The following is a 115,343-nucleotide window of genomic DNA, read 5'->3' on the forward strand; positions in this document are numbered from 1 at the left end:
TTCAAAATTTTACTCACAGTTTTGCCTGATTCATCTTTGAATCGAAACACAACTTGGGCGTTTGAATGGACGTTTCGAAAAAGTTCCCATTTTTGTCTAATTTTTTGCATCAACTTAAAAAAATTCGGAAAACGTTTAGAAAACAGGCAAGTATCAGGACAAAATGAAGCTAACAGGAAAATTTTGGGGAACTTTATCTCTCAGATGGGATAACTCAATCCAACTAACATATATCCCATAACGGATAGTTTACATTATCCTAATATGGGATATGAATATGCAAATTTCATAAAATATTGACTTCTTTTGTTAAGGTTTTCTTTGAAGAAGAGTTCTAACTTTAAAAAATGCGACCAAAATGCTGGTCGCTCAACTTATTAAGCTACTTTCGTCCAGATTGTGAAATATCCTTCGATCAAAGGAGCGATGAAGAAGTTATTCAATCCGTATTAGTAATTGTTTCGTCCGTGCTTAAAATTCCTAATTTCCAAAACTGATTATCATAAATCGGATAAGTAGATAAGCTGTTGGAGCGTTAATTTTGATTCACAGGCCCATATATGAAATTTAGAATCAGGTAATTGCTGAGATGGTATAGTTTATCCTATCTTAATGTGATTCAGTTAGATTAAATTTCACATAACGTCGATGGCTCTATGATATTCGGCTATCATGAGTTTTTCGAGTATTGATTAACTGAAATTTTATTATAAGGGTATATCAAAATTAAGATAGTCCGCAGATTCGATTTTTGTTGCAGTTTTGAAGTGCTTGGGTGTGGCTCGACATAAATTCAAAAATAAAAATGCCCCCGGTCCTTTTTAGGAAAAGGGGCGCTGTATATAGGTTTTAAGCTTTGAGAACCGAATTACAGTTTATAAGTAGCCTGGAAAGCGTAGCTTACCCCAGTTCTATAAGAAAGGAATAGATCCTTCTCTCCGGTTAGTTCGTTTTTCTGATAGACTCGATATCTTGTATCGAAAATATTCTGAGCAGACACCTTGAACTCAAGATGGTCTCCTCTTTTGGCTGTGTAAACAACATCTGTCAAACCAACCGCTCTTTCATAAGCGTCCGGCAAATAGTTCGCACCCACGGCATAGAGCCTGTCTGCAAAGTAGTTATAATATACACCAATTGCCTGAGTCTTTTTCTCGTTTAAGAAAAAGTCAAATTTCAGGTTGAATACAAATGGAGACTGGCCCTGTAGAGGTCTTGAGAGATTCGTAGGGTTGTACGAAGCAACTCTGGAGAAGGTGTCGACTAAGCCAGATTGGACAGCGATATATTGTTCCCAAGAAAGAACGTCAACTCTGGATTTAATGAAGAACATGTTCGTTTCGAAACGAAGCCAGCTCGTTAATTCTTTTCTAAAATCGAATTCCACTCCTCGGATCGTAGCCTGTTGTGCATTCGCAAAAGTAAACTTCTGGCTAATTCCACCTGCAACCGGCTGACCGATCATTTCTATCGGATCGGAAATTTGTTTAAAGAATGCGCCCACACCTACGTAGTCTGTCGGATTTAGATAATACTCGTAACGTAGATCGTAGTTGTGGATATAAGATCTCTGTAATGCAGAGTTACCAAACACGGTGTTTGCTCCATAATAGGGCGTGAATCCGAAAGGAGATAATTCTCTTAAGTCAGGTCTTGTCAGTGTCTGTGTAACTGCTGCTCTAATGATCTGGTCTTTTGCAACTTCCCAGTTCAAATTAAAGGAAGGAAGACGGTCCTTAGTTCTAAGTTCTCCCACTCCATTATTGAACTGATCACAAATATTGTTCCTGATTAATGCAACTCGAACGTTGTCATCGCTTACACCGCATCCATAATCTAAATTTAGGGAGCTCGCCGAGTTTCCAGTATAGTAAGTTTTTACTTTTTGGTAGCTATCCTCGTAACGCATACCGAATAAAACTTTCAATTTCGGTAGGATTGGTAAATCTACTTGGCTATAATATGCCTGTAGTTTTTGAGAAGCGGCATATGCGTTAGACTGACCCGGTAACTGTTGTGAAAACTGGTTCGTATTGTCTAAGAATGTTATAGGATTTGAATATACTTCCCCAGGAAGAGGATAACGTTCTAAACCTGTGGCAGTATTGGGCTTTTGACCATACCAGAAAAACGTAAAGTCTTTCTCTCTTGCCATTGAATAAGTTCCTAATTTGAGTAAAGCTTTTAATCCTGACCACTGATCAAAAGGAATCTCATAATTTAGCTTTAAGGTCCTAGAGATATCTCGAGTGTTTGAGAAGAATCTGGACCCGTCGTTAGAGTCACCCAATCTGGTTAGATCATAAGGGTTCGGGTTCCCTATCCCTTGTCTCCAAACCTGTTGTTGTAAATCAGGCTGGTCTCTATCTGCTTGAGCGTAATTCGCTCTCCAGTCGAACTTATGAGCACGGTCACCGAACCAATTTAAAGCATGATCTCCCCCTAAGGTATGGTGTTGGATCAAACTGCTCGTATATTGGGTTGTTAGAGCCTTGAAGTGAGCCAAGTTAATATAGTCATTACCTTGAGAATCACGAACCACTCCTTCACCTTGTTGGGTATAAAGAGATTTTATAAAGACCTGTTGCCCTTTAGTGATCTCATACGCGAGGTTCATGTTATTTCCCCAGTTTCTTTCCTCAGTATAGAGGTCGGCTTTTTGGTCTTGGAGTTTATTTAGAGTAGAACCTGCAGTTGTATTAGGGAATGCGGCTACTCCTAAATAACGATTTGATTCTTCTTGTCTGAATCTGTAGTTACGGTTATAAGTTGAGCCTACTAAAATACCGATTCGAGAAGTGGCTCCTATCTTAAACGTATCTCCATAATTGATGGAAAAGTTTCTATCGAAGGGAGCCGGCCCCTTATCCGGAGTCCATTTTTGATTGAATTCCGCAGTACTTGCTTGGACTACAGCCGGATCATATCCACCAAAAATAGATCCTGGGACTACAGGAGTCACATTTGGAACATTTGCAAGAGGGTTCTTTTGGTTATCATTTACCCCGCCTAACATATTTCCTTGGTTCATGTTTAGGAATTTATGACCGGTAGTGTTATAGTTTCCGCCAGCGCCAACTGAAACACTGAATAATTTCTCTTCTGGATATTCCTGAGTCTCGATCTTTACAAGACCTCCGGAGAATTCTGCTGGTAGTTCCGGGATGAATGTTTTAATGATCCGAACGTTCTTTAAAACTCCGGAAGGAAAAATATCTAACGCAACGACCCGTTTGTCTGGTTCTGTAGATGGAACTAAGGTGTCATTTAATTCGGTGTTTGAATAACGTTCTCCCAAACCGCGAACGAATACGAATTTACCGCCAACGAGTGTGATACCCGTAACTCTTCGGACCACTTCCCCTGCAGAGGAGTCTGGGCTTTTCTTGATCGCTTCCTTAGAAATACCGTCGGAAACGGAAGAAGATTTCTTTTGTAATGCGAGAAGTGCAGCTTCCGCATCATTCAAGGCTCTACCTTTAACATCTACGGTTTCCAAAGTTTGGAGACCGAAGGTGATATTGACTACTTGTGGTTTTCCTGGAGTGACCGTAACCGTTCTCTTTTGAGCAGAGAATCCGATCATCTGGAACTCTATTTCATGAGTTCCAAGCGGAAGTTCCAGATCATACGCGCCGTCAAAATCGGTTTTAGCGAATTTTTTGACAGCTCGAACTACAATGGTAGCACCGAAAACCGGCTCTCCATTGTCTCCATCTACGATTTTTCCCCTGACTTTTCCTGCCGCCTGTGCGAAAGCATTCTCCGAAAAAGTGAAGACCAGTAAAGCGATTGCAAAAAGTTTTATTTTCATTGTTGTATTCGTTTTTATTATTTTTAAGAATTAAGTTCCAATAACGCAGACTTTAAATTTTCCTCGGTGTTCCACGACTAAGCGCACTTCTTCCAGTGTCGCTTTTTCATTTCCGAAGCTAATGGTTAAATTGCCGACCCTATGTCCTTTTAAAGCTTTAAGCTGACGGACATCTTCTCTCCAAGTTAAGGTCTCTATTTTGAATTTTTGATTTTTATGTTTTTTGAATAAGTTCTGAAGACTTTCCAAGGCTATATATCTGCGCATGTCTGTGAACTTCCATGCTTGTTCTAACGGCATGGTATTGGATAAAGTGTTTTCATCCAGTGTGTTAGGAAGAAAGATATTGATATATTCTTCCTTGGTAAAGATATAACGATCTGTTTGTCCATTCTGGACTGCTTCTAAAAATCTATAGATCGCTTCTTCTTTTGTATTACTAAGGTCGGAGATTTCGTATTGGTCTTTTATGCGGGCTTTTAGATAAGCCTGAGACTCTTCGATCTTCTTAAAATACTCTGGATCGTCACCTTTATATTCTTTTTTGCAATCTGTGACGAAGTTTATAGTTAATATTGCAAAGATGATTTGCGTTATTGCAATCAATCTGGCATTCATGTTTGGTTCCCGGAACTTTATATTTTTATGTAATTATAAAAAAGCCTCCTCGGTAAAGAGGAGGCTTTCTGTAGTTTTTAAATTCGATTAACGAGCTCTCCAAACGGCCCAGCCGGAATACCAGCTGTTTCCACCAGTAGGTGTTACTACTGTAGTTCCGTCGAAGTCGTATAGAGTGGTTCCAGTGTCCGGAGCTCCACCCCAAGTAGTTTTACCCGATACGTTCGTTTTCAAGTCCGGCTTGAATCCCAAGAACCCACAGTTGCTTTGTGTAGTTGAGATAGACGCAACCGGAGCGCTTGTTAAAGAAGTATCGCGAGTTCCTGTAGAAGTAGTCAACGTACAGGTTTGGACTTGATCAGGATTGGAATCACTTACTAGTCCATCAATGATGGAGGTAGAATCACCATATCCGGTTCCACTTGTTGCAGCGCTTTCGCATTTAATGATTTGTTTGAATGCGTAAGCGACGCCATGAAGGAATAATCCTTTCATACCTTCTCTATGACGTTCTGCGTAACTTGCAGTTTCGTTCACTCCGAGAAGAGTGTATTGGTCTACGAACGGATTGGAAGGTTCATCTCCCGCAGTTGCGCTAGGAGTTTTAGTGGTTCCATCCACTCCGTCCATTTCCATACCACCCGGGTCTGTAGAAGGAGTTCCACCGCAGGTCTTAGGGTATTTAACTGCGATAATGTATTTCAGGGCTCCGGAGAATCCTTCATCCATATCGAAGTCATCATCCATACCGCCGGTTCCTAACATGAACTTTCCTTTGAAAGTACGCTCAGTTGCTCCACCGGTTCCGGTTAGGTTAGGGGAAGCTGCAGTTCCTACATCAGGAACATTCGCACCTCTTCCGCCACCCCACCACTCGAAAGAATCATCCAATCCTCTGTGAGATTGAACGAAGTTGAAGTTTCCGCTATTGAGTGCATACATAGAGTAAGAGTTTAACTCGTCTCCAGGTGCAACCTCAGTCCCTGCGAACTCTACGATTGTGTAATTCAAAGTAACGCTGGAAGAGCCGGAGGAAAGCGGATAGGATAAAGGATTCGTTCCTTCGGTTAAAGCAGCTGCAGTTCTTGTGTTATTACCGCTTCCGATAAAAATCAAACCACCCCAGTCGCCAGGGAATCTGGATCCTCTTGCTTGCGCAGAAGTGAAACATACAGGGTTAGCTGCTGTTCCATTAGTTACGAGGTTACCGCCATTGAAGAACAGGGCAGAACCTCTCTCACCGTAAATCACCGCTCCAGCAGGAACTGTCATTGTAGCTCCATTAGAAACAGTTACGGTTCCTCTCAACAGAGTGTAAGCTCCCAAAGTTTTGTTGGAAGTGATGTTTCCGGAAACGATTTCAGGATTTCCGATGGAATCACATTTGTTCTCTCCAACTGTAGCGTTCGGGTTGCTGTAGACTCCTTTTACGGAAGTGATTACAGAAACATCGGATGCCAGAGTGGATCCGTCAAAAGTTCCGGTAATTACCAAACCTGCGCTGGAAGCTGCAACATTCGGATCAACTACGCCTGTTTCGTTTGAAAAAGTAATTTGGCTTACGCTAGTAGGATCAGCAGTGTCAACATTTACCGCTAGGTCAAAAGTTCCTACCAATTCAGTATAATTGGATGCACTATCGCAAGGGTTCGGGTTTCCAGTGCATGCGGTAGTATCTGGAACAGAAAAAACTTCTCCTTTGATAGTTGCACTGGAGTCGCTGATTCTTGTTGTGATGTTAAAATCGGCTGCGTCGTTGTTTCCGCTCGCGTTAGCACATGCAACAGTGAAGTCAGTTCCTCCCGATACAATTTTAGAAGAAGTGAGTTTCACATATAAAGGTTTTGCAAAAGAAGGAGAACTGTTAAAGTTTGCAGGAAATTGTCCTACGCAGTTCGCTTTTGCAAAAGTTCCAGATTGGGTTAACTTCCCATTGATGATGACGGTGGCTTCGTAACCAGCTCCGCCTAAAGCGGCTAAAGCTAGGCCTGCGCCGTTACTCCCCCCGCCGGAATCACAGCCTACAAGAGCAATAGCAACTGCAAGAGCGCTTACTGCTTTCGAGACTTTTTTATTTAACGATTTCATGGATCGAATCTCCTATTCATTCTGAAAAGAGGCCGAAATCCGATCGACCTCGAGGATTATGTTAGATAAATTACTTTACGACTTGATTACGTACCTGTTAAGGTTTTGGTTCTTTAGGGTAAAAGTAGTATTACCAAGAAGATCCCACCGAAGATTGCATAGTCAGTGTATCTTTCTTTATCAGGATAGTTTTCCTGTTCCTTCTGTTTCCACTCTACCGGTTTGGCTTCTACAGTAACGGACGTTCTGTCAAAACCTCTACGGGAGCCGTCTTCGAACTCAACGATTACACCCTGTTCTGTCTGAGTGGTTTTTACGTTCTCGATCACTTCTTTAGTTTTGGTATTGGTCACTGTGTCCGCAGATAGGACCCCAAAGCATATTAGAAAAATTGAAATTGTAATAATAGTTCTCGTAATCATAATGTAATACTTCCGATTCGCTGTATCCTCCTTATGGAAAGTATGGATACTCGCGCAATTCGATTAAGCGGAGAACTGTTACAAACAGATTAAATGTAATAAAGTATAAGGTTGGAAAGTGATGGGACTAATCTGAGTAGTCGCGATGTTTGTGAAAAAATTTTGTATTAGGTCTGAACGAATCTCTCTAATTCTTCTAAATGGATCGGCTTACTTAAGAAAAATCCCTGTGCTTCATCGCAGCCTAAATCTTTTATCTTTCTCATTTGTAATTCGGTTTCTACACCTTCTGCAGTGATCCGTAGACCTAAACTTTTCCCTAATGCGACGATTGTTTTGGAGATCGCCAATGAATTCGGATCTGTTAGTATTTTGCGCACAAAGGATTGGTCCACTTTTAATGTTTTGAGCGGAATTTTGCTTAAATAAGAAAGGCTGGAATATCCTGTTCCGAAATCGTCCAGAGCCAAGGAAATTCCCCAAGAATGAAGCTCTGCCAGAATTTCCAGAGCCGATTGGGTATTCGTAATCAAACTGGATTCAGTAATCTCTAATTCCAGATCTTCTACGTTTAACTCATTCTTCTCTAAGATATTTAAGACCTTTTTAGTGATATTCTTATCTTCTAATTGTTTTACGGATAAGTTTACGGAGATACGTATCGGAGGAAGTCCTCTCTTCTTCCAATTTCCCAAGTCTTCCATTGATTTGGATAATACCCATTCTCCCATTTCTCCAATAATCCCGCTTTCTTCTGCGATCGGTATGAAAATGGTAGGAGAGATTACGCCGTATTCAGGATGTTTCCATCTGAGTAGTGCTTCTGCGGAGATCTTTTTACCGGTTTGGACTTCTATCCTAGGCTGGTATTGGAGAAAAAGTTGGTTTTTAGAGATCGCTACTCTAAGATCTTTTTCGAGAAGGTATTTCTCCTTCATTCTTTCCTTCCATTCGGAGGAATAGGTTTGGATCTTAGAAGTCCCAGAAAGTTTTGCCTGATTTAACGCAGTCTCGGATTTCCATAAAAGTTGATCGGATGATTTTCCATCATAAGGAAAAACTGATATTCCGATATGGATCTCGGAAGAGATTAGTTGGTCCGCAACGGTCAAAGGAGAAGATACGCTATTTTGGATCTTTCCCGCCCAGATCTCGGAATCAGTTTCTAAAATTTGAGAAGAAGAAGGTAGAGGGAAGAAGGAAAATTCACCGTCTCCGGTCCGAGCAAGAACCGTTTCGGGTCCAAGAATAGTCTCTAATTTTTGGACCAGTGATCTCAAATACAGATCTCCCACATGCGCTCCTAAATTAGATCGGATCTGCTTTAAGTGGGCCGCTTCCAAAGAAAGAACAGGAAAACTTAATATTTCTTCTCTCATAGAAAGTTCATGGAGAGAATTGCCCAGTCTTTCTAAAAAGAGATCTCTGTTCGGTAGTCCGGACAATCCATCGTAATTCGCCATATAATGGATAAGTTCATCTAACTTGCGTACTGTAGTAACTGTATCCGCCATTAATGAACCTGCTTCGTCTTGGAATATGGTGGGCAGGTTGGGGATCTCTCTTTCGTTCAAATATCTGTTTAGGGATTTGGAAGTAAGTACAACCGGAGTTAGCAGTTTATGTAGGGCAAAAAGTGTAGCGGCGGTTCCTAAGAGAGTTGCTACGAGAGCTACGCTTAAAATTTTTAAAGCAGTCTGCATATCCTGAACAGTTGATATCACGAAAAATAATAAAAGTGTGATCAACGGAACATGGGTCCCAAGAAACGCTACCAGCATTATTTTACTGGAATAGGTTTTAAGAATTCGGATCTTGCTAAGGTGGGAATAGAAATTTAATCCGTTAAGACTCATCAAAGTTTCCTTTTGATTGGAACGTTATACGTTTTCGTGTGGATGTTGTAATTTTCGTCTTGGGAGGGAATGATGTTTCTACTTACAAACCATGCTTTTAAAGGGACCTTGCTAAACAAGGACAAAAATTCGAAGGCCTAGATCGAAGTATTTAGTTGATAATTTATTTTGTAAATGTTGGAGTTCCAACGTTGTAGCTAAGAAAGATAGGGGCAGCCCCTCGCTTTGTTTGGACCGAGCTAGTATGTGCTTCGTGTTATCTCTACGAAACTTGTTTTTCATTTGATTCGCACAAAGAGCGCAGAGTTCACGGAAGGGTGATTGCTTACATCCTTCCCTGAATTGCCAATTCAATGCATTTTAAAACAATTGTTATAAAAAATGCCCTTTCTAAGATTTTTTTTCTTGATCCAAAGCCAGCCTATGTTATAATACCAAACGTTCGAAATAAATTAAATCGATTGATTTTCCCGAGGAAATGAGGGATAGGAGAGAGAGATGAGTGTAGGGAAAAGATTATCCTTTTTAATAGCGTACTTAATCCCGGTTTTGGCTGTGGTGGGTTACTATTTGGGGGGAAGTTATAATTTTTTAACTTTGGCAGTGGTGTTTGGAATTCTTCCGATTATGGACCTTTGGATCGGTCCGGACGCGAGTAATCCTAAGGAAGAGGATGTGCCTGAATTGCAAAAGGAATTTTATTTTAGATTCCTAACCTATGCCTGGGCTTGGATCCAATTTGTATTAGTGATTTGGGCTTTGTGGGAGATTCAAACTCATACTCTTTCCACGCTGGAATGGGGAGCGTTTGTTTTAGCAATCGGTGTGAACACCGGCGGTATCGGGATCACAGTTGCGCATGAGCTTGGACATAAGAATACTAAGATTGAGCAATGGTATTCCAAGTTTATTCTTATGACCGTATGTTATATGCACTTTTTTATTGAGCATAACCGCGGTCATCATGTGAATGTTTCCACTCATGAGGATCCCGCATCTAGTAGAAAGGGAGAGTCGTTCTTTGCTTTTTATCCAAGGACCGTTTTCGGAAGTTTGACAAGCGCTTGGAATTTAGAGAAGAAAAGATTGGGCAAACTCGGTAAGTCTGCTTGGACCTTGGACAATGAGATGATCACTTCCATGATCATTCCTGTTTTGTTTATCTCCGCGGTGACTGGGATTTTTTACGCGATCACTGGAAATTTGAATTGGCAGGTGCCGGCATTTTTCTTCGTGCAGAGTTGGATTGCATTCTCTCTCTTGGAGCTCGTGAATTATATAGAACATTATGGTCTAGCTCGCAAGGAATTGTCTCCGGGAAAATTCGAGAAAGTCCTTCCGATCCATTCATGGAACCAAAACTTCAGCCTGTCTAACGCGTTCTTGTTCCAATTGCAAAGACATTCCGATCATCATGCGAACGCAGGAAGAAGATACCAATCCTTGAGACATTTCGAAGAAAGTCCTCAACTTCCTTACGGATATGAATTAATGATACTTTTGGCGTTATTTCCTCCGCTTTGGTTTAAGGTGATGGATAAAAAATTGGAAGAATGGAAGAACCAACACGGAGGATCCTCTGCAAGCGCTTCAGGAAAAAGGGAACCTGCTACTGCATAATCCTGTCTAAAAAATAGATCTTTTTGGTAATGAGTTAGAGGCTGCCCTCTAACTCATTTTTTTTCGGGGAGCGAAAGAGTTCCCTTTTAGTTTTTGTATTTTTCTAGGACCTTAAGTGTTCTCTGGATATCGTCTCTCTGCTGTTGGAGGTCCTTCTTCAATAGTTCCGGAAGTTTTTTGTTTTGGTCTAAAAACTCTTGGGTCCTTTTTAACAAATTCGCATCAGGTTCGAAAGAAGGGAACATCATATGACCGAATGCGGAAGCGAAATGAGGATCTCTTGTTTCATACACTGAGATCACTGAACTAAAATAAGAATCCGTATAGGAAACTAACAGCTGCTTTTGATGATTCCATTGGAATCCTCTCATCCCGTATCTTAAGAAGTCTGTGGAATCTCCTTCTTTAGGTTTCAGGAATCTTTCCCAGGATTCTTTTTTGGTTTTAGGATCAGGGAAGGATACTTTGGCTAAGAACGCTTTTTTGGCTCCTAGATCCGTATTGTCTTTAGCGATCTCTTCTTCGATCCTTTTAGAAGATTCCGTATCTCCATAGGCGCTAAGTCTGGAAAGAATGACCCAACGTCTCTCTTGGTCCATTGCGATCCCTGGAATACTTTTTTTCTGATCCAGTAATTCCTTTAAATAAGAAAGTTGTTCCGGGGATTTAGAAGTATTTTCTAATATTCTAAACCATAGGATCTGTTCTTGTTCGGAGTTTTGCGCTAATAAGGATTTTTCCTTAGCGATACTGTTTAGTTTATCGGACCAGGTTCTTTTTTCCGCTTCCGGAATATAATTGTCAATTACGGTGAGAGCTTTTGTGAGTATATGGCTGTTCCTGACGGAAAGATCGGGCTCTTTTAGCCCTTGATCCAATGCAAGTTCCAGGAAATCTTTGGGAGAAAGTTCCGCATCTCTTACCATCTGCCATAAACTTCCCCAGACAACTCTTCTGGAGAAACGATCCTTTAGGGTGTGCAGACTTCTTTTTAAGATAGGAAGCGAATCCTTGCTTAGGTAAGTTTTAGCATAAGCGAAGTCTTCCGTATTTAAAAGTAGAAGATCGGATTCTCCAGTATAATTTTCCTCTAATAGGGTTTCTTTACCTTTTACGAGTACTCTTTTTTTCCAAACTTCTTCCAGTAATCCGTTCTTTTCTCGGAATAATGATGCTTGTAGGGCATGTGTGCGCAGAAGTTCGTTAGTCGCAGAAGGTCCTTGCTGTAAAAATAATCTACCGTTTTGTCGAACTGGGCTGAGAGTGTTGACTCCGGTTGTTTCTAACCATTCTTTGCTCCAGCCTCTTATATCTATACCGCTGGTTTCAGACATACAGGAAAGAAAATCGTTTAATACTGTGTTCTTCTCCGCGTGTCTTTTGAAATAAAGCCTCATCGCATCCCGGAACTTTTCTTCTCCCACGTAATACATCAATTGGCGTAGGACGGAAGCACCTTTAGAATAAGAGATCCCGTCGAAATTGCTGATCGCTTCCAGAGTATTTTCCGCTTTTCCTGCGATAGGGTGGGTGGTGGAAAGTTGGTCTTCTCTGTAGGCCCATTCTTCTCTTACATAAAAATGTTCCAGCGCATCCGGGAAAATTTTTCCTTTGGACATGGAATAATAAGAAAGATAATCCGCAAAACTTTCGTTCAGCCAGAGATCGTTCCACCATTTCATTGTGACCAGGTTCCCGAACCACATGTGGACCATTTCATGATATACTGTGTTAGCTCTGTTTAGGTATTCAGAATAGATCCTAGGTCCTCTGAAAATATAACTTTCGGAGAATGTGACTGCTCCCACATTCTCCATCGCTCCCATATTGAATTCGGGTACGAATATCTGGTCGTATTTTCCATACGGATAGGGAACTCCGAAATATTCCTGCAAGAAGCCGAATGCTTCCTTTGTGATCGCAAATAAATTTTCCGCATCCATATACTTGGAGAGAGATTTTCTACAGAATATTCTAAGAGGGATCTCTCCGGCTTTATCTTCCCAAACCGCATAAGGTCCTACGATCAGGGAGAATAGGTACGTGGAAAATTTTTTGGTCTTATGGAACTTTATGTTTTTATAATTTCCTTGGGTTTCTTCCGATTTTGGGACAGTGTTATGGATATAAGTCCATTCGGAAGGGCCGGTGATCTCCAACTCGTAAGTGGCTTTTAGATCCGGTTGATCGAAAGAAGGGAATAATCTATGAGCTTCGAACGGCTCGAAGTCCGTATGCATGTATTCAGCTTTGTCGGAAGGGTCCGTAAATTTGTGAAAACCCGAGCCGCTATGATCGAATACATTTTTGTATTTTACTTTGAGTTCGTTTTTACCTTCCGATAATAATTCTCCAGGCAGGAAGAGTGCGGATTCTTTCTTTTCGTAATTTGTTTCTTCTTTGCCGTTTAGCCAAAGGATCTCGATCTTTTTAGAAACGAAATCTACTTTCAGTTTTCCTTTTTTGCCGCCGTTGTATACGAATCGGACCGTTGTTTCTCCCTCGTATTCTTGGGATCCTTTTTCCAGTTTTAATTTTAAGGTGTAGTCCACTTCGGAGATCTGTCCGGAGCGGAGCATTGCCTCTTGTTGGGTGAGAATATTGTCCATATTAAACCGTTATATCCTTTAGATCCATTTTTCGAAGCCGAGGTGCGATCGCGGTAACGATCCCTACGGTTAGTAGAGTGAGTGTTCCACCTATTACCACGGAAGGAACCAGACCGAACGCTTTTGCGGTCGCTCCCGATTCGAACGCCCCTAATTCATTGGAGGAACCTATGAATATATTATTCACTGCGGAGACCCTTCCTCTCATATGTTCAGGAGTATACATTTGAACGATCGTATGACGGATCACAACGCTTACCATATCGAAAGAACCGCTTACGATCAAGGCCGCACAAGAAAGGTAGAAGTTTTTTGAAAGTGCGAATACGATCATACAGACCCCGAAACCGAATACACTGCTTAATAAGATGATCCCTGAATTCGTTTTAGGAGGTTTGACTGCGATGAACAACGCGCAAAGTACTGCGCCGATCGCTGGAGCGGATCTTAAAATTCCGTAATATTCGGGACCCATACCTAAAACTTCTCTGGAGAATGTAGGAATAAGAGCTACCGCTCCTCCGAATAATACCGCAAATAGATCCAAGCTAATGGCACCTAAGATCAATTGGTGACCGAATACGAACTTCCAACCGGTTCCCAAACTTTTCCAGATGGATTCCTTTTCTCCCTGCTTTTCCGGAACGGGCTTGGAAGGAACAAGTAGCAATAAAAATAAAGAGAATATCATAATGCAGAAGTCAGCGAGATAAGCGGTCTGTACTCCGTTAAATCCGGTGAGAAGTCCTCCAAGCATAGGACCTAAAACCGCTGAACCTTGCCAAGCGACACCACTCCAAGTAGCCGCGTTAGGGAAAATTTCTTTGGAAACCAGCTGGGTTTGGAATGCAGCAATGCTAGGAGATAAAAATCCTCTGCAAATTCCGGAGAAGAATATCACCGAATAGATCGGATAGACCCAATATTTTTCGATTACCCATTCGAAACCGGGAAGAGTGAATAATAAAAGTAGAAAAGAGCTGAAAGTCAGGCCGCTTAAGGAAAGGAAGATGATCTTCTTTCTTGGGAAACTATCCACAACCAATCCGGAAAAAAGAGAAACTGCAACGTTAGGCACGAGCTCTGCGAATCCGATCAATCCCACGAAAAATGCATCGTGCGTGATATGGTCTATCTGCCAGAAAACCACAGTGGATTGCATAACGAATGAAAGTGTGACCAGGAATTTTCCGGCCAAAAAGTTCCTGAATTCAGGGACCTGTAAAGAGACGAATGGGCTCGTGCTTGCAGTTTTTGTCATGAGATAGTTCTACTTCTTCTTTTCTCCGTATTTTAAAAAGAATAATCCGAACGCTGCCACGACCATACCGTGGTGTAGGATGTTCTTTTCTAAAATTTCGGGAATTTTATTTAGAGGATATTGATACACTTCTATTTGTTCGCTTTCATCCAGATCTTGTCCTCCCGGATGAGGAGTTACATTTCTGGCGATATAGGTATGACACCAATTGTTCATGAAGGAAGGATTTGCGGAGACCTTTCCAAGATATTCCCAATCATCGGAAACAAAACCGGTCTCTTCTCTTAGTTCTGCCTGTGCGGATTCTAAAATTGAATTTTTTTCTGCGATACCGCCAGGGATTTCCAAACAATAAGAATGTAGGCCATGTCTGTACTGATCGATCAATATCACATTTTCATCGGAGGTGAGTGCAATGATATTCACCCAATCCTTGGATTCAATTTTGTAAAAATTTCCTGAGATCGTTTTATCCGGAGAAACTTTCGGAATGGAAACTAACTCAAAAATGGGAGTTTTGAATTCGGAAGTTCTTTTTCCTTCTTCCCAGAGATTGGAATTAGGTAGGTAATTTTCTGGGCGGAATTCTTGCATATCTGCGGTTTCTTCCAGTTTTTTGAAATCCTTTCAGATTCGCAAACCTTTGCCTGTACGCGGTTGACAAGAAGAGAAAAATCAGGATTATGTCGCTTATAGATGGGGTTCGAAAAACGGGATTTTTCGGATCCTGAGATTATTTTGCCCTCATAAAATCTGATGAAAGAAGATACAAATCAAAGTCTGGATCTGTTTTCCTATCTGGAAATTTCAGAACAAAAACCAGAGGAAACTGCGCCACAGGATCTACCATTGCTTAGCTTTGCAGAAGGTCCGCTGGTGGCAGGAACTCCCGCTTCTTCCACTCAGGAAGAAGTACAAGAGGAATCCTATGGCTCTTCTTTTTATGAAGAAGACGATATTTCGGAAGTTGAAACGGCGGAATTCGTTTCGACTCCAATGGAATCATCCACCGAAATCACAGACATTCCCGACCAAGCGACAATGGTAGGAACTCCAGATCAGTCTGAACTTTCTGAAAATCCGGTCTCGATCGATATTCAATCTGAGATCACTGAGGTATCGGACGAGATTTCGGAAGAAACTGTAGAAGTCTCCGAGACTACTGAAACTTCCCCCGAAACCGAATCTTCTTCCGAAGAAAAATCTTCCGCCCCGAAAAGAAAAAGAGAAGAAAGGCCAAAGGAGCCTCGGGACTCTGCTGCTATTTTTCAAAGTCTTTCTCCGGAACAAGCTCGCGCAGTCCAAACAGTTCATGGACCAATTTTGATTTTTGCAGGTGCAGGTTCCGGAAAAACAAGAGTGATCTCGAACCGTATCGCTCATATGATCCAGGACCATCATATTCCTGCGGGAAAGATTGTTGCATTGTCCTTCACAAACAAAAGTGCAAAAGAAATGGGAGAGAGGGTTCGTAAACTTATCCCTAGGAATTTATTAAAAGGGATTACTCTTTCCACGTTCCATTCTCTTGGGCTTGGAATTTTAAAAAAACATATCGAGAAGTTGGATTATAAACAACCTTTCCTACTTCTGAACCAAGCTGACCAGGAAGGTCTTGTAACTGGAATGCTTGTGGCCCAAAAGTTGGAGCCTAAACGACCTCAGATCATGGAAGTTCTTTCTAAAATTTCCAGGATTAAAAACTCAGGGCCGGATTATTTGGCGGATATGAGAACCTCAATGAATGAGGGAGATCTTTTGGCCGCTTCTCTTTTCCAACAATACCAGGACACTTTAAAGGAACAGAACTCGATCGACTTCGATGATCTTATCCTTCTACCTTCTAAACTTTTAAGACAGTTCGAAGAAGTGAGAGAGGAATACCATAAAAAGTTCCAATACTTTATGGTGGATGAGTTTCAGGACACGAACCCGATCCAATATGAATTCTTAAGAGCGCTTATGGGAGAATCGGACAATCTATGCGTGGTTGGTGACGACGATCAGTCCATCTACGCATTCAGAGGTTCAGATGTAAGTTTGATCTTAGGATTTGAAAACGATTTCAAAGGTGCAAGTGTGATCCGTCTCTTAGAGAATTATAGATCCACAGACATCATAGTCTCTGCGGCAAATTCTCTCATCCGTCACAATCTATCCAGAAGATCCAAGGAACTTTTTTCTAAGGTGCCTGGTGCCCTCAAAGTAAAGTATGTGGAAAGGGCCGACGAAAAAGACGAAGCGGAATGGGTGGCGGAAAGTATCCGAGAAGAGATCATCAAACAAGCTAGAAAAGGAAGCCAGATCGCTATCCTTTTCCGCACCAACTTTCAATCCAGACCATTTGAAGAAGCGTTCCGAGCCAGGGAGATGCCTTATAAAGTAGTGGGCGGTTATAACTTTTTCGATCGGAAAGAAGTCCGGGATCTGATCTCCTACATCCGTCTAATCGCGAACCAAAAGGACGACGCATCTTTATTAAGAATTATTAATTATCCGAAACGTGGGATCGGCTCCGGTTCCATTTCTCTTGTGCATGAAAAAGCGGCTCAAAACAAGGAATCCCTTTATGAGACATTATTCAGGGTATGCGAGTCCCCTGATTTTATTCCTGACTTGAACCGTAAAATTTCTTCAGAGATCTATAATTTCGTAAATCTGATCGAAAAGGCAAAGAAAAAGTTCTCTTCTTCTCCAAGGCTATTCTTCGCCTTACGAGAGTTAATCGCAGATTTGGGTCTGGAAAAAGAGATCGTGCTGGAAGAGAAAGAGGAGAAGGTCGCAAAGGCACGGATCTACAATATGTCCGAGCTTGTGAACATGTTGGCATTTTTCGAAGAGAATAATGACTCAGGAGAAAAACCCACTCTATTCGACTTTATCAACCGTTTGGCGATGCTAATGGAAGACGAACCGTCCGACGAGAAAGAAGACAATCGAGTACAGTTACTCACCATTCACCAATCCAAAGGATTGGAATTCGAGTCTGTTTATGTCGTGGGACTGGAAGAGGGGATCTTGCCTTCCGGAAGGGCCACTGTAGAAGACCAATCTGTGGACGAAGAGCGCCGTTTGATGTATGTAGCGATGACTCGGGCGAAGAGGCATTTATGCTTGACAGGTGCCGCTAATCGCCGCAAATTTGGGGAGCAATTGGCCTCCGAGCCCTCTCGCTTCCTTAAGGAGATAGATCCGGAGACTTTGGACTGGCTTTCCAATGAGGAAACCAGGCAACAGGAGACTAGTGATTTCCTGCAAGAACTTGAAAAATTGAAAATCGGATGAGAAAATGAGTAAATATCTGACAATACTGTTTATCGGAGCTCAATTCCTCCTCTACTGTGCAAGTACACAAAAAGAAGGGGCGGTTTCCGCCAATTTAGAGACCCAGGTCCGAGCGGAAATCAAGGGAATAGACCAGCAATTAAGCGATCTGCACCCTGAAGACAAAAGACGTTCCGAGCTACTCCTCCAAAAATCCAAACTTTTACTAAAAATCGAATCCTTCAAAGAAGCCTCTCTCGTTTTGAGAGAAGTGCAAAATTCCAAAGAAGGTCGCAATCTACAACATTTGGACCATTATTTAGGTTCTGCTTACCTTGGGATCAACGACTATGATAATGCTATCGTTCATTTCCGTAAGTCGGACAATGTGGATCGCGATTTTGAGTCTGTTACCCGCAAAAAAATGTGGGCAAAAGCCTATTTCGAAGATGAGAAATACGGCCAGGCTCTTGGGATTTTAGGCAGAGCTTCCAGAGAGAAAAACTTCGAAAAAGATCTATTCTACTATGAGACTGTAGTAGTCAGCTTTTACAGAATTAAGGAATACAAAAGATGTCAGTTGGTTCTGGAAGAGGGATTACAGAAATTTCCGGAAAGCCTAGTACTGAAGGAAACCTCGGAGAAAATCAGCCAGGTTCTCCAACGGTAATTCACCTCAAAATTTTAGTCCCGAAAAATCCATTATTTAAAAAGGACAGCGTTACGTTTCAGATCGCTGTCCCTCCTAAACTGTATAGATTCGTATCTTCTTCTTTTGAAAAGATACAGACTATTACTGAAAAACCTTCCTTTAGAAAGATCTCCATTATTATGGTTGTGATCTTCCTACTTTTAGCCGCGGCGAAAGAAACTGCAGAATGGTACTTTGTAAGAAGAGTTTTAGATCTTAGAGGGGTGAAGGAACTCACACGTGGATTTATCAACGAAGAATTAGACAGGGCAGTTACTCTAGGAGTAGTTGAATACGAATTCCCGAATCATGTATTTATAGAAGATCTAAAAATTTCCAGCGACGAGGACTTTGCTTCTCAGCGAATGATCTTCAAAGCGAACAAAATCGAATTATTATTAAGAGGTCTTTGGAAGGGACAACCTTCCGTGAAAGCGATCCGAGTGCGTAATGCACAATTGAGTATCGATTTGGAAGATAGGATCTCTGGCGAAATTTTGTCCTATATCCATAAGATCAATATTCCTGAGATCAGATTAGAAGATACAACAGTCACCGTATATAAAGGTGGCAAAGTCCTTCTGGAGAACGTGAAGGGGATCGATTTTAATATTCGAAAAGAGGACACTAAGATCAATGTTCAAATTTCGGATTCTTTATTTCCAATTCCAGGCTTTAGATACGTAAGCGGAAAATTCAGCACTGATATTGGAAGCAAGAATATGAATCTGGAAATTCTGTTTAAGAATGCAAAGGCAGAATCTTCCGGCGGTTTGTATTCCGAATTCTCCCAATTCTATCCTAAAACAGGAAAGATTTCCGGCCATGCAGTTTTAGAATCGGACGGAACTAATCTGAACGTCCAGGGTAAAACAGAATTTTCTAATGTAAAAGGTATCGTTTTACAGGAACTTCCTTTACAAAGCGAAGTTTGGGAATGGAAAGATATTGATCTGGAACATGAATGGACCCGCACTCAAAACGGAAATGTTTTCATGGAAGAGCATAAGGTATTCTCCGGAGAAGACAAACTCACTCTTATTAAATCTAAAAATGAAAAAGGACTTAAATCTTGGGATTTGAGTCTTACCGTCGAAGACTTGGATGATATCCGTAATTTTCTGCCTGTTTCTTCCGATTTGGAAACTCTCGGGGGAAGCCTGGATCTTCATTGGAAGGGCACCGAGACGGGAAGTTACGGGGACTGGATGAAGTCAGAGGCGAAATTCTCTCTCCAAAATTTTAGATGGAAGGATCCTTATTTGGATCTAGAGATCAAAGACGGAGAGCTTGGATGGAGCTTAGCTGGAATTTTAGAAGCAAAGTTAAAAGGAAAACAATTCGGTCTTCCTTGGTCTGCAAGTCTTAAGGGCAAAACAGGCTACAAAAAGGGAGTCAAGGGGGATGGGAGTTCCTACTTTCCTTTACAAGGAGAATATAATCTAGAGTTAGAGACTGATTCCATTGTTCTTTCTAACTTTTTTCCATTGTACGGATCGATTCGTCAATGGATTCGGGAAGATATCCATACTAGAATGGAAAAACTCATCCCTGAAATTAATTTCACAAGAACCCCTATCTATAAATACTTTCTAGAAAATCCTACAGGCAGTCTTAAACTTACTTCCAAGGAAGTAAAATGGGATCTTGGACTTCCGAGTATGGGTAAGCTGGATGCAAGTTTGAAATTTGCACCTTCCCAATCTAGGTTAGATGCAAGTATCACCGGCTCAGGGACCGCTAAATTGAATTCTTATTTTACTTATGGTACTGATAATCCTTATTTCGGAATAGATTTCGAGACGATCAATTTACCCTGGGGAGTTCCAAGCTTTTCTTTCTGCGGGGGAGATTTGGTCCCGGAAACTTTGGATTCCGACGGGAATATACGATTTAACGGAAATAATTTCTTAGACATTCACGATAGGATGTACATCACCATAGACAAGGTGAAACTTTCTAATACGATTTGGAAAGGTAAGGGAGAATTTCCTGTGCCTGTTCCTCCTAAGTTCGAGATGGGATTTGATTATTGGAATCCGGGAAGTCCGCCTAAAAGAAACGTTTATTGGAAAGGTGGTAATGTAAACGCAACTGCGAACTCTTATATTGATTCGGATTCCGTGAAATATTTTGTGACCGGAAATACTTATTCACTTTCCAGTGAATCCAATTCTGCGGTTCCGATCTCTGCGTTTGCATTTAAGATCAAGGAAAATAGTGCCGGTTGTGTGAAGGAGTAAGAGTTCCTACACGTTAGCAGGTTTTTCTCTTAGGAACTGTAAAATCGCTCGGCTTGCATTCTTAGAACTATGCTCTTCGCCTAAAGATTCTTTTACGGAACGGATCTCTTCTATCATCTGGTTTCTGTACTTTTTATTTTTTAGAATGGCCATAGTTTCTCTCACGGTTTCTTCCGGAGTACATTCCGCCTGTATGAGTTCCTTCACGGTTTCTTTTCCGCTGAGTATGTTAACTAACCCGATAAAAGGTGTGCGGATCAGAAGTGCAGAGATAAAATAACTGAGTAAACTGACCTTGTAAAGGATCACCATCGGTTTTTCGAAATATACGACTTCTAATGTCGCCGTTCCGGAAGTAACCAATACAATATCCGAAGCTTCAATAGATCTCAGAGATCGATCGAATAAGTATTCGATCTTGATGCCGGGGTGAGATTCTTCTGTTTCCTTGATTTTAGTTTGGATGAACTCTTCTTCTTTTACGTTGATGTTCGGGATCAGGAATCTAACATGTTTTTTTTCCGCTTCGGCTTCTTGGTGAATGAGTGCCGCGGATTGGAGTAATGTATCCAACATTCTGTGGATCTCTCCGGAACGTGAGCCTGGCATAAGTGTAATCGTTTGAAGATGAGTCGATTGCTTTTCGTCTACCGGGATGAGAGCTTCCTTTCGGATCTTCTCTTTAATCCTTTGAGCGATCGGATGTCCTACAAATACGGAACGAACTCCGTAATCATCGTATATCTTCTTTTCGAAAGGAAATAATACCAACATCAGATCTACTGATTCTTTGATCTTATAGATACGTCCGAAATTCCAGGCCCAGAGTTGTGGAGAAACATAAAATATCACTTTGATCCCTAACTCTTTAAGCCTTTCCGCTAATCTCAGATTGAAACCGGGATAATCGATTAAGATTGCGTGTGTGCAAGAGCGGGCCACTGCCTCATTTACCAATCGGTCCATAAGCGCTTTTAAGAATTTATATTTGAATAAGACTGCTGTGAAACCGATTACTGAAAGTTCTTCCATGTTTTCTATGGAATCGAAACCTTCTTCCAGCATTCTGGGGCCGCCTATTCCGAAAAAAGTGAGATCCGGATCGTGTTTTTTAAGTTCTTTTAATACTTCTGCGCCTAATAGATCGCCGGAATGTTCTCCAGCTAACATCATAAATACAGGAGAAGCGGGGGCGGAAATATTTTCCGTCCTGATTTTGTCTCCGGCCTTCTTAGGCTTTAGGGAGCTTTTTTTGGGTAGAGTTAATTTTCGAGACGTTGCCACGGCCGATGCTCAAGATATGAATTTTCAATTTTTCTGCAAGGTTAATAAATTCGGAAGGATTTACAATTATGGTCTCTCCTTCACGAACTGCGAGTGTATCGCAGTTGTTCTCGCTCATTACTTTTAAGGTCTCTACTCCTACTGTGGGAAGATCGAATCTGGGATCCTGGCTGGGTTTGGAACTCTTACACACTACTGCCTTTCTTTTTTTCGCGAAACTTCCGCCTCTTTTAATGGCTTGGTCCGTTCCTTCCACAGCTTCTACCGCTAATACGGATTTATCTACGACCACTACCGCTTGGCCTATATCCAGATGAGCGATCTTCTCCGCGTATTCCATTCCAAAGATCACATCTTCTACTTGTTTTTTGTCCAAGGCCCTTTTAGTATAACGTCCTTCAGGAAGTAGAAGGGATTTCAAATAAGTCTTTTGGGAAATGATATGGATGCCTTGTTTTTCAAAATCTTCCGCTACAGTTTTGAATATCGAATAGTCGTGACGGTTGACCATTCTTGCGAGTAGGGCGAGCGCCTTTAAGTCGAAGTTCAAACTTTTAAAGATGATCTCTTTTTTAACTTTTCCTAATAGAAGAAGTCTATCTATCTGATTTGTTTTGCACGCTTTTAACAGTCCGCCAATCTTTACGATCCTGATTGGTATCACTCTGTCCGGATAATTTCCAGGAGTGAAATCGGACTCCGCTATCGAAAGAAAAAAAGGATCTTCCCCGGCGGCCAGGGCTTCTTTCATGCCTATCTGAGGAAGATTTCCCCCTCCGGCTAGTATTCCTAAACGTCCCAAACTTAGTTGGAAGAAGAACCGGAGGAACCGGTGGATTCGGAACTTTTGGAAGAGGATTTATTATCTGTTACGTAGAATCCGGATCCTTTAAAGATGATCCCTCCTACATTGGAGATCAATCTATCTACTTCTCCAGTTTTACCGCATAGAAGACAGGTAGTTAAGGGATCGTCCTTCATGGATTGAAAATGTTCAAAAGTTTGTCCGCAAGCCTTGCATCTATAATCGTAAGTAGGCACTGATTTTCCTCGCTCGATCCTAGGATCAAAATAAAAACTTAAAACTAAACGCTGCCGCATTCGAATCGGATTTTTTATCCGCTTGTAGCAGACAGAGTTTGAATAAAACTCCCTCGGTAGAGGTAAGTTCTTCTTCAGGAGAGACTCCTTGTAATACGGCTTTTTCTCCTACTAATAGAGACGCCGATATCGTCTCATTTGTAGAAAAAATTCCGAGTTGGAAACGTTTCTTCCCGCCTGAGCCGAGTATATATTTGTTCCTATTGATGGAAATACTCTCTCTGTCAAGGTCGATTTGGTAAGCGGATTTCCACTCACCCGGTCTTCCGGAATATAGTTTAAAAATCGGAACAGGTTCCTCTCCGCTTAAACTTGCAGTTAAAAATTCCAAGGATCTAAAAGGTTCTTCCACAATTCTACAGATCTCTTTGTATTTTCCGGTTTTAGATCTATATAATACGATTCCGTAATCGCCATCCAACGCTAACTTTTCGGTAGGGATATATTCTCCATGAAATCCCGGAGGGATCTTATCTTCCGTCCAGAATGCAAAGTCCCAAGCTTGGCTTTTTTCGGATTGGGAGAATTCAGCAAATATTTCTTCAGCCTTTGCTACTGGATAAGGATCTTCTTCCAAAAAGTGGGAGAAGATCCAGCCGGAGATTTGTAACTCGGGAATATATACTTGGACCCAGTTCCCCTTTCTTCCTTGGACTGTTTCGGAACGAGGGTCTTTATCTAATGCGTAAAGTAAGAGTCCTTTTTTTAAACGTGCCTTACCGGGGTTTTCGGTCCCAGGCCCGCTCCTTAGATTTGTATTTTCTCCGGTGTTCTTAAATCTGGAACCGAGCAATGTAGAATCTTCTCTTACTGAAAGAAAACCTAATAACTCGGAAAGTTTGTTTTGATCTCCGTCTGAAAGTTTAGTCTCTCTTCTTAGGATTTTTTTCAGGACGGAGGAATAGGAGGAAATTCCAAGCGTAACCGGATTACTTCGGATGAGTTCTTTTAAATCACGCAAGAATAGAATATCGTCTTCCCATTCTCCTGCTATCTCTATTCTGGATAAGATCGCTTTTTGTCTCCAGTATCCACCCGGTCTGAGTTGTAGAATGAACGGATCTTCGAATACTGGGAATTCTCCTTTGGATTCGAGAGATTTGCCGGAGCCGATGCCGTTCTCTTTTTGGAGTCTTGCGGAAATTTTAGCCCTATCTTCTTCGTCTTGAGTAATCAGCTCCGCATTCAATCTAAGAATGGATTGTGAACCGTAAAAAAGATCTTCTGGAGTAGGGGAGGCGGACTTTTTTACAAGGGATATTACCTTCTCCCATTTTTCTTTTTTATAATATTCGTAAATAGTGTCAGAAGGTTTGGGCCAAAAGCGAACGGTGAGCCAAACGATTAGCCCGAATAATAAGATCCCGAATATAGAAAGGAAAAATCCGCGTTTCAATGAGAACTACGAAACCTATTAATCCAAGTGCGGAATAAGTTTTTCAGCATCCAGATCGAATCTTTCCAAAAGCATGTTCTTAGCGATATAGTATCTCATTAGATCTATATTAAAATTCACTTTTGCTTGAGTAAGGCTGAGCTGATCTCTTACCAAAGTATCCAAAGCGTTTTTAACGGCGACAGCATCCGCTCTTCCTTGTTGGAAGCTTCGGACTACTCCGTTATAATAGTTTTGGGTCTCTTTTTCGGTGACTATGGAGTTTTTATAAATTTTATAACTAGCTTCTAAGGAATCGATCCTTCCTCTTAGATCGTCTCTTACTTCATTCTTAACTTCGGTCTCTTTTAAAGTAGCCTGACGAACTCCGATCTCGGAGTCTCTTCTTCCTGCCGCAACTCCTTTGTCGAATAACGGATAAGAGAAACTTACTTTTCCGTTGAAGTCTTTATAACGTGCAGATTGAACTCCGTCAGTTGCGTCGGTATAATTTTTATCAGGACTTGTGATTGTTTGTGCCTGAGAAGAAGCGGACCCGGAAAGAGTTAGTGAAGGCAACTGATCACTTTTTGCGTTCTTTAGCAAAAGTTCCGCGATCTCTTTTTCTCTGACAGCGTTTAGATAATCCGCTCTCTTTTTGTAAGCGATTTCCAGATCCTTATTGTAATCAGGTTTTTCCGGAATTTCTTCCATTAAGTCCGTTTCTTCGGAAAGATCGGAGTCGCTTTCTAATTTTAAAGTACGGGCTAATTTTCTTTTTGCTTCGTCTTTTTGAACGACTGCAGTCTCTAGTTGGCTATCCGCTTGTGCGAGTAGAGCGTTCCATTGATTGACTTCGAAGCCTTCCGAAAGTCCTAAACCTTGTTTACGCACCGTAAGATTTCTAATATTACTTACGTTCTCTTTCAATCTGCGGAATGTTTTTAAGGACTGTAATTTAACCGAGTAGTCCCAGAAATCCACAAGAGATCCAACGATTGCTTCCGAGATCTGTAAAGAAACTTGGCTTTTCGCCATTTCTTTTTGGTTATCCAGGATCTTCTCTTGGTTTCTTCCTTTGTAACCGAAAGAGTTCTTTAATAAGTCTTGGGAAACTGTAGCAGTGATAAATCCGGTATAAAGAGGAGGAAGTGCGAGTCCCGCGAAACTTGCAGTAAGAGGATTACTTTTATCCTCGAAAGCGTTTGAGTCGAATCGTCTGTTTCCTGCCTCTAACTTGAAGTAGGTTCCGGTAGCGCGGATCGTTTTTTCAATCCCCCCTTTGATCGTATCATCGGAAGTTTTTGTTCCGGTAAAGACGTTGTTCTGGTTCAAAGGTAGAACTGTTTGTCTGAAACTTCCGTCTGCTACTAATCTCCAGGAATATTGTGATTCCGCTTTTAAATAGCTCGAATCGGTTTTTGCCAATTCGTATCTCAAGTTTTGCAGTTTGAAGTTACTATCTAGAGCTCGTTTGACTGTCTCTTCTGTAGTTAATTTCAAAACTTTTCCGGATTTATTCTCTTGAGAGAATACTCCGGAAAAACCTGAAAGAAGGATAAGGCTCGAAACCAAAAAGACGGAGATCGTCTTGCCGCTCAATGTATTGGTCCAAAAATTCCCGTTTTCTAATTTCATAACCTTTCCTCTCGATCTAAAGTATTAGATTAACCTAATGCTTTTTTCATTTTTTCGCCGACTTCGGCGATAGATTGGCAAACTGAAATGCCTGCATCCTGCATAGCTTTCATCTTGGAAGAGGCTGTTCCCATTCCCCCGCTGATGATCGCACCTGCATGCCCCATCCTTTTTCCAGGAGGTGCAGTTTGGCCCGCGATAAATCCTACCACAGGTTTTTTGACATTCGCTTTGATATAAGCGGCAGCTTCCTCTTCGGAAGTTCCCCCGATCTCTCCGATCATTACGATCCCTTTAGTTTCAGGATCCTCATTCAGAAGTTTGACAGCTTCTGTGTGATTCATTCCTGGAACAGGGTCACCGCCGATACCGATCACGGTAGATTGTCCTAAACCGTGTTGGCTAAGTTGAGCGACCGATTCGTAAGTTAAGGTCCCGGAACGGGAAACGATACCGATACTTCCTGCTTGGTGAATGAAACCTGGCATGATCCCCATTTTTACGTTGTACTTTGGAGAAATGATCCCTGGGCAATTCGGTCCGATCAATCTAGTCTTGGAATTTCTTAAAGCGCTATAGACCTTCAACATATCGTGTGTTGGAATTCCTTCGGTAATACAAACAACTAAAGGGATCTCATTAAAGATACCCTCTAAGATAGCGTCTGCTGCAAATGGAGGCGGAACGAAAATGATAGATGCGTTCGCACCTTCTTTTTCCATCGCGTCTTTTAGACTATTGAATACAGGAACTGCCTTACCTACTAAATCGGCCTTTTGACCTCCTTTTCCTGGAGTGACACCGCCGACCACATTGGTCCCATATTCGATCATCTGCTGTGCATGGAAAGAACCTTCTTTTCCGGTAATACCCTGTACTACGACTCTCGTATTGTTATCTACTAATACTGCCATGTTATATTAAGTTAACCTTATGTTATTTATTTAATGGCTTCCGCCACTTTTTTGGCCGCGGTACGAAGATCCTCTTCCGCGATGATGTTGAGACCGGATTCGTTAAGGATCCTTTTACCTTCTTCCGCGTTGGTTCCTTTTAAACGAACCACTAACGGAACATGGATATTTACCGCTTTAGCGGCCTCGATGATACCGTTAGCTACTCTGTCGCAGCGAACGATCCCTCCGAAAATATTTACAAAGATCCCTTTTACGTTCGGATCGCCTAAAATCAGTTTAAATCCGTTGGTGACAGTGGTAACGTTAGCGCCACCGCCCACGTCCAGGAAGTTTGCAGGTTCAGCTCCGGCAAGTTTGACGATGTCCATGGTTGCCATCGCAAGACCGGCACCGTTTACCATACAGCCGATGTTACCATCTAACTTAACATAGTTGATATTGTATTCGCTAGCTTGTACTTCTAAAGGATCTTCTTCGGAAATGTCCCTGAATGCTGCGTTTTCAGGATGGCGATAAAGAGCGTTCTCATCTAGATCCATCTTACAGTCGCCAGCAACTATCTCATTCTCTTTAGTCAGGATCAAAGGGTTGATCTCTAATAAAGATGCATCTTCTTTAATATAAGCGTTATAAACTGAAGTAAGAAGAGCTTTAAAGGATTTATGGGATTCGGTAGGAAGTCCAAGATCAAAAGCGAGTTGAGAAGCTTGGTTCGGTTGTAAACCGATGCCCGGATCAATAGCGATCTTTAGGATCTTTTCAGGATGAGTTTCGGCTACTTCTTCGATCTCCATACCGCCTTCGGTAGAAGCCATTACTATAGTTTTGCGGATCGCGCGATCTAATAAGATACTTAAATAAAATTCCTTAGCGATATTGATCCCTTGCTCAAGATAAACTTTAAGGACTTTTTTACCTTCGGCTCCGGTTTGAGGAGTGATAAGTTGCATGCCTAATATCTTGTCGATTGCGGCTAATGCGTCTTCTTTAGTTTTGGTGACCTTAACTCCGCCGCCTTTTCCTCTACCACCCGCGTGGATCTGGGCTTTTACGACGACAACAGATGCTCCCGTTTTGGAAGAAACTTCTTCATGGGCTTTCGCACCGTCTTCTTTTTTATCAATTACTACGCCGAAAGGAACTTTGGCGTTATGGCGTCTCAGGATTTCCTTGGCCTGGTACTCGTGAATTTTCATGAATCAACCTTGTTTTTTTGGATGTGAGTTCAGTTTGGAATGCTTTTTCTAAGGATTTTACCAGGAAGAATCCTGTCCATCCCCTTTCGGTAGGAGTTCCTACAAGCGATTGGAAATGAAGAATCAAACCTTGGTCCAAGTTTAAATTTTGGCCGCCTCTTTGCTTTGCAAAGACCGGGCTGCTACGGGCTCGGGCATTCGCCCTCGTCACTGCGTGACTAAAGCCCTCCGCATCCCTGGCGGGTTTTATCTCACGAAGAGCCGCGAAGGCGCAGAGGGCTTTCCTGTGCCAAACTCTTCTGCGGCAATACTTTGGAAGTTGGCTTAATATATTTTCCGTTATTACGATTTATTTTCTGTTATATTGTATTTTTGGACTGATTTTTAGGATCATTCTAAGCAGAAATGGCTAACTCGTGGCTATGCCGCGTTAGGAGAAATATACATGAAGGTGATCTATATTGGGCTGATTCTCGGCCTTTTTTCGGGGACGTTTGTCTCCTGTGATGGAGGTTCCGACTCCAATTCTGCTTTGGCGGTTTTGGCCGGGTTTGGTTCTTCCATTCCGGTCAGTTCTGCTTCGGATTTAACGAATGAGTCTGCAGCTTCTTATGATGATAATGAATGGGGGCTTGTAACTGCTTCTCGTTTGGAATCTTGGGTGAGCGATTGGCAAAACCAAAAGCCTGCTCATATCAGCGGCAAACTTGTGATCTTGCAAAGTAGTCTTGCGAATAATTTTTCAGCGGATACAAGCGGCAGATCTTATATCAAGTCAGATAATGCGAACGGAGTCTATGTGTATCATCTGGATGATTTCCAAGCTGGATTTCGTTTTAACCAGCAGAGAGATACCGGGCTTATTCGTAATTCGGTTCGTTACCAGGCTGATGGACAAACTATAGACCAATGGTTGAAAGTTTTCGGGATCAATTTGAATACCGATCTGGTTGTTTTCGCAGTAGGATCAGCGAACAATAACGGCACCGCTTATACGAACGGAAGCCAAACCCAGGATATTACTAGGGGGATTTATTGGCTTAGATATTGGGGAGCGGATATCAAACATCTAGCTATCCTGAACGGAGATATCAGAACCAATTTTACGAACGCTACTTATCTTTCTGCAAGTAAGGATGTGGCTCCGAATGAAAATGGAAACTTTAGCGTTAAACAACTGAGAGTAGATAATACTATCATTACTCTTACCTTAGAAGATATCATTAAGATCGCTAAGAATAATGGAAGTGCTTCTATTGGCGGGTTAACAGGCACACAGATCATAGTGGATGCAAGACCTACCGCTCAGTACGATCAAACTGTTGGAATTACGAATGCAGGGGCAAATCATATCACTACTGCTTGGAACGATTCCGGTGCACCTACTGCGGGTGTAAGTGGAACTCCTAAAAAATACGTTCTATTTGAAACCAGGATCAAAGGTGCAAAAACCTTTCCTTGGGCTTCTCTGTTGGATACCTCTGCGACTGGCTATAGATTTAAGGATAAGGTAACTCTTGCTGGGATCTTTGCGAATACCGGAACAGGTGGAGCAGGATACACTGCGGGTGCGACTATCGTTTCTCAGTGTAGAACTAACTTTGAAGCACAGGTAAATGGGTTTGTTTCTCAGAATATATTAGGATATCCTACTGTATTTTATGACGGCTCTTTAGTGGAATGGACTTCTCTTGTTGCGGAATATCCTGACTCTACAGAAGGAACTAGTTTTAATAAACTTTCCTTAACTTCTCCTTTCAGAACTGATACTTCTGATTTGAGTTATGCTCCGAGTGGGATCATTAATTATAATTCGTATTCTTCCGGAGGAACAGGAAACCCTTATGTGACTGTGGCTCAGGCGGATATTAATCCTTCTTCCAACACTACACGTAAGGCGCAACTGGAAGATAAGGCTTATAAGTATTAAGTTTTTGTTGTGCTCTGGGCCTTTGTGACTCTGTGTGAAATTGAAAAATTAGAATTGTCACGCAGAGGCACGAAGCCGCGGAGATTATGGGTCTGGTTCGTAGGAGTTCCTACAGTAGAAAACTCTCGCGTCTTTGCGACTCTGCGTAGAATCACTTTCTTATTATATAGAAGAAAGAATTGCCAGGTCTAGAGAGTAAGCTCCGCCACCTACGATTGAGAGTGCGATCGCAAGTCCGATAGCCAATACTTGGAATTCGTAACCTTCTCCTTTTTGAGCTCCGAACCAGTTCATGAAAAATCCATGCTCTCTGTGAACGAGTAGGGCCGCTCCAAGCATAATAATACCGATGCCGATTGCAGATACACGAGTCAATAGTCCGAGGATCAAAGCTACTGAACCGAATGATTCACCGATGATAACTAAGAATGCGATGATGCCAGGAAGTCCTGCAGTTTGAGTAAAATAACCGTAGGTTCCTTTGAAGCCGTAACCGCCGAACCAACCCAATAATTTTTGGGCGCCATGTGGGAAGATTACGATCCCGAGGGTTAATCTTAAGACCAGTGGGACGATATCGTTGCTGGTTGCTAATAATGTTTCTAACATTTTGAATACTTCCTTCTATTAATTTAGGAATTAATAGTTTAATATTAAAGTATATTACTTTGAATATGAAGTATTTCTTACAAGTTTTTTTCACTTAGGTCGGCCAAAAACCGGAAAATTTTGCAGGTAGGAACTCCAGGCGTAGGCCTTCCTATAACAAACTGTCAGCAATCGTCGATTCAGTTAGATTTTTCGACTTTTAGAGGTAATCAATATATGATTCTATGGCACAGTTTATTTACCCGAATTTTTCGTAAAATTCAATATAACAGAATTTAATCTGTTATTTATGAGAATGAGATTTGGGATGGTCCTGAGGATCTTTCGATAGATTCGGAAAAGATCGGGAGAGAAGATGTCTGAACTAGTCCATTTAATAATCTCCTTTTTATTTTTAGGATTCATTTTGGGCTTTCCGTGGCTTGCAGGTAGCCTTTCCAAAAAATACAAATGGCTAGGCTTTTTAGGTCCGGTCGTTTTATGCTACGCCTCCGGAATTTTCTTAGGTAATTTAGTCCCCAGCGAATTTTTACCTAAGAAAATCGCGGAAACAGTTTCCGAAATCTCTATCCCGGTCGCGATCCCACTCTTACTTGCTTCTTCCGATTTTGGACGAGGGATCAAAGAGGCAAGACTTGCGTTATTTTCTTTCCTTCTTTCTTGTATCGCGGTTGCGATCTCTTCCGTTTCTGTGGGATTTTTACTCGGTTCCTTACATCCTGAATCTTCCAAAATAGGCGGGATGCTTGCAGGTTTGTATACGGGAGGAACGCCGAATTCAAATGCTATCGGCTTGGCATTGGATACCGGCAAGGCAACGATCGCACTTGTGAACACTGTGGATCTACTTATCGGTGGGACTTATCTTTTATTTCTACTTAGTTTCTCTAAGAAAGTATATTCTATTTTTCTAAAACCTGAGATTACTATCGGAGGAGAAGATGAAGCTCCTTCCGAAATACAAGTTTCTCCTAAAAATCCTGCGATACGTTTGTTAATCGGAATACTTCTATCCGTTTTGGGGTTAGGCGCTTCTTTCTGGATCTCACAAACGATTTTAGATACCGCTTCAGCACCTTTAATTCTCTTGGGGATCACTACATGGGGGATAGGGATCTCTTTTTCTAAAAAAGTGAGAAGTTTGAATACTTATCCGGTGGGATATTATTTTATTCTAATGTTCTCGGTTGCTATTGGGTTTTTGGCCGATTTTGGAAGTTTGGTAAAAGGGGCTTCCGGTGTGCTCTTGATCGTGCTTGCTACCATGTCGATCGCGATACTTCTTCATTTGATTTTCGGGATTTTGTTTCGGATCCCAGTGGATACTTGGATTATCACCTCCGTTTCCAGTATTTATGGTCCTGCATTTGTGCCTTCTGTGGCGGCTGCAATCGGGAATAGAGGCGTTCTGATCTTAGGGATTTTGACTGGACTTATCGGTTATGCGGTCGGGAATTATTTGGGTTTGGCAGTGTATTGGTTCTTAGCGCGGTGAGACACGAAGGCACAGAGAGAGTTTTTGCAAAGGTTAAAGTGTATAATTTTATCAAAGAAAGCTTGCGCTGCATGATTTTAGTGATTCTCTTGCCGGATGATTTCACATTTCCGCAGGTTCATCGATTGGGTCCAATTAAGCAAACTCACACAAGGTCTCAACGATCACGAGGCACGGGCTATGCGTATCACTGGATCTACACAGTTCATTATGTTTTCAATCCCGGCATTGCTATCAGTAGCAGTTTATTTTACTGAGCCTCCCGAAACACATCTATATTCCTATTCCATGACCATCATCTTCCTGATTATTCTGGGGATTGCCCGATACCTCCTGACTAAGCGGAGTCTCGCGGCCGCAGCGGTTATGACGCTTGTAGCGATGAATTATCAATTTGCTGTTCTAACACTCGCGCAAGCAGACGACCCTGCGCCTCTTGGATTTTTGATCAGTTCTATTTTACCATTTCTAATGATCCCTCGTTCACGGACGAAAACCATTTGGAGCCTTGTGATCATTCCGGTAATTCTCTTCCTGGCCGCTCAGTATTATTATAGAGTATTCGGCGGCTCGGCAATCTTCGGTCCTCCTAGATGGGTTGTGCCGGCAGATTATTTGATGCCCCCACTTACTCTTATGTCGATAGTTATGGTTTTCATCATTTATCAGTTCGTAAAGGCGGTCAACACCGCCGAGGACAAACTGTCAAGGGAACACGCTCAGTCAGAGAAACTTTTGCTTAATATTTTGCCGAGAGAAGTGGCCGACGAATTAAAAGAGAAAGGGATCAGTAAACCTCGCCATTTTCCCTCTGCCACTGTTTGTTTCACTGATTTCGAAGGTTTTACTAAAATTTCAGAATCATTGGAACCGGGCGAACTCGTCGCGGAGTTAGATCGATGCTTTTCGTATTTCGATAGTCTGATGGATCGATACAAGCTTGAGAAACTTAAGACCATCGGTGACAGTTATATGTTTGTAGGAGGCATTCCGAATAGCAGTTCTACTCACGCAGTGGACTGCGTGCTTGCAGCACTCGAGATCCAAGCATTCATGAATCAGATGAAGGAAATTAAAGCCTCCCAGAATCTTCCTTACTGGCAGCTTCGATTGGGAATTCATTCCGGAGACTTGGTGGCAGGAGTCATCGGAGAGAAGAAGTTTGCCTACGATGTTTGGAGCGATACTGTAAATACTGCGAGCAGGTGTGAATCTTCCGGTGCAACGGGTAAAATCAATATCTCGGGTGCTACTTATAAGCTTGTTAAAGATTTTTTTGATTGTGAGTATCGCGGTGAGGTAGCCGCAAAGCATAAAGGTAATATCGATATGTATTTTGTTCACGGACTCCTACCCGAATTGCACAGATCAGGGGAACCTAGAGTGCCAAACTCCGAATTTGAAAAGCGTTATGCAACTTTGCGCTCAAGTATGGAGAAGGCCGAAGCAGCGGATGCCAGTTGATGGGGATTTTGTTCGATTTGTTGGAATTCCAACAAGAATTGTGAATGAAAATTTGGATTGTAATTTAGGGAATTTTCTTGTATGGGGGAATGGCTTCTCCCACAAGCCCACCTCCTCCACCCGAACTCGGGTGGGGGCGCCCCCCATCTCAGTGTAGGAGTTCCTACATGCGACTTTGAACTCTGGTACTTAAAGATTTTTTAATATTTCTCGGATCAGTTCCCCGGTATCGGTAAAACTTTGTCTTTTTAGGACCTTCTCTACTTCCTTGAGAGCGGATTTGTCTTCGAAGCCAAGTTGCACAAGCGCTTGGATTGCGGTTTCCTTGAAACGGTCTTCCGGAGAAGGGAGTTTTTCTTTGGAAGTTTCGGGTATAGATGGATCTTCCGAGCCTGCTTCTAAAAACAACTCCAGTTTTTTAAGGTTTTGTTTTACTTCGAAAAATATTTTTTCGGAAGTCTTGGCTCTTACTTTCGGGATTTTCTCCAGATCTTTTGCTTCGCCTGAAGAAGCGATCTTATGTAATTCCCATGGACTGAAGAAGGAGAGTACTTTGAGCGCGGTCATTTCTCCGATCCCATGCAGGCCTTTCATTACTTTAAAAAATTCTTTATCTCTTTCCTGTAGGAATCCGAAAAGTTTTTGTCCTCTTTCGTTGATGGAATGGTAGATATGAAGTCGGACTTCTTTTGCGGAAGTTTGAAATTCTTTCAGTTCCCAGTAAGTTTTGAATGATATTACGATTTCGTAAGTCACTCCGTGAACATCCAAATTCACGGAGCCTACTTCCAGTTTTCGGATAGAACCTTGTAGCCCGGAGATCATGTCGGAAACTTTAAAAAGTGATGCCTGCGGAGGCAATCATTTCCACAAATCCGAAATTCTGTGTGGCGCGGTCTTTGGATTTTCCGTTGGTGTAGATGCTTGTAAGATCTATATATCCGCCTTTCGCCCCGAATTCAAAGAAGAAGGATTTGAATAAGTCGATCCTGAGTGCAGAATAGCCGGAGACACCGTATCCGGAAAGGTGGAATCGATTATTATGGCCTTCTCCGAAAAGTCTCACATCACTTCTGCAAACCACAGGACCCCCTCCAACAGAGCCTACTAAGCTAAGTGCATTCTCTCCATTGGGAGAAACCCAGAGTGGGGCTACGTAGCCGACATCCACAAATAGATAGTTGAGTCCGTCTGTGTGTTCGAATTTCAGAAAATCCGGAGTGATATTGATTGTTTCTCCTCCGTGATATCCTGCGAACTGATTTATATTATTCGGAAATAATAATGCATAAGGAGCGGACTCGAAAGAAGTATGAAGTCTTGCCCATTGTATCGCAAGCGGATCGATGTAACCGCTTATATTCGCAGCTTGTCCTCTTGACATTACGTATTTCATGTGATCCTGTCCGAATGCAATGAACAGATTGTCGGTGAGATAATATGTAAGTTTAAAATTGTATTGGGGAATTTCCCAAAGGGAAGGATTCAGATAAACGTCGGTGGAAAATTGTTCCGGTTTGTCCCGAGCGACCACGTCTTTCAACGTGAAATGATATCCGGGTCCTTTGAAGTTGATATCACTCTGGGTATAAGAATCTCGATTGTAACCCCATTGGAAGGACCATCTGCCTTTTCTTTGGTCCACTCTTCTTTCTTCTTTTTTTGATTGTTCAGGCTGAGAGTCTGTTTTTGCCTGGGCCATACTGAACGGATAGATTTTTTCTTCTCCCCCAACGGCGAACATAGAAGTGGAGAAGGTGAGAAGTATTATAATAACATAATGCGTAAAGAATGACGCTTTAGTTTCGTATCTCATTTTTAGGGAAAGCCTCCGGGGACACAGTTCTATGCCAGAATTCAGGAATAGTTCCGGGAGGCTATGTTTTTTCTTAGGATAGATATTTCCAAATCAATCTAGGTCTATCCCGCTGCCTATAGTCCAAGGTACAATTTTGACTCCGTCCTTACTTCCCCAAGATATCCCGTCCGTAGAAGGGTAGAGTCCTTTTGTATCCGGAGAAACAGGGAAGGATAGCCTTTGTTTAAGGTCCAACATGGGCTCTTTAGGCAGATCGTCCCCTAAAGGAAATGTCCCCCAATGAATAGGTGCAAATGACTTTGCATTCAAATCCTTAGTTGCAATCAATGCTTCCTCGGGTCCGATATGCGCGTATTTCATAAACCATCTGGGCTTATAGGCGCCGATAGGAAGAAGTGCTAGATCCACTGGCTTACCCAAACGTTCGGAGATATTTTTGAAATGAGAAGAATATCCTGTATCTCCTGCAAAGTATATGATCTTTCCCTGAGCTTCTATGGAATAACTTCCCCAGAAGTATTGGTTCGTGTCGGAAAATCCCATTCTACTCCAATGATGCGCAGGAAGAAATGTGATCTTTACGGAATCCTTGCCGCTAACCTGACCCCACTCTTGGGAAACTGTAGATCCTAAATTTTCTTCTTCCGAAAATGATTTCATTCCGGACGGAAGAAGTATCTGCAGGTTCGGATTTCTACTTCTCAAATACCTTAATGTATCCCGGTCCAAATGGTCCCTGTGTGCATGGCTCACGACTACGAAATCCACAACAGGAAGATCCTCTTTTGGAATAGGAAGTTTGACTAGTCTGCCTACTAGGATCGGGGCTTCAAAGATAGGGTCTGTCAGAACATTAATCGTTTTTCCATTGAAGGTGGAAGAGATCCAAACGGTAGCATGTCCGAGCCAAACTACTCTGACTTTTCCTTCCGGAGCGATTATATCCTTAGAGTTTCTTTCTAAGACTGTAGGAAGTTCTTCAGTAAGTCCTGCTACTGCCGGAGGATCCTTAGGGCCGAAAACCTTCCAACGCAGGATAGTTAAAGGAGACTTTCCCTGTAATTCTTCATCCGGATCTAAATTATGATATCTGCCCTCTCTATAATTGGGGGACTTTATTCTGTCCGGATCCAATGGAAAACAATAGAAGAATGAAATTGCGAGTAAGAGAGTCGCGGAATGAAATATTAAACTCATATTGTTGTTTTGGACCTCTTGTAGCATTTTTGGAGCCGAATTTTTTCCGTTTAGAATAGAACTGGATCAATTTATTTCTATTCTTACGGGCATTATGAGAGATAAACATTTTTTTTCAAACCGACCGATGTCGCCGCGACTTAGTGTAACAGGTTGCTTGCAGAAAATTCCACTCTCATCCGTTCTATCCTAAATGGAAGCTTCTATACAGATCAGAGACCTGCCATTTGCGAAAAATAGAATACTTTCGCTAACGGTCTTATTTTTATTTATCAGTTTCCATTTTTTGTTACCATTGGGACTCTTTAGTGGAAGCATTCCTGATTGGGTCGCTTGGTTTTTTGCTGCCGTTTTAGCGCCGGTATCTTATACCTTTTGGAATCTGATCCATGAAAGTATACATGGGAATTTTTCGAACGAAAGAAAACAGAATCATTTTTGGGGAAGGTTTCTTTGTATCGTGTTCGGAGCTCCTTATTCAGTTCTGAAATGTAGTCATCTGATGCACCATAAGTTCAATAGGGAACCTGGTGATCGGATAGAATTTTATGATCCAGATTCAAAAAAGCCAAGATGGTTCCAAAGTTTGAATTATTATTTTAGAATAACGATTGCCACTTACATTTTCGAAGTGGGGACAGGGCTCTTACTTTCATTACCTTCTCGTTGGACAAAGCCGATCGTGGATCGTTTCATTGAGTATCCTATAGAAGAAGGTTTTTTTAAGTGGATCTATCGTCCTGAAATATTGGCGGAATTACGAAAGGATATATTCTGGATCTTGGCATTTTATATTCCTTCTTTCTTGTTGTTTGGAAAAGATTGGCCTTTGTTGGTATTCCTACTTCTAAGTAGGTCCTTTTTTATATCATTTTTCGATAATGCATATCATTACGGGAAAGAAATTAATGATAAAAATTCGGCCTTTAATTTAACTCTACCGAAAACGGTAAGCGCATTCTTTTTACATTTTAATTATCATAGGATTCATCATAGATTCCCGGGATGTTCCTGGGATCGACTACCGAAACAAATGGAGGTTTGCGGAGAAACCTGGGACAAAAGTTTTATAAAACAAGCATGGAGCCAATGGGGCGGGCTCTTAGAACCTTTGGATGGAAAAATTTCTAAATAAAAAAACATATGAGAACAATAATACAATCTTTCATTCACAATAGACTCTTCATGTATTTGGGGGTTATATTCATTTTTGCCGCGGGTGGAATGTCGCTTTGCGGTTTGCGCAGGGACGCTTTTCCTAATGTGGATATGAAGCAGCTTGTGATCACCACTAAATTTCCCGGAGCTTCTCCTGCGGATGTGGAATTACGGGTAACGTATCCTATCGAGGAAAAGATCAAAGAGATAGACGGTATAGATGAGATCCGTTCCTTCTCCCGTAACTCCGTTTCCGATATTGACGTTCGTGTGAGCTTAGAGGAGAAAAATCCGGAAAAAGTTTTGGATGAAATCCGAAGAGCCGTGGATAACGCAATCTCTGATTTTCCTCCTCAGGTTACTGAAAAACCTAAAATTACGGAAAGAAAATCAGGCTCCTTTCCGATCATGGACTTCTCCGTTTATGGCGGTAAAGACGAGATAGAACTACATACGATCGCGGAATTTATAGAGCTGGAGCTGGAAAAGATCCCAGGGATAGCCAGAGTGGATGTATTCGGAAAACGTGATAGAGAATGGCATATCCTCGTAAATGCGGACAAATTGAAACAATACCAATTGGATCTTTCCGATATCACAAGAACGATCCGGACTAGGAATATAAATCTACCTGCAGGTTCCGTGGATTCGGAAGATGCATTCGATCTAAGAATCGACGGAGAATTCAAACAACCCTCCGAAATAGGAAAGATCCCGGTTCGAACAAATGATATATTCTCCACTGTGCGTATCGGAAATTTAGCAAGGGTAGAAGATACTTTCGAATATCCTAGATTTCTTGCGATCGCGAACGGGCAACAGGGGTTGATCCTTTCTGTGATCAAAAAGGAAAGAGCGGATGCGATAGAAGTCGCAGAGAATGTCCAAGCTAGATTAAAAGAACTGGAAAAAATCTATCCGGAAGGAATTAAAACGTTCAAATTAAACGACGAGGCAAAAAGGACCAAGAACAGGTTGAATGTGGTTTCTTCGAACGCGCTCATTGGATTTTTGATCGTATTCGGGATCTTGTTTTTATTCTTAGATTTCAGAACCGCTACTCTGACTTCTATGTCATTACCTCTCTCGATGTTAATGACATTCGCAGCGCTTCCTTTCTTTGATGTTTCCTTTAATATGATCTCTATGATGGGACTCATCATCTCGCTCGGGATGCTTGTAGATAACTCCATCGTAATTTCCGAAAATATTTACACCTATCTAGGTGAGAAGATGGATAAAACATCCGCAGCCTTGAAAGGGACCACAGAGATGTTAGTGCCGATCTTTGGATCTTACCTCACTACCGTGGCTGCATTTCTTCCTATGCTCTTCATGGCGGGGATCATGGGAAAATTTATCTGGCAGATCCCTCTTGTGGTGATCATTGCATTGACTGCAAGTTTGATCGAATCCTTCTTATTTCTTCCCGCTAGAATTGCCGCATTTGCAAAAACTCCGGAAGAACTAAAGAAGTCCTCCAATTTTAGAAAATCCTTAGATACATTCTTTGCAAGAATGGAGGAAAGGTTTACCGATTTTGTGGCTTTGATGATCCGAAATCGGAACAAATCTTTCTTTGCGATCATACTGATCGTTATGGGTTCTTGTGGAGTCATGTCCCAAATGGACTTCATTCTTTTCCCGAAAGAGGACATCGAGATCTTTTTAATTAAGGCGGAGTTTCCTCCTTCCTCTCGTATTTTCCAAACTAGAGAAAAGATGAAGTATATGGAGGAGATCTTGAAAAAGATCCCTCCTAAAGAATTGGTGAGTTATTCTACAAAAATCGGAGTTCAGCAGACTGATCCGGATGACCCTTTATCCAGATTCGGAGAGAATTTAGGCGTAGTAATGGTCTACTTAACCCCGGAATCCAAAAGGGAAAGAAAGGCTTCGGAAATATTAGCTTCTATCGAGGAAGATATTCGAAAAACTCCGGGACTTTCCGACGTTTATTTGGAAGAAATGGCGATGGCGCCTCCGATCGGAGCGCCGATTACGATCGGAGTACTCGGAAAAGATTATGAAGTTCTCAAAAAAGTTTCCGCTGATCTACAATCCTTCTTAAAGGGGATCAAAGGGGTACATTCGGTTCGGGACGATTACAGGAACGGACGAAAACAGATGTATATCCAATTGGACGAAGGTTTGGAAAGTTTTACCGGAGTATCCACCTTCTCCGCTGCTAATATGCTAAGAACTGCATATGATGGAGAAAGAGCGGGTAACGTCCGGCAAGGTAAGACTAAAATATATCTGAGAGTGATGTACGATAAGAACTTCCGTAAAAATCCGGAAGAAGTAAAAAGTATTCCCCTTAGGAACAAAGCAGGGAATATCACAAATCTTGCCAAAATTTCCAGAATGGATCTAAAAGATTCTCCTGAATTACTTTCTCATAGGGATTTTGAAAGAGCGGTCACAGTGAACGCAGATATCAAGATCGAAACAGGAATGACCTCCAGAGAAGCGAATCAAAAGGTGATCGACGAATTCAAACCTTTGATCGAAAGACAATACCCTGGAGTTTCCATTGTATTCGGCGGAGAGGAGAAGGACACACAAAGATCCATGGCCTCGCTTGGAAAAGCTGGACTCATCGCTTTACTCGGGATCTTTATCATTCTTGCGTTAACTTTGCAAAATGTGGTAAGGCCACTTTTGATCTTGAGCACAATTCCGTTGGGATTTGTGGGGATTGTATTAGGATTTGTGTTGTCCGGAAAAGCATTCAGCTTTCTTGCTTTGATCGGTATCATCGGACTTGCAGGGGTCCTTGTGAACGCATCCATCGTATTAGTGGATTGTATAGATTCTATACGTAAATCATCTAATGCACCTTTGGATGAGATCTTAGTCGAGGCTAGCCGCAGAAGGTTCCGTCCGATCTTACTGACTACCTTGACTACAGTTGCAGGACTTCTCCCTACTGCTTACAGTGTGGGGGGATCGGATCCAGTACTAATTCCGATGACCCTAGCATTAGGTTGGGGACTTGGATTCGGGACTCTGGGAAGTTTACTCTATGTTCCTGTAACACTTTCAGTGTTCAGTCATTTGAGAGCTAAATTAGGTTTTACATCGAAGCCAGTAGCTAAGCACCATTAATATAAGAGGCGCAGAGGATAATAGAGTCGTAATAATTTTTGGCACGCAGGGACGCTAAGACGCAGAGAAAATTTGGATTTTAGTAAATCCTAACTCTGTGGCTCCGCGACTCTGCGTGGGAAAACGCTGCGTCTCTTTCTCTATGAACTCAGCGTTCTCTGTGCGAAACCTCCCTTAATTCTCTTGCCTCCGATCCAGGTCGAGTCAATCTGTCCAGAAAATGGCGTACGAGCATAAGAATATCCTGGATACGGACCAGTTCTCCAAAGAGGATCTGGACTTTTTAGTCGAGAGAACTCGAGAGATGGAAAGGCTGGTGGAGCAAAATAAGGCCTTTGGTATTTTAGAAGGCAAACTTCTCGCTTCTCTTTTTTTTGAAGCATCTACAAGGACCAGACTTTCATTCGAAGCTGCCATGGAAAGATTGGGGGGAAGGGTAATCTCTACGGTAGGTTTCCAATTTTCTTCCATCTCTAAGGGCGAGACCTTATACGATACCATGAAAATGGTAGAGGCTTACGCAGACATTGCAGTGATCCGACACCCTGTGGAAGGTTCCTCTCGTATTGCGGCAGGCGCAGTCAAGATCCCGGTCATCAATGCGGGAGATGGGGCAGGGCAACATCCCACTCAAGCACTTCTAGATCTATACACGATCATTTCTGAAAAAGGAAAATTGGACGGACTCACTCTTGCATTTATAGGAGATCTAAAATATGGAAGGACGATCCATAGTTTGATCAATCTTCTTCGCCATTATAAAGTTCACTTATATCTGATTTCTCCTCCTGAACTTTCTCTTCCAGAGTCTTATAAGAAGGGGCTTGCAGGATTCCCTATCACTTTCGAAGAATCCGACGATATAAAAAAAGTTTGGGAATGCGATATCGCTTATGTGACTCGCATCCAGGAAGAAAGATTTCCGGATCATAGAGAATACGAAAGATTAAAAGAATCCTTCAAGTTGAACAAAGAATTGATTCTTGCATCTAAAAAAGAGACAACTGTTCTTCATCCTCTCCCGAGAGTGAACGAACTTTCTACTGATGTGGATGATCTTCCGAACGCAGCATACTTCCGTCAGGCAAAATACGGAGTGGTGAGCAGAATGACGTTACTCTGTCTTTCATTAGGCGTTCGTTTTTAAACGGAGTACAATGGAACGTAAGATCTGGACATACGAAGAAGCCCGTAAAATTCTGCCCTATGTCCGATCCATTACGGAAGAATTTTACGAAGCCGTAGGCAAAGTTCACCAAGAACTGAAAAACGGTTTATACCAAGAGAATGAACAAGAAGCCAGGGAAACCAAAGTTGAAGAACTATTGGTGGATTGGTCCGGAAAGATCCGGGAACTTGGGATAGAAGTCAAAGGGCTTTGGCTTGTGGACTTCGACAACGGAAAAGGTTATTATTGTTGGCATCTGGGAGAAGAGGATCTTCTTTTCGAACACGGATACGACGAGGGTTTTGCAGGACGCAAACCGATCCAAAACATAGACGAGGATTACGAATAATTCAATGGCGAATATAAACGAAAATTATCTGAAACTAAAAGCGGGATATCTTTTCCCGGAGATTGCAAGAAGAGTAAAAGTTTATTCCGAAAAACATCCGAATACAAAGATCATTCGACTTGGAATAGGGGACGTTACTCTTCCATTGGCTCCTGCAGTTGTGGATGCACTTGTTTCTTCTTCCAAAGAGATGGGGACTCCGGAAGGATTCCACGGATACGGACCTGAACAAGGATACTCTTTCCTTCTCAAAGCGATCGCAGATAATGATTATGCTCCTCTTGGCGTAAAACTGGACGAGAGCGAAATTTTCGTATCTGATGGATCCAAATGCGACTGCGGAAATATCCAAGAAATATTTTCGCAAGATGCAAAGGTCGCGATCGGAGATCCAGTATATCCAGTCTATGTGGACACTAACGTAATGGCGGGAAGAACAGGAGAAGCGGGGCCCGACGGAAGATATGCCAACCTGATCTATATGCCTTCCACAAAGGAGAATGGATTCCAACCTGATTTCCCGAAAGAAAGACCGGACCTGATCTATTTATGTTTTCCTAATAATCCAACCGGCACAGTAGCCTCTAAAGAATCACTCAAGGCTTGGGTGGAATACGCTAAAAAAAATAATAGTATCATTCTTTACGATTCCGCATACGAGGCATTTATCTCGGAACCGGGAGTTCCTAGATCCATTTACGAGGTAGAAGGAGCAAAAGAAGTGGCGATAGAATTCCGCTCCTTCTCCAAAACCGCAGGATTTACTGGACTTCGTTGCGCTTACATAGTAATCCCTAAAGAATTAAAGGGAAAAACAAAAGACGGCGGGGAAGTTTCCATAGGACAACTATGGAGCAGAAGGCATACCACAAAGTTCAACGGCGTTTCCTATGTGACCCAAAAAGCGGCAGAGGCAATCTACTCTCCTCAAGGCAAAAAAGAGATCCGAGCAAGTATAGATACTTATATGAGCAATGCAAAATTGATCCGAGAGGGACTCATCAAAGCAGGATACGAAGTCTTTGGAGGGGTAAATGCGCCTTATATCTGGCTCAAGACCCCGAACAATCTTAGTTCTTGGGATTTCTTCGACCAGCTATTGGACAAGGCGCAGGTGGTAGGAACTCCTGGTTCAGGTTTCGGACCTGCGGGAGAAGGATACTTCAGACTTTCCGCCTTCGGTAAAAAAGACGATGTGATCGAGGCAATCCGCCGTATCAGTTCTTTGTGAGGCACTGAGTTGTAAGAGACTCAGGAATATTCTCAAGCAGAGGCGCTAAGACGCTGAGTTGGGTTCTGTAGGAGTTCCTACATCGGACACACCAATCATATAGAAATAGAATCTCTGCGTCTCTGCGTGCCCAGAACTCTGTGCCTTTGTGTGCAAAAACTCTGTGCTTTCGTTCCCCTCTGTGTCTCTTTTCCCAAAAAAAAGAGAATATACATTTTGAAACCCTGCCGATAGACTACTAGTAGGGAAAGCTATGGGTTCGAAATATACACGCATTCTTCTTTTGATATTCGCTGCGGCGCCGATTTTTTTCACGGATAGGACTTACGCAGTTTCTCCCGACCAAACGAATCTCGCGATCCTGATAGATGAAAATAAGATAAATATAAAATTCATCAATATCTGCGTGAGTAATCTTGCGCCTCCTTTAGAAGAAGGCGCAGGACCTAAATCCCAGGCGGGTGTGGCGACTGCTGCCGAGAATGCTCAGGCCGGACAAACTGCAACTGCAAGCGGACAGACCGAACTTTTCAAAAAACTGAATACTATAGACAATTATAGATCCTTCAAAAAAGCAAACCAAGCGGACTTCAACGGAAATATGTGGTATTTCCAAAGTAATTACAGTTTGTCTTATAAAAACCTGAAATCCGCCCAAGGGGAGATGAAGGATATCTTCCAGGTAGTTCATGAGAATTATATAAAAACCGCTCGTATCCTTTTGGAAGCAGCTTCTCCGATGATCATTCGTTCTAACGATAAGATCGCACAACATTTATTGAAACTTGGATTCAGGGATCTGAAGTCCTCAGAGGATAATTTTACCAGCGCTTATAATTCTTCTCCTTACCAATTTAGAGTGAAATTAGTACTTTTCGGAGAAGGGATCAAGATTGCAAGAAGGGCCAGAAGATTCGCACTTCTCGCAATGATCGCCGCTAAAACTCCTAACGACGATAAACGTGAGTTCCAATTCGTGAACTTGGACGAGGTCAGAAACATCGCTGAAAAGGAAAATATTTCCGACTACGATCGTATCAGAAACACTCTAATCGATTACATAGACAACGAATTACTTTCTCAAAAGATCTCCCCTCCTGGAGAAGGAAAAGACAAACCGGTAGACCTGCTGGAAATCCATGATGATAATTATAGTTTTATCACAAATGGCAGGGTTTCCTTTTTAGAAAAAAGTAATGAAGAGATCCGAGTAGACGATATCAAGGCAAACGAAGCATTACCTCCTGTTCCTGCACAAGGAGGTACCAACTAATGGACCTTCCTACTCCGGCCGAGATCATTTCCCTTAGGGTAAAGGGAAGGGGATTTTGGAGATGGGTGGTAATATTCTCACTTATTGCGGTGACAATATTAGCCGGAAGGATCTATTCTTCTCAGTCTTCCCAAGGATTCAGAGAAAGAAAAAAATCGGTGGATTCAAAAGTAAAGATCCTAAGAGAGATAGGAAACTCATTCGAGTCTTCCGAACTTAGAAAAGATCTACAAAAAATAGAAAATTATTCCGCAGACCTAAACTCCGCTTCCAAAGCGGGGAGTGTTCAGGAGAAGGCGGACAGTCTAGCGTTACTCGAAAGAACACTCCCGGAGTCCATGAAACGTTGGTCTGAATTTGCTGAAAGTTCTTCTGATAAACTCTTACAACATGTCGCCAAAGAATCCCGATTCTTAAAAATGGAATCGGAAGATCGTCATCCCTTAACTGCTAAAGAAGAAGAAAGAGCTAACGATTATTTCAGAATGGCAAGAGAAGAGTGGCTTTCCGGAAACAAATTCCGTCGGGACGGAAACCATCTTTACGCCCTAGTTTTATATAAAAGATCCTTAAAATACTCTTTATCCAGCTTAAAAGTATCCAAACTTCCTTATCCGGAAGAATACAAAAAAGCCGCCACCCGCCTTATAAAAAACTAGTCTCAGCAGTAAAAAAAGTAGAGGCATTTTCTCGCTTAGGCTTCAAAAGAAGTCATTCCGGAGGAAATTATCCTCCTTCTTCCAATGAGAATCGAAGTTTTATATAAATTTTTTCTCTATAGTCCTGCCAGTCATTTACCTGTATGGGAAGAAGGAACAGGCTTACTAGGATTGCTCCCCAAAGAAAGAGTTCTAATGGAGCTCGCGGATCTAAGCGTTGCAGAAAGGGAATTCGAAAGGATCCCCGAGGATTTTTTAGTCCGAGAAATTCCGGAAGCTGTTCTAGCATTTTTCCAAAAACAAAGAACCATACCCGTCTTAAGTCCCCTAGCGGAAAAACTAGAGGATTGGGACAAACCCAGATTCCTCGCAGAACTCAGTAGATCTTCTTGGATGGCTAAGGAGACAGAAAAACCGAAAACTTCTCCTCAAAAATCGGAAGAAGAAAAAGCAAAACAAAGCCAGTGGTTTATGGAAGTACTTCTCCAAAACTTTCCGGACGGCTTGCTTGCCACCGACTTGGATGGACATACTGTATTCTATAACGAGACATTCGAAAAAGAGATACTGGTCAAAAAATGGTTTAGAGACAGCATTCTTCAGGCTGAAAAACTACTAAAAGAAATGTCCAAGGACTTACTCGGGAATTATCTAAAAACCCACGAACTAAGACTGGAAGAAGGTAGGCTTTCCGTTCAGACATTTCTTCCCGACCTGGATTGTATCGTAAGAGTTTCCGTCTTGAAACAAAAAGGAAAACCTCTCGGTTACTTGTATCACTTCTCCCCAGCTTCCGCAAAGCTAAACAGCCAAGACGGAGAGGGGTTCGAGTTCCCTTCCGTTACCGAGGCATTCAACCAAAAACTTCCGCTCGAAACAATGTTAAAAGAAGTGGAAGGAAGTTATATATACCATACTCTCAAAAGAAACCAAGAGAATGTTTCTCATGCCGCCCTAGATCTGGGAGTGCCAAGAACCACTCTACAAAATAGAATTAAGTTTTTAGATCTAACAGGTAAGTTTAAACTGAATAAGGACCAGCCGATCCCTAGGAAAAAAACCGGCAAACAGAGTTTGCCTAAGAAAAATTCTCCGCCGGCAAACAAACCTGCTGTAGCGGAAACCAAACCAAAAACGGTTTCTAAAAAAAAGCAGGTAAGTTCTAAGAAAAAAACCACGTCTAAAAAAAGGACAAAGCAAAAATAAATTCCTTGACAGAGCCTGTAATCTGGAAATAGTCCACATTAAGAGCCGACCCTTTCCTCTCTTCCGAGCAGACGCTCGTTTGAAAAAATAAGGGATTCCCGGTCGCTTACATAAAGAACCGACTACCCGGACCCTTCAAAACCCGCTCTTAATCGAATAAAAAATGAATACAGGAAGGTTCTTCCTTCCAAATCCAATAACGGTATTCCATGGCTAACCCAAGACGAGACTCCAAGCCCAGAAACAACTATCAAAACAACAATAACGACGCACAAAACGATAATAACGAAGAAGAACCGAATTTCCCGGAAGATGATCCGGAAACGGCTGAAATTCGTTCCCGAAAAAGACGTCGTGGTTCCTACGAGGGACCTACACCCGCTCCTATAGATCTAGTAGCGCTCAAAAAAACTTCCATTGCGGAACTGATCGAAGTCGCTAAGAACCTTGGCGTAGAGAATACCGGCGGACTTAAAAAGCAAAACTTAATATTCGCCATCCTACAAGCCCAAGCGGAAAGAGAAGGACAGGTCCATGCTGCCGGCGTAATGGAAAGATTACCTGACGGATACGGGTTTTTACGATCTCCGGATTATAATTACGTTCCGGGACCCGACGATATCTATGTATCTCCTTCCCAGATCAAATTATTCGGACTAAGAACCGGTGACACGGTAGAAGGACAGATCCGTCCGCCGAAAGAATCCGAAAGATTCTTCGCAATGCTTCGTGTGGAAACCGTAAACGGATACACACCGGACGTAGCAAGCAAGCGTGCGTTATTCGACAACTTAACTCCACTTTATCCGAACGAAAGATTGAGAATGGAGCATGATCCTTCTCAACTAGATACAAGGATCGTAGATCTAATGTGTCCGATCGGAAAAGGACAAAGAGCTCTCATCGTAGCGCCGCCTAGAACAGGAAAAACCATCCTGATGCAGAACGTGGCAAATGCGATCACCCGCAATCACCCAGAAGTCACTCTCATTGTACTACTCATAGACGAGCGTCCTGAAGAAGTAACCGACATGGCCCGTAACGTTCGCGGAGAAGTGGTATCCTCCACATTCGACGAACCGGCTACCCGCCACGTACAAGTTGCGGAGATGGTGATCGAAAAGGCAAAAAGACTCGTGGAACACGGAAGAGATGTGGTTATTCTACTCGACTCCATCACACGTCTTGCGCGCGCTTATAACCAGGTTATCCCAACATCCGGAAAAATACTCTCGGGTGGTGTGGACTCTAACGCACTTCACAAACCAAAAAGATTTTTCGGAGCAGCAAGAAATATCGAAGAAGGTGGTTCACTCACAATCATCGCAACGGCTCTTGTGGACACCGGATCCAAAATGGACGAGGTGATCTTCGAAGAGTTCAAAGGGACCGGTAATATGGAAATCCACCTGGATCGGAAACTCTCCGACAAACGGATCTTCCCTGCAATCGACATCAACAAGTCCGGAACCAGAAAGGAAGAGTTGCTATTGCCTAAGGAAACCCTCCAGAAGGTCTTTGTGCTCCGAAAAGTGCTTTCTCCCATGAGCATCACAGAAAGCATGGAATTATTACTCGAGAAAATGAGGCAGTCTAAGACTAACGAGGCTTTCTTGGGTAGCATGAACGCCCAATAAGGTTTTGGAAAAGGAGACCACATGAAAACAGACATCCATCCTAAATACGCTGACGCCAAAATTCGCTGCGCTTGTGGGGCGGTTTACGAGACTCGCACTACGGTCGGAGATATCCACGTGGAAATTTGCTCCAACTGCCACCCATACTTCACCGGAAAATCCAAAATTCTGGATACAACTGGTCGAGTAGACAAGTTCAAGAAAAAATACAAAATTTCCTAATCGAGATTTTAGGCTCGGTGGCGTCCCCTTCGCACTTAGTGCGAAGGTCGGGCTTCTCCGGGCTTCGGTCCTCGGTCCGCCTCCGGCTATCTCGGACTGCTTCGCACCCTCCGCATCCCTGACGCATTCAAAAAAGCAGATCTTACTTACTAAAAGTGCTTTCCTCATCCATCAACAAAGTCTAATCTAAGAAAGGCAATCATCATGTCAGTAATGGATTTTAACAGATACAAAGAGATCAACGACCAAAGGCTAAACTATAGAGAAATGGAAGACGCAACTGTTGTTTCTAACTATAGGAACGTAGGTTGTGGAGACGGATACCGTATCTATCTCAAAATAGACGAGAACAGAAAAGTCACTGACGCAAGTTATACAACTACCGGTTGTGGATTCGGTATCGTTGCGCTCGCAATGGCAACAGAGATCGCTAAGGGTAAAACCATAGACGAACTCAAAAAAGTCACCACCGAAGACGTTGAAAAACAATTCGAATTCCCGGAACGTCGTAAAAATTATCCGGAGTCGGCAGTAGCTGCGCTCCAACAAGCAATCCATGATTACGAAACAGGAGCGGGAGTCCCAAAAGAAAGAAGGATCACCGCTGCCAAAGCAAAAGAGATACTCTCCCAAAAAGGAAACTTAAAAGGAGAGGATTTATCTTCTATCATATTAGAAAAAGAAGATCTACACTCAGTGGATTTTTCTGAAGCAAATCTAAACAACGCATTCTTAACCAACTGTAATTTTGCAGGAGCTAATTTCGAAGGTGCTCGTTTGCGCGGAGCCTTCTTAAACGGAGCGGACCTAACAGGCGCTAACTTAAAAGGAGCAGACTTACGTTGGGCAAAACTTGCTGGAGCCAAAATAGAAGGCGCGGACTTTACGGACGCAGTCTACGATATAGGCACTAGAGTGGACCAAAGACAAATACATATTTTCTCTTCCATGAAGAAGGAAGGAAAAGATATCTATATGGAGAAACATGAAGCCGGGTGATAAAGCCAAACTGACCAAAAGAAGTTTTCTTTTAAAAGGAGTGATCGTGCTCACCGGCGCTCAGGTAGAGATCCAAGAAATTAACGGAGACAAGGTTTCCGTTCTCTACAACGATAGAGAAGGTTATCCACATACCATCGAAGATCTCACCCTTGCGGATCTCGCTCCGATTGAATAAGAGGCGCAAGAATTTTTGGGCACGCAGAGCCGCAAAGTCGCAGAGAAGTTTTGGGTGACTCTAAACCTTTATGCACTGTGTCTCCGTGCCTCTGCGTGAAAAAAACGTGGCTTCCTGCAGATTACTGATTCTACTCAGTCTTTGTCTTTTGCAATGCGGGACCACTTATTCCACGATATCATATTCCAAATACGAACAGATCCGAGCGGTCCGTGAGAACGCGATCTCTTCCGAAAATTTAAGTCTGATCACCACCAGATTTCTGAAAAGTAACGATCTATACAAAAGATACCAAGAAGCTCCCAGGGTAGTCATCTACGATCTAGACAACAGGTTGGTGGCATTAAAAACGAGAGAGCTTGCCTATTATCTCGCAGAGTTATGTTATCATGTAGGTTCCGAACTGGATCTGGAAGATCCGATGTTTGCCAGAATGTTTGCTTCTTCTTTAGTATATTCTTATACATATCTATTCGATAAAAAGGCAATTCCCGCAGCTGATCCATTCTCTATGGAGTTCAGATTCGCATTAGAAACATACAATAGATCCCTGGCACAATTAGTTAGATTTGCAAAAAGGAATAGAAAGCTCGCAAATCTAACGGATTTAAGCCTTCCTTTGATAAGGGGGACTCTCTCCATGACCAGGGCGGAAGTTGAAACTGCATGGACTCCTAAAAATTTCCTGGAAGTGGAAGTTGCCTACGATTTCAAAAATGAGGGATTCTCCAATCAGATCAGTAAATTCGGAATAGGGACACCTCTTATACTTATTCGAAAACATCCTGAAAAAGAACCGGAAGAAAGAAGGAAATATGAATTTGTCGCGGGAGTAGGTCAGGCATATCCGGCAACTGCGCTACTTGCATTGGAAGAGTCTTATTTAGAAAATCGTAATTTAACTCTAAAGGCGGTGATCCATCTATACGATCCGGTGCATAGGGATCGAGTTCAATTTTCCGGATTGGATCTTCCGATGGAAAGTGATACGACGACTCCATTGGCGTATATGCTGTCAGGGGCAGAAAAGAGAGACGGATTTTTTGCAAAATTTGACGGAGAGGTCGGCTTAGAAAGAAAGGGGCTCTATTTGATATACCCTTACAGAAGAGGAAAGATCCCGGTTGTGTTTGTGCACGGACTTGCTTCTTCACCTTTCATTTGGTTTCCGATGATCAATGAACTTTTAGCGGACCCTAAGATAAAGGACAATTATCAGTTCTGGGTTTACTGGTATCCTACCGGGAATCCGATCACTATCTCAGCCGCCGACTTTAGGGACACGCTCCGAGATCTCAGAAAAACTTATGATCCGAAAGCAGAAGACTCTTCTTTCGATAAGATGATGCTAGTAGGCCATAGTATGGGCGGGCTTCTTTCCAAACTGATGGTGACCAGAAGTAAAAAAGAAGATTGGATGAAAGCCGCCAATGTTTCTCCCGACAAATTCGAGACCTTAAACTCCGAGTCCAAAGAAGAAGTTAGACGTGTATTCGATTTCAAGCCGTTGCCGTTTGTAAAGCGGGTGGTTTTCATCGCCACGCCTCACAGAGGATCAAGTCTTGCAGAAGGATTTTTAGCTTCCATTGCGCGGGCATTGTTCGTTCTCCCGAAGGGAGCCATTCATAATATAGGAAAAGCTTACAAGTTTTTGACCTCCGATTCCGAGCAAGAATCCATCCTTCCGGAAACATATGGAGTAGACGGACTTTCTCCAAATAGTTTGTTTATGAAGGTCACAGGAGCACTAAAACCCGAGGTGCCATTTCATTCTATTATAGGGAATTCCAAGTTTAGAGATCTGGAATGGATCAACGATTCTGTAGTGCCTTACGATAGTTCTCATATAGACGGAGCCGAGTCTGAAATCTTGATAGATGCAGACCATTCCGTACAAGATCATATGCCTACCATCCTGGAGATCAAAAGGATCCTCTGGGAGCATTCCGGCATTTCCAAAAGATAATTTCCTTCCATATTGCCCCAATTCTTGGATATAATATTATTTCCTAAATAATATTATATAAATTTAATGTTTACTTAAAATTCGCCCCGCTTGGCCCCTCTCTTTCCTTTATTCAATATGGTATATAAAGGATTTTTTATATTTAATTTGGGATAAAAATATTTTTATAAAAAATCTGCAATTTAATTTACTTCGAAACTATGCCTGATTTTGATTCGAAAAAAATTAAGAGAGATTTTTCTATGTTAAAAATTTTTGTGTCTGTTTTGTTGGTGCTGAGCATTAGTTTTATTAGTACTTCTTGCTCGGATACGATGGATGATCTGAATCCGTTTAGTACGAAAGATGACCAGGACGAGGCAATGGATAATTTTATTAAACTTTGGTTTATCGTTGTGGCAACCGGAAATGCGATAGCAAATAACCCTCCTTCTTGGTTTCCTACTTCGGCAAGCGTCGAAGAGGCTAAAGCAGAATGGGATAAGTTGGATCCGGTCAAAAAAGCAGAGGCTTGTGCGATAGCATTTGCCAGCGGAGAAAAACCTTCTTCGGAGCTTTGCGCGAAATAGAAAGCGAATCAACTCGGATCGGCGACGTGATGGAAATTCCTTGGTCAGTGCGTCGCCGGTCTATTCTTTTAGGAATTCATCCCTTTCCAGAGCCAATCAAATGATTCGGAAAGAGTCTGATCTAATTCACCTTCTAAAAGCCATAGATTTTTGTTTAAGAACGCTTCCTTTACCTCTTTGGGAGGATTATGGTGCTGCCAGAGCATCAAACCTAAAAAATAAAAACGTAATATAAATTTTCTTGCATTAGCGATCGTAAGACCGGTTTCCCTGGAAAGCCAGAACCTTGCAAGTTCATCCATTCCGTCAGAAGTGTTCTTTTTGAATTCGTATAGAAAGTTATGATCCACATTACTTTCTAAGATCCCCGGGATGATAAGCCCTACGAACATGAAAATTTCGTTCTGTGTAAATTGATGAATGATCTTTTCTTTTAATTTGACTAAAGAATATTCCGGGTCTTGCAATAATACGGCCATATCTTTAAAGAAGGATTCCGTTTCTTGTAAATGGAGGGTAAGAAAAATTTCTTCCCTGGTTTTGAAATAAAAATAGATAACACCCTTGGTGACTCCTGCGGCTTCCGCAATTTCCTGAGTGCTAGGAAGAGGATGTTTTTGTTTCACCAGAAGTTCCCGCAGGGCAGTCACGATGGACTGCTTGCGGATTTCTTTTTCTTCCGGCCTTCTGGCTCTTTTTTTATCCACTCTCAGGAAACTATACTGCAGCGGACAACATCCAGTCAACCGTCTCTTGTAGTGATTTTTTGACAGGCATCGGTTTCCATTGGAATTCCTTCTCCAATCGATCCGAGTTATATTCTTGCTTTCTTTGCAAATAATCCTGCACTATCTCGGAGTTGATCTGTCTGTCCAAACCGGTGACAGCATGTTTGAAGGCATCCAGATAAGGCATAACTCGAACTATAAACGAGGGGAGTTCCTTGCCTGTTGTTTTGGCCTTAGGATGGATTTCTTTTACTAGTTTGCAGACTTGAGAAACGGAGAGAGTTTCACCGGTCGCAATATATCTTCCTTGCGCATTAGGATTTTCGTAAGCTAAAATATGCGCCATTGCAACATCTCTTACATCCACATATGAAAAAGTCATCTTAGGTGCGAATGGAAGTTGTCCCTTCAGAATATCCTGGATCAATTTTAAAGAGGAAGTGGGTTGAGTAAATTGTGGGCCCAAAATAGTTCCAGGCAGAACAGTCACCAGGTTCAAGTCTAATTTTTTAGAGATCTCCCAAGCTAATTTTTCGGATTGAGTCTTGGAGATTGCATAAGGTTCTTTTGCGGAATCATTCCAAGTGGATTCGTTCAGAGGGAGCTCTCCTTCTGCAATTGTTCCTACTGCAGCGATGCTGGAGGTGTATACTACCTTTTTGATCCGAGCGTTATGAGCTTCTTCCAAAATATTTCTGGTTCCATTGATATTCGGTTCCACAACTTCCTTTTGAGGATCCTTCGCGGTTAGATTGAATGAAGCCGCTACTTGAAAAAGTCCATCCTGTCCTTGGAGGGCTGCACGAAGAGATTCCCTATCGCCCAGATCTGCCGAGACCAATTTCACTCCTAATTTTTTCAGGTTTGCAGTCTTCTTTTCATCGTTTGCATCTCGAACTGCCGCAGTTACTTCATACCCCCTCTCTTGGAGAAGTTTTACTAAAGAAAAACCCAGGTGCCCACTAGCACCGGTTACCAATACTTTTTTCACGAGTCCGTACCTCATTATTAATATACTATTGGACTATAAATAATATACTAATAGTCAATTATTTTTTATAAAAGGACTCCCGCAAAAAAAAGATCGATTCTTATATATGCCGTAATTTCTGTCATTTTGTCTCTATTCGCTTTTGTTTGCGAATACACTGGTGGCATTGCAAGGGCGGGAATTAAATTTTAGTATTCTGCTTTCTATACAATGCAGGCGACATTCCCATAAACTTTACGAATTGGGAATGAAAAGTGGATTTGGAATTAAAACCCACTGCAAAGGCTATATCCAGTACGGAACTTTCGGGACCTTCTGTAAGGCGTTTGCAAGCTTCTTGCACTCTGTATCTATTGATTAGTTCGTAAAAATTCATTTTGTGAATTTCGTTCAGGTATCTGGAGGTTTGGTGTAGGTTCAGTCCAAGTTCCGCTGCCAAGTCTACCAATCTCAATTCGCTATCTCTGTATAAGTTTTTAGTCTCTAATAGCTCCTTTAGTTTAGAGTTTGCCGCTTCTATTTCTTTAGAAAGAAGTGGAGTGTTTTGGTATTTTGCACTTTGAATGACTTCACTGATCTCACTGAAAAAACCAGGATGCCTTTCTCTGACCAGGAAGAGTAACAGCACCATAATGCATATGAGAGAAGCTCCTAAATCGAATAAATATTTATTCTTTAGGAAGTAAGCGGTTCCTATAAGTGCATTCGCGAATACAGGTAAAAGTAATACCAACCATACCAATTTTAATTCGTACATTTCATATCTTTTGCTGACCTTGTGGTAAAGATAGAGGCAGAATAAGGAATATACGGACACCTGTACGCTTGCGATAAAACTTCCCAAATGAGCCCAATCTAATCTGAATTCTTTGGCTCCTTGTATTACCTGGGCCTTTAGTTCAGAATTGTCTTGTGAGAAGAATATACATTCAAAAGCGGCGAATAGTAAAACGGGAGAAAAATGGAGTCCATAGCGGAGGAGTTTGCCTTTAGCGGTTTCTTCTTCCGTTTCTAAGAAAGAGCGGATGTACGTGTAGATGAGTGGCCCTACGGAAATCACGCTGGTGTGTAAGAAGATAAATAGATAAGGAAATTCTAATAGATCGTCCTGCAGATACCAGGAATACCTTAGCAGAATTGTTCCGGTTAGGATCATAATGAGCACCAAAATCCTGTTTCCAGAACCTGGGCGGAGGATTTCCAGATAGGCGTATATAAAGGAAGCTCCTGCCCCGAACTGCAGGAATTTCAGGGAAAATATGTGTAGGTATTCCATAGATTGGCTGTTTGGGCCGGATGCTATTTCAATTCTTATCCTATTTTCTGCCAAACAGATTTGAGTGGAGCTTGCAAACCAAATTCTCCTCAGAATTTGTAGGACCTCCTACAAATTTACGCCCGAAAAGGTCCTTGAATAGGGAGGAATTCCATGATAAAGCAAAAATCGTCCGAACGAGTAACCACCGACCAGCCCCCACCCAGTAGGGTGGGGAATAAATTCCCCCCATGAAAGGTCCGATCCGATAAGTTCGGCTATCCGAACCTATGGAGGCGGTCGATGTGTCGGCGAAGTTCTGTTATGATTGGCTCATGAATTCGGAAACGTATCCACTAGCAGTATTACAACTTAAGGGTTCCCAGGAAGAGATGGGAAGACAATTCGGTGAGATCATGAATGAGATCGGACAATTCGAGCCGATCTTTGATTTTTATCCGGTGATGGCACGGAATCTTTTATTAGGAAGTTTGCCTCGCAGCAATCGAAATTTTTTGGCGAAGGGCGCGACTTCTCTTCTGGTCAATTGGATGTCTAAACGCATGATGAAGCATAGACCTTCCGAGTTTTCTGCGAGGACGATTGCAGCTCTGACTTCTGCGGGTCGTTCTGCGAAATTGGAAAAGGAACTTTTTACTATGGATTCTTTCCAGAACTCTGTCGGGTTTTTGGGCATGATCCAGCTTCTTCCTGAACTTGCTCATATGAGCCCTAGCAGAAGTCCTCAGATGATCCCTGCATGTACGAGTGTTGCTGTTTGGGGAGATCAAAGCCAGGATGGTAAATTATATCACGCTCGCAATTTCGATTTTCCCGGCGTGGAAGTATGGGACAAACGTCCGATCGTTGTTTTTTGTACTCCCGAAAAAGGTTTACGTTATGGTTATATAGCATGTAGGGGTGCGGATGTTCCAGGGATCACTGCGTTCAATGAGGCGGGCCTCACTATTGCTTTTCATACTCGTTTTCATAAAAAGATAGGCTTTAACGGTTTAGGTGTGATCGATTTCGGCCACAAGATTATTTCGGAAGCAAGATCTATCGAAGAAGCGGTGAATATCGCTAAAAAACATAAGATCAATTCTACTTGGGGCCTTATTGTTACGAATCATAAGGAGAAGGGACCGAAGGCTGCGATTATCGAGACCAATTACGGGAATGTGGATGTGGTTTATCCTAATTTAGGAAAAGATCATATAGTTAATACAAATCATTACCAAAGTGAGAAGCTTCAGGAAGGTGAGATCATGGCGGCTCCCGTTTTCTATCACCATTGTATTAGTCGTTTTGATCGAGCAGAACAACTTCTCTCTTCTCAAAAGAAAAAGAAGGGAACTAGTGTCGTAGATCTTCAGAATCTTTTGGATGATAGTATCGATTATTCCAGTGGGGAAGTTCGTACAATGGGTTCTACTATTCGCCAGATCACTTCCGTTAAGTCGGTGGTAATGAGTGCGGAAGCACGTAAAATTTTTGTTTCCGTAGGAACCGCGCCTACTAGCGGAGGTCCTTATATGGAAATTCCTATGGCCTGGGGAGAGCCTGGTTATAAACTTTTGGATCTTTCCGATGTAAAAAAAGGTAAAAAAAATAAGGTATCCTCATCCAAAAATCCTAAGGCTGGTTCCGCGATCCAATATTATAAAAAAGCGATGCTCATCAACGACGATCCGGGAATGGGCGGGGTTGACGATATCCTTTTGGAATTGGAGAAGGCGAATGAGGAATTTACAGGCAAGGACCCTTCCATCCTTTTCTTAGAAGCAATTTTATATCTGGAAAAAGGAAATCTGAACAAGGCTTCGTTCTTATTGGAGCAAGCGGAAAGTTTGGAAACTTCTTCTTTCAGAAAGCAGCAAAGTGCATTGTGGCTGGCTAGGACCCAGTCGGTTTTGGGTAAACAAAAGATAGCCGATCATTTCTACGATAAGATCAAAAATTCTAAAACGGAATTTTCTACTCAGGTTTGGAAGCAGAAGGCATACAAAGACAAGGGTAAATATTCCGCGAGAAAGTTGAGACAGGTTTCTCCGAATTTTATTATCGTAGAAGCGAACGAGCTTTAGATAAGAATTTCGCACAGAGATCTCCGAGGCCACACGAAGTATGTTGATATGATCGGAGACGACGTGTAGGCGTTCCTACATTCGCGATCAAACTTCTGTGTCCTTGGCGGCTCTGTGCGAGATTTACTTACGAAACATCAGTTCAAGGACCTGCTACACAACGCGCTCTTGTTGAGACTGTATTCGATTTAGAAACTGCAACTAAAGAGAACGAGTTCTGTGTATATGCATGAGTGAAATAACTCGTACTTGTAGAAGTCCATGCATTGGAAGCCTGCGTATTATTCGGGAAATAATCAAACGGCAGATCGATGGTTCCATAGCTTGGCTCAGAGTGAAAATATGCTTCTCTTGCCGTAGGCAATCTCCAATCAGTTCTGCCTGCAAAGTCCAAGTTATTACATGCGTCTAAAGCTTGTTGCCAATTGAAGATGGTCGGAGTGCCTGTACAATTAGAGTCATCTGTTTGTCCTTGCGCGCATTTTTTTATCAGTAGTCCTGTACTTTCTTCCTTAATCGTTCCATTTCCTAAATCAGTAAAATTTGCCTGCGGAATTTTTGGACCGGAAACACATCGGACTTTTAATCCATTGTTTTGATCCGATTGGCCGATCTCACCGTTGCTGTATGCGGAATATCTTCCAAAAAAAGAAGTAACCGGAGTGGAAGCCCAATGGGTATTCACCGAAGTATTCGGAAAATAAACTGAGGAAACTGCATTTGTCTGAGAAAAATCTCCGAATAAGGAAGCTTCTCTTGCAGTAGGAAGTCTCCAAGTGCGCCCTGCTAAAGTTAAGGAAGAACAGTATTCATCCGCTGCCTGCCAATATAAATTTAGCGGGCCTCCCTGACAGGTGGTGCCGTTCCAATTTGAACCGAAGGTACATCTTTGCCAAATTAATCTGGAACTTTCCTCTAAAACGGTGGTTCCTCCATCTTGGATCTGCAAAGAATAAGGGGCAGGGGTATTCAAAAATTCACCGTCCTCTCCTGTGCCGGAGCAAGAACGAGAAGTTCCGCTAGAATCATAACAAATTGTTTGGTTGGAATCTGGCACTAAAAATGGAGTGAGATCGTCAGGGCTAGAAGAACTTGTTAGGCCTAACAAAAGTGATGTTTCCAGATTATAGTTCTTATTCTCGGGGGTACAACCAACTAAAATAGAAGTTAGAAGTAGTGAAAGTCCAATAAGCGATTTTATTTTCATATAATTTACTTTTGTTTTATAGAATTCTTATTTTTTTTTAATCTATACCTCTTCGTGTTCGATTCGGACAGAGAATTCTAAAAAAAGTAAATTATAATGTTGTAATCGTCTCTCTTTCCATCCACATTCCTGAGTCTTTGATTAGCTGGACAAGCCTTTCGTCCGCTTCTTCGGAGGGAACATTTTTTAGCACGATTTCTTTTCCGCGATATAGATGCACTTTACCTGGACCGGCGCCTACGTAGCCAAAATCAGCATCCGCCATTTCGCCTGGGCCGTTTACGATACAACCCATGACTGCGATCTTGACTCCCTTCAAGTGGCCAGTTTTTTCTTTGATCCTTGCGGTCGTGGTTTGTAGATCGAATAACGTTCTTCCGCAGGATGGGCAGGAGATATATTCCGTTTTTGTAAGACGTAGTCTGGTTGCCTGTAGGATGTCGAATCCCAGTTGTAACACTGCTTCCGGTTCACTGTCGATTACCTTGATCCGGAGCATGTCTCCTATTCCGTCGGTCAACATTCCGCCGATCCCGATAGAGGATTCGTATAAAGCGGTTTCCATATCCGGATATTCCGCACTTAAGAAGATTGGATAATCAAAATCGCTGAGTATACGCGCTAATTTTCTGTAATCGTGTAGTATATGAAAAGTTTGAACGGAGAATGTTACCGATTCTATCCCAGCGTTCTTAAATTCTTCGGGGAGTCCTTTTAAACTTTCGATTTGGTATGCTTGAACGTTTAGTTCTGTAATTCCTTTACCTTCTCTTTTATGCAAAAATTCTAATAAAGAATCCCTGTTTTGGAAATGGTGGAATGGATCTACAGTTACTTTCGGGAATGGGATCAGATCCTCTAATACATCTTCGAGTAATAGTTCGTTTTGTTCTACGATAACTCCCATTGGAACGCTGGAAGATTTACTTGTAGAGATACATTCCTCTCTTAGGAATTCGTCGGAAGGAAGCGGTACTGAGACCATCTCTAATTCCAAGGACCTGGACCTCGCATAATTTTTTAGCGAGGAAAGACTTTGAGAAAACGCATTTTCCGATTCGAAAGGTAATACGGATTCGATCCGCACTGCATGGTTTTCTCCTAATGGAAGGCTTCCTACTTGGATCGGTCTGCTGTAAAATCTTTGGTAAGAATAAGGGTTTCTGAATTCTGAATATCCTTGGCTTTGTGTTTCCGGAAATCTGAGACGATTGTATTTATCCGCAAGTAATCTTGCGACTGGAACTTCGTGGATTGGATCTTCCGTTAGGGAAACTCGGATTGTATCTCCCAATCCATCTTCTAATAAAGAGCCGATTCCGATCGCGGATTTGATCCTTCCATCTTTTCCGTCTCCAGCTTCAGTTACTCCTAAATGTAATGGATAATCCATCTGCAATTCCATAAATCTGCTGCATAATAATCTATAAGCTTGGACCATTACCTGAGGATTGGAGGCTTTCATGCTGACTATAATATCTTTGTACGAAAGACTTTCTGCGATTTTAATAAACTCGATCGCGGACTCCACCATTCCTTGCGGTGTGTCCCCGTATTTATTCATGATACGATCCGATAGGGAGCCGTGATTGGTGCCTATTCTCATAGAGACTCCCAATTCTTTACAACGAAGTACTAATGGACTAAATACTTCGGAGATCCTTTCTAACTCTTCTTTGTATTCTAGATCGGTGTAATCTCTAACTGCGAATTTTTTCTTATCAGCGAAGTTTCCAGGATTGATACGTACCTTCTCCACCCATTCTACAGATTTCATCGCAACACTTGGAGTAAAATGGATATCTGCTACGAGAGGGACCTTACTTCCCAATCGTTTGAGTTCTTTACGGATATTCGGCAAGTTATCCGCATCCGGTTGAGAAGGCACAGTCAATCGAACGATCTCGCAACCAGCCGATTCTAATTCCAGGATTTGTCTGACGGAGTTTTCAGTATCTCTTGTATCCGCAGTGATCATTGATTGGATACGGATCGGATTATTTCCACCGATGCCAATATCTCCTACTTTTACCTCTCTGGTTCTGCGACGTTGGTAAGAGAATGGAGAATAATTGTATCGGAAGTTCATGAGTGCTCTCTTGTTCCATTAAGAAGGGAACGAACCGCTTGTCATTTAGGATTTTTCCGAAAAAGCCCGAATCTAAGCGGTTTTTGAGGATTTGTAGTAGATTTACCTCTTGGTATCGTAGCCAAAAAGAGCGGTCAAATTGAATAAATTGACTGGAAAATAGGAATAACCAGGATTGCTGGAACCAGATATGAATTTGCTAAAACGTTTTTTTTCTAAGATAGAATCTCCTAACGAAGCGGAGTTTTTTCTCAATTCCGCTTCCTATATTTTATTTTTGATCGGATTTTTGCAGAGTATTCTTTTCACTTTTCTTCTGGGTTCTTTTAGGAACTTCTATATGGATGTTCTTCTTCTTTTTATTTTCGGGATCGTGATCCGATTTTCCAGAAGTAGGGTTGCCGTTATCCTACTTTGTATTTATTCATTGATCATTCTTGTGGGAACCACATTGACCTGGTTCGGTATCGCCGCAGGTGGAGGAAATAATATATTTCTAGCAATACTTTTGGTTCTTCTTTCCTTTCGGGCCGCGCAGGCGATCTTTCGATTCCATAAATGGAAGGAAACAAAACTTGTTTGGAAAAATATATTGATCCGTCATTCGATCGCTATCGGCTTTGCATTTATTTTTTCTACTTCTATCTTTATTTCTTATGTAATGATCTCTAAGTTTTTAGAGATCACCGAGATGGATCCTCTCTATGGGGAAATTATTTTCGAATCACTTCCTATCTCTTACATTCTTCTTTTGCTTCCCGTACTTGCTTGGGCTAAAAAGAAAAGAATGTATACCGGCGTCGAAATTGCTGCCTGAGAATGACCTTTATTCGATTTTTTGAACATGTTTTAAGAAAATTTCTCTGTAGCGTCCGTTATATAAAATGTGAGCTTTTCCTCACTTTTTTTATAAAAGAAATAAAAAATCTAAAAATAAGACTGCCACGAATTGTTGTGCTGTTAACTAGCCGGGGAATCTATATACACACATAACGTTCCGATTTGTCCGAAGTTTTGAGGTCAAAGCATTCGATCAATCCGTATAACGGACGTTTGTTCCCCGATTTGTGTCGTTTATTCCGAGAGATCCCTACGATTTCTTAAATAACTCGGAAAAATATGCCGGGGACGAGCTGATTGAGAAAACGTTAGATGGGAATCTAAATGAAATTTATAAATAAAAAACAGCGTTTGATTAAGATCTTACCGGTGCTCGGGATCTTTTGTGTTCTATATTGTTCGGGGGATGCAAAAAATATCGAGGAACTTACCGCCGCGGCAAAGGCGGTTTTGGACGGAGTTTCTGCACCTGTTCCAGTTCCCCCTGGAGATCCTGCCCCTCCTGGCCAACCTGAAAACGCACCTGATTTGCAAGATTCTATGATTACTAGTTTTGATATTTCAAGTGGAACAAGCTTTAACGGTTTATTCTCGATACAATCTATCAGTTTTAATTTGCCGGTTCATGATAATACCACTGTCTCCGCCTTTATAGGAGGCCAAAGTATGAAACTGCTGCCTGATAATACCGTTGTAAATTCGTTTTCACATTGGACGGTCACTTCCGGGCAACTCTCAGAGCCTGGGGCAAATCCTCCAGCGTTAGTAGGACCTTCTGATAGAAAATTGAAGGTGTTGATCGTTGCAAGAAACGAATTTGGGATCTCTTCTAAAGTAAAACAAGTCGGACAGACTCATTTTTGTACTGGGGCTGCGACTCTTCCTGCAACTGTAGGAAATTGCGGCACGGTTTGCGCTACCGCGACGGTAAACGGGGACGATGTCGAGTTTAAGGCTCAGAAGACTATCTCTCAGGATACATTCGATTATCTTTATGTAGATATATCCATTGCTCAGCCGATCTCTTTTTCTATACCGGCGGCTCCATTCGGCTTTTTCGAAAAATTCGATACGATCACAGTCGGAACGTACGAAGTGAACACTAGTTTGAATCGTACCAGTTTCGAATATATGTGCGTGGAAATGGCTTCTTATTCATATGTGGACGGTCCTTTTGATGACGAGTTTATCAGAGGGAAAGTGATCATTCCTTAATCTTGGAATAAATGCGAAGTTTAGAAAATTTTAATGTTTTGTCGGGATTTATGAAGAAAATATTTTTATTCGCTGTAGCGGTCCATTTTTCTATTTTTACAGGTTGTTCTTCCGAGGGAGTAGGGTTTGATCCAGTATCTGCTCTTCTTGCTGCAATTTCTCCTACTTCTTCCACCCCGGGAGAAAATCCTCCTCCTGGAGAGGCAGGAACTCCTGCATGGATAAGTGCATCTGATGCGGTATTCAGTGATAAGGTGGAGGTTCGTTGGGATCCAGTTCCTGCTCAGGAATATAGGGTCTTTAAAAAATCAGTGTTTGAATCCACCTACCAGCAAATTGGTTCGGTGACTGATCCTGTTTTTACGGATCCAATTTCCAATTCCCAAAGTTTATTTCAATATGCGGTCCAAGTTGTAGATCCGGAAGGTAAGGTTTCTCCAATCAGCGTTTTCGATACCGGAACAGTAGGATTCAATTCTTCTTGCTCTACAAAATTGAATTCTCTTGGAGGAGGGACTTCTCTTTATTCCAGATTTAAGAACGGTTTTCCCGGGGCTGCGACTTCGGTTTCGTCTTTTGGGAATTCAGTCCTTGTTGCAAGTAGCGGAAATGTTTATTTAATAAATATAAATGGAGATATGATAGGTGTTTGGACCGGGATTTCTCCTAAGGCGATGGTCGTAGATTCTACCAATCGTATTTTTGCTTTGGCCGGAATGAAAATATTCGAGCTGAATTCAGATTGTACCCAAACAAGTTTGATCGATCTTCCGGCGGATTCTTCTCCTAAAGATCTGGCTTTGGATACATCCGGGAATTTGTATATTAGCGAGGCGAATTTTGATACTGGGACAGACCGTATTTTTAGGTATTCTTCTGCAGGAAATTTACTTAAGACTTGGGACCTTCCTGGAACATTCAGAGAACCTTATGCGATCTACATCCATCCTTCCGATAATAGTTTGTTGGTTGCGGATAATTCCAATTTTGATCTGTTCCAATATGATATAAGCGGGGACACTCCTGTTCAACTGGCATCCAAGCAGATAACCGTCGGTCAGATTATTGATCTGACTATGAGCGGATCACAAATCCTTGTCGCCATCCAGAGGAATACTTCCCCCGATATCGGACCTTATCTGGTGAGATTTCATAGTGGGATGTCAGGCGGTTCCGTGACTCTGCCGATTAATCCAGCCGGATCTTCTACAATTGTAAGCATTGCGACGGACAATCGGAATGGAAACGTTCTTGCAGTAGATACGCAAAGGGCTTCTATTCTTTCCTGTTCGGCTCCTATTTTTTCCAATTGTGATCCAAGTATCCGAGGGATTTCCCCTTTGAGAATTGTTAGGGATGACAAGAAGAATTTTTACATTCTTCATGCTACAAAACAAATCACTAAACTGAATCCGAATGGAGCTCATCTTTCTAGTTTTGCTTTACCTTCTTTCCAAGGATCTTCCGTGCAAGGCGTGGATATGGAGATCGATGGGGATTTTTTGTATATTTCAGGTAGAAATTCCCAGGACGCCAGAGTCTTGGTAAAAGTTAAAACTGATTTTACCGGAGTCACTACTCGCACATTGCCTGCGAATTCATTTGTCCCCTTTACGAATATTGCGGTGACCGGTGGAAAAGTATTCAGCGACTATGTGGATTTTGGGGAAGATGATACTTTTACTTACCTGAATTTTTCGTCCATCAATGGGGGAGGCGATGGGAATTATTTAAATAATCCTTATAGAGAATTATTCATTATGAATACGGTAGAATTGGAAACGGATTACGCAGGGAATTTTTACCATATGTTAACCGGAATGGGGGAAAGCGATTTCCACACTTCTATTTCTAAATTTAATTCTAATACTCTCGAATGGAATAATTTGATACAATCTACTACTGTTTCTTTTCAGCAGATCACAACTGATAAGTCCGGGAATTTATATACATTAGAAGGAACTTCTGCCAATGGATACAAATTGTTTAAGAGGGACGGGAACTTTGTTGAGTTGAATCAGATTTCTATACCTACAAATCAGATCTCACCTTCTGCGCTGTATGTTTCCGATACAGGAGATTCTTCTTTCCTCGCGACCCCTTGGTCTTTACATAAAATTATGTTACCTTGATAGTAGAGTCGCAGAGTTTTAAAGAGACACAGGGCTTGGCACACAGAGCCACGAAGCCGCAGAGAATTTTTGGATTTAGTACACCTTATATCCTCTGCGTCTTAGCGACTCTGCGTGAGAATTGTTCCCTGTGCGAACGAATCGGTATCGACCTAATCTAAATTTTCCAAAAGTAAAAAAATTCTAAGACCCGAATTTGAGATCGGGGGGTGTAAAATCCGATACTTTGGTTATAGGAAAGTCTGGAAAGATTTTCGAAACGAAGGGCCTCGGCATGGAATTTCTGGAACCAAAAGATCTCACGGAAAATAAGTCCTACCGGATCCGCCTAACCGTGGCAATCTATAGAAATAATATTTTATCTTATAAGAACGATATAGTAGTTCCTTCGGTTTATATGAGAAGGAATGAAGCGAGAGCCCATATCCGCAAGGAAGTGACAGAACGTTTGGCTCATTCTTCCTTTTTTCGTTCTCCTCGTCCGGACTATGATCTGGTCCGATATTCCGAAGAAGCTACTTGTAACACATTCTTGAGATACAGGATTATCAGCGGAAGTCCTACAGAAGAAACTTTACCTAAGACTGTTTAAGAAAGATTCGTAACTTAATTGTCTTGAATTCCGGTCTAGGGTTGTAAAAACTTGACTGCGAATCCGGATTATGGCAGGCCCAGACAGAAAGGTCATAGAAAAAAATTCCCATGGAGAGTACGTTCTAACCGCGTACGGGGAATTTTTAAGTTATTTCCATACTCATATCCAACTTTTCGGGACTTTGATCTCCGCTAAAAAAATTCCCACAAAAGAGCAAGACGCTCTTAAAACAAAAATCCGTTCTTATATTTCCAGCAACGTCCAAAAGACGGATCATTTTTTCGATCAACTTCCCCAGTTTGCTCAGTTTCTCGGAATGGGTTCCCAGGAACTTTCTTCCTACATGAATCGGAACTTCTTGGGAGCGTTGAATAAGGTAAAGACCAAACTTATCGAACAAGAATCCGCCGCGGAACAAACTCCTCGTAAGAAAAAATATTCTAAGATATCCGAAGAGATATTAGAAGGACTCGGATTTACGTTCCCGGCAGGGCATAGATTCGAATCGGAAGAAGGGATGATCTATCTGGTAGAGATCGCTACCGGTAAAAAAAGGGAAGCTGCCGCCTTGGGAGAAGTTGCAAGAGAAACTGCAGCTGCTGGTGCAGCTGCAAGGCCTATCCCTGCCGCTCCTGTTCGTAAAGGTCCTGAAACTCCGATCCTAGAAGAAATATTAAAAAAATATGGTGAACTATTCTCCGGCAAACCTTTGGTCCTAAAGGTAGAAGAGTTGGAAGAAGATGACTCACCGGTCCAGATGGGAGAGGATATTCTTGCCGATGTGGAAGATCTTCACTTCGACGGGGACTTTGGTGGAGATTCTCATAGCTTCTCCGAACCTCCCGTAAGTATTCCATTTTCTAAATATATGGACCAGGTAGGAAAGGTTAGAGTATTCCAAAAAGCAGGTCAACTGGAGGAATACAAACGTTGGGTCGCTTCCTTACCTGTAGAAGAAAACGCACTTGTTCAATTACAAACTTCTCTTTTGAAAGAATCTAGAGGAGAAGTAGTCGAATGGGACGGAACTCTTGGGCAACTATGCGCTCGCACCGGTCTTTCCGAATCGAGGCTTAGGAAAGTATTGGAATTGGGACGCGATTTTTTCCGTATCCGAAACCAGTTGGAATCCTCTTGGAATAAAGCAAGAACTGCAAGTCCTGCAGTCGCAGAGCTTGTAAAAAAAGCATGGCCTCATATTCTAAGAGTTATGGATGAATATCCTGATTTCGCTCAAATCAAAGGAAAGATGGACCAGCTTCTTTCTCGTATCCCTGACGCTAGTCAGAGAAAGATACTCACAGATCTATTCTTGAATCCGGTTCTTTCCATTCGCAGAAACTAGTTTCGCACGGAGCTCACGGAGAGTAATTCTCACGCAGAGGCGCTAAGCCGCGGAGAGTTTTCTTGAATAGAGTTAGTAGAATACCGTCTACTCTCATAATTGCTATCTGAATTAACCTCTGCGTCTCCGCGACTCTGCGTGTCTAACCAAGCTTATAAGTCGAATATAGGTTTCTCTGCGGCTTCTTCCCCGAAAAAGATCGTTTTCAAACTAGGCACTCGTAAATTTACTGGTCTAAGAATCGGACATTTGCTACAAAATTCAGCCAAACATCGCGTGGGTGGGGGTTTCCTCTGTCCGTGGACTAAGGCCAAAGCAGAGTCCCGGATTCTATATCAACCCTAAAGAGGAACCTTAGCGGATGTTAAACCTTGACGAACAGTTGCGGATCCAAAAGTACTTGGAGGAAAACGGTCTATACGACAAGTCCTTCGAGCGCGATAACTGCGGAGTAGGCTTCGTCGCTTCTTATAAGGGCGAGTCCAGCCACCGAGTTGTATCTATGGGTTTGAAGGCGGTCGCATGCCTTACCCACCGCGGAGCCGTTGATGCAGATATGCAAACCGGAGACGGCGCCGGGATCATGATCCGTATCCCTAAAAAACTGTTTGCGAAGTACATCGAGGACATGGGCCATAGACGCCCTGACGAAGATTCCATCGGTGTGGGGATGGTGTTCCTACCTAGAGAGGACATAGACAAACAAGATGTTTGCCGAAGCCTCATCGAATCAGCACTTATGCAATTCAACTTCAAGCTATACGCTTGGAGATATGTTCCGGTTAATCCTGAGGTTTTAGGGCCTAAGGCGAATGCTTCCCGCCCTCAGATCGAACAAGTCCTGATCGGAAAGCCGGACGGGATGTCCAACGAGGATTTCGAGACCAAATTATTCCTGATCCAAAAGAAAGTGATGAGAGATGCGCTCAGACTTTCCATGAGCGAAGACTTTTATATTTGTTCATTCTCTTCCGAAAGGATCACATTCAAAGGATTATTCAACGGGAACCAGGTCTCTCAATTTTATGAAGATCTAAAAAGTGAGGAGATGGTTTCTCCTTATTGTATCTTCCACCAAAGATATTCTACCAACACTTTCCCAAGCTGGGCATTGGCTCAACCTTTCCGTGTTCTTGCACATAACGGAGAGATCAATACCATCGTAGGGAACAGGATTTGGATGCTCGCAAGAGAAGAAGAACTCGCCTGTGAAAAATGGGGAGAGTTCCAAAAAGAGATCCATCCGATCATCAGACCTCATTTATCTGACTCCGCAAGTTTGGACAACGCAATGGAAGCGATTGTACGTTCCGGTAAGGACGTTCTTCATGCCAAAGCGATGCTTATACCGAATGCATGGAGTAAGAACGTTCAGATGTCGGAAGCCTTAAAGTCCTTCTACGAATATAATAACACTTTGACCGAACCATGGGACGGACCTGCTGCTCTCGCATTTGCAGAAGGTGACTGGGTCGGAGGAAGTTTAGACAGAAACGGACTTCGCCCTGCAAGATATGTTGTGACCGAAGACGGACTAGTCGTTATGGGTTCCGAAACTGGTTTAGTTCATATAGACGAAGAGATCATCACCAAAAAAGGAAGATTAGGTCCTGGTGATATGCTAGCGATCAACCTGAAAGAAGGTAAGATCTACTTCAATGAGGACGTAAACGCTCTATTCGAGAAAAAATACGATTATAGAGAATGGTCCAAAGAGAATGTTGAATATCTGGACCAAACTATCGACGAGTCCATCGCTAAAACCGTAACTTACAGCGGAGATGATCTCAGAAGAAGACAGATCCTTTTCGCATATTCTCCATACAAACAAAAAGCGGTGATCAAACCTCAGGCTGTCGCTGGAAAAGAAGCGATCGGTTCCATGGGAGACGATACTCCTTTGTCTATCTTAATGCTTTCTCGCATCGGATTGTATACATACTTCCGCCAAAGATTTGCTCAGGTGACAAACCCGCCGATCGACTATCTGAGAGAGAAAGGAGTAACTTCCCTTTACACTCGTCTTGTTAAGAAGACAAATCTATTCGCGGACGAAAAACCTCAGAACTGTCTGGTTCTTTCTCATCCATACCTGACTAATCTTGGATTACAAAGGATTAGGGAGAAGGACGGAAAACAATACAAGGTTTTGACCTTGGACGCCACTTTTGAAGCTCATCATGAGGAAGGTGCTGCAAGAAATTATCTTGAACTTGCATTGGACCAATTGCTTGCGGACGCAGTAAAAGCTGCGGAATCCGGAGTGAATATCCTGATCCTTTCGGATAAAAAACTGAACAAGGATCGCGCTCCTATTCCTATGGAATTGGCTGTTGCGGCAGTTCATAACCACTTGATCCGCAACAAAAAACGTGCGGCTACTAGCATTCTTGTGGAAACAGGATCTGCATTCGAAATCCATAATGTGGCCGTTCTGCTTGGATACGGAGCTTCCGGAGTAAACAGTTATCTGATCTGGGACACTCTTCATGACTTATGGTCCAAGGGAGACTTCGATGCGGAAGACGGCACTCGTCCTTCTTTTGCTACTCTTTGCACTAACTATCGTGCGGGAGTCGATGACGGACTTCTAAAGATCATGTCCAAAATGGGGATCTCCATCATGTCTTCCTATGTGGGTGGACAGGTATTCGAAGCGATCGGGCTCTCTAGAACTCTGATCTCCAAATACTTCCCAGGTACTTATTCCAGGATTTCTGGAATTGGTATCGGTGGTATCGAGCAGAATATCCTAAGAAACCACGACTCCGCATTCAACAAAGAGATCAATCCGGAAGACTTTATCTCCGAGAAGGACGACCAACCTCATAGATGGTCTCCTAAAGTAGTAAAATTCATCCGCAAAGCTGCGGTGGACAACGACTACGAAGCATTCTTAGAAGCTTCTAAATTAATGGAAGAAAGTGATCCGATCAATATCCGAGATCTATTCGATTTCGTGGATCGTTCCCCTGTTCCAATCGAAGAAGTAGAAACAGTTTCTGAGATCCAAAAACGTTTCTTAACTCCTGGTATGAGTCACGGTGCACTTTCTATCGAAGCTCACACTGACCTTGCGATTGCAATGAACCGTTTGGGAGCAAAGTCTTCCTCCGGAGAAGGTGGAGAAAATCCGTCTCGTTACGTTGTGGATGAGAAAGGAGACTTAGCGAATTCTTCCATCAAGCAGGTTGCTTCCGGAAGATTCGGAGTCACTTCCGAATATCTGAACTCTGCGAAAGAGTTGGAGATCAAGATCGCTCAGGGTGCAAAACCCGGAGAAGGCGGACAGCTTCCAGGCAAGAAGAACAATGAGGAGATCGCGACGAACCGTCATACTCCTCAGGGAATCGACCTGATCTCTCCTCCACCTCACCACGATATTTATTCTATCGAGGACTTGTCTCAGTTGATCTATGACTTGAAACAAGCTAACCATACCGCACAAGTATCGGTAAAACTGGTATCCGAAGCGGGAGTAGGAACGATCGCTGCCGGTGTTGCGAAAGCGAACGCCGACGTGATCCTGATCTCGGGACATGTGGGTGGAACCGGAGCGGCTTCTCTTACTTCTATCAAACATGCCGGATCTCCTTGGGAGCTTGGTCTTTCCGAAACGCATCAAGTTTTAGTAATGAACGGTCTACGTGATAGAGTGGTTCTCCGTACTGACGGCGGTATCGTTTCCGGAAGGGATGTGATCATCGCTGCATGTTTAGGTGCGGAAGAATACGGAATTGGGACTGCTTCTCTCGTGGCATTAGGTTGTATCATGGCAAGAAAATGCCATTTGAACAACTGTCCTACTGGGATCGCTACACAAGATCCTAAGTTCAGAGCGAAATACAAAGGATCTCCTGATCAGGTCGCTACTTTAATGACACTTCTTGCAATGGAAGTTCGTGAGTATTTGGCGAAGCTTGGATTTCGCTCTATGGACGAGATCATAGGAAGAACGGACCTTCTGAAACAAATTACACGTTATGAGCAAGACCGTTTAGATTCTTTGGATTTGAATCCTATCTTGGTACGTCTTCCTCTTCTCTACGATCCTAAGAAGAAAAAAGACAGATTCGTAAGAAGAGAATCTGTCGGAGAAGTTCTGGATGATCGTATCCTGAAGGATGCAGAACCTGCGTTAGAAGGAAAAACTTCCATGTCTCTTTCTTATTCCGTTAAGAATACGAACAGGACTGTAGGAGCAAAAGTTTCCGGAATTATCGCACGTAAATACGGATCCAAAGGACTTCCTGGAAAACTGGAAATCATTCTTGAAGGAACAGCTGGTCAGTCCCTAGGAGCATGGCTCGTGAAAGGGGTCCAGATCACTCTTCATGGGGATGCAAACGATTATGTAGGAAAAGGACTCTGCGGTGGAACTATCGTGGTCCGCAAACATAGACGTTCCAAATTGAAAGCGTATGAGAACGTGATCATCGGTAATACCTGTCTTTACGGTGCTACTTCCGGAAAACTTTTCAGTTCGGGTAGAGCAGGAGAAAGATTCGGGGTAAGAAACTCCGGAGCGGATGCAGTAGTAGGCGGAGCAGGTGACCACTTCTTGGAATACATGACAAGTGGAACAATAGTCTGCTTGGGAACAGTAGGTAAGAATATGGGCGCCGGTATGACCGGAGGAAGAGCTTACTTCTTCCAGAAAGATTGGGAATTGGAGCCTTTAATCAATAAAGAGTATGTGAAGATCGTGGATCTTGAAAATGAAGATTACGATATCATAAAGTCTTTTATTACCGAGCATACTAAATTGACCGGATCCGAACTTTCGGAAGAGATCCTGAAAACTTGGGAAGCATCTAAAAAATATTTCGTGAAAGTTACTCCTAAATAAAGTAACTCTCGGATTAGTTTTTCAGACTAAAGGGCAAGGTTCCAATGAGTTCGATGTGAATTCGGACTTAAAAGACCTTGCCCTATCTGTGTACGGATGATAGACTGGTTCTTTAGATCCGTTCTACCGAAAGGAAAGATACGAATTGTTACGATTGCATATAATTCTGGCTTTTGTGGCAACAGCCTTGCTCTTTGCCGTCGCAGATAGACAGCAGAGGCGGGATAGAGAAGAACCCGACTTCTCTTCTTCTCCATTACTGAGTGTGATGGAGGGAGAAATTTCCGACCACAATACTCATCCTACATTCAAGTTCTCGTTCGCAGATCTCAAAGGACGAGCTAGAGTATTATCTAAACAACGCTACATTCCGCCTAAACATTCCACTACGGACTTTTTGAAAGGTCTGCCATGGAACCAATACAAAAACATATTATTTCGCCCCGAAAAATCGGTTTGGAAGAAAGAGGGAAATCCTTTCCAATTACAGTTTTTACATCCTGGACATTTATATAATACTAATATAAGAGTGTTCGAGGTAAGAGGCGATTTTGCGAGAGAGATTGCCTATGATCCTTCTTCTTTTGATCTTTCTAAACTGAAAGGTGTGGGAGAGCTTCCACCTAATCTAGGTTATTCGGGATTCAAGATCCATTTTCCGATCAACACACAAGAGCATACGGATGAGTTTGCGGTTTTCCAGGGCGCAAGTTATTATAGGATCATTTCTAAGAAACAATGGTACGGTCTTTCTGCCCGAGGGATTTCGGTTAACACAGGCATGCCTTATCCGGAAGACTTTCCTTCCTTTAGGGAATTCTACGTAGTCAAACCTGATAAGACCGACTCTTCGATCACCGTTTATGCTCTTTTGGACGGAAGGACTGCCACCGGCGCTTACGAATTCCAGATCACTCCCGGCAAAGTTTCCGCAGTAAAGGTAAATGCAGAGGTGATACTTAGGACTAAGGTGGATCGGTTAGGGATTGCCCCTTTGACCAGTATGTATTGGTATAGTGAGACCAGGGGAATTCCGAAAGGCCAAGCCTATCCGGAATCGCACGATTCCGATGGATTATTGATCCATTCCGGAAAAGGAGAATGGATCTGGAGACCTTTGGATAATCCGAAGCGCAGCACAACGTATACTTTCTCGGATGAAAATCCGAGGGGATTCGGCTTAATCCAAAGAGATAGAGAATTCCAAAATTACCAGCATAGTGAGATGAAATACCAACTCAGGCCAAGCGCTTGGGTAGAACCCGAAATTCCTTTTGGTAAAGGTGCGGTCCATCTCCTAGAAAATCCGACTATCCAGGATTCTGACGATAATATGGGAGCTTACTGGATGCCGGATCCTCTTCCACAACCCGGGATTCCATTCGATTTTTCTTATACTGTCCGCTGGCCGGATACAGATCCGCTTCCTGATTCCATGGCAAAGGTAGTGGCAACTCGGATCGGTGACGCGCAAGGTGATCCTGATCTGAAAATGTTCTATGTGGATTTTAAAAGTTCCAATCTAAGTTCTTTGGATCCGTTCGCTTATATTCAAGCGAGAATAGATACCGGAGAAAACGCGGAATTATCCGAATATTCGGTCCAAAAGATAGAAGAAACCGGAGTATGGAGACTTACTTTCGGAGTGTATCCTAAAAATAAATTCAGGCCCTCCGATCTAAAGGCAGCATTGAGCAGAAACCAAGAAATCATTTCTGAAACCTGGAATTTCGTACTTGAGCCGAACTAAGAAAAAACAAGAAGACTCGAGTGGCTCAGGACTTTTAGAAAATCACCAACTTTCTAAGGAATGGGAACGTTTAGAACTTTATCTCCGAGGAATGGGGATAGATGACAGTTTAGAGATCCATAATACTCTATCCAAAGTTTTTGAAAAATCCGAATCCTCCAAAAAAAATATATTCGAAATTTTTAAAGAAGAAACATCCCTGAGATTTAATCGTGATTGGGAAAGCAGTCTTCCTCCTTTAGAACCTGGTTCTATGGTGCCTAGACCGATCGATTTTGGTCCGCTTGCGGATCTCGCTTCTCCTTCTGCGGAAAAACCGGAGCCTGTTGCGCTGGTCCTTACGGCTCTATTCTGGGCTGCAGTTTATATTTCTCTTGCTTTCTGGTATTTTTCATGAACGCAGAAACTTTTCCTACATCTATACCCGAACCGGATGGGATCTTAAAAGAAGCATTCGATTCCAGAAAATTTACGTATAGAAGGTTGGGATTCGTAGGAGTTCTAGGACTTCTATCCTTATTCGGGATCTATTTAGAATATCGTTTTCTTCTAATAAACGGTATCTCGCCATTGGAATGGGCGACACTTTTACTCTTCTGCTTTTTATTTCCTTTATTGGCGTTCGGGGCTACCACCGCGATCTTCGGTGCCATCCAAAGAATAAGAGGGGGAGATCCTACACGTATCTCCGGATTAATCGCCGGACAAACAGTAAGCCCGAAAGAACTCCCGCCGACTGCTGTGGTTATTCCGATCCACTGCGAAGACGTGGCAAGAGTAGCAGCCGGTCTGGAATCTATGATGAAGTCTGCGGCTTCTGTCGGCTTAGGGGAAAATCTGGACTTCTTCTTATTATCCGATACGACTGACCCGGATATCTGGCTGCAAGAAGAGAAAGCATTCTCTAAACTTTCTAGAAAGCCGGAAACAAAGGGAAGAGTATATTACAGAAAAAGAAGGATCAATCTAAACAAAAAATCGGGAAATATCGCGGACTTCTGTAGAAGATGGGGAAGACGTTATAGATACATGATCGTCTTGGACGCGGACAGTTTGGTTACAGGGGAATGTATGCTAAACTTGATACGCCTGATGGAAGCTGTGCCTAACGCAGGTATTATCCAAACAGTTCCTAAGATCATCCGAGGTAAAAGTTTATTCCAGAGATTGGCGCAATTCGGGACCTGGTTGGGAAATCCTATCTTCGGCGCTGGATCTTATTATTGGCAGGTGTTCTCCGGACCTTTCTGGGGGCATAATGCGATCGTAAGATTAAAACCATTTATGGAACATTGTGGACTTCCAGGTTTACCTGGAGAAAGCGCCATAGGAGGAAAAATCCTATCTCACGACACTGTCGAAGCCGCATTAATTAGAAAAGCTGGATATACAGTTTGGTTTGCTTACGATTTAGAAGGTTCGTATGAGGAATGTCCTCCTAATCTTCTGGAAAGTCTGAAAAGGGATAATCGTTGGTGCCAGGGAAACCTGCAACATTTCTGGTTTCTGTTCGTAGGCGGCCTAAGGATTTCCAGCAGGATCCATATTTTATTGGGGATACTTTCTTACGGAAGTTCTCTTCTTTGGGCGTTACTACTCGTCGCAACTAGTTTTACGGTCATGGCGGATACCGACTATTATCGTTTAGCCTCTATTCCGGAAGAATGGGCGCAATTCCAGGAGAGTATGTATCTCCCTGTCTTCTACGGATTGCAAATTTATACTATTCTAATATTATTCATGCCTAGGATACTTTCCTTCTTAGACGGTTTACTTTTCCGCAGAAAAGAAAGTGGGATCGGATTTTTCTCCTTTATCTTTTCCTTTTTAACTGAGTTTATCCAGTCGGTGATCTTAGCTCCCGCTTATATGGTCCAATACACCAGATTCCTTTGGATGACTTTTTGGAATAGAAAGATAGAGTGGGGACCACAAAATAGGGACCCGGCTCAAGGGATTGATAGAATGGCCGCTGCCCGTGCCTTACTCCCTCAGGCATTTTATGGCACGGGGATCTCCATCTGGTTATTCGTATATTATCCCGTACTTTTTTATTGGTTATTGCCGATCACAGGCGGCTGGCTTCTTTCTTATTTTTGGGGTGTCTGGACTTCTTCCCCTAAACAAGGCGAACTCTGGAAAAAAAGAGGACTTCTTTTAACTCCGGAAGAAACCAAAACGAATTCCCTTTTATCCGATACTGAAAATTTGGAGGAGGAATATTCTACGTTCTTGCAAGGAATGGGATCAGGTAGAGGGATTTTTCTTTCCGTAGCAGACCCTCTACTATTTCGTTTTCATACTTCTCGTTTGAGAACTAGAAAAAAAGAATCGGACGCTCGTAAAAGATATATGGATGTTCTTGTTTCTAATTGGAAAGAATCCGGTCCAGATTCTTTGAATTCGAAAGAGATGAATCGTCTTCTATGGGACAAACGTGTTTTGAGCGATCTTCATTTCTGGTTTTGGGAAACTGATCTTTCTAAAACTCATCCATGGTGGAAGGAAAGATTTTTAGAATACCAAACTAGACTGCGCAAAGAGCAGATCTCCAATTGGTTTAGTTGATCCCGAAAGATCCTTTTTATCTTTCGGGATAGTGCACAGGTTTGAGTTGAGGATATTTTCCAAGATATTCCGCTTTAGAAAATAACCTAAAAATTGAAGTTTAGAACAATCGAATTTATCTTCATTTAGGTACTCGCTGTGCCGGATCATAAAAGAATTGTTCTTCTTTGATCTTTTCGCCTTCCCAAAGCTGGTATGCAAGTTCCTCCATATCCGTCGTCGTACCGTCTTTCCAATCGAAATGAAATACCCACCTGATCACGACGTAATCTCCGTTTACGAATACGGGCCGAATACACTTCGAAGTTAAGGATTTTGCTTTTCGAAGTACTAATTTTTCATTCGTAACAAGCACGTCTCTGCCTACTCGACGCGGCGATTGGTTTTCTTGCATCGAAGCATCGATCGTATAAAAAGCCTCGATTGCTTCGTCATGTTTATTCGATTCCACATGAGCTATAAATTTTTCTAATGTTTCTAATGTTGGCATGGATGTACCTTTCTCTATAACAATTGAAACGGACTTCCTTGGCGAGTATTAGTATATAATTCGAAAAATTCTAGTTTGGTTCCCAAACGGCTTGTTACGTCTAAAATTTACTATCTCACTGCTTGATATACATTCTCCCTGGATCCTTTCGAAAACACAAACTGCCAGAGTTGGATCTTCCTGGAACGAAAGGCTCCCGCACAGCTTAAAAGATAGAATTCCCACATACGTCTGAATCTTTCTCCGTATTTGTTTTGGATCTGATCCCATCCTTTTTCGAAATTATTATACCAAGCCATGAGTGTTTTATCATAGTCCGGACCGAAATTATGGACATCTTCCAATACAAAAAGATTTTCGCTCGCCTTTGTGATCTGTGCCGCTGAGGGAAGATGTGAGTTCGGAAAGATATACTTTTCGATCCATCTATCAGTCATCTTGCTAGAATCATTGGAGCCGATCGTATGAAGTAAAAATAATCCCTTGTCCTTTAGGGATTTATAAACTGTTTCCATGTAGGTCCGATAGTTTTTATAACCGACATGCTCCATTTGACCCACCGAAAGAACAGAATCGAAATTGTCCCTTATATCTCGATAGTCCATCAATTCGTATTTTACGTTTAGGTTTTTAGATCTTTCTTCAGCGAGCATTAGTTGCTCTTTAGAAACGCTTATGCCGAAAACTTCCGCTCCATAGTCTTTGGCAGCATGTCTAGCAAGACCTCCCCAACCGCATCCGATATCCAGGACTTTCATTCCAGGTTGGAGGTCCAACTTTTTGCAGATCAGATCCATTTTGTTTTCTTGGGCCTCATCCAAGGTATTGGCATTCTTCCAGTATGCGCAGGAATAGACCATTTCCTTGTCTAACATTAGTTCGAAAAGGTCGTTGCCAAGATCGTAATGTCTTTCTCCGACCACAAAAGCTCTTCTTTTGGATTGGCGATTCAATATTACGGATTCTAAATATAGAAATAGATTTCCCCAGGTTCTTGCTGCTTTTTCTATTCCTTTATCCAATAATCTCCTGACAGTTTCGTCGAACCTTTCGCATTCGAACCAACCGTTCATATACGCTTCCCCTAGACCTAAAGAACCGTTGCTTAGAATTTTTTCGAATAATCTATCATCCTTTACTTGGATGTCCCAATCCGCATTTCCTCCGAAGCTGACTCCTGCCTTTGCAAATAATTCTTCAACCTTGCCGCGAACTTTATCCTTCCACATGACGCCCTCCCTAAGCGATCGCAGTCGCCGATTAAAATACTCGATTTTTGAAAGCGAGAAAAGTAAAAAAAGGAAAAGGGGAAGTTAGACTGTATTCTATTTTACCAAACGTTTGTTAGTCGAATGATGTAACTTATTTGATAATTTCTATGATCGAATCTTGTATATCTTGGACAGCATCTTTCTGGAAGGTTGGATCGGAATGCACGTTAGAGGATATTGCGGATTTGGATGCCTCTTCCCAACGGAAGGAAAATAGGTCATCATGAGAGATATATGAGGATTTATAGAGGGATTGTAATGCTTCTACTAAATATTTATATTCCGGAAAATCGCCTCTGTCGGTATAAAGTATAGGAGTTCCTGCAAAATAAGACTCGCTTAAAATTCCATAACCGGGTTTGGTCAGCACGAAATCACTCGCTCGGAGTAGGTCCGGATAATGGCAATGCGGAATGGTGACTATTCCCAAATTATTTTTGGCCTCTACTCTCCATTCTATCCCGCCGATCACGATCCTTCTTTTGGATGGGTCCCATTTTTTCCAATCAAAATGAGAAGAGTTGATGCCATAAGCTCCGAACGAGAATAGATAATACTCTGTACCTTCTTCAAAGCCGTAATATTTTCTGGCCTCTTCTTTATTTAGATTGGGTTTACGTCCTAATAATCCGATCTTTCTGGTTTTGGGAATGGAAGCGACAGGGCAAGAAAGCGGAAGAATAAGGCCTATATCGCACAATGCATATTCTTTCTTTAATTCTTCGGCGTATCTTTGGAATATTTCAGATTTATAATATGAGTATATATAATCCCAGGTAAAATTTCCTAAAAATAAAGAAGGAATTTTCAGCTGGGAGGAGATCAGAAAAGGAAGAGAAGAAGAATCCGACCAAATAACGTCCGGATTTTCTTTTTTGAGATATTCCGTTTCTATCTGAAGAAGAGAGTCTTTATTCTTCTTAAATTCAATAATTTCAGATGCAGTAGAATCCAGGTCCATTCCAAGAGAATCCTTTTGTACGATTCCTACATCCGATCTTGTTTTTCTGAATCGGATCCTGGCTCTGACCTGTCCCCAAATTCCGGAAACATCCAAGGAAGAAGCAAATTCTTCTCCTCTCGGAGAATGGACGGTCGCAGTCCATTCAGGATTTTTAATTAGAATCCTGAGAATTGCCTCTAAGCTACGACTGATATGACCGAAACCGTGACCGCTTATGTATGCGGAAATATGGATCTTTTTCATTAACGATTCTGTCGAAGCACTTCGTACATTAGAATTCCGGCTGACATTGCCAGATTTAAACTATCCGCCACTCCTTTCATAGGAAGGGAAATATACTGATCGCTTTGGGATCTGGCGTATTCACTTAGACCGTACTGTTCGCTCCCAAAAACAAGTGCGACTTTTCCTTTCAGTTTTGCGTCCCAATAGAGAGACTTTGCTTCCGGGGTCACAGCGAATGTTTTGTATCCTGCTTTTTGAAGAATTGGATAAAGTTCTTTAATATCCGATTGGAATACATCCAGGGTGAATAATGTTCCTGTGGAAGATCGTATGACGTTTGGATTGAATAGATCCAGCCTTGGATCGGCAACGAACACTTTATGGAATCCAGCACCCTCTGCGGTCCTTAGAATGGTGCCTAGGTTACCCGGCTTCTCCACTCCTTCGATCACAAGAACGGGGTCATCCGAAAGTTTTGTTTTAGAAGATAAGGAGAAGTCAGGCAATTCAGCGGTGGCAATCAGGCCATCCGGTCTATCTCTGTAGGAGATCTTTTCAAAAATCTGTTTTGGAACAGCGATTGTTTTTGCGTCTATCGAAGATACTAGATCTTCTTCATTTTCACCTAGATAACATGCAGGGCAGGTGAGTAGATATTCGAATTTGACTTTGCCTGAGACATGCGCCCTTTGGATCTCCCTGAACCCTTCGATAAAGAATGTGCCGGATTTTTCTCTGTTCTTTTTCTCTTTAAGACCTGCGATATATTTCAGCTTTTCATTTGAAAAACTGCTGATCTCCAAAACGTTCTTTTTCAAAGTTTTACTCGATTGGAATAAAATACGCAGTTGGAGCCCGCCGGATGTAATCTTCCCGTTGTTTCGGAGATAGAAAGTTCTTCCGTTAGATAATTTCCGGGAGTTTTGATCCTACCTTCCAAAATCCTCCGAAGTGCAAGAGGGCTGAATCCGGTGGAATGACACGTTAAAAACACGAACTCAGGTTTATTATTACAGAGTTGCATGAGAAGGTCCATCATCTCAGGTAGATCTTTTTCTATTTTGAAAACTTCTCCGCTGGCGCCACGGCCGAAAGTGGGCGGATCTAAGATAAAACCGATATACTTTTTCTCGCGTCTGATTTCTCTATTCAAGAATTTTAATACGTCTTCGACTATCCAGCGCACTTTTTTTCCTGCTAAGCCGGAAACTTGTGCGTTCTCTCTGGCCCATTCTACCATTCCTTTGGAAGAGTCCAAATGACAAGCGTCCAATCCACCCGCTAACACGGATAAGGTGGAAAGTCCGGAATATGCGAATAGATTTAAAACTTCGCCTTGGCCTGCCAGTTGGGAGGATACGTTTCGGATCCGGTCCCAGTTGCTCAATTGCTCAGGAAAGATCCCAAGATGTCCAAAAGGAGTAAAACGTATCTTAACGGTCAGAGGAGGGATTTGGATAAGGAACTCGTCTTCCGAATCCGGTCTGGAAGCGCCGGAACCTTTCCAGCTCCAGTTCCCTCCGCCCTTATCGCTTCTGTGATATTCTCCATCAGCGTCCTTCCAAAGAGAGGGTTGAGTAGGAGGCCAAGCCGCAACCGGAGAAGGGCGGATCACTTTGTATGGGCCGACTTGTTCTAATTTTTTGAAATTTCCGGAATCGATGAGTTGGTAAGTATTTTTATTTGCGCTCATATATTATTGATCCAAGGGTTCACATTTTTTATAGATATGCACCTTGAAGTATTTCCCCTCCGGAAATTCCTTACGTGTAGGATGATCCGGTTCCGGTCTTAATTTGAAAAGATCCTTGTACTTCCATCCTTTGTTCGCTAAGGTTTCTCGGCCAATCTTTTCGAATTCGGACTCCAGGATTCTTCCGGAACAAGAAAGTAAGATCAGATCTCCTCCAGGTTCTAAGAAAGAAATCGCCTTAGAAATTAGACTACGATATGCTTTTTTACCGGCGGGAACGGATGCTTGGTTTGGAGTCAGATTGGGAGGATCCAAAACAATCAGCGAAAATTTTTTACCTTCTAAAAATCCCCAGTCCTGAAATAGATCGGCTCTGACCAAATGATGTTTTCCTTTTGTAAGGATCGTATTCTTCTTCTCGAAATTTAAGAACTCTTCCTCCGGCAAAATATGAGATACAAATTCTTCGAGCGCTTCTTTAGCACCGTCAGCGGAGAAGACTGATTTTGCGCCTGCTACTTCTAAACATACCGAAGTAAGTCCGGTGTGTGAGAATAGATGGAGGCAATCTCTATCTCGAGCTATTTCCGGTTTTTCTAATATATATTGACGTAAATTTCGAACGTCTAAAAAGAATCCTCCTTTTTGTCCGGGGATCTTGGTTTTCCATTGGACCTGATCTAGAAAGATTTTTTCCTCATACGGAACTTCTTCTTTACCTCTTAGGAAACGGATGGGCAAAGATTTTTCGGAGCCTATTCTTTGGGGAGAGATCCAGACGATCCGTTTGGGGATTGGTTCTTCCGTTTTGTACGCGACAGAATATAGAAGCCGGACCACCAATCTGGAAAACGTTCTTAACGATCTGGAATAGGTTTGGACCACCCAAGTGGATCCATATCGATCTACCGTAACTCCGGGGATTAGGTCATTCTCCCCATGTATAAGTCTGTAAGCATTTGTTTTTGCTCGGAGAGGTTTTCTAAGTTCTAATGATCTTTCTATCGTTTGTAGCAGTTTAGGAATAGAGAAATCATTTCCTCTTTGTATGATACGTATTCCTATCGGACCTGAAGAAGAATAGATCCCGAATCCCAATGTTTCGTTCGATCCGGAGACAAGTTTCATCCAGTCCCCGTCTTGGAATGCGGAGATCGCAGTGGATAATTTTCCGTTTAAGATCCAAGGATGTCCCGAATTTAAAACCGATTCGGTCGTTTTGCTGAGTTGGTATCTTCGAAAACGATTCATTCCAGAGTACATAAAAAAAGACAGAGCGTAACCCTGTCCTTTTAAAAATATCGGCCTTGAAAAATCTTACTTTTTCTTAGCTTCGTCGTAAGAAGTGTTTGTAGCTCCCGTGTAGATCTGACGAGGTCTACCGATCTTCATATCGGGAGATTCGATCATTTCCTTCCATTGAGCGATCCAACCTGGAAGACGTCCCATTGCGAACATTACTGTGAACATATTCACAGGAATTCCAAGAGCTCGGTAGATGATACCGCTATAGAAGTCCACGTTCGGATACAATTTTCTTTCTACGAAGTAGGAGTCTTTAAGTGCCGCTTCTTCGAGTTCTTTAGCGATATCTAATAGAGGATCTTTTACACCCAATCTGGAAAGAACTGCGTCGCAGGCTTTTTTGATGATCTTAGCGCGTGGATCGAAGTTTTTGTAAACTCTATGTCCGAATCCGGAAAGACGGAATGCATCGTTCTTATCTTTCGCTTTTTCTACGATCTTTTTCACAGGAAGACCGGAAGCCTTGATCTCTAAAAGCATTTCCAATACTTCTTGGTTTGCTCCTCCGTGACGAGGTCCCCAAAGAGCACAGATACCTGCGGAAATCGCTCCATACAAGTTTGCAAGAGAAGAACCGACTAAACGAACCGTAGAAGTGGAACAGTTTTGTTCGTGATCCGCGTGAAGTATCAACAGAAGGTTCAGTGCTTTTACGATCTCAGGATCGATATAATATTCCTCGCTTGGAACGGAGAACATCATATTCAAGAAGTTGCTGCAATAATCCAAGTGGTTCATCGGGTGAACTGTAGGTTGTCCCAATGATTTTTTATACGCGAATGAAGCTATCGTTGGGAACTTTGCTAAAAGACGGACCATAGAGATATGTCTATGATCCGGATTTTCCGGATCGTATGAGTCTTGGTAATATGTAGAAAGCGAACCGATCATTGTCGACATGATCGCCATTGGGTGGCCGTCTTTAGGGAATCCGTTATAAAGACGTTTTAAGTCTTCGTGGATCAAAGTGTGCATGGTAAGCTCTTTGTCCCAGTCTTGCAATTCCTTGTCGGAAGGAAGATGTCCGTAGATCAAAAGGTACGCTACTTCGGTGAAGCTTGCTTTTTCGGCCAATTGTTCGATTGGAATCCCGCGGTATCTTAAAATTCCCAACTCACCATCCAGGAATGTTACCGCACTAGTGCAGGCACCGGTGTTTAAATAACCGTTATCTAATGTAATGTATCCTGTTTGTTGTCTGAGTTTGGAGATGTCTATGGCCTTTTCGTTTTCTGTTCCCGTAATGATGGGTAGTTCATATTCTTTACCGTCGATTTTTAAGATTGCGGTGTTTGCCATTTTTTACTCCTGTTAGATGAATGATATCGGACGAACCGGCATAAGGTAGACCTTGGGACAGAGAGGTGAAATTGAAAACTCATCCCGGTCCTTAGAACTATTCCATGGATCTGAAATTCTAGACAATCCAAAAAAAAGAATCCGTTTTGTCCGATCAGCGGTTTTTGTACTGCCTTAAACTTTGATAATTATAATAGTTCGACGTTACGATCCTGCAATAATCACGGGGTTCTTTTAAAGGAAGTTCTTCCAAAAAGTGATTAAAATCTCCGTGATAATGATTTCGTTTCCATTTTCTGAGATTTCCCGGTCCTCCGTTATAGGCGATTGAGGCCCATTTCAAATCGTTTTCATTAGAGGAGAGAAGGTATTTCAGGAATTTTGCACCCATTTGGATAGAAATTTCCGGATCAAAAAGAGAATAAGGACCAAGTCCTAAACCTTGGGCTAACCCTTTTCCGGTAGGTCCCATAATCTGCATGAGACCTCTCGCATTAGAAGAAGATACTGCATTCTCCTTAAAAAAAGACTCCTGCCTCATGACCGCATAGACAATATCTTCTTCGATCCCGAAAGATTGGGAATAATGGGAAACTATATCCCTATGCGGTCTGGGGTAGATCCGAGAAGCGAGTTTGGAGGGAAGAAGTATCACATCATCAGGGATCCTTCTTCTTTTCATTAGATTTCTTGTATGAAAGACGGTTAGGTATTGGTTGCCGGTAACTTCTCCCAATGCGGCTAAAATTTCGTCTTTTTCCTCTTCGGAAGTTCCTGTCTGTAAAACGAATTTGTCTACCAGAGAACCGGCGTGTGCCATCTCTCCGATCTCCAAATATTCTTTAGCATTTTGTAATAGAGTATTCCCTCTTACCTTACTATGGGCGGAGTCTATCCGAATGTCTAACGAGAATGAATCCGGGAAGTAAGCGAATTCCAGATCTCTTCCAATGATCTTATCCGAATATTTTGGATCACCCGAAGTCAAAGAAAGATATTCGAATAATGTATCCTTATTTCTTAAAGGGGAATCCGGCTTTTGTATGGAGGAGATCTCGGTAGCGAATTCTTCTCGGATCACTCTTGTATAATAAGAACCGGGAATGAATTTATAATATGATCTTAACCAAGAGAGAAGTTCATCCTGTTTTCCTTTGGATTTTAAACTTCTCAAATACCAATACACCAATCTACCTTTAACGGGAAGATTCGGTATCCGTTTTAAAGCATCTTTCCAATAGGATTCGTCCAGGAAGTGAGAATGGTCACCGATCAAAAGATCTATCAGCTCGTCTTGTCTGATCAGATTATAAGGATTTTTTTCGAGAGAAGAAAGAAGACCGTTGAAATATTTATCTCTTTCTCCCAAACGTTTATACGCCCGTGCATAGGCATACTCTACGGATTCGGAAGAAGATAAATTCGATTTTTCTAATAGATCTAATCCGGATTTTGCAAGGTTCTGGTTGGAAAGTTCCACGGACATTGCAGCAGTAAATTCCGGAAAATATTCTGCAAAACTTTTATGTCTGGAGAACAGCGAAGAAAGCCTTTCCGGATAATATTGGACTAAACCTCTTGCAGCCGACTTCCAACTTTCCGGTCTTTCGAAAGTTATCGAGCCGAAATATTGTTGGGAAGAAATAAAAGATTTCTTATCGCTCGCATCCAAGAAAGGAAGGAAGAGCACTCCTTTTTCCAAAGGGATCTGCTTATAAAAGGATTCCCCTTTCCAGGTTTTTAGATCCGTATAAATATCTTTTTTAACGTAAGAAGGAACGTTCGCATCTTCTGCGAGAGCATATAAAAGATTTTCTCCCTTCTGGACCTCTCCGAATTTGTACAATGCCTTGGCGTATCTATAATAAGCCATAGCGCCAAAGTATTCTTTTTTATCTTTTTCGGAAAAACTTTCGGCGTATTCTTTCGCCTCTTTGAATTCTCCGTTTTCATAATGGATGCGGAGAATCTCCCCGATCACATTTTTATAAACTGGATCGTATTCCGGAGGGAGTTTTTTGAGATAGGAGATTAGTTCGGATGAAGATAAACTTTTCCTTTTTACCATTTCCTCGTACAATTTCCAAAAACTCATTTTGGTAACTGCATTCATCGGCGGGAGAGGATTTTTGATCAGACCAAGAAGTTCATCTTTGGTTACTCCTACCACAAGCCTTCCTTTTAGGAGGGACACCAGATATCTGAATTTATTTCCATGGTCTCCGTCCGGATGGTGTTCGTGAAAACGGACAAGTGCATATACTTCGGATTCTTTAGAAGGGGATCTTTCCCTAAAAATCCTGCGTATTTTTTCCAAACTATAGGATTTGACCAAGTATTTTAGGTCGTCGTCCGCAAAAAGACTGCCGACAACTAGAAACGGGAGTAACCCCAGAATCGTTTTTTTCATGCGATTCTTCTCACTTAATCTGCCTTTAAAAGGGTTCAACTCCAAAAAAGGAGTCTTTATGCATATATCGGTATCAAATACAGAATGGCCTGAAATAACTTTAAGGCATCCGGACTTCGAAAGTAAAAAACAGGACCGAAAACCGGATACAGAAGTTATTCGTCTCAAAACGAAAATTTTAGATCATTATAGCGGAAGTATTCTCACACATTTGAGACCTTCTCATTGTTTCAGAGCGGACTTATTCGGAAGATTCGTATTTCATTCTCCTCGCCTAGATTGGATTAGAGAAGATGGAATTACCGAAAGAGAAGAAAAACTTCTACGCTTATTCTTCCAAGAGTTGTTGGACGAGCTGAAAGGAAATCTAGTTTGGGATCCCGAATTATTCTTCTTATGTTCTGCGTTCTTGCTATGTGAGGATAGAATTCGGGATTATCAAGAATTGGTATATTCTTTCGGAGAAGATCTGAAAGAAGCGAAAGAGGGCAGAAGGCTATTATACTTTATAGACGCGATCTCCGGATCCGAAAGTTTTCTGGAAGAAGGTCTGGAAAGAAAGGAGAAGATCGCATATCGTCATAAACAGCAAGGACTGAACCAAGAAGAGCAAAACGAATTGTTCGATCTGGTGATTTCTTCCCAAGAGCCTGACCTTGTGGGACTTGCATATTTCTATTTTAAGGATAAGAAAGAAGGGATTCGAAATATAAAAGTTTTGGACGCCAACATCTCTAGAAGGATCGAAGAATTTTCCAGAACGGAGGCAGACTTCTTCTTGGATCAATATTCGCTAAGACATCCGATCCTGGATAGATTCTTCTTAGTCAAAAAATGCAAACCTAGGGATTTCGTATTCGAATGGATATCCGAAGAGAAAAAGAAAAACGGAAGAGAAGAACTGAAAGAAACTCTTAGAGATTCTATCCAAGAAGGAAGCGACGATTCTTTATTCGAACGTTATAAGATCTTAAAAGAACAAGGGATGTCCTACACTCTAAGACCGTTCGAACTATTGGTTCTCTGGAATTCTACCTTAGCAGGCGAATTGGATTCGGAAATGATCTCGGTTCGATCTCAAACTCCGGGGTCCTACTTAACTCAAAGAGCGATCGCTGTCCAAGAATTTAAAGACAAAAAGTTCGAAGCTTTCAGAGAAAGGTTATTGTTTACGGGAAGATTTCAATATTCTCCTGAAATGGTTTATCTAAAAGCGATCTCATTGTTAGAGACCGGACCTGCGGAAGAAGGAGTCCAACTTATGGAATCCCTGGTCCATAAGTTTCCACAGTCGGACTTTTTAAGATTGGTTCTGGAGCGATATAAGAGTAAGAGTTAAGGGTTGTAGAATTTCCTTGCCTTAGAACCGTATTACTACTAAAATCTGACTTAAAAGACTCCTATGGCAATCACCCAAGAACAGATCCTAGAACTGCAGAGACACCAGAAGATGATCCAGCAATTGGAAAAGATCCAAAGGTTGTCCAAGAACGACGAACAGAAATACAGAGTTTCCAGGGATCTGGAAAAATATAGAAATCGGATGAGGGAAATCTCTCCGGAGGGAATTCCGGATAACCTGGAAACTGCTGCTGAGCAGATCCGTATGTTCCGTGAGAATCCGGAAGCCGCAGGCCGCATCCTTGCAAAATATCCGATCATGAAAATTTCTCCGAACTCAAATGATACTGAGGTGAATCAGATCGGAACTTGGATCAATGTGTTGGATCGGGAATATCTTCCTATATTAAACGAAACTCATATTCGTTTCGACTTCTCGCATGGAAATGAGAAGGACGGAGTGGTCAAACATATGGAGAATATCCGTCGGAACATTAAGGTTTTGACGGAGACGATCGAAGAATATCAGGCCGCCGAAAAACAAGACTTTCGAGAACAATTGAGCCGGATGAAGAACAAACAAACCCGTATTTTTATCGCGGAAGCTTTCGAAATGTTCCAGAAGTTTAATGAATTCCTTTCCAAGGTTTTGGGAGAGTTCAAAGCGGGTGGGGGAGTGATCATGAACATAGAAGATCGGATTACTTTTAACTCTAGATTCGAGAAGGCGACCGAGCTGGAAGGTAAGTCCATTCCGGAGGCCTTGGATGAATTTAGGGAGTTCACCGCGGAAGTTTTGGATCGGATCAATGTTCCTAATATCAAACATTGAGGTTGGGATCAGTTTCGTGTCACAAGCCTGGAGCTAAATCCAATATCGCTAAAAATGAACTTTAAGATCAGAAAACTTTCTCCCAATGAAACTCCGCCTATGCATCTGTTACTTCTTGCAGATCCGGATGAGAAGGTTATTCTTTCCTATTTAGATCGGTCTTCCGTGTATTTGATGGAATCGGAGGAAGGAGAATGGATCGGAGTTTATCTACTTCTTCCCACCAGACCTCATACTATAGAGATCGTGAATATTGCAATTTCCGAGAAATACCAGGGCCGAGGATTCGGAAAAAAAATGTTGGCTCACGCTACGGAAACCGCTCAGTCGGAAGGATTTCATACTTTAGAAATCGGAACGGGAAATTCGAGTTTAGCGCAACTCGGCCTGTATCAAAAATGTGGTTTCTCTATTTCCGGGATTGATTTCGGTTTTTTTCTTAGGAATTATTCGGAGCCTATTTGGGAAAACGGGATCCAGTGCAAGGATATGGTCCGACTGAGTAAGCATTTTTCTTAGGATTTTGCCCGGAAAGTCCCGGTTTTTTTGATTGGAGTTCCTACAAACTGCTACAATCCGGCACCTGAGTAAAAACCGCATCGAAACTAAAAAATTCCTTTTCCTATGCCTAGGGGGCCGTTTAGCTTGTGTTTACACCGGATCTATTTGATCCGAGTCTATAGGATTCAGAATTCATGGCACTTGTTAAGAACTCCTCCGAAGTTACAAACTCCACAATCGGCGAAAATTCCTACTTTAACGGAAAATTCTTCATCAATGGATCCTTAAAGATTGATGGAAAGTTCGAAGGAAAATCTCTCCAAGCAGAACAATTGTATATCGGGGCTTCCGGAAAAGTTCGTACAAATATCACTGCAGCTAGCGTCATTATAGAAGGTATCGTAATCGGAAATATCACAGCTCGTAACAGAGTAATGCTCCTTCCTACCTCAAGAATTTTGGGAGATATCCGCACTCCGGAATTGATCATCCAAAACGGAGTGGTTCTCGAAGGACGTTGTATCATTTCCAGTGATCTAAAACATTCCAACAAAGATCATATCGAATTGGAATACGCTAAGGATTCCTTAACCTTAGAAAGACTTTTCGGTAAACAAACAGCAGCTAAGGAAGCTTAAATCTCCGGTAATAGGTCTTGATTCCCATCCTTATCACAGAGGGAGACCCTTGTGGGATCGGGCCGGAAATTCTCCAAATGTCTTGGGAGAAGCTAAATACTTTCTCCCAGCAAAGTCAGATCCTACTCATTAGTTCATCTTCTTCTCTTTCGTATCCTGGATGGCAGGAAATCAAAGATCCGTTTTCACTCGGTTCTCCTGGACTTTATCTTTGGAGAACTTCTGCACTTTCCACTTCCGAACAAAAATTTTTGGCGCCTGGCAAACCAAGTGCCGCGTCAGGCAAAGCTGCGTTTGCAAGCCTAGAAGAAGCTGTCCGCATCCAAAAAAAAATCGGCGGCAACTTGATTACACTTCCATTAAGTAAAGAATGGGTGATCAAAGCCGGAATGAAAAAGTTCACAGGCCATACTGAGTATCTCGCAGAAGTATATAAGAAAAAAACGTATATGCTGATGGCCGGAAAAGAACTGAATGTTCTTCCTTTAACCACTCATGTCCCTCTAAAGAAGGTCCCGTCTTATTTAAAAAAAATCCATCTATCCAGTTTCATTTCTGCCATTCGCTCGGCTCCTATTTCTAAGGGAAAGATCGCATTCTTAGGTCTGAATCCTCACGCAGGAGAAGGTGGGAAGGTCGGGGACGAAGAAAAGAAGATCCTGATGCCGATCATCTCTAAGATGAGAAAGGCTGGTCTAGATGTTACGGATCCGATTTCAGCAGACGGTGCGTTTAGCGAAACATCCAGGTCTAAGTACTCTTTATTTTTAGCCTGTTATCATGACCAAGGGCTCATCCCTTTCAAGATGTGGGAGGGAAAATTCGGAGTGAATGTAACTTTGGGGCTGGATTTTATCCGGGTTTCTCCGGATCATGGGACTGCTTTTGATATCGCAGGCCTCGGAAAAGCGGATCCGGAGAGTTTTCTGCAATGTTTAGAGTGGGTGTCTGGCCAAGTTTCTGCCGAAAATGATCTTAGGAGATCTAATTGATGTTTCTCGCCCAGTCAGGTTCCTTATTACAGCAGATCGTATTTCCCATCTTTTTGATTTGGTTCGTGGGTTTGACTTTGGTGCTGATCCGAAACGATATCGAGATCATCTGGAAGATCGCTACATTTTTCGTTTTTGTATTCTACTTCTTTCAATTTTTTCCCGAACTGAAAGAAGCTTACGAAAGATTGTCCAAATCTTATCCTTCCGAGATCTTAAGCTGGCTTTACGGGATACCAAGAGCGATTTACTTTTTTCTGTTATTCCTTTGGCCGATCGCAGTGGTTCGTATGTATTACACAGCCTCTCCACTTTTGGCGAATATGACCGCAAGAACTTTGGTGGCAGCTACCTTGGCTTACTGGATCTTCTTTTTTGTGTATCACCAGTTTACAGGGCAGATCGATACTTTTCTCCAAAGTAAGTTTATTGAATGGATTACGATCGTTCCGACAGGGAAATGAGTAATTCGGATTGACCCTGGGCAATTTTCCGAGGTCTCATCTTTTCCCCATTCCTTCTTTCGGGGACCCCACCAAGATGGACATATTTCCTGCGGGATGTTTATTCTCTTTCATCAATTGGTGGGAATAACCTGTTTGGTCGAATCGGAAGGTCTTAGACAGACAAGGATCGATTTTTTTTTGTATTACAAGTTCATTTACCGATCTGCAATCTTCGTCGTTTGCAAAGTGGGATCCTTGTAGTCTTTTTTGTCGCATCCAATGGTAACGTAGATCCAAGGTCGCATTGTACCCGGTAGTTCCCGCGCAAATTACAACCATTCCTCCCGTATCACAAACAAACATCGACGTGGGAAGAGTTGCTTCCCCAGGATGTTCAAATACGATTTTAGGATTATTGCCATGACCTGAGATTTTCCATATTGCTTTTCCAAAGGCTTTCGCTCGGTTGCTCCATTCCAGGAATTTATTTTGATCATTTATTTCCGAAGTGATAGGTCCCCAATGGTCGAAATCATTTCTATTGATGACTCCTGCCGCTCCTAATTTTCTGCAAAACTCGATCTTATCTTCGGAGCTTACGACTGCAATCGGAACACCTTCTGCTGCATTCACAATTTGGATTGCCATAGCACCTAGTCCTCCGGCTCCTCCCCATATTAGAACTACGTCATCCTTTTGAACGTTATTCGGTTTCCAATTATGGAGCATTCGGAATGCTGTTCCTGCTACTAACATATAAGCGGCAGATTCTTCCCAACTAAGATGTTGTGGACGGGGGAGACATTGGTGTTCTTGTACTTTACAAAATTGTGCGAATGAGCCCCAATTCGTTTCGTAACCCCAGATGATTTGGGAGGGAGCAAACATAGGATCCTTTCCTGACAGGACCCATGGGTCATCCTTTTTCCATTGACCGCAGTGAACTACCACTTCGTCGCCGATTTTTACGTTCTTCACTTCCGAACCGATTTTATACACAATACCAGAAGCATCTGAACCGCCTATTCCGAACTTTTCCGGTTCCCCTTTCCTGTTTCTGGCAGAAATGACGTCTACAGGATTTCCGAGTGCGGCCCAAACGTTGTTGTAATTTACACCTGCCGCCATCACTGCAATTAAAACTTCATCCGGTTTAATTTCAGGCACCGGTATTTCTTCTAGCTGGAAAGCCCGGATCGGATCCCCGTATCTTTCCGGACGAATCACTTGGGCATACATTTTTTTCGGGACAATACCTAGCGGAGGTAAGGTTCCTATCGGAACGATTTCTATCTGCTTCATCATTCTCTCGATCCCTAGATTTCCGGGCAAAGCTTTTTTATGTGCAAATATATACAAGAAAAAAAATTCATGTAAATATATACTCTTAAATAGAAAAAGTAAAAAAATCGTTCTAAACGTTGATCTTTTCGTTGAAATGGATCCTTTGTGGATCTAAACTGGGCCTGTTTACGAGGCAGATTTCTCGATTTTTAGAATTAAAGAGCAGAATGGTGAAAAAGATTATAGAAAAAAAAGATCCTTCCGAACCGGCAAAACACCAATGGACTTTTTTAAGCCACCATGCTCACGTACTTTTGTGTATCAATGCGGATCCAACAGTTCGGATCCGAGATTTGGCGACAAAAGTCGGGATCACCGAGAGAGCCGTTGTAGGTATAATCGAAGATTTGGAAGAAGCGGACATTATAGTTCGCAATAAAGAGGGCAGGAGGAATCATTATAAAATTAATAAAAAAGCTTCTTTAAGGCACAAGTTAAAGTCCCATAAAACCGTCAGCGATTTGCTCAGAATTTTGACGTAAATTCCAGAACGATTTACTAAAGATATTGTTCACTCTTTCTGATTTAGACCCAATTATTCCTCATTTCATCAGTTCCTAATGCTTAGACTTTCGATTAGTAAGTTTATAAGCATAAAATTCATGTATAATAATACATGAAAAAAATTGCTTGTAAATAAATACCTGAAATATTTTTAAGAGCTGTATTGGGAGGATTTTTATGCCTTTGTCAAATTTTACCAAATTTATGATCGTGACGGCATTTGTTAATTTTAGCATAAGCGCCGAGGTTGATCCGCAAGAATCACTGAAGAAATTAATGGAGGGAAATTATCGCTTCATAACCGGTAAGTCAATACGACCGAATCAAAGCAAGGATAGAGTTAAAGAACTTACCAAGGGTCAAAAACCGTTCGCTGTGATTGTAGGCTGTTCTGATTCTCGAGTTCCGCACGAAATAATATTCGATCAAGGTATCGGAGATCTGTTTATCGTTCGAACAGCCGGACAAGTTTCTACATACGCTTCTTGGGGAAGTATTGAATTCGCTGTAGAGGTGTTAGGTAGTCGGCTGATATTAATCTTAGGCCACACTAAATGTGGTGCTGTAGCGGCAGCCTGTAATTTACCGGAAGTTCCAGGCCATATAGTTACGTTGATTAACGCGATTAAGCCTGCGGCGGATGTTGCAAAAAGTTTGCCGGGAGATTTGGTAGATAATGCCGTTAAGGTAAATGTTGCAAAACAAGTAAAACAGTTAAAAGAACTCGAACCAGTTATGACTAGGAAACTCAGAAAGAAGGAAATCGACATCGTGGGAGCCGTTTACGATATCGAAACGGGTAAGGTAGAGATTTTACCGGATAATTTTCTAGATACTATAAACGTTACGGATAAGGTATGGAAATGATAAGTTCTTTAACTGCAAGCTTATTGACTCCTATGGTATTGGCATTCCTATTCGGAATAGTTATAACTCTGACGAGAAGCGATCTTAAATTTCCAGATGGATTGTATGCAGGGTTAACAATTTACCTTCTTCTTGCAATAGGGATAAAGGGAGGAGTAAAACTTTCTTCGACCCATTTGTCGGAATTTTACAAACCGGCATTGGCCGCGGTTTTGATGTGCTGCGTAATCCCGCTAATAGCGTATTTTATTCTTTCCAAGATAGGAAAATTCGACGTCGCTAATGCCGCTGCAATTGCAGCCCATTATGGTTCCGTTTCCGCAGTTACTTTTAGCGAAAGTACCGCTTTTTTGGAAGTATTAAACATTGATTACGAAGGCTTTATGCCTTCGTTGCTTGCGATAATGGAGATCCCGGCGATACTAGTCGCAATATTTATCGCAAAACGAAAGAGTGAACAAACTAAATCGACACCTTCTTTAGCGGTACTACACGAGCTATTTACCGGAAAGGGTACTATACTACTGATAGGAGGTTTATTGATCGGTTTATTTTCCGGAAAAAAAGGCTTCGAACAAGTCTCGCCTTTTTTTGAAGCTCCTTTCAGAGGAGTCCTCGCTCTCTTCTTACTAGAAGTAGGCATTCTGACCGGTAAGAGATTTTCAGACCTTTCCAAAGTGGGTATATTTCTAATACTCTTCGCAATTCTGATGCCGGTAGTTCATGCTTGTGCAGGAATCTATCTCGGTAAAATTGCCGGTCTTTCTTTAGGAGGCTCGACAATTTTCGGAGTTCTTTGCGCAAGTGCATCCTATATTGCAGCGCCGGCTGCAGTACGTGTTGCCATACCCGAAGCCAATGCTACTTATTATTTTGTTTCCTCGCTTGCGATTACGTTTCCATTTAATATTATAATAGGACTTCCGTTATATCTAACGATTTCGAAGGTGTTGTTTAGTTCGCAGTTCTGAATTTATTAGAATTTTATGATCCAGTGTATCTTTAGGGAAGAAATAGCGAAATAGAAGGAATTCAAAATATGCGTAGTTTTTAGAGCGAACGTAAAATCTTTGAAATTTGAATTGAAATTATCTTAGTATAATTCCACATCCAGTCTATGGGGATCACCAAGACGGAGTTATTTAATAAGCGGCAAAACAAGATCGCTTCTTATGCAAAAGCCTTAGGGCATCCGGCTCGTATTGCGATCTTGGAATCCATCCTTAAAAGGAAAGCTTGTATTTGCGGAGACTTGGTAGAAGAACTTGGACTTGCCCAAGCCACAATCTCCCAGCATCTAAAAGCGTTAAAGGATGTGGGCATTTTACAAGGATCCATTGATGGGCCGTCTGTATGTTATTGTATTAATAAAAAAACCTGGGAGGAGATCGGAGTTTATTTTACGCCATTACTTTCCCTGACTCCCGAAAACGGAAATTCCTGCTAAAATTACTTGACATTAATCGTAATATTGCGATTAAACGATTAATGTCTTCCGCTATTATTTCTGAAAAACGACTATCGTTTGTGGATAAATTCCTGACGATTTGGATTTTTATCGCCATGGGGACGGGAATATTCCTCTCTAGATGGTTTCCGGGTTTTGTAGATTGGATTAGAAGTTCAGAGTTCGGGGGGACAAATATCCCGATCGCGATTGGACTTATTTTTATGATGATCCCCCCTTTGGCTAAGGTGAATTTTGAAAGAATTCCAAAGGCATTCGGTCGAGTGGACCTGATTCTATATTCTTTATTTCTAAATTGGGTGATCGGGCCTCTATTGATGTTCGGACTGGCATTTCTTTTTTTTCCGGAAGATCCGGAATATAGGATAGGGCTGATATTGATCGGCATTGCGCGTTGTATTGCGATGGTCTTAGTCTGGAACGATCTAGCGGACGGCGATAGGGAAGTGGCCGCAGGTCTTGTGGCTTTGAATAGCATCTTTCAGCTTCTTTTTTATGGGATCTTAGCTTATTTTTTTGTAAGCGTATTGCCTGGTTCATTCGGATTTAAGAATTCTTCCATTCATATACATTATTGGGACATTGCTTATAGCGTTTTGATCTATTTAGGAATTCCGTTCTTACTTAGTTGGGGAATTAGAACATTAAGCTTTCATTTTAAAGGAGAAGACTGGACAACTAAGAAATTATTGCCGTCCATTTCGCCTATTACTCTGATCTTTCTGCTTTTGACGATCGTATTTATTTTCAGTCTGAAAGGGGACTCGCTCATGAAAATCCCTTTGGACATTCTAAAAATATCCGCTCCTTTACTTGTTTATTTTATTTTAATGTTCTTTCTTAGTTTTGGACTAGGTCTTCTGATTAAAGTTGATTATCCTCGTAACGTAGCGGTTTCTTTTACGGCTGCGGGCAATAATTTTGAGCTAGCCATTGCTGTTGCGATCGGGACATTTGGGATCGCATCTGGACAAGCATTCGTTGGGATCGTAGGGCCTCTTGTAGAAATTCCTGTGCTCGTTCTTTTAGTAGAAATCGTGAAAGTATTCAGACAGAGATACTATTCGAAAGGTGAAGCGGCGTGAGTAAACTTTTCGATCCGATCCAGGTTTTTTTGAGTAAAAGAGAAAGTGAGTCTTCTTTCATATCGGAGGAAAGAAGAAAAACGTTGCTTCAGTTTGCGAGTGAGATTCGAGAATTAAAATTAGATCAGAATTATTTTGAGATCGTATTCGTATGTACTCATAATTCCCGCCGTAGTCAAATTGCGCAAATATTCGCCCTTGCCTGTGCGGAATATTTAGGACTTTCTGGGATCGGATCGTATTCCGGAGGTACGGAAGTGACTTCCTTTCATACAAACTCGGTCCAAGCGCTTGCAAATATCGGCTTCAAGATAGAGAAGGAAGAAGAGACAGAAAATAATCCTAAATACCTCGTTTCTTACAAAGAGGGCGGTATTCCCGTCCCGGCATATTCGAAACTTTACTCGGATTTCGCGAATCCTAAAAAGAAATTTATAGCAGTCTTGGTCTGTTCTTCTGCGGACGAGGCTTGCCCTTATGTTCCTGGAGCGAAAGAAAGGATCAGTCTCCCATATTCCGACCCAAAAGAATTCGATTCCAGTTCTGAAGCTCTTGGAAAATATATAGAAACATGTGAAACGATTGCAAGAGAACTCCTTTTTGTTATGGATCATGTCTAATATTTAATCGCGGATCGTTGAATGAAAACTAACTTAGCGGAAATATTGAATGAAAAATGTTCTTGTTCTACTTTGAACAAAGAACGTTTGAGCGAAGAAGCGTATAAATTCCCAATTCCCGAAATCAGGACACAAGGGATCGAACATTTTTATTCCGAAACGCCTTCTTTCATTAATGTTTCTGATAAGGAAAAGATCCGGCAGATCCTATTCTCTATTCGGAATGCCTTACGTTTGCCGGATGTAAGAGATAAGATATTGTCGGATTACGATCCGATTCAAAAACAAAAGGATATTACAGGCGGAGTCTTTCTTAGTTTGGATTTTCATCAGACGGAAGAGGGGCCTAAGCTCATCGAGATAAATACGAATGCGGGAGGAGCGTATTTACAACTAAAACTTTTGGAAGCTCAGATCAGATGTTGTAAGCTCGTAGATGTCGCTATGCAGAATGCGGAGGATCTCAAAAGTTTGGAGGAAAAATTCTTTTCCATATTCATGGACGAATGGATCTCCAATCACAGAACAGGGATGCCTGGCTTTATTGCAATCGTGGATAAAAATCCTTCCGAACAGTTCTTGTATCCCGAGTTTTTACTATTTCGAGACCTATTCATGTCCAAAGGGATCCGAGCGGAGATATTGGATCCGGGGCAGATCGAACTTGTAGAAGAGGAACTTTATTTCGAGGGAAACAGGATAGATCTGATCTATAACAGATTGACCGATTTTCATTTATCCGAAGATCCAAATTCTAAAATTTTTAAAGCTTGGAAGAATGAGAAAGTAGTTCTTACTCCTAGTCCGATAGATTATGATCTATTTGCTCGAAAAACGAACTTGCACGTTCTCTCGGATAACGATTTTTTAATAAAAGCAGGCCTTAATAAAAAGGATTCTGAAATCCTAAAGTTTTCGATTCCGGACACCAGGGTTGTAACTTTCGAAAATGCGGAAGAACTTTGGCAAAAAAGAAAAAATATCTTTTTTAAACCTAAAGAAGGTTTTGGTAGTAAGGCAGCCTATTATGGTGGAAAACTTACAAAAGGTAAGTTTTCAGAAATAATAAACGGAGAATACATAAGTCAGGAATTTGTTCCGCCATCCGTTCGGGTCACATCCATCAGCGGAGAAGAAAGAGAATTAAAAATGGATATAAGGGCATACATCTATAACGATGAAATTTTACTTTTAGCAAGTCGTTTGTACCAAGGCCAGACTACAAATTTCAGGACTCCAGGAGGAGGATTTTCCCCCTTATATATGTTGCCTGAGATCGTATAGATCCCAAATCAAACTCTGATAATTCCTTCTTATTTTAATTCTGTTTTCGTTTTGTGAGCCTGACTCCCTTGTGGGCAAATTCCAAAGGGCCATCCGGGATACGATAGGCATCATATCCTTCCGTTCTTAGAATTTTGACAGCTTCTTCGGAAAGAACGCAATATTTCCCTCTACAATAGGCAAATATCTTTTTACGTTTAGGCAGTTTGTCCAACTTAGATTTTAGTTCTTTGAGAGGAACGGAGATTGAACCTGGTAAATGACCCGAATCGTATTCGTTTTCAGGCCTTACATCTATTAGTATTATTTCCTTGGATAATATTCTTTTTAGGAAATCTTTATATTCTAATTCTTCTACTTCTTGTTCGGCATTGAAGAAGTAGCTCATCTCCATTTGGATCTCTGCATTGAATTCATTTCCGGCAGAGGAGATCGTATCGAAAATTTGGATGCCTGCGTCTTCTATTTGATAGAAAATATTTCTGCCTTTTCTTCTGTCGCTGACCAAGCGAGCTTCTTTTAAGATCTGTAAATGGTGAGAGGTGGATGCGATGCTCATTCCTGTTTCTTTCGATAGAACGTCCACATTCTTCTCCGCTTGGACCAAAAGATCCATCAGCTCTATCCTTTTAGGATCTGAGATCGCTTTTCCATATTTTGCCAAACTTGAATATATGAAATTTTTGAATTCTCTGCCTGTTTTTTGAAGTTTCATAATTGCTCAAATATTCAAATATATATTTGAATATTTGATTGACCAATGGTCAAGTCGATTTTTGGATTAGAACATGAAAGTGAGAGATAGCGGAATGCCAGAGGCGGATTATTGGGATTCCCTTTTTAATTTACCTTTGGTCTTGGATAGAATGGACCTCTTAGAAACAAAAGGTAGAATCGTGGAATTCGGATCAGGTTACGGGACTTTCACTATCCCATTGGCGGAAAAAAATCGAAGCGAGATCATTGCATTCGAAATAGAAAAACATCTTGTTTTAGATTTAGAAAAGAAAGCTGTCTCTTTAGGTTTGGACCATGTTCATCCCATTCAAAAAGATATCATTGAGGAAGGTACTTCTTTCCCTGAGAACTTTGTAGACTATGTAATGATCTTTAATTTATTACACCATGAAGATCCTATTTCTATTTTAAAAGAAGCGTTCCGTATTTTGAAGCCAAGAGGGGCGGCTGGTCTTGTTCATTGGAATCATGACCCTTCTACTCCCCGTGGGCCCAAGATGGAAATTCGTCCTAAACCGGAAGCCATCTATAGATGGGCGATTGAAGCTGGGTTTAAAATTGGATCGGATAAGCCGATTGATCTACCTCCTTATCATTACGGATTTATTGCTACTAAGCCTATGTAAAATTCGCGTCCGATTGTAGACGCGAATCGAATTCCATAAGTCCGTATTAGGAAATACTTTCTTGTAATTTTCTTTGTTCCGGTTTTTTGGAAGTTATTTCCGCAAAAGTTTTTTCGTACTCAGGATGGACTGTGCCGAATAGGTAATCCCAAATAGTTGTGTAAAGGCCATAGTTGTAACGAAAACTTTGGTGGTGCATATCGTGGTTGGTATTTGAATTCACTAATTTCAAGACCTTATTTGTACCCATCCAAGATGGAAAAATTTCATATCCGCTATGACCTAAAACATTCCGTACGATCTGAAAAGTCATGAAGATCATCAAGGCAAGGGGATGAATCGGGAATAATAAGGCAATGATCGGCATAATCAGAGAATGGATCAATGCTTCCCAAGGACTGAAAGAGTAGGCGGTCCAAGGAGAAGGTGTAACCGAATCGTGATGCACCTTATGTACAGCTTTGTAGAACAGTCGAGTATGCATTAATCTATGTGTCCAATAGAAATAAAAATCCTGGATGCCTAAGATCAGTATCGTGCTCAAGATCAGATATCCCCAACCATGATCCTCTATACGTTCGTAAAACTTAAAGTAACCGTATTTTCTGAATAAGAATACTATCAGAGTTACCGAAGTGTAAACGATTACGGAAGAAACAGAATATAGAAATTCCTTCCTGAATTGAGAAGGTTTAGCATTCTTCTCTTGGATCTTTCTATATCGAAACGGATGTTTCCAAATGTAGAAGACTAAGAAGGCAATACCTGCGAATATTAAATATCGTAGGAAATCTATTAGGAATATGATTGGGATTTGGGGAACCAAATCCATCATGTATTGGGATAATTGTTTGTGAAAGCTCATGTTTGATCCTTTGCTCCTGTGTGGGATTCGATGGATCATTAAAACATTTTTTCCGATTTGAATCCGATGGATTTCGGACAAAACCTGATCGATTCCGGATTCGATCGGCTATTTTGCAGAACTGTTTTGTTTTCTAAAATCGCTCGGGGTCATTCCCACAGTTTCCTTGAATGCTCTGTTGAAAGGGGCTAGAGAACCATAGCCCAAATCCATTGCGATCCTAAGTACCTGCAAATCGTTTTTGCCAGGGTCAGAGAGTATAAATTTTGCTTCTTGTATCCTGAAATGATTTAAGAATTCGTTAAAATTCCTGTAACCCAGTCCTTTATTGATTAGTCTGCGCACCTTTTTCTCAGGAACGTTTAGCTGTTTAGCCAAGGCTAGGATCGTCAGATTTTCTTGTAGAAATACTTTTTGGTCTTTCAATAAGGAGTCCAGTTTTTTGAGAAGCCCCTCATCTAAAGGTTCTTCGGCTTCTTCTTCCTTTTGTATTTCTCCGTCGGGGAATATATTATCCCTAAATTGGAAAATTCGAAATGAAATGAAAAATACCAATACGAATATGAAAGAAGAATTGATCAGATCTAATTGAACAGAGTATCCAGCGTCCTTTGTAATTACTTCCATTAATACCACAGAGATACTGTAAAGCCCTGTCACCCAGGAAAAGACGACCCTGAATTCACGTCTGGATTCCATTAAGTCTACATTCTTATCTTTTAAAACCTTTCCTAAAGTGAATAGGATGAGTCCAAGATAGAACACCTGAGGCAAACTGAATAAAACTTTTGAGAATATGGAGACTTGATTCCTGATATCCGAAGCCACAAAAACATAAAAACAGAATATATTCAGGGAAAGAAATAATACTGCATGGCGGATTTTTAGTCTAAATTCGTCTTCGAATAGGCTGGATACGAAAAGATAGAAAAGGACGGAAACGGAAAAGCAGCCTGTATGAACAAGTATTAGGATGAATATATGTGTGGAATGGTCTAACCACGGACAAATAAAATAGGCGATAAGCGAAGAATTGAATAAACTCCCGAGTAAACTCTGAACGCTGAATTTTACTCGGATCAGAAAGTTTAGAATTAGAAATCCTAACTGAGCGATCGTGGCTGCTTTTAAATATTGGACCAGACTGGAAGTTTCGAACATTAATCTACGATAGGGAGAGATACTGTGGCGAGTACAACCTCAATAGGTTTTTCTCCAATGGAATGATCGATAACATTGTGTATGCTGAAAATCCCACCGTGTTTTTTTATTACGAAGTCCACAATCGTCAATCCCAAACCGGTAAAATATTCTTCTTCTTCCAAATTTTCCTCCACAAAACCCGCGAGTCGATAGAATGGTTGTTTGACCAGTAGCTCCTTGTTTTTAGGAATACCTGGGACCGATTGTGGATCGAATTCGTTTTTCAGGTTGATGTTCAGGTATCCTGCTGAGACGGAGATATACACATTAATGACCGAATTTTTAGCGGAATATTTTAAGCAGTTGATCAACAATTCGTTGAATATCCGCCCGAGTGAGTCCGAATCCGCATTTATATAGTATCCGTCGGAGGGTAGTAAGATCTGCGGGATCTGTAGGTTCTTCTTTTTCTTATATTGTTGGTTAAAATTCTCCAATCGTAACCTGTTTTTTTCCAATAGATCGTGTATTTGGATACTATTTGTTTTTTGAAAAGAATCTTGAAAGTTTTTACTAAGTACCTCTAAACTTTTTTCAAGAGAGCGAAGTCCCTTTTTGGTATAATGTATATTCTCAAAAAGTAATTCGACTAGATCCGAGGAGAAATGATAATTTGCTCCTTCTTTTTTTCCGCTTGTTTGTAATATCTCCACGATGCTGACAATCGCGCCAAATCCGCCTCCACTAAAAAAACTTTGTTTTAGATTGTTAAGAGTACTTTTGGAAAGGTCTATATTTTTTTCCAGATCGGTCAACCAGGACTGTTTGTACAGGATCCAGTTAAGTTGAGCCTTGAGGCGTTCTTCGTTTTCCTGTATCAGTATCCTTTCGCTTTCCTTTAGTCGTATGAATTCCGAAATCCGATCCAACACTTGGTATAGTCTTTCCCTATCGATCGGTTTGATGATATAGTCGAATATCCCGAGCTTCATCACTTCGATGATGATCTCAGGTACATCGTTACCCGAAATTACGATAAATAGCGACTCAGGTTCTTTTTCTTTGATCTTTTTGATGAAATCAAACCCGTTCATGACAGGCATTTCTAGGTCCACCAGGTATAAGGAATATTCCTTTTGGTCTGCCATCTGGCAGGCAACTTGCCCGTCGGAGGCCGTATCTGCGTCCACGCCGACACTTCTCGCTAACCTTGCGATCAGCTCCCGATTTTCCTCTTGGTCTTCTACAATTAAGATGGGATTATGTAGGTTTAATCTGAATGCCATGGTTAAAACTGAACATGTTTTGGATATTTTGCATATAGGAAGCTTTTAGCTGAGAGCCTTAGGATTCCATTTAGCGGGCCTATTGAAATTAATTTCCAGAACCCTGTAAAGAGGAAAATATAAATTATTTTTTCTTTAATCAGAAATAGCTAATGAAACAGTCCGTCTTTTCGTAATTTTTCCCGTTGAAAAGGGGAACACAATTAGAAATAGAAGAAAGTAGAATGCGGTCCCATCTTCGAAAAGCCAATGCAAAAAGTGTCCAAGCTTATAAAGTTAGAAGAAATTATAATTAAATTTCTGCATAAAAAACTTTATGGATACGGAATTGGAAACGTTTCTACAGAATATCAAATATATTTAACTGCTGCGTATGACAAATAAGGATAATGTTCACGCCCATGATACCTTTTTGCCGCGATTATTGTAAGTGATTTGCGTAAGATTCCTCTTTACAAAAAATAACGCCAAATTAAAACTCCCGGGGATTTATATCCTTGGAGAGAATGGAATGATATTAGCAGCAAGAATTTTAGCGGCTATCGTCGGCTTATTGCATGTTTGGATCTTCATCATGGAGAGTGTGTTATGGATGCGCCCCCGTATTCACAGAAGGTTCGGAGTGACGGACACAAAATTAGCGGAAGCGATGAAGGGAGTCTTTTTAAACCAAGGTTTTTATAATCTATTTCTTGCAATCGGCGCATTATACGGAGCTATCTTTTTCGAGTTACATCCTGGTTTTGCCCCGGCGATCTTGGCTTTCTCTTGTCTTTCCGTTTTCGGTGCGGGGCTTGTATTATTAATTTCTAAACCTTCGATGGCAAGGGCTGCGATTATCCAAGGACTTCCTCCTTTGGTTGCGGTCGTTCTCTATTTCATTTCCTGTAACGGCTGAAATTTTAACATCGATTTGCTCGAAAGATCTCAAATAGATCTTAGGTCTTTCGGGCTAAACTTTTTTATTTGGATCACTTACTTAAGGTAGAGACTTTTCGGGGGTTCGATCTAGCGTTAAGATACTGAGTTGTAATTTATCCCTTAAAAATGTACTTGTGAAAATTGTCTGAAATCGGATTCTTAAACTAACACTTGCAAGTCGAAAACAAAAAGCGTAAATCCTATAGATTCGAAATCCAATTTTCAATCCAAGGAAATCCCGATGCAGATTCGTTCCGCAATCGTCCTCATATCTATTCAGTTTTTTCCAAATTTACTCTTCTCACAAGAGATACAAAAGATCGGATCCTTTGATTCGATCACTAGTCTAAATTCCACAGAATCCTATACTTGGGAAATTACTGAAGAGGCATTGGACCCCAAACAATTTTCGCTTTCTTATTTAAGCGGGGAAGGGCCCGGGATCAAAACAAGTCCATATAAGGCGCCGGGAGTGTATAGGGTCTCTCAAAAATCGGTGCATAAAGTTTATTTAATTAAGAAATTTATCGCACCCGAATCTTGGAATGCGGCAGGGATCTCTGTTCGTTTGGGGACTCTGACTGATAAGGATAAAACGTATCTAAACGGAAAGCTGATTGGGGAGACAGGAAATATGAATTCCTCCGAGCCCCAGGCATACGATAAGATCAGAATATATTCGATTCCACCCGGACTCATACGGAATGGACGAGAAAACATATTGGTCTTGGAAGTGAAAAAATATTTTCATCCTGAGGCCGGAATAGAGCAAGACCGCACGGAGATCGGGGATACTCGGTTGATCCAAGGAGATTATTATAGGGCCGAATATACGAAGATCGCTCTGTTGATGATCTATCTCACGGTCGGCGGATATTTTCTGTTTTTATTTATTAGAAGAAGGACGGATACGGAAAACCTGTATTTCGGATTATTTACCGTCTTTCTTGTGATTTATCAATTTCTCCGGAATCAGATCAAATATGAACTGGGGATCCCGTTCTTATATATGAAGAAAACGGAATATATTATCTTAACCGCACTGATCCCCATTTTTGCGAACTTTATCAGATCTTATTTTAAATTTCCTAGAGGGAAGTTTGTAAATGTATTGGATGCGATCTACGGAGCTTTTATATTATTTTATATCGTTTCAAACAACGTGATTTTATACAATAAGCTGAATAGTTCAGCCGTGCAGTTAGGCTGGGCGGCTTATATTATTCTGATCTTTTACTATTTGATCAATAAGATCAGAACGAAGGACCGGGACGCTTTGCTCATACTGATCGGAGTTACTATCGTGGCCTTGTCTACGGTTTTGGATACAATGTCCAATCGGAATTTATTCGTATTTCCTCGGACAGTCGGTTACGCATTCTTTTTCTTTATTATCAGTATCGCTACTATTCTCGCCAATAAATTCGTACGCTTGAACGAGCAAGTGGAAGAATTGAACGAACATTTAGAGCTTAAGGTAGAGGAAAGAACTCAAGAGTTAAACGAGTCCCTTGCAAATGTAAGTCGTCTTAAGACCCAACAGGACGGAGATTATTTTCTAACTTCCCTGTTGATCCGACCTTTGTTTACGAACAATACCTCTAGTCCTTCCTTAAAGATCGATTTCTTTTCTAAACAAAAAAAGTCCATTTCGTTCAAAGAGAAACATTACGAGATCGGAGGGGATATCAGTATCGCGGGAAATATCTCCATCCAAGGAGAAAAATACACGGTATTTGTAAATGGAGACGCGATGGGAAAATCCATCCAAGGGGCAGGCGGTGCACTTGTAATGGGCACAGTTTTTCAGTCATTGTTAACGCGGACTAATCGTAACGGAGGATATTCCAAAGCTCCCGAATCTTGGCTAAAAGATTCCTTTTTAGAACTCCAAGGAATTTTTGAATCTTTCGACGGTTCTATGTATATTTCAGTTGTAATAGGTTTGTTGAATGAAAGGTCCGGAGAGTTATATTATATTAATGCGGAACATCCATGGCCAGTATTGTTCAGGGACGGGGCTGCGGGATTTTTGGAAAATGAACTTACTCTTCGTAAAATAGGCATTCCCGGAAACGAAGAGAACTTCTTCGTAAAATATTTTCAATTAAGAAAGTATGATGTATTAATATTGGGTTCTGATGGAAAAGACGATATTTTAATAGGGAATGACGAAAGGGGAAGGATCGTAAACGAGGATGAAACTAAATTTTTAAGAACTGTAGAAGAATCAAAAGGAGATCTAAGGCAGATCTACGAAAAAACACTTAGATTCGGAGAATTGACCGATGATTTTACCCTTTTGAGGTTGGAGTATCTCGTTGAGCCTCAGTTCAAGAGCGAAACTTCATTGAGCGATGTGTTGGAACAAGCCAAAACGCTTTACAAGAAAAAGTCCTATTCTCCTCTCATAGATTATCTAAACGAATACAAGACTATTTTCTCCGATAGAGAAGAACTCTTCATTCTGCTCGGAAAATCATATTTGAAGCTCAAGGATTTTTCTTCCGCGGCCAGATCATTTGAAAGAGCTGCCAATCTGAATCCGGAGAGATTGGAGTCCCAATATTATGCATCTTACTCCAGCAAACTTAATAAGGATTTTCAAAAGGCGGAATATTTCGGAAGGATCGCCTATACATTGGATAAAAATTATCTGAATAATCTGATCAACTTAGCGGATATTTATAAAAACTTAAACCGATCCGAAGATGCAAAAAAATTCGCAGAAAAAGCTCAGCTGATAGATCCTAATCATCCGATCCTTCTGAAACTCACGGATGTTTTTTAGAAAAATTTAATGTATACCAATTGATCCATTCGTTTTTAGAAGCATACTTCAATCCGGTAACCGATTTTAAGGAGGAAATAAGTAACTTTCTATTTCGAGATCTTGAGTCCTCTTTAAGTAATTTAATCAAAACTGGTACACTTGCCGGATCCTTTTTAGCTCCTAATTGAGAAACCGCAACCTGGTGAAGATTGATATTCTCGCTTTCCGCATATTTTTCCAAAATTTTACGCGATTCCTCTCCCGGAATCGAGGTGATCGCAGCGAGTGTGATTGGGGCCAAATCGGGAAAATCTTCCGTTTTCTTATCTAAAAGCGACAAAGATTTAGGAGAAGCGATCATTCCCAAACTTTCAGAAGCGATTTTTGCTAATTTTTGGTCTTTAGATTTACAAGCCTCTTCCACGTAAGGAAGTCCTTCTTCCGAACCTATCGCACCAAGGGCCCAAACGGCACCGTATTTCGCCTCCGTCTGGTCTTCCTTTAGGGTCTTAACAAGCACCGGAATACTTTTTATATCGCCTAAATATCCCAAGGCTTGGGCGACAATCTCTCTGTCTGGAATATTAGGATCTAATAATGTTTTCTCTATATCTTCTCTTGCTTTTAAAAATTTGATACGACCTAAAACGTGCGATGCGGGGGCTTTTGCTATGGCTTTCCCTTTTGTTAAAACTTCTAAGATACGTATCGAAAAACCGGGATCGTGAACTCCAATCAGAACATCTGCTGCCCTGTATCGGATCTCTTTATCTTGATTTTCTAAAATTGGAAGGACCAAGGGTAAAATTTTGGGATCTCCGATCTCTATAAGAGCTATGGATGAATTTTCTCTTCCCTTATCAAAATTCGATTCTAGGGCTTTTACTAAAAGTGGAATGGATTTTTTACTTCTGATCTTACCTAAGGCCAAGTAAGACGCCGCCAAAGTAGGCCCCGGCTCGGTATGAGAAGCCAAATCTATAAGATAATCTTCCGATTCTATAACATTCAATTTTCCTAATGCCATTGCGAATGTTTTGGCTTTGTCCGGATCTTTGTTTGATTTGGCTGCCGCTAAAATAGTTTTTCCGGACTGCCTTGCATGGATCCTGACCAAAGTATCCACAGCTATTAATCGAATGCTTGCTTCTTCTTGATTTAAAAGAGCGGCGACCCGATTTCCTGCCTGAGGATCCTCCATTCTTGAGATTGCTTCCAAAACAGTTCCCGTATCGACTCCCGATTTAGGATCTAAAAAGTTTACTATTTCCGTGAGAGAAGACTTATCTTTCCAGATCCCCAATGCTAATATCGCAGGACCTTTTGTGGTCTCGTCTGATGATCTCATCCATTCCCTGGCAATGGGAATGTATTTTCTTTCATTCCTGGATGCTAATTCTAGAATTGCTTGGGATCTCATTCTTGGATTTTGGCTTTTCAGATCGGATTCCAATTCCTCCAAACTTTGTTCTCCTTCTTCTTGAACCTCCGGTAAGAGGTCGGGACGAGGAGGGCCAAAACAACCCAATGTGGAACCGAGAACTCCGGCTGCACTTATCGGGATAATTGCACGCATAAAGAAAATTAAAAAAACAGAATATAATCTAAATTTCATAAAAATCATCTTGGTACCGATTCAGAAGCCTGCCTTAACTGCAGTAATTCCTTTTGCCAGCTCGCAATATCCGAATTCGCTTGAGGGAGTTGAGAAGCGTCCATTCTGCCTTGTTGTATCGCATATTGGACCAACTGTATCCTGGATTCTAATTCGGAAATTTTATAGGAGAAGTAAGCCCTCTGTTCGTCGGGGGTTACATTCGGATCACTTGGACGAGAGGGAACGGATCCTGGTTCTGCATATTTGCTTGCATTTCTGGACAATGCAAACTTGGATTCTGCAGAAGTAACCTTATCCAACTGCTCTCTTGCTTTTTTCTCGTCTTCTGAAGTGAGCCCTGGACGGAATTCCCTTGGGATATAAATATTGCGAGGATATCTTGCGGCAAAATCGATCCATTCTTCGCGTATCTTCTCCCTTTCTTCTTCCGATTTTTTTTCCTTAAAAGCGGCAGGCCAAAGTCTTTTGGCTGGACCTTCTAGATCCGGATCTTCTTCGAAAGGATGGGGGGCATCCGGAAATTCTAAGTTGCCGCTACCGTATTTTCGATCCACTACGTCGGAAGCTTCTTCTCCTAAACTGGGAGAATTCCTTTTTCTTTCCGGCCAAAATATGAATAAGATACAAATAATAAGAATGATTGCGCCTGAGATCCAGGGCCAATAAGAACGAAAGAAATGCATTATGATTTTTAAAAGAAATTTATTAGGAAAATTGAATTAAAACGAATTCCCGCCCGAGTGAGCGGGAATCGTTCCCGAAGTTTTATAACCCGTAACAAAACTTAAGCTATCGATAAGTAATTTGTCTCGGGCTCCAAAAGCCGACGGCTCTTATACGAAAATTCCGATGACCCAAGAAATAAACTGACCGAAAAGAGTGTCTGTCAGGAATTTTTTCAAGTCAACCGGGTTCCGATTTAAGGAATCGTAGTACCAAGCGGTATATTCGCTCACTTGCGGAATAGAATAACCGTATTTGGAATTGATCGCTTTGATCAGCTCGTTTGCAAAAACCGAGTGGCCGTACATATTTGGATGCACTCCGTCCAAACCGAAAATACCGGGTTGGTTTGGAAGAGGCCAATTCGCTTTTGCATAACCAGGGCTATAACCGGAAGGGCTTTTGATCAAACGACCATTCTCTTTTAAATCGTCGAAAAGAACTTTAAGATCCGCTAATGCAAATCCCATTGCTACCGCTTGAGCCTTCACTTCGTTGTTTATAGAAGTCAAGAAATTGGTGATTGTAGCCACTTCATTCTTATCCAAGACCTGAGAAGGATCTGAAACGGAAGAACGGAAGAATGCTTTCAGACCGGAATAATTTACTCTTCCTTGTGGATCGTTATAATTTTCCAAAAATGCGATAGAGGTCACATTCGGAACGGTAAACAGAACTCCACCTTTGATAGAACCGATCGCCGCCATTTTGGACATTGTAGAACGGATATCTCTCAAAAATCTAGCTTGGTCTAAACAATCTGTGGAAGTGCTTAATGCAGTACAAAGTACATGATTCGCAGCAGCAGTTCCGAATAAGAAGCTAGGCTTTACTGCTTGCATTACTTGCATTTGGGTTCCGGAACTCCTCAAACCGAATTGATGGAATTTATCCGGAGATTGGCAATCTGGAACTTGTACCCAACGATAAGTATACCAGTACCAAGTTTCCCAATACCATTCCTTTGCCCAAGTAGTTGCATTGATATTTTCGCACTGACCGGAAGTTTGAAGAACGGTAGTGTAATCCGCGCCTGTGATCCCCGCATGTGTTGGAAGTCCAACAGTAGATCCGTTCCCACCAATAATGGAAGCGGCGATGCAGAATACCCCGCAATCACCCTTAAGCACATCTTCGAAATTTAAGTAAGGCCCTTTTAATACGTTATACGAAACGTTAGAGCCGGCTTGTTTGGAAACCAAAACAGGATAAGCCCAGTTTTGAGTTTTCTCTTCTACAGTTGCGCCATAAAAACCCTGGCTTAAGGAGTCGCCAATTACTCCAGGTCTGGAAAACATTTGCGCCTGGCTTTGTGCCGAAAGCGTAGAAGCTCCCACGATCAGGAAAGTCCCGCTTAGGATCTTCCAAAAGTTTCGAATGTTCATTTTTAAATTAACTCCACTCTCTATTGAAGGAGATTTCTATATTCTCTTCGAGCCAAAGCATGGAACTGCATACTCTGAAGTCAATTTCCAATTGGAAAATAGTTTTTTCTATATTGAACATTCGTAATATTACAATATAGGAATCGCAACTGAACACTGTTAGAACTTAATGTTTGATATATAATTAAATTTTTATAATATACTATTTGATCCCGTAAACGAGTGACCGGATGGCAGGATGAATAGGTTTAAACACTGTTAGTTTCTCGGGTATGCCACTTAAGGGCTTAGATTGGATTTTTATACCTAAAGATCTATGCGGGAATGGATCGGGAAATTTTTCGATTTGCAAGAGGTAGGGAATACAAAGTTGATAAGCAGACCGCTATTTTAACATGACTTCATCTTCCGAATAACAATTGATTATCGAAAATTTGCATCAATTTTACTTCTGTTTGCAAAGGGGAACCAACCTTGAACTTTCTGTGGTCTTGTTACTCGTGCAATTTGCTCCCACCGTCACTCCTAACTAGGCGACTTCTTGGTTGAATTCAGCTTGCCGGGCAGGTTGATTTTTCTCAATCTTCTTATGTGATACTTTTTTATTATCTATCTTCTATCCTCGGACTTCTCGCGGGAAATATGTTCAATTACACCGCTATTATTCTTTCCCAGAGTATTTCCAGCTCGGATACATTTTCCGCTTATGTATTCTTCTTTGTATGTTTTCCATTACTGTTTTTAAGTTTTACCGCCGGAAGATTGTTGGATAAATATTCCAGAAAATGGCTGCTTGCAGCGGCCCAGATCTCGATGGCTTGCGGTTCCGGATTTGCCGCGCTGGCATTACATTTGGAATGGATATCTCCCGGTAAGCCGTATCTACTTCTTGTGTCCTCGGTTCTTTCCGGGATCGGGCTATCTTTCGTGATGCCGGGGCGATTTGCTATACTGGGTGATCTATTAGAACATTCTAAAATAGGAAAACATAGTGTTTGGTTGAACACTCTGGTTCTTTTCGGCTACGGTCTTGCCCCGTTGGTTGCCGGATATTTTAAGGAATACTTCTCCTTTAAATATGTTTTTATGAGCATTGGCTCAGCTTATGTTTTGAGTGTTTTCTTTTTAGTCCTGATCCCTGTGCAGATGAGGGAAAGAAGCCAGACTTCTTCCGGACCAGGGATCTCCGAGCTGGTTGCATATTTGAAAAATTCGCCGTTAGTATCTCAGTTCCTATTGCTTATGGGCGCAGTGGTACTGTTAGTGGGTCCAGTCCAGGTCCTTCTGCCTAAATACGCAAAAGAAATTTTGGGATTGAGCGAGGGACAAAGAGGAGCGTTACTTTCCGCTTTGGGGGTTGGGCTTGTGCTCGGGGGAGGAGTTACATTTCTTCTTCATGGTTTAAAGAAGAAGGGGCATATTCTTTTCGGATCCGCGCTTTTCAGTTGTTTTCTGTTTTCACTGATCCCTTTTCTTGCCGAAAGTCTGGTATTCACTGCGATTTGTTTTTTCATATTCGGGTTTATGACCGGCGTGATCATTACTCTCATTCCGGCGGGGATCCAACAAAATACCGAAAATCATATCAGAGGCAGGATACTTTCTCTTTATAGTCTAGTGTTTCTTTTGGTACCTGCATTCTCCGGAATTTTATCCGGTTTTTTTTCGGATCGGATCGGGATTCCTTCCACATTCGTTTGGTCCGGGTTTTTGGAAATGGGGGTCTTGGTCTATCTTAGCTGGAGAATGGACCAGGTGAGAAGTCATTATTAGAGACACAGAGATTTGGAGAGGCACAGAGTTTTTGGCACACAGAGGCGCGGAGGCGCAGGGACACAAAGAGTTTGAGTTTAGTAAATTATAACTTACTTCTTACGTAGCCAGATATTCTAATTTTGCCGGATTTTCGATTTTCTCGCGCGAAGTCGTGAAAAGTAAAAGGTCTTTTAAAGACTAAACCAAAGAATCCTTTTTAACTTTGCAAGCTTTGCTACCCCCAAATATCCTCTGCATCTCCGCGGCTCTGCGTGGGAATTCCTACAATCTGCCGCCCAGTAAAGAGGTTGCCAAATCGCCCAGGGATCAGGAATTTATATATTATGTTTCAAGGCGTATTTACTGCCATTATTACTCCCTTCCGGAACGGAAAGATAGACTATGATTCCTATTTTTCTCTTTTGGATAAACAGATCCAAGCGAGGGTAAGCGGAGTGGTGCCTTGCGGTACCACAGGCGAATCTCCCACTCTTTCTCATGAAGAACACGCGGAACTGATCCGCGAAACGGTGAAACATGTCAAAAAACGCATTTTGGTCGTGGCTGGCACAGGTTCCAACTCGACTAGAGAGGCTGTGGAACTGACCGAGGCGGCTTGCAAGGATGGAGTGGACGGAATTCTACAAGTCAATCCGTATTATAATAAACCTACCCAAGAGGGTTTGTATCTTCATTTCAAAGAGATCGCGGATCATTCCTCCGTTCCTGTAATGTTGTACAATATTCCGGGCAGAACTTCCGTGAATTTATTGCCCGAAACAGTTCTTCGTCTTTCTGAACATCCTAAGATCAGATCCATGAAAGAAGCAACGGGAGACTTAGGACAAATGTCCAAATTGATCTCTTTAGTCGGAGATAAGATGACTGTTCTTTCCGGAGACGATAACCTGACTCTACCTCTTCTTTCTTTAGGTGGAAAAGGTGTGGTTTCCGTAATTTCTAATTTATTCCCGGAAAGTTTGGTGAATCTTGTGGAGTCCTTCCAAAAAGGGGACGTAGCCGCAGCGCAAAAGATCCATTATGATTTTATAGAATTATTCGCGTTAGCGTTTATAGAAACCAATCCAATCCCGATCAAAGCAGTCATGAGTTGGCATGGATTCTGTTCAGGTGAGATCCGTCTTCCTATGACTTCTCTGAGCGCAGGTCCTGGAGCGGATCGTTTGAAAAAAACGGTTTCCGATCTTTTAGCAAAAGGTTATAAATAAGGAATTCGATTTGGCCCGCAAGAATCGTGTCGCAGTCATTGGCGCTTCCGGAAGAATGGGGAAGGCTATTATCCAAGTTCTTTCCCAATCTAAAGTTTCGGAACTTTCCGCTGCGGTAGTAGGAAAGGGTTCCGTTTATTTGGGTTTGGATTCCGGTTTACATTCCGGACTCAAACAAAATGAAATTTTGTTTTCGGACGATCTTTCTAAATGTATTTCTGAGTCGGACACTGTAATCGATTTTTCTATTAGAGAAGTATTGTCGGACGTTCTTTCCGCTTGCAAAGAGTTCAAAAAACCTGTTGTGGTCGGGACGACCGGTCTTACGGAATCTCATAAGGAATTATTAAAAGAAACTTCTAAAATCATTCCGATCGTGTATTCTCCTAATATGTCGATTGGGGTGAATCTTCTTTTTAAACTGACTGAGATCGCTGCAAAAGTGATGGGAGATCTGGCGGATATAGAGATCCAGGATATCCACCATCGTCATAAAAAAGATGCACCTTCCGGGACTGCAGAAAAACTAAAATCGATACTTTTAGAGACTCTTTCGAGAACGGAGTCAAATATTGTACACGGTCGTCATGGAATTCTTCCGGAAAGAGATCCTAAAGAAATAGGGATCCATACTCTTAGAGCGGGAGAAGTGATCGGGGATCATACTGTCTATTTTTTCACTCCGGAAGAAAGAGTGGAAATTTCCCATAAGGCCCAGGACAGAAAAACATTCGCGGTCGGTTCCGTAAAAGCGGCCGAATTTTTGATCGGAAGAGAAAAAGGTCTCTACGATATGTTTTCCGTATTAGGATTATAAGGTTCTCGGGATGGATTTTTTAAAAAACATCAGTTTATTCCAAAGTGATAAATTCGGGATCGTGATGGTCCTGGACATCCTGATCGTTAGTTTTTTAATCTATCAATTTTATTCCACCATCCGCAGGACAAGAGGGGTTCAGCTTCTCTTGGGGATCGGTTTGATCTGGGTACTTGGGATCTTTGCCCAGACTTTGAATTTTGAACTTTTGGATTGGATTATAGACAATATCCGTCCTGCGCTTGTGTTCGCGATCATTGTTCTTCTCCAACCGGAACTTCGTAAGATCACCGGGGACATGGCAAGGCTCCGATTGTTCCGCCCTTTCCTTTTAAAGACGGTAACGGATCTGGACGAAATCGTAGAGGCTGCTAAGATCATGGCCAAAAATAAGACAGGATCCCTGATCGCGATCGTTAGAGAACATAGTCTAAAGGATATCGCGGAGCAGGCGGTCCAGTTGGACGCTATTCTCTCCACGAGTCTTCTTCTTACCATATTTAAAAAAAATACAGCGCTCCACGACGGAGCGGTAATCATAGAGCAGAACCGGATCGCATGTGCGGGCGCATTCTTGCCGATGGCCCAAAATTTGGACGATGCTCGTATGGGAGCTAGACACAGAGCTGCACTCGGGATCGCGGAAGAATCGGATGCAGTAGTAGTGGTCACCTCGGAAGAAACGGGAGAAATTTCAGTCTGCCACGACGGCGAAATGATCCATCCGGTCAAACCGATCGAATTAAAGAATCTTTTGAATACTATCCTACAGGAAAAGAAAGCGGCACCAGGAAGTCCAAACTCGGACAAAAAGACCGAGTCCGAAGAAAAGGAGGAGTCCAATGATTAAGGCCCTCCTAAACAACTGGCAGGCAAAACTAGGTTCCGTAATTCTTGCCACATTATTCTATATTAATTTACAAAATTCTAAAATTCTCGTAAGAGAAGTAAATATCAAGATAGAATATCCCAAGCTTAGCGGAGGCCTAATCATCGCTAAAGGATCGGACACTACTTTTCCGGTCAAGGTAGAAGGTGTTCGCGACTATGTGAACTTCTACACTCCTTCCTTAAAAGCATATATTTCCCCTACAGATCTTCATCCTGGCGAGAATATAGTAAACGTGGTCCGTTTCGGGGGTACGACTCCCGGTTTAAGGATCTCTAAGATTCCTGGCAAGGAGAAGGTCAAGATCATAGTCGAGTCCAATGTGAGTAGGACACTTATAATCGAACCTAAACTAGTCGGAGATCCTCCTAAGGATTATATCAAGTCTTCTCATTTTGTGTCTCCCACTAGTCTGGTCGTTGTGGGAAATCCATCCGAGTTCGATAAGGTGGGAAGGTTAGTGACTCTTCCTTCTATTTCCCTGAAGGATAAGACCAAAACATTCACGCAGAAATTTAAGGTCCCGGATCTTCCTTCCGGCCTAAGATACAGGGATAATATAAAAGAAGTTTCCGTAACGGTGAATATCGTAGCGGATTCTTCCACACCAGGAGAAAGTATAGTCTTAGGTGTTCCTGTAAAATGCCAGAATTTGGATAAAAATCTGGAAGCGGAATTTTCGGAGCAGGAAGTTTCCGTAAAACTACAATCTAGAACTCCTTTAAGAAGTATCCAGATCATAAAAGGTCTGAATGCGAGTGTGGTATGTTCTCATAAATACGATCCCAAAACCAAAAAGATCCTTCCCGATGGTAAACCTGTGGTCGCAAAAATCCGTTTGGAAAAAGCGCCTAGTTTGAAGTCTGTAGAGATCCAGGGAGTTTTCCCGGATCGAATTTCCATTCTGTACAGAGTCCGTTCCGATATAGGATCAGGTGGAAATGGAAGCGAAGATGGGGGAGATGGAAACTCGGATCCGGGTTCGGAAGAACCTCTACCGGAGCCTGAGGAAGAATGAAGATCACCGTAGGGAATGATATAGTAGAAAATTCCAGGATCAGAGACTTACTCAATAAACATGGAGAAAGATTTCTGAAAAGAGTATTTT

93 protein-coding genes (1 of these 93 running past the window's edge) are annotated in these 115,343 nt (G+C 41.8%); 53 read left to right on the top strand and 40 right to left on the bottom strand.

Annotation, left to right across the window (positions count from 1 at the left end; translation table 11 throughout):
* Positions 1-868: 868 nt before the first annotated feature.
* From LEP1GSC185_RS15950 to LEP1GSC185_RS15970, 5 genes are all read right to left on the bottom strand, one after another.
* Positions 869-3,814, bottom strand: a complete 2,946-nt coding sequence (locus LEP1GSC185_RS15950) for a TonB-dependent receptor domain-containing protein (RefSeq protein WP_008592591.1) — start codon at positions 3,812-3,814, stop codon at positions 869-871.
* Between the two features lie 30 nt (positions 3,815-3,844).
* Positions 3,845-4,432, bottom strand: coding sequence for a hypothetical protein (locus tag LEP1GSC185_RS15955; protein WP_008592872.1), 588 nt, complete (start codon positions 4,430-4,432; stop codon positions 3,845-3,847).
* Between the two features lie 87 nt (positions 4,433-4,519).
* A complete protein-coding gene (locus LEP1GSC185_RS15960) occupies positions 4,520-6,520 on the bottom strand; it encodes a hypothetical protein (protein ID WP_008592376.1) in 2,001 nt (666 codons plus the stop codon).
* A gap of 113 nt (positions 6,521-6,633) precedes the next feature.
* A complete protein-coding gene (locus LEP1GSC185_RS15965) occupies positions 6,634-6,942 on the bottom strand; it encodes an LIMLP_04285 family protein (protein WP_008592910.1) in 309 nt (102 codons plus the stop codon).
* Positions 6,943-7,109: 167 nt separating this feature from the next.
* Entirely contained in the window at positions 7,110-8,798 is a 1,689-nt protein-coding gene (locus LEP1GSC185_RS15970) for a putative bifunctional diguanylate cyclase/phosphodiesterase (RefSeq protein ID WP_008592223.1), read from the bottom strand.
* Positions 8,799-9,296: 498 nt separating this feature from the next.
* Between LEP1GSC185_RS15970 and LEP1GSC185_RS15975 the strand changes: the two genes are divergently transcribed.
* Positions 9,297-10,418 (top strand): alkane 1-monooxygenase, encoded by a 1,122-nt coding sequence (locus LEP1GSC185_RS15975; protein WP_008592144.1) that lies wholly within the window; start codon positions 9,297-9,299, stop codon positions 10,416-10,418.
* A gap of 86 nt (positions 10,419-10,504) precedes the next feature.
* Here the strand turns inward: LEP1GSC185_RS15975 and pepN are convergent, their stop codons facing one another.
* The 3 genes from pepN to LEP1GSC185_RS15990 are packed head-to-tail and all read right to left on the bottom strand — an operon-like array spanning position 10,505 to position 14,882.
* Positions 10,505-13,027 (bottom strand): aminopeptidase N, encoded by a 2,523-nt coding sequence (pepN, locus tag LEP1GSC185_RS15980; protein WP_008592593.1) that lies wholly within the window; start codon positions 13,025-13,027, stop codon positions 10,505-10,507.
* 1 nt (position 13,028) lies between these two features.
* The gene (locus LEP1GSC185_RS15985) at positions 13,029-14,288 is read right to left on the bottom strand and encodes an MFS transporter (protein WP_008592920.1); all 1,260 of its coding nucleotides are present in this window, start codon (positions 14,286-14,288) and stop codon (positions 13,029-13,031) included.
* A gap of 9 nt (positions 14,289-14,297) precedes the next feature.
* Positions 14,298-14,882 (bottom strand): NUDIX hydrolase, encoded by a 585-nt coding sequence (locus LEP1GSC185_RS15990; RefSeq protein ID WP_008592519.1) that lies wholly within the window; start codon positions 14,880-14,882, stop codon positions 14,298-14,300.
* 669 nt (positions 14,883-15,551) lie between these two features.
* Between LEP1GSC185_RS15990 and LEP1GSC185_RS15995 the strand changes: the two genes are divergently transcribed.
* From LEP1GSC185_RS15995 to LEP1GSC185_RS16005, 3 genes are read left to right on the top strand one after another with little or no spacing between them, the layout of a single operon-like run.
* Entirely contained in the window at positions 15,552-17,573 is a 2,022-nt protein-coding gene (locus LEP1GSC185_RS15995) for an ATP-dependent helicase (protein ID WP_029607942.1), read from the top strand.
* 4 nt (positions 17,574-17,577) lie between these two features.
* Positions 17,578-18,222, top strand: coding sequence for a tetratricopeptide repeat protein (locus tag LEP1GSC185_RS16000; protein WP_008592060.1), 645 nt, complete (start codon positions 17,578-17,580; stop codon positions 18,220-18,222).
* Positions 18,126-20,486, top strand: a complete 2,361-nt coding sequence (locus LEP1GSC185_RS16005) for an LIC_12586 family protein (protein WP_010515286.1) — start codon at positions 18,126-18,128, stop codon at positions 20,484-20,486. The genes LEP1GSC185_RS16000 and LEP1GSC185_RS16005 overlap by 97 nt, the downstream gene beginning before the upstream one ends.
* Positions 20,487-20,492: 6 nt before the next feature.
* Here LEP1GSC185_RS16005 and lpxB read toward each other — a convergent pair whose 3' ends face one another.
* Genes lpxB through sucC form a run of 7 tightly spaced genes read right to left on the bottom strand, consistent with a single transcriptional unit; the run spans position 20,493 to position 27,997 of the window.
* Positions 20,493-21,770 carry a lipid-A-disaccharide synthase gene (gene lpxB / locus LEP1GSC185_RS16010; RefSeq protein WP_010515288.1) on the bottom strand — a complete coding sequence of 426 codons (1,278 nt, stop codon included), beginning with the start codon at positions 21,768-21,770 and terminating at the stop codon, positions 20,493-20,495.
* Positions 21,718-22,572: an LpxI family protein gene (locus LEP1GSC185_RS16015; RefSeq protein ID WP_008592828.1), complete on the bottom strand. Its 855-nt coding sequence runs from the start codon at positions 22,570-22,572 to the stop codon at positions 21,718-21,720. The genes lpxB and LEP1GSC185_RS16015 overlap by 53 nt, the downstream gene beginning before the upstream one ends.
* 2 nt (positions 22,573-22,574) lie before the next feature.
* Positions 22,575-22,811 carry an FmdB family zinc ribbon protein gene (locus LEP1GSC185_RS16020; RefSeq protein WP_008592700.1) on the bottom strand — a complete coding sequence of 79 codons (237 nt, stop codon included), beginning with the start codon at positions 22,809-22,811 and terminating at the stop codon, positions 22,575-22,577.
* Between the two features lie 25 nt (positions 22,812-22,836).
* On the bottom strand, positions 22,837-24,267 hold the full coding sequence (locus LEP1GSC185_RS16025; protein ID WP_008592652.1) for an SH3 domain-containing protein: 1,431 nt from the start codon (positions 24,265-24,267) through the stop codon (positions 22,837-22,839).
* 18 nt (positions 24,268-24,285) lie between these two features.
* Positions 24,286-25,884: a TolC family protein gene (locus tag LEP1GSC185_RS16030; protein ID WP_008592504.1), complete on the bottom strand. Its 1,599-nt coding sequence runs from the start codon at positions 25,882-25,884 to the stop codon at positions 24,286-24,288.
* Between the two features lie 29 nt (positions 25,885-25,913).
* Entirely contained in the window at positions 25,914-26,798 is an 885-nt protein-coding gene (gene sucD, locus LEP1GSC185_RS16035) for a succinate--CoA ligase subunit alpha (RefSeq protein WP_008592343.1), read from the bottom strand.
* Positions 26,799-26,824: 26 nt separating this feature from the next.
* Positions 26,825-27,997, bottom strand: a complete 1,173-nt coding sequence (sucC, locus tag LEP1GSC185_RS16040) for an ADP-forming succinate--CoA ligase subunit beta (protein WP_008592162.1) — start codon at positions 27,995-27,997, stop codon at positions 26,825-26,827.
* Positions 27,998-28,442: 445 nt separating this feature from the next.
* Here sucC and LEP1GSC185_RS16050 point away from each other — a divergent pair, with 445 nt between their 5' ends.
* Entirely contained in the window at positions 28,443-29,927 is a 1,485-nt protein-coding gene (locus tag LEP1GSC185_RS16050; protein ID WP_008592864.1) for a sulfurtransferase, read from the top strand.
* A 162-nt stretch (positions 29,928-30,089) separates the two neighbouring features.
* On the opposite strand, the gene LEP1GSC185_RS16055 is transcribed toward LEP1GSC185_RS16050, so the two are convergent.
* Positions 30,090-30,536 (bottom strand): DoxX family protein, encoded by a 447-nt coding sequence (locus tag LEP1GSC185_RS16055; protein WP_008592601.1) that lies wholly within the window; start codon positions 30,534-30,536, stop codon positions 30,090-30,092.
* 355 nt (positions 30,537-30,891) lie between these two features.
* Here LEP1GSC185_RS16055 and LEP1GSC185_RS16060 point away from each other — a divergent pair, with 355 nt between their 5' ends.
* Entirely contained in the window at positions 30,892-32,031 is a 1,140-nt protein-coding gene (locus LEP1GSC185_RS16060) for a DUF819 family protein (protein WP_008592253.1), read from the top strand.
* A 96-nt stretch (positions 32,032-32,127) separates the two neighbouring features.
* Positions 32,128-33,495, top strand: coding sequence for an adenylate/guanylate cyclase domain-containing protein (locus LEP1GSC185_RS16065; protein ID WP_008597178.1), 1,368 nt, complete (start codon positions 32,128-32,130; stop codon positions 33,493-33,495).
* 189 nt (positions 33,496-33,684) lie between these two features.
* Here the strand turns inward: LEP1GSC185_RS16065 and ruvA are convergent, their stop codons facing one another.
* The 3 genes from ruvA to LEP1GSC185_RS16080 form a co-directional block, all read right to left on the bottom strand.
* Positions 33,685-34,320, bottom strand: a complete 636-nt coding sequence (gene ruvA / locus LEP1GSC185_RS16070; RefSeq protein WP_008592477.1) for a Holliday junction branch migration protein RuvA — start codon at positions 34,318-34,320, stop codon at positions 33,685-33,687.
* Positions 34,321-34,330: 10 nt separating this feature from the next.
* Positions 34,331-35,311 carry a hypothetical protein gene (locus LEP1GSC185_RS16075; RefSeq protein ID WP_008592324.1) on the bottom strand — a complete coding sequence of 327 codons (981 nt, stop codon included), beginning with the start codon at positions 35,309-35,311 and terminating at the stop codon, positions 34,331-34,333.
* A 93-nt stretch (positions 35,312-35,404) separates the two neighbouring features.
* A complete protein-coding gene (locus LEP1GSC185_RS16080) occupies positions 35,405-36,511 on the bottom strand; it encodes an MBL fold metallo-hydrolase (protein ID WP_024864092.1) in 1,107 nt (368 codons plus the stop codon).
* A 193-nt stretch (positions 36,512-36,704) separates the two neighbouring features.
* Between LEP1GSC185_RS16080 and LEP1GSC185_RS16085 the strand changes: the two genes are divergently transcribed.
* From LEP1GSC185_RS16085 to LEP1GSC185_RS16150, 14 genes are all read left to right on the top strand, one after another.
* Positions 36,705-37,646 (top strand): fatty acid desaturase family protein, encoded by a 942-nt coding sequence (locus LEP1GSC185_RS16085; RefSeq protein WP_008592577.1) that lies wholly within the window; start codon positions 36,705-36,707, stop codon positions 37,644-37,646.
* Positions 37,647-37,654: 8 nt separating this feature from the next.
* Positions 37,655-40,780, top strand: a complete 3,126-nt coding sequence (locus LEP1GSC185_RS16090) for an efflux RND transporter permease subunit (protein ID WP_008597236.1) — start codon at positions 37,655-37,657, stop codon at positions 40,778-40,780.
* A gap of 220 nt (positions 40,781-41,000) precedes the next feature.
* Positions 41,001-41,927, top strand: coding sequence for an aspartate carbamoyltransferase (gene pyrB / locus LEP1GSC185_RS16095; protein WP_008592901.1), 927 nt, complete (start codon positions 41,001-41,003; stop codon positions 41,925-41,927).
* Positions 41,928-41,937: 10 nt separating this feature from the next.
* Positions 41,938-42,297 (top strand): DUF2203 domain-containing protein, encoded by a 360-nt coding sequence (locus LEP1GSC185_RS16100; RefSeq protein ID WP_008592196.1) that lies wholly within the window; start codon positions 41,938-41,940, stop codon positions 42,295-42,297.
* 4 nt (positions 42,298-42,301) lie between these two features.
* Complete coding sequence (locus LEP1GSC185_RS16105; RefSeq protein WP_008592155.1) at positions 42,302-43,528, top strand: LL-diaminopimelate aminotransferase; 1,227 nt, start codon at positions 42,302-42,304, stop codon at positions 43,526-43,528.
* Between the two features lie 253 nt (positions 43,529-43,781).
* Entirely contained in the window at positions 43,782-44,801 is a 1,020-nt protein-coding gene (locus LEP1GSC185_RS16110) for an adhesin OmpL37 family surface protein (protein WP_008592125.1), read from the top strand.
* Entirely contained in the window at positions 44,801-45,460 is a 660-nt protein-coding gene (locus LEP1GSC185_RS16115) for a hypothetical protein (RefSeq protein ID WP_008592585.1), read from the top strand. Before LEP1GSC185_RS16110 ends, LEP1GSC185_RS16115 begins: the two co-directional genes overlap by 1 nt.
* Positions 45,461-45,544: 84 nt before the next feature.
* Positions 45,545-46,666 carry a helix-turn-helix domain-containing protein gene (locus LEP1GSC185_RS16120; RefSeq protein ID WP_008592488.1) on the top strand — a complete coding sequence of 374 codons (1,122 nt, stop codon included), beginning with the start codon at positions 45,545-45,547 and terminating at the stop codon, positions 46,664-46,666.
* 209 nt (positions 46,667-46,875) lie between these two features.
* Complete coding sequence (gene rho, locus LEP1GSC185_RS16125; protein ID WP_008592303.1) at positions 46,876-48,303, top strand: transcription termination factor Rho; 1,428 nt, start codon at positions 46,876-46,878, stop codon at positions 48,301-48,303.
* A gap of 21 nt (positions 48,304-48,324) precedes the next feature.
* Positions 48,325-48,525, top strand: a complete 201-nt coding sequence (gene rpmE, locus LEP1GSC185_RS16130; protein ID WP_008592280.1) for a 50S ribosomal protein L31 — start codon at positions 48,325-48,327, stop codon at positions 48,523-48,525.
* Between the two features lie 204 nt (positions 48,526-48,729).
* Positions 48,730-49,524 carry a pentapeptide repeat-containing protein gene (locus LEP1GSC185_RS16135; RefSeq protein ID WP_008592486.1) on the top strand — a complete coding sequence of 265 codons (795 nt, stop codon included), beginning with the start codon at positions 48,730-48,732 and terminating at the stop codon, positions 49,522-49,524.
* Positions 49,511-49,702, top strand: a complete 192-nt coding sequence (locus LEP1GSC185_RS16140) for a hypothetical protein (protein ID WP_008592353.1) — start codon at positions 49,511-49,513, stop codon at positions 49,700-49,702. Before LEP1GSC185_RS16135 ends, LEP1GSC185_RS16140 begins: the two co-directional genes overlap by 14 nt.
* Before the next feature lie 70 nt (positions 49,703-49,772).
* Entirely contained in the window at positions 49,773-51,668 is a 1,896-nt protein-coding gene (locus LEP1GSC185_RS16145) for an esterase/lipase family protein (protein WP_010515298.1), read from the top strand.
* A 242-nt stretch (positions 51,669-51,910) separates the two neighbouring features.
* On the top strand, positions 51,911-52,237 hold the full coding sequence (locus LEP1GSC185_RS16150) for a hypothetical protein (protein WP_232298449.1): 327 nt from the start codon (positions 51,911-51,913) through the stop codon (positions 52,235-52,237).
* Between the two features lie 68 nt (positions 52,238-52,305).
* Here LEP1GSC185_RS16150 and LEP1GSC185_RS16155 read toward each other — a convergent pair whose 3' ends face one another.
* The 3 genes from LEP1GSC185_RS16155 to LEP1GSC185_RS16165 all read right to left on the bottom strand — a co-directional run bounded on the left by LEP1GSC185_RS16155 (position 52,306) and on the right by LEP1GSC185_RS16165 (position 55,232).
* Positions 52,306-52,863 (bottom strand): TetR/AcrR family transcriptional regulator, encoded by a 558-nt coding sequence (locus tag LEP1GSC185_RS16155; protein ID WP_232298450.1) that lies wholly within the window; start codon positions 52,861-52,863, stop codon positions 52,306-52,308.
* A gap of 91 nt (positions 52,864-52,954) precedes the next feature.
* Positions 52,955-53,956 carry an NAD-dependent epimerase/dehydratase family protein gene (locus tag LEP1GSC185_RS16160; protein ID WP_232298451.1) on the bottom strand — a complete coding sequence of 334 codons (1,002 nt, stop codon included), beginning with the start codon at positions 53,954-53,956 and terminating at the stop codon, positions 52,955-52,957.
* Positions 53,957-54,137: 181 nt separating this feature from the next.
* The gene (locus LEP1GSC185_RS16165) at positions 54,138-55,232 is read right to left on the bottom strand and encodes an AraC family transcriptional regulator (RefSeq protein WP_008592785.1); all 1,095 of its coding nucleotides are present in this window, start codon (positions 55,230-55,232) and stop codon (positions 54,138-54,140) included.
* A 284-nt stretch (positions 55,233-55,516) separates the two neighbouring features.
* Between LEP1GSC185_RS16165 and LEP1GSC185_RS16170 the strand changes: the two genes are divergently transcribed.
* A complete protein-coding gene (locus tag LEP1GSC185_RS16170; protein WP_232298452.1) occupies positions 55,517-57,298 on the top strand; it encodes a C45 family autoproteolytic acyltransferase/hydrolase in 1,782 nt (593 codons plus the stop codon).
* 142 nt (positions 57,299-57,440) lie between these two features.
* Here the strand turns inward: LEP1GSC185_RS16170 and LEP1GSC185_RS16175 are convergent, their stop codons facing one another.
* Together LEP1GSC185_RS16175 and ispG are read right to left on the bottom strand one after the other, a co-directional pair.
* Positions 57,441-58,505, bottom strand: a complete 1,065-nt coding sequence (locus tag LEP1GSC185_RS16175; protein ID WP_008592523.1) for an Lcl C-terminal domain-containing protein — start codon at positions 58,503-58,505, stop codon at positions 57,441-57,443.
* A gap of 91 nt (positions 58,506-58,596) precedes the next feature.
* Positions 58,597-60,594 carry a (E)-4-hydroxy-3-methylbut-2-enyl-diphosphate synthase gene (gene ispG / locus LEP1GSC185_RS16180; RefSeq protein WP_008592103.1) on the bottom strand — a complete coding sequence of 666 codons (1,998 nt, stop codon included), beginning with the start codon at positions 60,592-60,594 and terminating at the stop codon, positions 58,597-58,599.
* Between the two features lie 190 nt (positions 60,595-60,784).
* Here ispG and LEP1GSC185_RS16185 point away from each other — a divergent pair, with 190 nt between their 5' ends.
* The 9 genes from LEP1GSC185_RS16185 to mdoH all read left to right on the top strand — a co-directional run bounded on the left by LEP1GSC185_RS16185 (position 60,785) and on the right by mdoH (position 75,888).
* A complete protein-coding gene (locus LEP1GSC185_RS16185) occupies positions 60,785-61,411 on the top strand; it encodes a hypothetical protein (RefSeq protein WP_232298453.1) in 627 nt (208 codons plus the stop codon).
* A gap of 347 nt (positions 61,412-61,758) precedes the next feature.
* Positions 61,759-62,649: a hypothetical protein gene (locus tag LEP1GSC185_RS16190; protein WP_008592875.1), complete on the top strand. Its 891-nt coding sequence runs from the start codon at positions 61,759-61,761 to the stop codon at positions 62,647-62,649.
* Between the two features lie 50 nt (positions 62,650-62,699).
* Complete coding sequence (locus LEP1GSC185_RS16195) at positions 62,700-64,781, top strand: NHL repeat-containing protein (protein WP_010515305.1); 2,082 nt, start codon at positions 62,700-62,702, stop codon at positions 64,779-64,781.
* A gap of 274 nt (positions 64,782-65,055) precedes the next feature.
* Positions 65,056-65,373, top strand: a complete 318-nt coding sequence (locus tag LEP1GSC185_RS16200) for a hypothetical protein (protein WP_008592154.1) — start codon at positions 65,056-65,058, stop codon at positions 65,371-65,373.
* 70 nt (positions 65,374-65,443) lie between these two features.
* Positions 65,444-66,721: a hypothetical protein gene (locus LEP1GSC185_RS16205; RefSeq protein WP_008592399.1), complete on the top strand. Its 1,278-nt coding sequence runs from the start codon at positions 65,444-65,446 to the stop codon at positions 66,719-66,721.
* Between the two features lie 361 nt (positions 66,722-67,082).
* On the top strand, positions 67,083-71,570 hold the full coding sequence (gene gltB / locus LEP1GSC185_RS16210; protein ID WP_008597199.1) for a glutamate synthase large subunit: 4,488 nt from the start codon (positions 67,083-67,085) through the stop codon (positions 71,568-71,570).
* 145 nt (positions 71,571-71,715) lie between these two features.
* The gene (locus LEP1GSC185_RS16215; protein WP_008592822.1) at positions 71,716-73,320 is read left to right on the top strand and encodes an OpgD/OpgG family glucan biosynthesis protein; all 1,605 of its coding nucleotides are present in this window, start codon (positions 71,716-71,718) and stop codon (positions 73,318-73,320) included.
* Positions 73,307-73,717, top strand: a complete 411-nt coding sequence (locus tag LEP1GSC185_RS16220) for a hypothetical protein (protein ID WP_008592800.1) — start codon at positions 73,307-73,309, stop codon at positions 73,715-73,717. Before LEP1GSC185_RS16215 ends, LEP1GSC185_RS16220 begins: the two co-directional genes overlap by 14 nt.
* Positions 73,714-75,888, top strand: a complete 2,175-nt coding sequence (gene mdoH / locus LEP1GSC185_RS16225; RefSeq protein ID WP_008592182.1) for a glucans biosynthesis glucosyltransferase MdoH — start codon at positions 73,714-73,716, stop codon at positions 75,886-75,888. The genes LEP1GSC185_RS16220 and mdoH overlap by 4 nt, the downstream gene beginning before the upstream one ends.
* A 121-nt stretch (positions 75,889-76,009) precedes the next feature.
* Here mdoH and LEP1GSC185_RS16230 read toward each other — a convergent pair whose 3' ends face one another.
* The 8 genes from LEP1GSC185_RS16230 to LEP1GSC185_RS16265 form a co-directional block, all read right to left on the bottom strand.
* Positions 76,010-76,378, bottom strand: a complete 369-nt coding sequence (locus LEP1GSC185_RS16230) for a nuclear transport factor 2-like protein (protein ID WP_008592069.1) — start codon at positions 76,376-76,378, stop codon at positions 76,010-76,012.
* 110 nt (positions 76,379-76,488) lie between these two features.
* On the bottom strand, positions 76,489-77,607 hold the full coding sequence (gene cfa / locus LEP1GSC185_RS16235) for a cyclopropane fatty acyl phospholipid synthase (protein ID WP_008592481.1): 1,119 nt from the start codon (positions 77,605-77,607) through the stop codon (positions 76,489-76,491).
* A 133-nt stretch (positions 77,608-77,740) separates the two neighbouring features.
* Positions 77,741-78,856 carry a glycosyltransferase family protein gene (locus tag LEP1GSC185_RS16240; RefSeq protein ID WP_008592763.1) on the bottom strand — a complete coding sequence of 372 codons (1,116 nt, stop codon included), beginning with the start codon at positions 78,854-78,856 and terminating at the stop codon, positions 77,741-77,743.
* The gene (locus tag LEP1GSC185_RS16245; RefSeq protein WP_008592665.1) at positions 78,856-79,656 is read right to left on the bottom strand and encodes a TrmH family RNA methyltransferase; all 801 of its coding nucleotides are present in this window, start codon (positions 79,654-79,656) and stop codon (positions 78,856-78,858) included. The genes LEP1GSC185_RS16240 and LEP1GSC185_RS16245 overlap by 1 nt, the downstream gene beginning before the upstream one ends.
* Entirely contained in the window at positions 79,653-80,531 is an 879-nt protein-coding gene (locus LEP1GSC185_RS16250) for a class I SAM-dependent methyltransferase (protein ID WP_008592268.1), read from the bottom strand. Before LEP1GSC185_RS16250 ends, LEP1GSC185_RS16245 begins: the two co-directional genes overlap by 4 nt.
* A 3-nt stretch (positions 80,532-80,534) precedes the next feature.
* The gene (locus tag LEP1GSC185_RS16255; protein ID WP_232298454.1) at positions 80,535-81,782 is read right to left on the bottom strand and encodes a class I SAM-dependent rRNA methyltransferase; all 1,248 of its coding nucleotides are present in this window, start codon (positions 81,780-81,782) and stop codon (positions 80,535-80,537) included.
* A 66-nt stretch (positions 81,783-81,848) separates the two neighbouring features.
* Positions 81,849-83,135, bottom strand: a complete 1,287-nt coding sequence (locus LEP1GSC185_RS16260) for a citrate synthase (RefSeq protein ID WP_008592133.1) — start codon at positions 83,133-83,135, stop codon at positions 81,849-81,851.
* Between the two features lie 154 nt (positions 83,136-83,289).
* On the bottom strand, positions 83,290-85,545 hold the full coding sequence (locus LEP1GSC185_RS16265; RefSeq protein WP_008592723.1) for a lytic transglycosylase domain-containing protein: 2,256 nt from the start codon (positions 85,543-85,545) through the stop codon (positions 83,290-83,292).
* Between the two features lie 58 nt (positions 85,546-85,603).
* Between LEP1GSC185_RS16265 and LEP1GSC185_RS16270 the strand changes: the two genes are divergently transcribed.
* The 6 genes from LEP1GSC185_RS16270 (at position 85,604) to LEP1GSC185_RS16295 (ending at position 90,313) form a co-directional block, all read left to right on the top strand.
* Positions 85,604-86,884: a hypothetical protein gene (locus LEP1GSC185_RS16270; RefSeq protein WP_008592670.1), complete on the top strand. Its 1,281-nt coding sequence runs from the start codon at positions 85,604-85,606 to the stop codon at positions 86,882-86,884.
* Between the two features lie 63 nt (positions 86,885-86,947).
* The gene (locus LEP1GSC185_RS16275; RefSeq protein ID WP_008592929.1) at positions 86,948-87,718 is read left to right on the top strand and encodes a hypothetical protein; all 771 of its coding nucleotides are present in this window, start codon (positions 86,948-86,950) and stop codon (positions 87,716-87,718) included.
* A gap of 54 nt (positions 87,719-87,772) precedes the next feature.
* Positions 87,773-88,237: a GNAT family N-acetyltransferase gene (locus LEP1GSC185_RS16280; RefSeq protein WP_008592794.1), complete on the top strand. Its 465-nt coding sequence runs from the start codon at positions 87,773-87,775 to the stop codon at positions 88,235-88,237.
* A 176-nt stretch (positions 88,238-88,413) separates the two neighbouring features.
* Positions 88,414-88,857, top strand: a complete 444-nt coding sequence (locus LEP1GSC185_RS16285; RefSeq protein ID WP_008592184.1) for a bactofilin family protein — start codon at positions 88,414-88,416, stop codon at positions 88,855-88,857.
* A 77-nt stretch (positions 88,858-88,934) separates the two neighbouring features.
* A complete protein-coding gene (locus tag LEP1GSC185_RS16290) occupies positions 88,935-89,849 on the top strand; it encodes a PdxA family dehydrogenase (RefSeq protein ID WP_008592058.1) in 915 nt (304 codons plus the stop codon).
* Entirely contained in the window at positions 89,849-90,313 is a 465-nt protein-coding gene (locus LEP1GSC185_RS16295; protein WP_008592192.1) for a hypothetical protein, read from the top strand. The genes LEP1GSC185_RS16290 and LEP1GSC185_RS16295 overlap by 1 nt, the downstream gene beginning before the upstream one ends.
* A gap of 36 nt (positions 90,314-90,349) precedes the next feature.
* On the opposite strand, the gene ccrA is transcribed toward LEP1GSC185_RS16295, so the two are convergent.
* The gene (gene ccrA, locus LEP1GSC185_RS16300) at positions 90,350-91,597 is read right to left on the bottom strand and encodes a crotonyl-CoA carboxylase/reductase (RefSeq protein ID WP_010515322.1); all 1,248 of its coding nucleotides are present in this window, start codon (positions 91,595-91,597) and stop codon (positions 90,350-90,352) included.
* 209 nt (positions 91,598-91,806) lie between these two features.
* Here ccrA and LEP1GSC185_RS16305 point away from each other — a divergent pair, with 209 nt between their 5' ends.
* The 7 genes from LEP1GSC185_RS16305 (at position 91,807) to LEP1GSC185_RS16335 (ending at position 97,467) form a co-directional block, all read left to right on the top strand.
* Positions 91,807-92,121, top strand: coding sequence for a MarR family transcriptional regulator (locus tag LEP1GSC185_RS16305; RefSeq protein ID WP_008592345.1), 315 nt, complete (start codon positions 91,807-91,809; stop codon positions 92,119-92,121).
* A gap of 298 nt (positions 92,122-92,419) precedes the next feature.
* The gene (locus LEP1GSC185_RS16310; RefSeq protein ID WP_232298455.1) at positions 92,420-93,010 is read left to right on the top strand and encodes a carbonic anhydrase; all 591 of its coding nucleotides are present in this window, start codon (positions 92,420-92,422) and stop codon (positions 93,008-93,010) included.
* Entirely contained in the window at positions 93,001-93,981 is a 981-nt protein-coding gene (locus tag LEP1GSC185_RS16315) for a sodium-dependent bicarbonate transport family permease (protein ID WP_010515328.1), read from the top strand. The genes LEP1GSC185_RS16310 and LEP1GSC185_RS16315 overlap by 10 nt, the downstream gene beginning before the upstream one ends.
* 146 nt (positions 93,982-94,127) lie before the next feature.
* Positions 94,128-94,457 carry an ArsR/SmtB family transcription factor gene (locus LEP1GSC185_RS16320; protein WP_008592403.1) on the top strand — a complete coding sequence of 110 codons (330 nt, stop codon included), beginning with the start codon at positions 94,128-94,130 and terminating at the stop codon, positions 94,455-94,457.
* 41 nt (positions 94,458-94,498) lie between these two features.
* The gene (gene arsB / locus LEP1GSC185_RS16325; protein WP_008597210.1) at positions 94,499-95,563 is read left to right on the top strand and encodes an ACR3 family arsenite efflux transporter; all 1,065 of its coding nucleotides are present in this window, start codon (positions 94,499-94,501) and stop codon (positions 95,561-95,563) included.
* Positions 95,560-96,183: a low molecular weight phosphatase family protein gene (locus LEP1GSC185_RS16330; RefSeq protein WP_008592618.1), complete on the top strand. Its 624-nt coding sequence runs from the start codon at positions 95,560-95,562 to the stop codon at positions 96,181-96,183. Before arsB ends, LEP1GSC185_RS16330 begins: the two co-directional genes overlap by 4 nt.
* Before the next feature lie 21 nt (positions 96,184-96,204).
* Positions 96,205-97,467 carry a hypothetical protein gene (locus LEP1GSC185_RS16335; protein WP_008592581.1) on the top strand — a complete coding sequence of 421 codons (1,263 nt, stop codon included), beginning with the start codon at positions 96,205-96,207 and terminating at the stop codon, positions 97,465-97,467.
* 34 nt (positions 97,468-97,501) lie between these two features.
* Here LEP1GSC185_RS16335 and LEP1GSC185_RS16340 read toward each other — a convergent pair whose 3' ends face one another.
* Positions 97,502-98,182 (bottom strand): ArsR/SmtB family transcription factor, encoded by a 681-nt coding sequence (locus LEP1GSC185_RS16340; RefSeq protein WP_008592781.1) that lies wholly within the window; start codon positions 98,180-98,182, stop codon positions 97,502-97,504.
* Positions 98,183-98,255: 73 nt separating this feature from the next.
* Between LEP1GSC185_RS16340 and LEP1GSC185_RS16345 the strand changes: the two genes are divergently transcribed.
* The gene (locus LEP1GSC185_RS16345) at positions 98,256-98,831 is read left to right on the top strand and encodes a class I SAM-dependent methyltransferase (RefSeq protein ID WP_008592906.1); all 576 of its coding nucleotides are present in this window, start codon (positions 98,256-98,258) and stop codon (positions 98,829-98,831) included.
* A 46-nt stretch (positions 98,832-98,877) separates the two neighbouring features.
* Here LEP1GSC185_RS16345 and LEP1GSC185_RS16350 read toward each other — a convergent pair whose 3' ends face one another.
* From LEP1GSC185_RS16350 to LEP1GSC185_RS16360, 3 genes are all read right to left on the bottom strand, one after another.
* On the bottom strand, positions 98,878-99,696 hold the full coding sequence (locus LEP1GSC185_RS16350; RefSeq protein WP_008592994.1) for a sterol desaturase family protein: 819 nt from the start codon (positions 99,694-99,696) through the stop codon (positions 98,878-98,880).
* A gap of 108 nt (positions 99,697-99,804) precedes the next feature.
* Positions 99,805-100,857: an AraC family transcriptional regulator gene (locus tag LEP1GSC185_RS16355; RefSeq protein WP_008592057.1), complete on the bottom strand. Its 1,053-nt coding sequence runs from the start codon at positions 100,855-100,857 to the stop codon at positions 99,805-99,807.
* The gene (locus LEP1GSC185_RS16360) at positions 100,857-102,125 is read right to left on the bottom strand and encodes an ATP-binding response regulator (RefSeq protein WP_008593026.1); all 1,269 of its coding nucleotides are present in this window, start codon (positions 102,123-102,125) and stop codon (positions 100,857-100,859) included. Before LEP1GSC185_RS16360 ends, LEP1GSC185_RS16355 begins: the two co-directional genes overlap by 1 nt.
* Positions 102,126-102,636: 511 nt before the next feature.
* Between LEP1GSC185_RS16360 and LEP1GSC185_RS16365 the strand changes: the two genes are divergently transcribed.
* Together LEP1GSC185_RS16365 and LEP1GSC185_RS16370 are read left to right on the top strand one after the other, a co-directional pair.
* A complete protein-coding gene (locus LEP1GSC185_RS16365; RefSeq protein WP_008592210.1) occupies positions 102,637-103,023 on the top strand; it encodes a DUF1304 domain-containing protein in 387 nt (128 codons plus the stop codon).
* 264 nt (positions 103,024-103,287) lie between these two features.
* Complete coding sequence (locus tag LEP1GSC185_RS16370; RefSeq protein WP_008592334.1) at positions 103,288-105,837, top strand: SpoIIE family protein phosphatase; 2,550 nt, start codon at positions 103,288-103,290, stop codon at positions 105,835-105,837.
* Here LEP1GSC185_RS16370 and LEP1GSC185_RS16375 read toward each other — a convergent pair.
* The 3 genes from LEP1GSC185_RS16375 to LEP1GSC185_RS16385 form a co-directional block, all read right to left on the bottom strand.
* Positions 105,821-107,443, bottom strand: a complete 1,623-nt coding sequence (locus LEP1GSC185_RS16375; RefSeq protein ID WP_008592497.1) for a HEAT repeat domain-containing protein — start codon at positions 107,441-107,443, stop codon at positions 105,821-105,823. The two genes, LEP1GSC185_RS16370 and LEP1GSC185_RS16375, sit on opposite strands and share 17 nt — an antisense overlap.
* Entirely contained in the window at positions 107,440-108,120 is a 681-nt protein-coding gene (locus LEP1GSC185_RS16380) for a hypothetical protein (RefSeq protein WP_008592759.1), read from the bottom strand. The genes LEP1GSC185_RS16375 and LEP1GSC185_RS16380 overlap by 4 nt, the downstream gene beginning before the upstream one ends.
* Positions 108,121-108,270: 150 nt before the next feature.
* On the bottom strand, positions 108,271-109,545 hold the full coding sequence (locus LEP1GSC185_RS16385) for a hypothetical protein (RefSeq protein ID WP_008592687.1): 1,275 nt from the start codon (positions 109,543-109,545) through the stop codon (positions 108,271-108,273).
* Positions 109,546-110,136: 591 nt separating this feature from the next.
* Here LEP1GSC185_RS16385 and LEP1GSC185_RS16390 point away from each other — a divergent pair.
* The 6 genes from LEP1GSC185_RS16390 to acpS all read left to right on the top strand — a co-directional run.
* Complete coding sequence (locus tag LEP1GSC185_RS16390; protein WP_008592683.1) at positions 110,137-111,318, top strand: MFS transporter; 1,182 nt, start codon at positions 110,137-110,139, stop codon at positions 111,316-111,318.
* Positions 111,319-111,644: 326 nt separating this feature from the next.
* Positions 111,645-112,529, top strand: coding sequence for a 4-hydroxy-tetrahydrodipicolinate synthase (gene dapA, locus LEP1GSC185_RS16395; protein ID WP_008592973.1), 885 nt, complete (start codon positions 111,645-111,647; stop codon positions 112,527-112,529).
* A gap of 10 nt (positions 112,530-112,539) precedes the next feature.
* Positions 112,540-113,346 (top strand): 4-hydroxy-tetrahydrodipicolinate reductase, encoded by an 807-nt coding sequence (gene dapB / locus LEP1GSC185_RS16400; RefSeq protein ID WP_008592575.1) that lies wholly within the window; start codon positions 112,540-112,542, stop codon positions 113,344-113,346.
* A 10-nt stretch (positions 113,347-113,356) separates the two neighbouring features.
* Entirely contained in the window at positions 113,357-114,196 is an 840-nt protein-coding gene (cdaA, locus tag LEP1GSC185_RS16405; RefSeq protein ID WP_008592150.1) for a diadenylate cyclase CdaA, read from the top strand.
* Positions 114,189-115,253 (top strand): YbbR-like domain-containing protein, encoded by a 1,065-nt coding sequence (locus tag LEP1GSC185_RS16410; protein WP_008592307.1) that lies wholly within the window; start codon positions 114,189-114,191, stop codon positions 115,251-115,253. Before cdaA ends, LEP1GSC185_RS16410 begins: the two co-directional genes overlap by 8 nt.
* A protein-coding gene (gene acpS / locus LEP1GSC185_RS16415) for a holo-ACP synthase (RefSeq protein ID WP_008592441.1) crosses the window boundary here: on the top strand, positions 115,250-115,343 show its beginning. It continues 287 nt past the right edge of the window; only the first 94 of its 381 coding nucleotides appear in the window; it begins with the start codon at positions 115,250-115,252; its stop codon lies off the right edge, out of view. The genes LEP1GSC185_RS16410 and acpS overlap by 4 nt, the downstream gene beginning before the upstream one ends.

It is taken from the genome of Leptospira licerasiae serovar Varillal str. VAR 010, assembly GCF_000244755.1.
GTDB lineage: Bacteria > Spirochaetota > Leptospiria > Leptospirales > Leptospiraceae > Leptospira_B > Leptospira_B licerasiae.

Coding starts and splice junctions, on each gene's coding strand:
- LEP1GSC185_RS15950 (WP_008592591.1), bottom strand. CDS start 3,814: ATGAAAATAAAACTTTTTGCAATCGCTTTACTGGTCTTCACTTTTTCG.
- LEP1GSC185_RS15955 (WP_008592872.1), bottom strand. CDS start 4,432: ATGAATGCCAGATTGATTGCAATAACGCAAATCATCTTTGCAATATTA.
- LEP1GSC185_RS15960 (WP_008592376.1), bottom strand. CDS start 6,520: ATGAAATCGTTAAATAAAAAAGTCTCGAAAGCAGTAAGCGCTCTTGCA.
- LEP1GSC185_RS15965 (WP_008592910.1), bottom strand. CDS start 6,942: ATGATTACGAGAACTATTATTACAATTTCAATTTTTCTAATATGCTTT.
- LEP1GSC185_RS15970 (WP_008592223.1), bottom strand. CDS start 8,798: ATGAGTCTTAACGGATTAAATTTCTATTCCCACCTTAGCAAGATCCGA.
- LEP1GSC185_RS15975 (WP_008592144.1), top strand. CDS start 9,297: ATGAGTGTAGGGAAAAGATTATCCTTTTTAATAGCGTACTTAATCCCG.
- pepN (WP_008592593.1), bottom strand. CDS start 13,027: ATGGACAATATTCTCACCCAACAAGAGGCAATGCTCCGCTCCGGACAG.
- LEP1GSC185_RS15985 (WP_008592920.1), bottom strand. CDS start 14,288: ATGACAAAAACTGCAAGCACGAGCCCATTCGTCTCTTTACAGGTCCCT.
- LEP1GSC185_RS15990 (WP_008592519.1), bottom strand. CDS start 14,882: ATGCAAGAATTCCGCCCAGAAAATTACCTACCTAATTCCAATCTCTGG.
- LEP1GSC185_RS16000 (WP_008592060.1), top strand. CDS start 17,578: ATGAGTAAATATCTGACAATACTGTTTATCGGAGCTCAATTCCTCCTC.
- LEP1GSC185_RS16005 (WP_010515286.1), top strand. CDS start 18,126: ATGTCAGTTGGTTCTGGAAGAGGGATTACAGAAATTTCCGGAAAGCCT.
- LEP1GSC185_RS16030 (WP_008592504.1), bottom strand. CDS start 25,884: ATGAAATTAGAAAACGGGAATTTTTGGACCAATACATTGAGCGGCAAG.
- sucD (WP_008592343.1), bottom strand. CDS start 26,798: ATGGCAGTATTAGTAGATAACAATACGAGAGTCGTAGTACAGGGTATT.
- sucC (WP_008592162.1), bottom strand. CDS start 27,997: ATGAAAATTCACGAGTACCAGGCCAAGGAAATCCTGAGACGCCATAAC.
- LEP1GSC185_RS16050 (WP_008592864.1), top strand. CDS start 28,443: ATGAAGGTGATCTATATTGGGCTGATTCTCGGCCTTTTTTCGGGGACG.
- LEP1GSC185_RS16055 (WP_008592601.1), bottom strand. CDS start 30,536: ATGTTAGAAACATTATTAGCAACCAGCAACGATATCGTCCCACTGGTC.
- LEP1GSC185_RS16060 (WP_008592253.1), top strand. CDS start 30,892: ATGTCTGAACTAGTCCATTTAATAATCTCCTTTTTATTTTTAGGATTC.
- LEP1GSC185_RS16065 (WP_008597178.1), top strand. CDS start 32,128: ATGATTTCACATTTCCGCAGGTTCATCGATTGGGTCCAATTAAGCAAA.
- ruvA (WP_008592477.1), bottom strand. CDS start 34,320: ATGATCTCCGGGCTACAAGGTTCTATCCGAAAACTGGAAGTAGGCTCC.
- LEP1GSC185_RS16075 (WP_008592324.1), bottom strand. CDS start 35,311: ATGAGATACGAAACTAAAGCGTCATTCTTTACGCATTATGTTATTATA.
- LEP1GSC185_RS16080 (WP_024864092.1), bottom strand. CDS start 36,511: ATGAGTTTAATATTTCATTCCGCGACTCTCTTACTCGCAATTTCATTC.
- LEP1GSC185_RS16085 (WP_008592577.1), top strand. CDS start 36,705: ATGGAAGCTTCTATACAGATCAGAGACCTGCCATTTGCGAAAAATAGA.
- LEP1GSC185_RS16090 (WP_008597236.1), top strand. CDS start 37,655: ATGAGAACAATAATACAATCTTTCATTCACAATAGACTCTTCATGTAT.
- pyrB (WP_008592901.1), top strand. CDS start 41,001: ATGGCGTACGAGCATAAGAATATCCTGGATACGGACCAGTTCTCCAAA.
- LEP1GSC185_RS16100 (WP_008592196.1), top strand. CDS start 41,938: ATGGAACGTAAGATCTGGACATACGAAGAAGCCCGTAAAATTCTGCCC.
- LEP1GSC185_RS16105 (WP_008592155.1), top strand. CDS start 42,302: ATGGCGAATATAAACGAAAATTATCTGAAACTAAAAGCGGGATATCTT.
- LEP1GSC185_RS16110 (WP_008592125.1), top strand. CDS start 43,782: ATGGGTTCGAAATATACACGCATTCTTCTTTTGATATTCGCTGCGGCG.
- LEP1GSC185_RS16115 (WP_008592585.1), top strand. CDS start 44,801: ATGGACCTTCCTACTCCGGCCGAGATCATTTCCCTTAGGGTAAAGGGA.
- LEP1GSC185_RS16120 (WP_008592488.1), top strand. CDS start 45,545: ATGAGAATCGAAGTTTTATATAAATTTTTTCTCTATAGTCCTGCCAGT.
- rho (WP_008592303.1), top strand. CDS start 46,876: ATGGCTAACCCAAGACGAGACTCCAAGCCCAGAAACAACTATCAAAAC.
- rpmE (WP_008592280.1), top strand. CDS start 48,325: ATGAAAACAGACATCCATCCTAAATACGCTGACGCCAAAATTCGCTGC.
- LEP1GSC185_RS16135 (WP_008592486.1), top strand. CDS start 48,730: ATGTCAGTAATGGATTTTAACAGATACAAAGAGATCAACGACCAAAGG.
- LEP1GSC185_RS16140 (WP_008592353.1), top strand. CDS start 49,511: ATGAAGCCGGGTGATAAAGCCAAACTGACCAAAAGAAGTTTTCTTTTA.
- LEP1GSC185_RS16145 (WP_010515298.1), top strand. CDS start 49,773: ATGCACTGTGTCTCCGTGCCTCTGCGTGAAAAAAACGTGGCTTCCTGC.
- LEP1GSC185_RS16150 (WP_232298449.1), top strand. CDS start 51,911: ATGTTAAAAATTTTTGTGTCTGTTTTGTTGGTGCTGAGCATTAGTTTT.
- LEP1GSC185_RS16165 (WP_008592785.1), bottom strand. CDS start 55,232: ATGGAATACCTACACATATTTTCCCTGAAATTCCTGCAGTTCGGGGCA.
- LEP1GSC185_RS16175 (WP_008592523.1), bottom strand. CDS start 58,505: ATGAAAATAAAATCGCTTATTGGACTTTCACTACTTCTAACTTCTATT.
- ispG (WP_008592103.1), bottom strand. CDS start 60,594: ATGAACTTCCGATACAATTATTCTCCATTCTCTTACCAACGTCGCAGA.
- LEP1GSC185_RS16185 (WP_232298453.1), top strand. CDS start 60,785: ATGAATTTGCTAAAACGTTTTTTTTCTAAGATAGAATCTCCTAACGAA.
- LEP1GSC185_RS16190 (WP_008592875.1), top strand. CDS start 61,759: ATGAAATTTATAAATAAAAAACAGCGTTTGATTAAGATCTTACCGGTG.
- LEP1GSC185_RS16195 (WP_010515305.1), top strand. CDS start 62,700: ATGAAGAAAATATTTTTATTCGCTGTAGCGGTCCATTTTTCTATTTTT.
- LEP1GSC185_RS16200 (WP_008592154.1), top strand. CDS start 65,056: ATGGAATTTCTGGAACCAAAAGATCTCACGGAAAATAAGTCCTACCGG.
- LEP1GSC185_RS16205 (WP_008592399.1), top strand. CDS start 65,444: ATGGCAGGCCCAGACAGAAAGGTCATAGAAAAAAATTCCCATGGAGAG.
- gltB (WP_008597199.1), top strand. CDS start 67,083: ATGTTAAACCTTGACGAACAGTTGCGGATCCAAAAGTACTTGGAGGAA.
- mdoH (WP_008592182.1), top strand. CDS start 73,714: ATGAACGCAGAAACTTTTCCTACATCTATACCCGAACCGGATGGGATC.
- LEP1GSC185_RS16230 (WP_008592069.1), bottom strand. CDS start 76,378: ATGCCAACATTAGAAACATTAGAAAAATTTATAGCTCATGTGGAATCG.
- cfa (WP_008592481.1), bottom strand. CDS start 77,607: ATGTGGAAGGATAAAGTTCGCGGCAAGGTTGAAGAATTATTTGCAAAG.
- LEP1GSC185_RS16240 (WP_008592763.1), bottom strand. CDS start 78,856: ATGAAAAAGATCCATATTTCCGCATACATAAGCGGTCACGGTTTCGGT.
- LEP1GSC185_RS16250 (WP_008592268.1), bottom strand. CDS start 80,531: ATGAGCGCAAATAAAAATACTTACCAACTCATCGATTCCGGAAATTTC.
- LEP1GSC185_RS16255 (WP_232298454.1), bottom strand. CDS start 81,782: ATGAATCGTTTTCGAAGATACCAACTCAGCAAAACGACCGAATCGGTT.
- LEP1GSC185_RS16260 (WP_008592133.1), bottom strand. CDS start 83,135: ATGGCAAACACCGCAATCTTAAAAATCGACGGTAAAGAATATGAACTA.
- LEP1GSC185_RS16265 (WP_008592723.1), bottom strand. CDS start 85,545: ATGAAAAAAACGATTCTGGGGTTACTCCCGTTTCTAGTTGTCGGCAGT.
- LEP1GSC185_RS16270 (WP_008592670.1), top strand. CDS start 85,604: ATGCATATATCGGTATCAAATACAGAATGGCCTGAAATAACTTTAAGG.
- LEP1GSC185_RS16275 (WP_008592929.1), top strand. CDS start 86,948: ATGGCAATCACCCAAGAACAGATCCTAGAACTGCAGAGACACCAGAAG.
- LEP1GSC185_RS16280 (WP_008592794.1), top strand. CDS start 87,773: ATGAACTTTAAGATCAGAAAACTTTCTCCCAATGAAACTCCGCCTATG.
- LEP1GSC185_RS16285 (WP_008592184.1), top strand. CDS start 88,414: ATGGCACTTGTTAAGAACTCCTCCGAAGTTACAAACTCCACAATCGGC.
- LEP1GSC185_RS16290 (WP_008592058.1), top strand. CDS start 88,935: ATGTCTTGGGAGAAGCTAAATACTTTCTCCCAGCAAAGTCAGATCCTA.
- LEP1GSC185_RS16295 (WP_008592192.1), top strand. CDS start 89,849: ATGTTTCTCGCCCAGTCAGGTTCCTTATTACAGCAGATCGTATTTCCC.
- ccrA (WP_010515322.1), bottom strand. CDS start 91,597: ATGAAGCAGATAGAAATCGTTCCGATAGGAACCTTACCTCCGCTAGGT.
- LEP1GSC185_RS16305 (WP_008592345.1), top strand. CDS start 91,807: ATGGTGAAAAAGATTATAGAAAAAAAAGATCCTTCCGAACCGGCAAAA.
- LEP1GSC185_RS16310 (WP_232298455.1), top strand. CDS start 92,420: ATGGAGGGAAATTATCGCTTCATAACCGGTAAGTCAATACGACCGAAT.
- LEP1GSC185_RS16315 (WP_010515328.1), top strand. CDS start 93,001: ATGGAAATGATAAGTTCTTTAACTGCAAGCTTATTGACTCCTATGGTA.
- LEP1GSC185_RS16320 (WP_008592403.1), top strand. CDS start 94,128: ATGGGGATCACCAAGACGGAGTTATTTAATAAGCGGCAAAACAAGATC.
- arsB (WP_008597210.1), top strand. CDS start 94,499: ATGTCTTCCGCTATTATTTCTGAAAAACGACTATCGTTTGTGGATAAA.
- LEP1GSC185_RS16335 (WP_008592581.1), top strand. CDS start 96,205: ATGAAAACTAACTTAGCGGAAATATTGAATGAAAAATGTTCTTGTTCT.
- LEP1GSC185_RS16340 (WP_008592781.1), bottom strand. CDS start 98,182: ATGAAACTTCAAAAAACAGGCAGAGAATTCAAAAATTTCATATATTCA.
- LEP1GSC185_RS16345 (WP_008592906.1), top strand. CDS start 98,256: ATGAAAGTGAGAGATAGCGGAATGCCAGAGGCGGATTATTGGGATTCC.
- LEP1GSC185_RS16350 (WP_008592994.1), bottom strand. CDS start 99,696: ATGAGCTTTCACAAACAATTATCCCAATACATGATGGATTTGGTTCCC.
- LEP1GSC185_RS16355 (WP_008592057.1), bottom strand. CDS start 100,857: ATGTTCGAAACTTCCAGTCTGGTCCAATATTTAAAAGCAGCCACGATC.
- LEP1GSC185_RS16360 (WP_008593026.1), bottom strand. CDS start 102,125: ATGGCATTCAGATTAAACCTACATAATCCCATCTTAATTGTAGAAGAC.
- LEP1GSC185_RS16365 (WP_008592210.1), top strand. CDS start 102,637: ATGATATTAGCAGCAAGAATTTTAGCGGCTATCGTCGGCTTATTGCAT.
- LEP1GSC185_RS16370 (WP_008592334.1), top strand. CDS start 103,288: ATGCAGATTCGTTCCGCAATCGTCCTCATATCTATTCAGTTTTTTCCA.
- LEP1GSC185_RS16375 (WP_008592497.1), bottom strand. CDS start 107,443: ATGATTTTTATGAAATTTAGATTATATTCTGTTTTTTTAATTTTCTTT.
- LEP1GSC185_RS16380 (WP_008592759.1), bottom strand. CDS start 108,120: ATGCATTTCTTTCGTTCTTATTGGCCCTGGATCTCAGGCGCAATCATT.
- LEP1GSC185_RS16385 (WP_008592687.1), bottom strand. CDS start 109,545: ATGAACATTCGAAACTTTTGGAAGATCCTAAGCGGGACTTTCCTGATC.
- dapA (WP_008592973.1), top strand. CDS start 111,645: ATGTTTCAAGGCGTATTTACTGCCATTATTACTCCCTTCCGGAACGGA.
- cdaA (WP_008592150.1), top strand. CDS start 113,357: ATGGATTTTTTAAAAAACATCAGTTTATTCCAAAGTGATAAATTCGGG.
- LEP1GSC185_RS16410 (WP_008592307.1), top strand. CDS start 114,189: ATGATTAAGGCCCTCCTAAACAACTGGCAGGCAAAACTAGGTTCCGTA.